At 42.6% G+C, this 115,343-nt stretch carries 106 protein-coding genes, 2 tRNA genes, 2 pseudogenes, 2 riboswitches and 1 other annotated feature (1 of these 113 running past the window's edge); of the genes and pseudogenes, 79 read left to right on the forward strand and 31 right to left on the reverse strand.

Going from position 1 to position 115,343, the window contains the following annotated elements; genetic code table 11:
- The first annotated feature begins 101 nt into the window (after positions 1-101).
- From dnaA to gyrA, 10 genes are all read left to right on the forward strand, one after another.
- On the forward strand, positions 102-1,433 hold the full coding sequence (dnaA, locus tag QSV55_RS00425; protein WP_133452123.1) for a chromosomal replication initiator protein DnaA: 1,332 nt from the start codon (positions 102-104) through the stop codon (positions 1,431-1,433).
- 173 nt (positions 1,434-1,606) lie between these two features.
- A complete protein-coding gene (dnaN, locus tag QSV55_RS00430) occupies positions 1,607-2,740 on the forward strand; it encodes a DNA polymerase III subunit beta (RefSeq protein ID WP_133452122.1) in 1,134 nt (377 codons plus the stop codon).
- A gap of 66 nt (positions 2,741-2,806) precedes the next feature.
- On the forward strand, positions 2,807-3,703 hold the full coding sequence (locus QSV55_RS00435; protein WP_289650245.1) for an ABC transporter ATP-binding protein: 897 nt from the start codon (positions 2,807-2,809) through the stop codon (positions 3,701-3,703).
- The gene (locus QSV55_RS00440; RefSeq protein ID WP_289650246.1) at positions 3,696-4,916 is read left to right on the forward strand and encodes an ABC transporter permease; all 1,221 of its coding nucleotides are present in this window, start codon (positions 3,696-3,698) and stop codon (positions 4,914-4,916) included. Before QSV55_RS00435 ends, QSV55_RS00440 begins: the two co-directional genes overlap by 8 nt.
- A gap of 96 nt (positions 4,917-5,012) precedes the next feature.
- Positions 5,013-5,675, forward strand: coding sequence for a DsbA family protein (locus tag QSV55_RS00445; RefSeq protein ID WP_289650247.1), 663 nt, complete (start codon positions 5,013-5,015; stop codon positions 5,673-5,675).
- Positions 5,675-6,091: a disulfide oxidoreductase gene (locus QSV55_RS00450; RefSeq protein WP_289650248.1), complete on the forward strand. Its 417-nt coding sequence runs from the start codon at positions 5,675-5,677 to the stop codon at positions 6,089-6,091. The genes QSV55_RS00445 and QSV55_RS00450 overlap by 1 nt, the downstream gene beginning before the upstream one ends.
- Before the next feature lie 109 nt (positions 6,092-6,200).
- The gene (gene yaaA, locus QSV55_RS00455; RefSeq protein ID WP_133452117.1) at positions 6,201-6,425 is read left to right on the forward strand and encodes a S4 domain-containing protein YaaA; all 225 of its coding nucleotides are present in this window, start codon (positions 6,201-6,203) and stop codon (positions 6,423-6,425) included.
- Entirely contained in the window at positions 6,422-7,522 is a 1,101-nt protein-coding gene (gene recF / locus QSV55_RS00460; RefSeq protein WP_133452116.1) for a DNA replication/repair protein RecF, read from the forward strand. Before yaaA ends, recF begins: the two co-directional genes overlap by 4 nt.
- A 9-nt stretch (positions 7,523-7,531) precedes the next feature.
- On the forward strand, positions 7,532-9,445 hold the full coding sequence (gene gyrB, locus QSV55_RS00465) for a DNA topoisomerase (ATP-hydrolyzing) subunit B (protein WP_208001520.1): 1,914 nt from the start codon (positions 7,532-7,534) through the stop codon (positions 9,443-9,445).
- Positions 9,446-9,456: 11 nt separating this feature from the next.
- The gene (gyrA, locus tag QSV55_RS00470) at positions 9,457-12,090 is read left to right on the forward strand and encodes a DNA gyrase subunit A (RefSeq protein WP_289650249.1); all 2,634 of its coding nucleotides are present in this window, start codon (positions 9,457-9,459) and stop codon (positions 12,088-12,090) included.
- A gap of 43 nt (positions 12,091-12,133) precedes the next feature.
- On the opposite strand, the gene QSV55_RS00475 is transcribed toward gyrA, so the two are convergent.
- Positions 12,134-12,946, reverse strand: a complete 813-nt coding sequence (locus QSV55_RS00475; protein WP_133452113.1) for an NAD(P)H-hydrate dehydratase — start codon at positions 12,944-12,946, stop codon at positions 12,134-12,136.
- Positions 12,947-13,030: 84 nt separating this feature from the next.
- Positions 13,031-13,219: a binding site (T-box leader), on the forward strand.
- A 49-nt stretch (positions 13,220-13,268) separates the two neighbouring features.
- On the opposite strand from QSV55_RS00475, the gene serS reads away from it, so the two are divergent.
- The 7 genes from serS to QSV55_RS00510 all read left to right on the forward strand — a co-directional run bounded on the left by serS (position 13,269) and on the right by QSV55_RS00510 (position 21,649).
- Positions 13,269-14,543 carry a serine--tRNA ligase gene (gene serS, locus QSV55_RS00480; RefSeq protein WP_289650250.1) on the forward strand — a complete coding sequence of 425 codons (1,275 nt, stop codon included), beginning with the start codon at positions 13,269-13,271 and terminating at the stop codon, positions 14,541-14,543.
- A gap of 158 nt (positions 14,544-14,701) precedes the next feature.
- Complete coding sequence (locus QSV55_RS00485) at positions 14,702-15,217, forward strand: YceI family protein (RefSeq protein WP_289650251.1); 516 nt, start codon at positions 14,702-14,704, stop codon at positions 15,215-15,217.
- 124 nt (positions 15,218-15,341) lie between these two features.
- The gene (locus QSV55_RS00490; RefSeq protein WP_289650252.1) at positions 15,342-16,253 is read left to right on the forward strand and encodes a DUF2232 domain-containing protein; all 912 of its coding nucleotides are present in this window, start codon (positions 15,342-15,344) and stop codon (positions 16,251-16,253) included.
- A gap of 14 nt (positions 16,254-16,267) precedes the next feature.
- Positions 16,268-18,241 carry a DHH family phosphoesterase gene (locus QSV55_RS00495; protein WP_289650253.1) on the forward strand — a complete coding sequence of 658 codons (1,974 nt, stop codon included), beginning with the start codon at positions 16,268-16,270 and terminating at the stop codon, positions 18,239-18,241.
- Positions 18,238-18,684, forward strand: a complete 447-nt coding sequence (gene rplI, locus QSV55_RS00500) for a 50S ribosomal protein L9 (RefSeq protein WP_133452108.1) — start codon at positions 18,238-18,240, stop codon at positions 18,682-18,684. The genes QSV55_RS00495 and rplI overlap by 4 nt, the downstream gene beginning before the upstream one ends.
- Positions 18,685-18,699: 15 nt before the next feature.
- The gene (dnaB, locus tag QSV55_RS00505) at positions 18,700-20,094 is read left to right on the forward strand and encodes a replicative DNA helicase (protein ID WP_289650254.1); all 1,395 of its coding nucleotides are present in this window, start codon (positions 18,700-18,702) and stop codon (positions 20,092-20,094) included.
- A gap of 265 nt (positions 20,095-20,359) precedes the next feature.
- Complete coding sequence (locus QSV55_RS00510; RefSeq protein WP_289650255.1) at positions 20,360-21,649, forward strand: adenylosuccinate synthase; 1,290 nt, start codon at positions 20,360-20,362, stop codon at positions 21,647-21,649.
- A 23-nt stretch (positions 21,650-21,672) separates the two neighbouring features.
- Here QSV55_RS00510 and QSV55_RS00515 read toward each other — a convergent pair whose 3' ends face one another.
- The gene (locus tag QSV55_RS00515; protein WP_289650256.1) at positions 21,673-22,554 is read right to left on the reverse strand and encodes a YitT family protein; all 882 of its coding nucleotides are present in this window, start codon (positions 22,552-22,554) and stop codon (positions 21,673-21,675) included.
- 173 nt (positions 22,555-22,727) lie between these two features.
- Here QSV55_RS00515 and QSV55_RS00520 point away from each other — a divergent pair.
- The 8 genes from QSV55_RS00520 (at position 22,728) to rlmH (ending at position 29,204) form a co-directional block, all read left to right on the forward strand.
- A tRNA-Glu gene (locus QSV55_RS00520) sits at positions 22,728-22,802 on the forward strand.
- A gap of 14 nt (positions 22,803-22,816) precedes the next feature.
- A tRNA-Asp gene (locus QSV55_RS00525) sits at positions 22,817-22,889 on the forward strand.
- A 118-nt stretch (positions 22,890-23,007) separates the two neighbouring features.
- Positions 23,008-23,712 (forward strand): response regulator YycF, encoded by a 705-nt coding sequence (gene yycF / locus QSV55_RS00530; protein WP_133452104.1) that lies wholly within the window; start codon positions 23,008-23,010, stop codon positions 23,710-23,712.
- Positions 23,712-25,574 (forward strand): cell wall metabolism sensor histidine kinase WalK, encoded by a 1,863-nt coding sequence (gene walK, locus QSV55_RS00535; RefSeq protein ID WP_289650257.1) that lies wholly within the window; start codon positions 23,712-23,714, stop codon positions 25,572-25,574. The genes yycF and walK overlap by 1 nt, the downstream gene beginning before the upstream one ends.
- Complete coding sequence (locus QSV55_RS00540) at positions 25,567-26,871, forward strand: YycH family regulatory protein (protein WP_289650258.1); 1,305 nt, start codon at positions 25,567-25,569, stop codon at positions 26,869-26,871. Before walK ends, QSV55_RS00540 begins: the two co-directional genes overlap by 8 nt.
- Entirely contained in the window at positions 26,871-27,665 is a 795-nt protein-coding gene (locus QSV55_RS00545; RefSeq protein ID WP_289650259.1) for a two-component system regulatory protein YycI, read from the forward strand. Before QSV55_RS00540 ends, QSV55_RS00545 begins: the two co-directional genes overlap by 1 nt.
- Before the next feature lie 17 nt (positions 27,666-27,682).
- Entirely contained in the window at positions 27,683-28,474 is a 792-nt protein-coding gene (locus QSV55_RS00550; RefSeq protein ID WP_133452100.1) for an MBL fold metallo-hydrolase, read from the forward strand.
- A 250-nt stretch (positions 28,475-28,724) separates the two neighbouring features.
- Positions 28,725-29,204, forward strand: coding sequence for a 23S rRNA (pseudouridine(1915)-N(3))-methyltransferase RlmH (rlmH, locus tag QSV55_RS00555; RefSeq protein WP_289650260.1), 480 nt, complete (start codon positions 28,725-28,727; stop codon positions 29,202-29,204).
- Between the two features lie 90 nt (positions 29,205-29,294).
- On the opposite strand, the pseudogene QSV55_RS00560 reads toward rlmH, so the two are convergent.
- Together QSV55_RS00560 and QSV55_RS00565 are read right to left on the reverse strand one after the other, a co-directional pair.
- Positions 29,295-30,255 (reverse strand): annotated as a pseudogene (locus tag QSV55_RS00560) (IS30 family transposase).
- A gap of 391 nt (positions 30,256-30,646) precedes the next feature.
- On the reverse strand, positions 30,647-32,329 hold the full coding sequence (locus tag QSV55_RS00565) for a CocE/NonD family hydrolase (RefSeq protein ID WP_149458937.1): 1,683 nt from the start codon (positions 32,327-32,329) through the stop codon (positions 30,647-30,649).
- Between the two features lie 157 nt (positions 32,330-32,486).
- On the opposite strand from QSV55_RS00565, the gene QSV55_RS00570 reads away from it, so the two are divergent.
- The 5 genes from QSV55_RS00570 (at position 32,487) to QSV55_RS00590 (ending at position 35,801) form a co-directional block, all read left to right on the forward strand.
- Entirely contained in the window at positions 32,487-33,074 is a 588-nt protein-coding gene (locus tag QSV55_RS00570) for a TetR/AcrR family transcriptional regulator (protein WP_289650261.1), read from the forward strand.
- 44 nt (positions 33,075-33,118) lie between these two features.
- Positions 33,119-33,406 carry a hypothetical protein gene (locus QSV55_RS00575; protein ID WP_289650262.1) on the forward strand — a complete coding sequence of 96 codons (288 nt, stop codon included), beginning with the start codon at positions 33,119-33,121 and terminating at the stop codon, positions 33,404-33,406.
- A gap of 25 nt (positions 33,407-33,431) precedes the next feature.
- Positions 33,432-33,929, forward strand: a complete 498-nt coding sequence (locus QSV55_RS00580; RefSeq protein ID WP_289650263.1) for a GNAT family N-acetyltransferase — start codon at positions 33,432-33,434, stop codon at positions 33,927-33,929.
- A 202-nt stretch (positions 33,930-34,131) separates the two neighbouring features.
- Positions 34,132-35,448, forward strand: coding sequence for an MBL fold metallo-hydrolase (locus QSV55_RS00585; RefSeq protein WP_289650264.1), 1,317 nt, complete (start codon positions 34,132-34,134; stop codon positions 35,446-35,448).
- Between the two features lie 35 nt (positions 35,449-35,483).
- The gene (locus QSV55_RS00590) at positions 35,484-35,801 is read left to right on the forward strand and encodes a rhodanese-like domain-containing protein (RefSeq protein WP_289650265.1); all 318 of its coding nucleotides are present in this window, start codon (positions 35,484-35,486) and stop codon (positions 35,799-35,801) included.
- Positions 35,802-36,473: 672 nt separating this feature from the next.
- Here QSV55_RS00590 and QSV55_RS00595 read toward each other — a convergent pair.
- The gene (locus QSV55_RS00595) at positions 36,474-37,028 is read right to left on the reverse strand and encodes an SF0329 family protein (RefSeq protein ID WP_289650266.1); all 555 of its coding nucleotides are present in this window, start codon (positions 37,026-37,028) and stop codon (positions 36,474-36,476) included.
- Between the two features lie 431 nt (positions 37,029-37,459).
- On the opposite strand from QSV55_RS00595, the gene QSV55_RS00600 reads away from it, so the two are divergent.
- The 5 genes from QSV55_RS00600 to QSV55_RS00620 all read left to right on the forward strand — a co-directional run bounded on the left by QSV55_RS00600 (position 37,460) and on the right by QSV55_RS00620 (position 40,497).
- On the forward strand, positions 37,460-37,963 hold the full coding sequence (locus QSV55_RS00600) for a GNAT family N-acetyltransferase (protein WP_289650267.1): 504 nt from the start codon (positions 37,460-37,462) through the stop codon (positions 37,961-37,963).
- Between the two features lie 85 nt (positions 37,964-38,048).
- On the forward strand, positions 38,049-38,405 hold the full coding sequence (locus tag QSV55_RS00605; RefSeq protein WP_289650268.1) for a DUF3021 family protein: 357 nt from the start codon (positions 38,049-38,051) through the stop codon (positions 38,403-38,405).
- Between the two features lie 15 nt (positions 38,406-38,420).
- The gene (locus QSV55_RS00610; protein WP_289650270.1) at positions 38,421-38,957 is read left to right on the forward strand and encodes a GNAT family N-acetyltransferase; all 537 of its coding nucleotides are present in this window, start codon (positions 38,421-38,423) and stop codon (positions 38,955-38,957) included.
- 71 nt (positions 38,958-39,028) lie between these two features.
- Positions 39,029-39,403: a GNAT family N-acetyltransferase gene (locus tag QSV55_RS00615; RefSeq protein ID WP_289650271.1), complete on the forward strand. Its 375-nt coding sequence runs from the start codon at positions 39,029-39,031 to the stop codon at positions 39,401-39,403.
- A gap of 251 nt (positions 39,404-39,654) precedes the next feature.
- Positions 39,655-40,497: a hypothetical protein gene (locus QSV55_RS00620; protein WP_289650272.1), complete on the forward strand. Its 843-nt coding sequence runs from the start codon at positions 39,655-39,657 to the stop codon at positions 40,495-40,497.
- A gap of 161 nt (positions 40,498-40,658) precedes the next feature.
- Here QSV55_RS00620 and isaB read toward each other — a convergent pair whose 3' ends face one another.
- On the reverse strand, positions 40,659-41,213 hold the full coding sequence (isaB, locus tag QSV55_RS00625) for an immunodominant staphylococcal antigen IsaB family protein (protein ID WP_289650273.1): 555 nt from the start codon (positions 41,211-41,213) through the stop codon (positions 40,659-40,661).
- A 265-nt stretch (positions 41,214-41,478) separates the two neighbouring features.
- Between isaB and QSV55_RS00630 the strand changes: the two genes are divergently transcribed.
- Together QSV55_RS00630 and QSV55_RS00635 are read left to right on the forward strand one after the other, a co-directional pair.
- Complete coding sequence (locus tag QSV55_RS00630) at positions 41,479-41,877, forward strand: MerR family transcriptional regulator (protein WP_289650274.1); 399 nt, start codon at positions 41,479-41,481, stop codon at positions 41,875-41,877.
- Positions 41,858-42,988, forward strand: coding sequence for an NADH-dependent flavin oxidoreductase (locus QSV55_RS00635; RefSeq protein ID WP_434784206.1), 1,131 nt, complete (start codon positions 41,858-41,860; stop codon positions 42,986-42,988). The genes QSV55_RS00630 and QSV55_RS00635 overlap by 20 nt, the downstream gene beginning before the upstream one ends.
- A 214-nt stretch (positions 42,989-43,202) precedes the next feature.
- Here the strand turns inward: QSV55_RS00635 and QSV55_RS00640 are convergent, their stop codons facing one another.
- Positions 43,203-44,534, reverse strand: coding sequence for an MFS transporter (locus QSV55_RS00640; protein WP_289650276.1), 1,332 nt, complete (start codon positions 44,532-44,534; stop codon positions 43,203-43,205).
- 110 nt (positions 44,535-44,644) lie between these two features.
- Between QSV55_RS00640 and QSV55_RS00645 the strand changes: the two genes are divergently transcribed.
- Positions 44,645-45,469 carry a LysR family transcriptional regulator gene (locus tag QSV55_RS00645; protein WP_289650277.1) on the forward strand — a complete coding sequence of 275 codons (825 nt, stop codon included), beginning with the start codon at positions 44,645-44,647 and terminating at the stop codon, positions 45,467-45,469.
- Positions 45,470-45,498: 29 nt separating this feature from the next.
- Here QSV55_RS00645 and QSV55_RS00650 read toward each other — a convergent pair whose 3' ends face one another.
- Positions 45,499-46,350 carry an aldo/keto reductase gene (locus tag QSV55_RS00650; protein ID WP_289650278.1) on the reverse strand — a complete coding sequence of 284 codons (852 nt, stop codon included), beginning with the start codon at positions 46,348-46,350 and terminating at the stop codon, positions 45,499-45,501.
- A 214-nt stretch (positions 46,351-46,564) separates the two neighbouring features.
- On the opposite strand from QSV55_RS00650, the gene QSV55_RS00655 reads away from it, so the two are divergent.
- From QSV55_RS00655 to QSV55_RS00665, 3 genes are read left to right on the forward strand one after another with little or no spacing between them, the layout of a single operon-like run.
- Entirely contained in the window at positions 46,565-47,374 is an 810-nt protein-coding gene (locus tag QSV55_RS00655; protein ID WP_289650280.1) for an arylamine N-acetyltransferase family protein, read from the forward strand.
- Positions 47,365-47,541, forward strand: a complete 177-nt coding sequence (locus tag QSV55_RS00660; protein ID WP_289650281.1) for a hypothetical protein — start codon at positions 47,365-47,367, stop codon at positions 47,539-47,541. Before QSV55_RS00655 ends, QSV55_RS00660 begins: the two co-directional genes overlap by 10 nt.
- Positions 47,542-47,544: 3 nt before the next feature.
- Positions 47,545-48,501 (forward strand): amidohydrolase family protein, encoded by a 957-nt coding sequence (locus QSV55_RS00665; protein ID WP_289650282.1) that lies wholly within the window; start codon positions 47,545-47,547, stop codon positions 48,499-48,501.
- A gap of 76 nt (positions 48,502-48,577) precedes the next feature.
- On the opposite strand, the gene QSV55_RS00670 is transcribed toward QSV55_RS00665, so the two are convergent.
- Positions 48,578-49,945 (reverse strand): MDR family MFS transporter, encoded by a 1,368-nt coding sequence (locus QSV55_RS00670; protein ID WP_289650283.1) that lies wholly within the window; start codon positions 49,943-49,945, stop codon positions 48,578-48,580.
- A 101-nt stretch (positions 49,946-50,046) separates the two neighbouring features.
- Here QSV55_RS00670 and QSV55_RS00675 point away from each other — a divergent pair, with 101 nt between their 5' ends.
- From QSV55_RS00675 to QSV55_RS00695, 5 genes are all read left to right on the forward strand, one after another.
- A complete protein-coding gene (locus QSV55_RS00675) occupies positions 50,047-50,625 on the forward strand; it encodes a TetR/AcrR family transcriptional regulator (protein ID WP_289650284.1) in 579 nt (192 codons plus the stop codon).
- A gap of 159 nt (positions 50,626-50,784) precedes the next feature.
- On the forward strand, positions 50,785-51,399 hold the full coding sequence (locus QSV55_RS00680; protein ID WP_289650285.1) for a TetR/AcrR family transcriptional regulator: 615 nt from the start codon (positions 50,785-50,787) through the stop codon (positions 51,397-51,399).
- A gap of 219 nt (positions 51,400-51,618) precedes the next feature.
- A complete protein-coding gene (locus QSV55_RS00685; RefSeq protein WP_289650286.1) occupies positions 51,619-52,344 on the forward strand; it encodes a CPBP family intramembrane glutamic endopeptidase in 726 nt (241 codons plus the stop codon).
- Between the two features lie 145 nt (positions 52,345-52,489).
- The gene (locus tag QSV55_RS00690; protein WP_289650287.1) at positions 52,490-53,434 is read left to right on the forward strand and encodes a LacI family DNA-binding transcriptional regulator; all 945 of its coding nucleotides are present in this window, start codon (positions 52,490-52,492) and stop codon (positions 53,432-53,434) included.
- A gap of 102 nt (positions 53,435-53,536) precedes the next feature.
- Entirely contained in the window at positions 53,537-54,103 is a 567-nt protein-coding gene (locus tag QSV55_RS00695; protein WP_289651031.1) for an isochorismatase family protein, read from the forward strand.
- A gap of 26 nt (positions 54,104-54,129) precedes the next feature.
- On the opposite strand, the gene QSV55_RS00700 is transcribed toward QSV55_RS00695, so the two are convergent.
- The 3 genes from QSV55_RS00700 to QSV55_RS00710 form a co-directional block, all read right to left on the reverse strand.
- Positions 54,130-55,491, reverse strand: coding sequence for an MDR family MFS transporter (locus tag QSV55_RS00700; RefSeq protein WP_289650288.1), 1,362 nt, complete (start codon positions 55,489-55,491; stop codon positions 54,130-54,132).
- 92 nt (positions 55,492-55,583) lie between these two features.
- Positions 55,584-55,934, reverse strand: a complete 351-nt coding sequence (locus QSV55_RS00705; RefSeq protein WP_289651032.1) for a DoxX family protein — start codon at positions 55,932-55,934, stop codon at positions 55,584-55,586.
- A 134-nt stretch (positions 55,935-56,068) separates the two neighbouring features.
- The gene (locus QSV55_RS00710) at positions 56,069-57,385 is read right to left on the reverse strand and encodes a hypothetical protein (RefSeq protein WP_289650289.1); all 1,317 of its coding nucleotides are present in this window, start codon (positions 57,383-57,385) and stop codon (positions 56,069-56,071) included.
- 238 nt (positions 57,386-57,623) lie between these two features.
- Between QSV55_RS00710 and QSV55_RS00715 the strand changes: the two genes are divergently transcribed.
- Positions 57,624-58,583, forward strand: coding sequence for a ring-cleaving dioxygenase (locus QSV55_RS00715; protein WP_289650290.1), 960 nt, complete (start codon positions 57,624-57,626; stop codon positions 58,581-58,583).
- 11 nt (positions 58,584-58,594) lie between these two features.
- On the forward strand, positions 58,595-59,194 hold the full coding sequence (locus tag QSV55_RS00720; protein WP_289650291.1) for an alpha/beta hydrolase: 600 nt from the start codon (positions 58,595-58,597) through the stop codon (positions 59,192-59,194).
- A gap of 36 nt (positions 59,195-59,230) precedes the next feature.
- Here the strand turns inward: QSV55_RS00720 and QSV55_RS00725 are convergent, their stop codons facing one another.
- Positions 59,231-59,698 carry a CHAP domain-containing protein gene (locus QSV55_RS00725; RefSeq protein ID WP_289650292.1) on the reverse strand — a complete coding sequence of 156 codons (468 nt, stop codon included), beginning with the start codon at positions 59,696-59,698 and terminating at the stop codon, positions 59,231-59,233.
- Between the two features lie 2 nt (positions 59,699-59,700).
- A complete protein-coding gene (locus QSV55_RS00730; RefSeq protein ID WP_289651033.1) occupies positions 59,701-60,621 on the reverse strand; it encodes a VOC family protein in 921 nt (306 codons plus the stop codon).
- 763 nt (positions 60,622-61,384) lie between these two features.
- On the opposite strand from QSV55_RS00730, the gene QSV55_RS00735 reads away from it, so the two are divergent.
- A complete protein-coding gene (locus QSV55_RS00735) occupies positions 61,385-64,759 on the forward strand; it encodes an LPXTG cell wall anchor domain-containing protein (protein WP_289650293.1) in 3,375 nt (1,124 codons plus the stop codon).
- Positions 64,760-64,802: 43 nt separating this feature from the next.
- On the opposite strand, the gene QSV55_RS00740 is transcribed toward QSV55_RS00735, so the two are convergent.
- Entirely contained in the window at positions 64,803-66,272 is a 1,470-nt protein-coding gene (locus QSV55_RS00740; protein WP_289650294.1) for an MFS transporter, read from the reverse strand.
- A gap of 22 nt (positions 66,273-66,294) precedes the next feature.
- Positions 66,295-66,834: a TetR/AcrR family transcriptional regulator gene (locus QSV55_RS00745; RefSeq protein ID WP_289650295.1), complete on the reverse strand. Its 540-nt coding sequence runs from the start codon at positions 66,832-66,834 to the stop codon at positions 66,295-66,297.
- 209 nt (positions 66,835-67,043) lie between these two features.
- Positions 67,044-67,149: riboswitch (SAM riboswitch) on the forward strand.
- Positions 67,150-67,217: 68 nt separating this feature from the next.
- On the opposite strand from QSV55_RS00745, the gene QSV55_RS00750 reads away from it, so the two are divergent.
- From QSV55_RS00750 to arcD, 4 genes are all read left to right on the forward strand, one after another.
- The gene (locus QSV55_RS00750) at positions 67,218-68,375 is read left to right on the forward strand and encodes an aminotransferase class I/II-fold pyridoxal phosphate-dependent enzyme (RefSeq protein WP_289650296.1); all 1,158 of its coding nucleotides are present in this window, start codon (positions 67,218-67,220) and stop codon (positions 68,373-68,375) included.
- Positions 68,376-68,476: 101 nt separating this feature from the next.
- Positions 68,477-69,736, forward strand: a complete 1,260-nt coding sequence (locus QSV55_RS00755; RefSeq protein ID WP_289650297.1) for a Y-family DNA polymerase — start codon at positions 68,477-68,479, stop codon at positions 69,734-69,736.
- Positions 69,737-69,808: 72 nt separating this feature from the next.
- Positions 69,809-70,222 carry a DUF2188 domain-containing protein gene (locus QSV55_RS00760; RefSeq protein WP_289650298.1) on the forward strand — a complete coding sequence of 138 codons (414 nt, stop codon included), beginning with the start codon at positions 69,809-69,811 and terminating at the stop codon, positions 70,220-70,222.
- 154 nt (positions 70,223-70,376) lie between these two features.
- Positions 70,377-71,795, forward strand: a complete 1,419-nt coding sequence (gene arcD, locus QSV55_RS00765) for an arginine-ornithine antiporter (protein WP_289650300.1) — start codon at positions 70,377-70,379, stop codon at positions 71,793-71,795.
- A 38-nt stretch (positions 71,796-71,833) separates the two neighbouring features.
- On the opposite strand, the gene QSV55_RS00770 is transcribed toward arcD, so the two are convergent.
- On the reverse strand, positions 71,834-72,715 hold the full coding sequence (locus tag QSV55_RS00770; protein ID WP_289650301.1) for an RluA family pseudouridine synthase: 882 nt from the start codon (positions 72,713-72,715) through the stop codon (positions 71,834-71,836).
- 165 nt (positions 72,716-72,880) lie between these two features.
- Here QSV55_RS00770 and QSV55_RS00775 point away from each other — a divergent pair, with 165 nt between their 5' ends.
- Both QSV55_RS00775 and brnQ read left to right on the forward strand, forming a co-directional pair.
- Positions 72,881-73,693: an alpha/beta fold hydrolase gene (locus QSV55_RS00775; RefSeq protein ID WP_289650302.1), complete on the forward strand. Its 813-nt coding sequence runs from the start codon at positions 72,881-72,883 to the stop codon at positions 73,691-73,693.
- A 171-nt stretch (positions 73,694-73,864) separates the two neighbouring features.
- Positions 73,865-75,223: a branched-chain amino acid transport system II carrier protein gene (gene brnQ, locus QSV55_RS00780; protein ID WP_289650303.1), complete on the forward strand. Its 1,359-nt coding sequence runs from the start codon at positions 73,865-73,867 to the stop codon at positions 75,221-75,223.
- Between the two features lie 38 nt (positions 75,224-75,261).
- On the opposite strand, the gene QSV55_RS00785 is transcribed toward brnQ, so the two are convergent.
- Positions 75,262-76,104: a YitT family protein gene (locus QSV55_RS00785; RefSeq protein WP_289650304.1), complete on the reverse strand. Its 843-nt coding sequence runs from the start codon at positions 76,102-76,104 to the stop codon at positions 75,262-75,264.
- Positions 76,105-76,251: 147 nt separating this feature from the next.
- Here QSV55_RS00785 and QSV55_RS00790 point away from each other — a divergent pair, with 147 nt between their 5' ends.
- Together QSV55_RS00790 and QSV55_RS00795 are read left to right on the forward strand one after the other, a co-directional pair.
- Positions 76,252-76,671, forward strand: coding sequence for a MarR family winged helix-turn-helix transcriptional regulator (locus QSV55_RS00790; protein ID WP_289650305.1), 420 nt, complete (start codon positions 76,252-76,254; stop codon positions 76,669-76,671).
- Between the two features lie 82 nt (positions 76,672-76,753).
- On the forward strand, positions 76,754-78,109 hold the full coding sequence (locus tag QSV55_RS00795; RefSeq protein WP_289650306.1) for an MATE family efflux transporter: 1,356 nt from the start codon (positions 76,754-76,756) through the stop codon (positions 78,107-78,109).
- A 26-nt stretch (positions 78,110-78,135) separates the two neighbouring features.
- Here QSV55_RS00795 and QSV55_RS00800 read toward each other — a convergent pair.
- Positions 78,136-78,312: pseudogene (locus QSV55_RS00800) on the reverse strand (cupin domain-containing protein); the annotation flags it as partial.
- 105 nt (positions 78,313-78,417) lie between these two features.
- Between QSV55_RS00800 and QSV55_RS00805 the strand changes: the two are divergent.
- Positions 78,418-79,290 (forward strand): DMT family transporter, encoded by an 873-nt coding sequence (locus tag QSV55_RS00805; protein ID WP_289650307.1) that lies wholly within the window; start codon positions 78,418-78,420, stop codon positions 79,288-79,290.
- Here QSV55_RS00805 and QSV55_RS00810 read toward each other — a convergent pair.
- The 3 genes from QSV55_RS00810 to QSV55_RS00820 all read right to left on the reverse strand — a co-directional run bounded on the left by QSV55_RS00810 (position 79,287) and on the right by QSV55_RS00820 (position 82,673).
- Positions 79,287-80,480 (reverse strand): MFS transporter, encoded by a 1,194-nt coding sequence (locus tag QSV55_RS00810; protein ID WP_289650308.1) that lies wholly within the window; start codon positions 80,478-80,480, stop codon positions 79,287-79,289. The two genes, QSV55_RS00805 and QSV55_RS00810, sit on opposite strands and share 4 nt — an antisense overlap.
- Positions 80,481-80,565: 85 nt before the next feature.
- On the reverse strand, positions 80,566-81,138 hold the full coding sequence (locus QSV55_RS00815) for a winged helix-turn-helix domain-containing protein (RefSeq protein ID WP_289650309.1): 573 nt from the start codon (positions 81,136-81,138) through the stop codon (positions 80,566-80,568).
- A 179-nt stretch (positions 81,139-81,317) separates the two neighbouring features.
- Positions 81,318-82,673 carry a YhgE/Pip domain-containing protein gene (locus QSV55_RS00820; RefSeq protein WP_289650310.1) on the reverse strand — a complete coding sequence of 452 codons (1,356 nt, stop codon included), beginning with the start codon at positions 82,671-82,673 and terminating at the stop codon, positions 81,318-81,320.
- A gap of 343 nt (positions 82,674-83,016) precedes the next feature.
- Here QSV55_RS00820 and QSV55_RS00825 point away from each other — a divergent pair, with 343 nt between their 5' ends.
- From QSV55_RS00825 to QSV55_RS00865, 9 genes are all read left to right on the forward strand, one after another.
- Positions 83,017-83,847, forward strand: coding sequence for a formate/nitrite transporter family protein (locus QSV55_RS00825; protein ID WP_289650311.1), 831 nt, complete (start codon positions 83,017-83,019; stop codon positions 83,845-83,847).
- A gap of 126 nt (positions 83,848-83,973) precedes the next feature.
- The gene (locus QSV55_RS00830; protein ID WP_289650312.1) at positions 83,974-84,678 is read left to right on the forward strand and encodes a CBS domain-containing protein; all 705 of its coding nucleotides are present in this window, start codon (positions 83,974-83,976) and stop codon (positions 84,676-84,678) included.
- A 252-nt stretch (positions 84,679-84,930) separates the two neighbouring features.
- Positions 84,931-86,340, forward strand: a complete 1,410-nt coding sequence (lpdA, locus tag QSV55_RS00835; RefSeq protein WP_289650313.1) for a dihydrolipoyl dehydrogenase — start codon at positions 84,931-84,933, stop codon at positions 86,338-86,340.
- A gap of 12 nt (positions 86,341-86,352) precedes the next feature.
- Positions 86,353-87,342 (forward strand): thiamine pyrophosphate-dependent dehydrogenase E1 component subunit alpha, encoded by a 990-nt coding sequence (locus tag QSV55_RS00840; RefSeq protein WP_133452604.1) that lies wholly within the window; start codon positions 86,353-86,355, stop codon positions 87,340-87,342.
- Between the two features lie 15 nt (positions 87,343-87,357).
- Entirely contained in the window at positions 87,358-88,344 is a 987-nt protein-coding gene (locus tag QSV55_RS00845) for an alpha-ketoacid dehydrogenase subunit beta (RefSeq protein WP_289650314.1), read from the forward strand.
- A gap of 18 nt (positions 88,345-88,362) precedes the next feature.
- Positions 88,363-89,535: a dihydrolipoamide acetyltransferase family protein gene (locus QSV55_RS00850; RefSeq protein WP_289650315.1), complete on the forward strand. Its 1,173-nt coding sequence runs from the start codon at positions 88,363-88,365 to the stop codon at positions 89,533-89,535.
- 528 nt (positions 89,536-90,063) lie between these two features.
- The gene (locus QSV55_RS00855) at positions 90,064-91,458 is read left to right on the forward strand and encodes an MFS transporter (protein WP_289650316.1); all 1,395 of its coding nucleotides are present in this window, start codon (positions 90,064-90,066) and stop codon (positions 91,456-91,458) included.
- Between the two features lie 89 nt (positions 91,459-91,547).
- Positions 91,548-91,985, forward strand: a complete 438-nt coding sequence (locus tag QSV55_RS00860) for a DUF2243 domain-containing protein (protein ID WP_289650317.1) — start codon at positions 91,548-91,550, stop codon at positions 91,983-91,985.
- Entirely contained in the window at positions 91,985-92,740 is a 756-nt protein-coding gene (locus QSV55_RS00865; RefSeq protein WP_289650318.1) for a cytochrome c oxidase assembly protein, read from the forward strand. Before QSV55_RS00860 ends, QSV55_RS00865 begins: the two co-directional genes overlap by 1 nt.
- 33 nt (positions 92,741-92,773) lie before the next feature.
- On the opposite strand, the gene QSV55_RS00870 is transcribed toward QSV55_RS00865, so the two are convergent.
- A complete protein-coding gene (locus QSV55_RS00870; RefSeq protein WP_289650319.1) occupies positions 92,774-93,478 on the reverse strand; it encodes a metal-binding protein ZinT in 705 nt (234 codons plus the stop codon).
- 129 nt (positions 93,479-93,607) lie between these two features.
- Here QSV55_RS00870 and QSV55_RS00875 point away from each other — a divergent pair, with 129 nt between their 5' ends.
- Positions 93,608-94,090, forward strand: coding sequence for a pyrimidine dimer DNA glycosylase/endonuclease V (locus tag QSV55_RS00875; protein ID WP_133451771.1), 483 nt, complete (start codon positions 93,608-93,610; stop codon positions 94,088-94,090).
- Between the two features lie 3 nt (positions 94,091-94,093).
- On the opposite strand, the gene QSV55_RS00880 is transcribed toward QSV55_RS00875, so the two are convergent.
- Together QSV55_RS00880 and QSV55_RS00885 are read right to left on the reverse strand one after the other, a co-directional pair.
- On the reverse strand, positions 94,094-94,477 hold the full coding sequence (locus QSV55_RS00880) for a YbgA family protein (protein WP_289650320.1): 384 nt from the start codon (positions 94,475-94,477) through the stop codon (positions 94,094-94,096).
- Positions 94,470-95,339: a TIGR01777 family oxidoreductase gene (locus QSV55_RS00885; RefSeq protein WP_289650321.1), complete on the reverse strand. Its 870-nt coding sequence runs from the start codon at positions 95,337-95,339 to the stop codon at positions 94,470-94,472. The genes QSV55_RS00880 and QSV55_RS00885 overlap by 8 nt, the downstream gene beginning before the upstream one ends.
- Positions 95,340-95,459: 120 nt before the next feature.
- On the opposite strand from QSV55_RS00885, the gene QSV55_RS00890 reads away from it, so the two are divergent.
- The 6 genes from QSV55_RS00890 (at position 95,460) to QSV55_RS00915 (ending at position 103,701) form a co-directional block, all read left to right on the forward strand.
- The gene (locus QSV55_RS00890; RefSeq protein WP_289650322.1) at positions 95,460-97,193 is read left to right on the forward strand and encodes a pyruvate oxidase; all 1,734 of its coding nucleotides are present in this window, start codon (positions 95,460-95,462) and stop codon (positions 97,191-97,193) included.
- 333 nt (positions 97,194-97,526) lie between these two features.
- Complete coding sequence (locus QSV55_RS00895) at positions 97,527-98,924, forward strand: amino acid permease (RefSeq protein ID WP_289650323.1); 1,398 nt, start codon at positions 97,527-97,529, stop codon at positions 98,922-98,924.
- Positions 98,925-99,022: 98 nt separating this feature from the next.
- Positions 99,023-99,123: riboswitch (TPP riboswitch) on the forward strand.
- Positions 99,124-99,192: 69 nt separating this feature from the next.
- Positions 99,193-99,768 (forward strand): ECF transporter S component, encoded by a 576-nt coding sequence (locus QSV55_RS00900; protein WP_133451766.1) that lies wholly within the window; start codon positions 99,193-99,195, stop codon positions 99,766-99,768.
- The gene (locus tag QSV55_RS00905) at positions 99,755-101,164 is read left to right on the forward strand and encodes an ABC transporter ATP-binding protein (protein WP_289650324.1); all 1,410 of its coding nucleotides are present in this window, start codon (positions 99,755-99,757) and stop codon (positions 101,162-101,164) included. Before QSV55_RS00900 ends, QSV55_RS00905 begins: the two co-directional genes overlap by 14 nt.
- Positions 101,157-101,948, forward strand: a complete 792-nt coding sequence (locus tag QSV55_RS00910; protein ID WP_289650325.1) for an energy-coupling factor transporter transmembrane component T family protein — start codon at positions 101,157-101,159, stop codon at positions 101,946-101,948. Before QSV55_RS00905 ends, QSV55_RS00910 begins: the two co-directional genes overlap by 8 nt.
- Positions 101,949-102,111: 163 nt before the next feature.
- Positions 102,112-103,701 (forward strand): M20/M25/M40 family metallo-hydrolase, encoded by a 1,590-nt coding sequence (locus tag QSV55_RS00915; RefSeq protein ID WP_289650326.1) that lies wholly within the window; start codon positions 102,112-102,114, stop codon positions 103,699-103,701.
- 33 nt (positions 103,702-103,734) lie between these two features.
- On the opposite strand, the gene QSV55_RS00920 is transcribed toward QSV55_RS00915, so the two are convergent.
- Entirely contained in the window at positions 103,735-104,730 is a 996-nt protein-coding gene (locus QSV55_RS00920; protein WP_289650327.1) for a D-2-hydroxyacid dehydrogenase, read from the reverse strand.
- Positions 104,731-105,801: a PTS sugar transporter subunit IIC gene (locus tag QSV55_RS00925; RefSeq protein ID WP_289650328.1), complete on the reverse strand. Its 1,071-nt coding sequence runs from the start codon at positions 105,799-105,801 to the stop codon at positions 104,731-104,733.
- A 340-nt stretch (positions 105,802-106,141) separates the two neighbouring features.
- Between QSV55_RS00925 and ahpC the strand changes: the two genes are divergently transcribed.
- A complete protein-coding gene (gene ahpC / locus QSV55_RS00930) occupies positions 106,142-106,711 on the forward strand; it encodes an alkyl hydroperoxide reductase subunit C (RefSeq protein WP_289650329.1) in 570 nt (189 codons plus the stop codon).
- Between the two features lie 76 nt (positions 106,712-106,787).
- Complete coding sequence (ahpF, locus tag QSV55_RS00935; protein WP_133451759.1) at positions 106,788-108,311, forward strand: alkyl hydroperoxide reductase subunit F; 1,524 nt, start codon at positions 106,788-106,790, stop codon at positions 108,309-108,311.
- Positions 108,312-108,378: 67 nt separating this feature from the next.
- On the opposite strand, the gene QSV55_RS00940 is transcribed toward ahpF, so the two are convergent.
- From QSV55_RS00940 to QSV55_RS00955, 4 genes are all read right to left on the reverse strand, one after another.
- Positions 108,379-109,374 (reverse strand): D-2-hydroxyacid dehydrogenase, encoded by a 996-nt coding sequence (locus QSV55_RS00940; protein ID WP_289650330.1) that lies wholly within the window; start codon positions 109,372-109,374, stop codon positions 108,379-108,381.
- A gap of 220 nt (positions 109,375-109,594) precedes the next feature.
- Entirely contained in the window at positions 109,595-110,353 is a 759-nt protein-coding gene (locus tag QSV55_RS00945; RefSeq protein WP_289650331.1) for a sulfite exporter TauE/SafE family protein, read from the reverse strand.
- Positions 110,350-110,640, reverse strand: a complete 291-nt coding sequence (locus QSV55_RS00950; protein ID WP_133451757.1) for a rhodanese-like domain-containing protein — start codon at positions 110,638-110,640, stop codon at positions 110,350-110,352. Before QSV55_RS00950 ends, QSV55_RS00945 begins: the two co-directional genes overlap by 4 nt.
- 5 nt (positions 110,641-110,645) lie before the next feature.
- Positions 110,646-110,906 (reverse strand): metal-sensitive transcriptional regulator, encoded by a 261-nt coding sequence (locus QSV55_RS00955; RefSeq protein ID WP_133451756.1) that lies wholly within the window; start codon positions 110,904-110,906, stop codon positions 110,646-110,648.
- Positions 110,907-111,057: 151 nt separating this feature from the next.
- Here QSV55_RS00955 and QSV55_RS00960 point away from each other — a divergent pair, with 151 nt between their 5' ends.
- The 3 genes from QSV55_RS00960 to QSV55_RS00970 form a co-directional block, all read left to right on the forward strand.
- Positions 111,058-113,475: a DsrE/DsrF/DrsH-like family protein gene (locus tag QSV55_RS00960; RefSeq protein WP_289650332.1), complete on the forward strand. Its 2,418-nt coding sequence runs from the start codon at positions 111,058-111,060 to the stop codon at positions 113,473-113,475.
- Positions 113,476-113,489: 14 nt separating this feature from the next.
- On the forward strand, positions 113,490-114,815 hold the full coding sequence (locus tag QSV55_RS00965; protein ID WP_289650333.1) for an MBL fold metallo-hydrolase: 1,326 nt from the start codon (positions 113,490-113,492) through the stop codon (positions 114,813-114,815).
- A gap of 108 nt (positions 114,816-114,923) precedes the next feature.
- Positions 114,924-115,343 carry the 5' portion of an FUSC family protein gene (locus QSV55_RS00970; RefSeq protein WP_289650334.1) on the forward strand. The gene runs 1,467 nt beyond the window's last position, so the window shows 420 of its 1,887 coding nt (coding positions 1-420); the start codon lies at positions 114,924-114,926; its stop codon lies beyond the right edge, outside the window.

Consider the following 115,343-nt stretch of genomic DNA (forward strand, 5'->3'; position numbering starts at 1 on the left):
GATGATTTGTGGATAGTTATCCATAAGCTGTTTTTAACATTATACACAGCTTTTGATATTGTGAATAACCCAAATAAAATTTTTAAAGAAAGAGGTCCGCTATGAGTGGTATTGATACAATTTGGTCGTCAGTCCTGCAAAATCTAGAAAAAAAACTCTCTGCCCCTAGTTATCAGACATGGTTCGTCAATACAAAAATCAAGACGCTCAATAATCATCATATCGTTATTGAAGCACCCACTGCCTTTAACGCAGACTGGCTCATCAAAAACTATGTGCCGGTCATACAGGAGACTATTCATGAAACCATCGGGGAAACATTGACTGTCAAAATAATCTCTAATGGCGATACAGAAGAACTGACAGATCCTGAACCCGAACCTATCAAACAGACAGAAAGTGAAGTGCTTCCTAACCAGCTGAACGTTGACAATACATTCGATACGTTTGTCATCGGCAGCGGTAACCGCTTCAGCCACGCTGCCTCCCTGGCAGTTGCTGAGGCCCCTGCCAAAGCTTATAACCCGTTATTCATCTACGGGGGCGTCGGTTTAGGGAAGACCCATCTCATGCATGCTATCGGCCATTATGTCATGGAACATAAGGACAATGCACAGGTCGTCTATACTTCAAGCGAGAAGTTCACCAATGAATTCATCAACTCCATCAAGGACAATAAAACAGAGGAATTTCGTTCCAAGTACCGGAATGTCGATGTCCTGCTTATCGATGATATCCAGTTCCTTGCAGGTAAAGAATCCACTCAGGAAGAGTTCTTCCATACTTTCAACGAGCTGCATCAGAATCATAAACAGATTGTCATATCGAGCGACCGGGCACCTAAAGAAATCCCGACATTAGAAGATCGTCTGCGCTCCCGTTTTGAATGGGGATTGATCACAGACGTTACCCCGCCTGACCTCGAGACACGTATCGCGATTTTACGGAAGAAATCAGAAGAAGAAAACATTGAAATCCCTAATGAAGCGATGCTCTATATCGCAAGCCAGATTCATTCCAATATCAGAGAACTTGAAGGCGCACTCACACGTGTCAGCGCTTATTCCAAACTGGTCAAACGCGAACTGACCCCTGATCTTGTAGCGGAAGCACTGAAAGATATCATCGCGACCAGCAAACCTAAGAAAATCAGCATACAGGACATCCAGACCATTGTCGGTGCTTACTACAACGTCAGACTTGAAGACTTCACCGCTAAAAAACGCACAAAATCCATCGCTTTCCCGCGTCAGATAGCGATGTACCTTGCACGTGAACTGACGGATTATTCCTTACCTAAAATCGGGGAAGAATTCGGGGGTCGTGACCATACAACGGTCATCCATGCGCACGAAAAAATTAAAAACCAGATTGAAAATGATGAAAAACTAGCAAAGGAAATCAAAAATCTGGAACAGGAGATTCTCGGTTAACCTGTGGATAACAGTGAATAAGTGAGACAACCTTACGCACAGGTTATACACATGTGGATATCTTCAGGCTGTAAGGAACTGCGCACTTATCCACCTATTCACACCCCCTATTACTATTATTACGATTTTAAAAGATATAAAATATATATATAACGACGATAAGGAGTAACGATATGAAATTTACAATCCAGAGAGACTATTTCATCAATCAATTAAATGACACATTAAAAGCCATCTCACCCCGAACCACGTTACCCATCCTGACAGGAATCAAAATTGATGCGACTGATAATGGACTGGTCTTAACGGGTTCTGATTCAGAAGTCTCTATTGAAATCACGATTCCAGCTGAACTGAACCATGAGCAGATTGTGACGATTCAGGATAAAGGCTCTATCGTACTGCCAGGCCGTTTCTTTGTTGATATCATCAAAAAACTACCAGCGACAGATGTCACAATTGATACAAACGCACAATTCCAGGCTAAAATCACTTCTGGACAGTCGGAGTTCAATGTTTCAGGATTAGATCCGGATCAATACCCATTGTTACCGCAAGTCTCTGAAGACAGTGTGATTACGTTACCGGTTAAAGTGCTTAAAAATATGATTCGACAAACTAACTTTGCGGTGTCCACCTCAGAAACACGTCCTGTACTGACAGGTGTTAACTGGGTGATTCAAGAGAACATTCTCAGCTGTACTGCAACAGATTCACATCGACTGGCGCTGCGCCGTCTCCCGCTTGAAAACAATACAATCGAAAATATCAATGTCATCATTCCAGGTAAGGCGTTAAATGAGCTCAACAAGATTATCAGCGATGAAGATGAATCAGTAGATGTCTTCTTTGCTGCTAACCAAGTGCTCTTCAAAGTCGGTCATGTACACTTTATTTCTCGTCTATTAGAAGGCAATTATCCGGACACAAGCCGTCTGTTCCCTGAAAGCTATGAGACTTCACTCACTATCAGCAACACTGAGTTCTTCCATGCTATCGACCGTGCATCGCTCTTAGCGCGTGAAGGTGGCAACAATGTCATCAAACTCTCAACAGCAAGCGAGCACGTGGAACTCTCTTCTACTTCTCCTGAAATCGGAACAGTGAAAGAAGACGTGAAGACTTCTAAATTCGAAGGTCAGGAACTTAAGATTTCTTTTAACTCTAAATACATGATGGATGCGCTGAAGGCGATTGATAACAGTGATGTAAATGTTGAGTTTTTCGGTACCATGCGTCCTTTCATCCTGAAACCGCAGGATGATGACAATGTCGTTCAACTTATTCTGCCGATCAGAACTTATTAATGATTAACCTATGCTACCCAGCATAGGTCTTTTTTTGTTAATATAAACTGGAAGGGGTGGATTTTTATGTTAAATATCCAGAATGTAAGCAAACAATTCGGTAAATTTACAGCCGTCGACGATTTGTCATTTGAAGTACCGGCGGGTGAGATGCTCGGTTTCTTAGGCGGTAATGGTGCAGGGAAGACAACGACATTCAGAATGATTCTTGGTCTGCTTGAACGTGATGCCGGCGAGATTACTTACAAGAATCAGCCAATCACCTATGACATAACTGATGCTATCGGTTATCTGCCGGAGGAACGCGGGCTGAACCCTAAGCTCAAAGTATCTGAGCAGCTGACTTATCTGGCGAGTTTAAAGGGCATGAAAAAAACAGCTATTAAGCACGAAATCGACTACTGGCTCAAGCGTTTTGAAGTGACGGAAAATAAAGAGAAGAAGATTGAAGCATTATCTAAAGGCAATCAGCAGAAGATTCAGCTGATCGGTGCGATTATCCATCAGCCGGAACTGCTGATTTTAGATGAGCCGTTCAGTGGCCTTGATCCAGTCAATGTTGAACTGCTAAAATCGGCCGTCAAGGAAATCAATGATAAAGGCGCAACCATCATTTTCAGTTCACATCGCATGGAGCACGTCGAGGAGATGTGTGACAGAGTCTGTATTCTGGATAGAGGAAAGACAGTGGTTGAAGGAAATATTCAGCAGGTGAAGCAGGATTTCGGCCGTAAAGAAATCATCATCAGAGGTGCACATGATTTTTCATCGCTGCAGGCGATTCCGGGTGTCATCGGCTATAAAGCAGGCAGACAGGGTGTCAACCTGACCATCGATGATATTAAAGCCGCACCGGTCATCTTTGAAGCGGTCAGTCGTCTCGGCTATGTCTCTCGCTTCGAAGTGGCAGAACCGTCTCTTAACGATATATTCCTGGCAAAGGTGGGACATCAGCATGACTAAATTTATGACTACTTTTTCAATGACCTATCTGAAAAAAGTGAGCAGTAAATCTTTTATCATTACGACTCTTATCTTGATGCTCATTGTCATCGGGCTGAGCAACATAGATAAAGTGATTGATTTCTTTGATCACAGCGAAGATGAAGTGACTGCCGTAGCAGCAGATAAGGATGTGCAGAACGCCTTTGTGACAGCCTATAAGCAAGGAGATCAAGAGCGGAAGATTGAGAAAGTGACCTTGGCAGAAGGTAAAAAAGGCGTAAAAGAGGATCGTTATAAACAGCTGATCGACATTCATGAATCCAAGGGCAAGCTGACGGCGACGCTCTATTCAAAGGATGGCGGTGATAGAGCATCCATAGAACCTGTTCTGACGAGCCTGCAGGCAAGCAGAGTAGCTCAGACGCTGGACCTGACCCCTGCTGAAGTGAATGCTCTGACGGCACCGGCAGAGATTAACGAGACATCGCTCAGCCAGCCGAAGAATGAAGTGGATGAGAGCGAGAAATTCATCAATACAGCTGTGGTCTATATCGGGCTCTTCCTGATTTTCATGATCTCGCTTAATTACGCCAACCAGATGGCTACTGAGATTGCGATGGAGAAATCATCACGCGTCATTGAAATGATTGTGACGAGTGTCTCGCCGGTCAACCATATGATGGCGAAAATAGTGGCGATCCTTGCAGCTGCATTGACGCAGATGCTTGCAGTTGCCCTGACCATTTTAGCTTGTCTCTACCTTTTTGATCTGCAAGATGTGCTTAAGTCCTTTGACTTGAGTTTCGGCCCAGGTACAGTCCGCATCATCATTTATGCTGTCACCTTCCTGCTGCTCGGTCTTTTGATGAATGTCAGTGCCTCCGCAATTATCGGTGCGCTGACCAACCGCGTTGAAGATATTGCCCAGGCAGTGATGCCGGTGACTTTTCTCAACCTCGCTGCTTTTTATATCGCGATTTTCAACCTGACCACACCTGACAATATGCTGGTCAGGATCACGAGTTATATCCCGTTCTTTACACCTATGGTCATGCTGCTGAGAACGTTATCCAGCCAGACAGGTGATGTGGAGATCATCATCGGCATCATCATCTCCATTGTCACTATTGTGCTGTCTTTATTACTGGCTGCTCGTATTTATAAAGGCAGTGTCTTCAGTTACGGCAAAGGTCTGGTCAACAACTTCCGCCAGGCGCTGACCATCAAATAACTTTGTCACAAAATCTTAACGTTTACGCACTTTCTAAACCATGCTCTTTAGTATAAAATTTATACTGTAAACTACATCAAATTTGAGGAGTATGTCATGAAGAATAAAGGAAATATGATATTTGCAATGATTTTAGCGGTTATTGTCATCGGTGCGATTGCTGCGATGGTTATTTTCAATCAGGGTAGCGGTTCAGATACCACTGATTCATCTGCAAAAGCAGTGGATATAGATGTTAAAGGCCAGTCGATGATGGGAGATGAGAAAGCGCCTGTAACGATTGTGGAGTTCGGTGATTATTTATGTCCGGCTTGCCGATTCTATGATACAGAAATCCAGCCGGAAATCGTTAAAGATTATATTGATAAAGGCGAGGCGAAGATGTATTTCATCAATACACCTTTCCACGGGGCTGATTCTCTGAAAGGTGCGCGTGCTGCTGAATACGTCTGGAAGAATCATCCGGAGCAGTTCTGGGATTTCCATAATGGTTTATTTGAAGCACAGCCGACTACTCATACAGAAGGCGAAAGCTGGCTGACAGATGCCGTTATTAAAAAACAGGCAGAAAAAGCAGGTATTAAAGATACAGCTAAAGTCGTGCAATCTAAAGAAAATGCAGCGGTGAAACATGACATCGATCTGTATAGAAAACACGGCGTGACTCAGACACCGACGATTTTCGTCAACGGTAAAATGGTCAGCAACCCACTTGAACTGGAAACGATGAAAAAAGCGATTGATGAGGCGAAAAAATAATGCAGAGAAACACTCTGCTCTTCTTTGCAGCATGGATTGTGTCTATTGTCGCGATGCTCGGCAGCCTGTTTTTCTCTGAAATCAAACATTTCGTGCCTTGTGAGATGTGCTGGTATCAGCGTATACTGATGTATCCCCTGGTCCTGGTGCTAGGATTTGCGGCACTGCGTGAAGATTACCACATGAAGTTTTTAGTCCTGACTTTCTCGATCATCGGTTTCTGTTTCTCGGTCTATCACTATATGGAACAGAAGGTGCCAGGATTTGCACCTGTGAAACCGTGCGTCGGCGGTGTGCCATGCAGTACGCAGTATATCAACTGGGGCGGTTTCATCACGATTCCCTTCCTGGCTGGCACAGCATTTCTGCTTATTACAATCTGTATGCTGCTCGTTAAACGACCTGCACAAAAATAACACGAAGCGATGGATATTCCATCGCTTCTTTTTGCCTTTAAAACATGCAATTTCAGCGAAAAAAAGGTATAATTATATGATGACTTAAACGGATAGGAGGAACCGTGATATGGTGAAACAAGTCGAATTTGACGGTATAGTAACGCTCGGTCAGCTGCTGAAATCGGAAGGTATTATCGGCACAGGCGGACAGGCAAAATGGTTTTTACAGGAAAACACGGTCTACCTGAATGGTACGCTTGAAACAAGACGGGGCAAGAAACTTGCGCAGGACGATATCGTTGATATTGAAGGCGAGGGCAAGTTTAAGATTTCTTATTCTGCTGAAGGATGAAATTAAAACACCTCGACCTGACCCATTTTCGTAATTATGATAAGGTGTCCCTTGATTTTCATGATGAAGTGAATGTCCTTATCGGCTCCAATGCGCAAGGTAAGACGAATTTGCTGGAAGCCATCTACTGTCTCGCTCTGGCGAAAAGTCATCGTGCGACACAGGACAAAGAGCTGATTCAGTGGCAAGCAGACTTTGCACTTATTGAAGGCGACCTTGAATATCGTTATGGTACGATGCCGCTCTCCCTTCAGATTTCTGCGAAGGGCAAGAAAGCAAAAGCCAATCATCTTGAACAAAGCAAGCTGACGCAGTATGTCGGTCATATGAATGTAGTCTTATTCGCACCGGAGGATCTCAGCCTTGTAAAAGGCAGCCCGCAGGTCAGACGGCGCTTCATCGATATCGAAATCGGACAGATATCTGCTGTCTATTTAAACGACCTTTCCAATTATCAGCGGATTCTTAAACAGAAGAACCATTATCTCAAGCAGCTGAAGTCAGCAGGCGGCGACCGGACAATGCTGGAAGTGCTTAATCAGCAGTTTGCAGAGTATGCTGCCAAGCTGACGCTAAGAAGGCAGCAATTCATCGCACAGCTGGAAGCAAAAGCGAATGAAATTCATCGTGGTATTACGAAAAATAAAGAAAATCTCAAGATTCATTATGATGCGAGCCTCAAGCTCACTGAACATATGGCTGAGGAGACATATAGCCAGCTTACAGCTGTGATGGACCGGGAAATCGACCGCATGACGAGTCTATACGGCCCGCATCGTGACGACCTCTCCTTCTCCATCAATGATATTGATGTGCAGACTTATGGCTCCCAGGGGCAGCAACGGACAACGGCTCTATCCATGAAGCTTGCGGAAATTGAATTAATTAACGAAGAAGTCGGAGAATATCCGATTTTATTATTGGATGACGTCCTCAGTGAACTGGATGACAGCAGGCAGACTCATCTGCTGTCAACTATCCAGCACAAAGTACAGACATTTGTGACAACGACCTCAGTGGACGGCATTGAACATGAAACGATACAGGAGGCAAAGTTATTCTTTGTCGACCAAGGCAGTATAACTAATGAAGAGTAGGTGACGTGTGTGGAACAGAATTTAGATCAGTACGGTGCAGATCAGATACAGGTCCTTGAAGGGCTGGAAGCAGTACGTAAAAGACCCGGCATGTATATCGGATCGACTTCAGCAAGAGGGTTACACCATCTTGTCTGGGAGATCGTCGATAACAGTATCGATGAAGCCCTTGCCGGCTATGCCGATCACATCGTAGTGACGATAGAAAAAGATAACTGGATCCGAGTGCAGGATAATGGGCGCGGTATTCCAGTAGATATGCATAAAAAAATGGGCCGACCTGCAGTAGAAGTCATCTTAACCGTCCTTCATGCTGGGGGTAAATTCGGCGGCGGCGGTTACAAAGTTTCAGGCGGACTGCACGGCGTCGGTTCGTCTGTTGTCAATGCATTATCAAGTACGCTTGAAGTATATGTTCATCAAGATGGTAAAGTGCATCATCAGGCCTATCATAAAGGTGTGCCTGCATTTGACCTTAAAGTCGTCGATGAAACAGATAAAACCGGCACAGTGATCCGCTTCAAGGCAGACCCGGAAATCTTTACGGAAACAACAGAATATGATTATGAGACACTGCAGCAGCGTATTCGTGAACTCGCCTTTCTGAATAAAGGCATTAAAATTGAGATCAATGATGAACGCAGCGCAGACGGCAGAAGAGACGAATACTTCTACGAAGGCGGAATTCGCTCATATGTCGAAATGCTCAATGACAATAAAGAAGTTCTCTACCCGGAACCTATTTATATCCATGCGGCACGCGACGTGATAGAAGTCGAAATCGCGCTGCAGTATAACACAGGTTATGCGACGAATCTTCTGTCATACGCCAACAACATTCATACTTATGAAGGCGGTACACATGAAGAAGGCTTCAGACGTGCATTAACCCGTATCATCAATAACTACGGCTCTAAAAACAAACTGATTAAAGACAATGATGACAAGCTGACCGGCGAAGATGTACGTGAAGGTCTAGTGGCGGTCGTCTCTATCAAGCATGAGGATCCGCAGTTTGAAGGCCAGACGAAGACGAAGCTCGGAAATTCTGAAGTGCGTCAGATTACGGATTCACTGTTTGCGGAACATTTTGAACGTTTCTTATACGAAAATCCTCAAGTGGCCCGCATTATTGTTGATAAGGGCATCATGGCTTCCCGTGCGCGTCTCGCAGCAAAGAAAGCGCGTGAAGTGACGCGCCGTAAGACGGCCCTCGATGTCGCAAGTCTGCCCGGTAAACTGGCTGACTGTTCAAGTAAATCACCGGAGGAAAGCGAACTCTTCATCGTGGAGGGAGATTCTGCCGGCGGTTCAGCGAAGTCTGGTCGTAACTCGAAGACTCAAGCCATCCTGCCGCTACGAGGTAAAATCCTGAACGTAGAAAAGGCACGTCTCGATAAAATTCTCGGCAATAACGAGGTACGCTCTATGATTACAGCAATGGGCACAGGGATCGGCGGAGAATTTGATATCGCCAAAGCCCGCTATCACAAAATCGTCATTATGACCGATGCCGATGTAGATGGTGCACATATCAGAACGTTACTGCTCACTTTCTTCTACCGCTTTATGCGACCGTTGATTGATGCCGGTTATATTTATATCGCTCAGCCACCGCTCTACAAAGTGGAACAAGGGAAGAAGACATATTATGTTTACAATGACCGTGAGTTAGACAGACTCCGCAGTGAACTGCCGGCCACACCTAAGATACAGCTGGCCCGCTACAAAGGTTTAGGTGAGATGAACGCCGATCAGTTATGGGAAACCACAATGAATCCGGAGAACAGAAGCATGTTACAGGTGACTTTAACAGATGCTATTGAAGCGGATCAGACATTTGAAATGCTGATGGGTGATGTAGTAGAGTATCGCCGCCAGTTTATTGAGGATAATGCTCAATACGCGACATTAGACGTATAGGAGGCGCCGAAATGGCTGAAAACAACGAAAGAGTACAGGAAAGAAATATCAGTAAGGAAATGCGCGAGTCGTTTCTTGATTACGCGATGAGTGTTATCGTGGCCCGTGCATTACCTGATGTTCGTGATGGCATGAAGCCCGTACATCGACGTATTCTGTACGGCATGAATGACCAGGGTATGACATCAGACAAACCTTACAAGAAGTCAGCACGTATCGTCGGGGACGTCATGGGTAAATATCACCCGCATGGTGACTCTTCTATCTACGAAGCAATGGTCCGGATGGCGCAGGACTTCAGCTATCGCTACCCACTGGTCGATGGACAGGGGAACTTCGGTTCTATGGACGGCGACGGTGCTGCTGCCATGCGTTATACAGAGGCACGTATGACGAAGCTGGCGATGGAGATGATGCGTGATATCAACAAGGATACGATTGATTTTACGGATAACTATGATGGTAATGAACGTGAGCCGGTCGTCCTGCCCGCGCGCTTCCCTAACCTGCTCGTGAATGGTGCCTCAGGGATTGCAGTAGGTATGGCGACCAATATTCCGCCGCATAATATGACAGAAGTGATTGATGGGGTGCTCGCACTCAGTCATAACCCTGATATCACGATTCCAGAGCTGATGGATTATATCCACGGCCCGGACTTTCCGACTGCGGGTCTTATTTTAGGCCGTAGCGGTATTCGTCGTGCTTATGAAACGGGGCGTGGTTCGGTCATTATGCGTGCCAAGACATTGATTGAGACCCGAAGTAACGGCAAAGAAACAATCGTCGTGACAGAAATTCCGTATCAGGTCAATAAAGCGAAGCTCGTCGAGAAGATTGCAGAGCTCGCCCGTGATAAGAAGATAGACGGCATTACTGACCTCCGTGATGAGACGAGTTTAAAAGAAGGCGTCAGAATTGTGATTGACATCCGCCGTGATGCCAATGCGAACGTCATCTTGAACAATCTGTACAAATTGACCCCTCTGCAGACGACATTTGGTATGAATATGCTCGCTATCGTCAATCAGAAGCCTGAATTACTGAATCTGAAGCAGATGCTCCATCATTACCTTGAGCATCAGAAAGTAGTGATTCGTCGTCGTACCGTCTATAACCTGAAAAAAGCAGAAGACCGTGCGCATCTTCTTGAAGGCTTACGCATAGCACTCGATAATATCGACCGTATTATTGAACTGATCCGTGCTTCAGAGAATGACCATGTTGCTATCCATGAGCTGCAGACACAGTTCAGCCTGTCTGAACGTCAGGCGCAGGCTATTCTCGATATGCGTCTTCGTCGATTGACAGGTCTCGAACGCGACAAGATTGAAGCCGAGTATCAGGAACTGATGAAATATATAGCAGAGCTGAAGGAAATTCTGGCAGATGAAGAACGGATTTTAGCGGTCATCCGCGAGGAACTGACTGAAATCAAAGAGAAGTTCGGAGATGGTCGCCGTACTGAGATTACAGTCGGCGGTTATGACATGCTGGAAGATGAAGATCTGATTCCAGAAGACCATGTGGTCATCACACTGAGTCACAATAACTATATCAAGCGTCTGTCAGCATCCACTTATCGTGCACAGAACCGCGGGGGCCGTGGCATACAAGGCATGAACACGATTGAGGATGACTTTGTCAGCCAGATTGTCACAACGTCTACGCATGACCACGTACTGTTCTTCACGAATAAAGGACGTGTCTATAAGCTGAAAGGTTATGAGATTCCCGAGCTGTCTCGTCAGTCCAAAGGCATTCCTATTGTTAATGCACTGGAACTTGAGAAAGACGAAAGTATCAGCCAGATGATTGCTGTGAAGAATCTGGAGCGTGAAGATGCCTTTATTATCTTTGCAACGAAAAAAGGACTCGTTAAACGTTCAAGCCTGGCGAACTTTGCGCGTATCAATAAGAACGGCAAGATTGCCATCAGTTTCCGCGAGGATGATGAATTAGTCGGTGTACGTTTATCTGAAGGGGGCAACCAGCTGATCATCGGAACGAAGAATGCGTCACTGGTTCGTTTTGAAGAAGAATCATTGCGCCCGCTTGGCCGAACAGCGGCAGGCGTGAAAGGGATCACTCTGCGTGCTGGCGATGAAGTCATCGGACTGGATGTCGTCAGACCGGATAGCGAAGAAGAGATTCTCGTTGTCACTGATAAAGGTTATGGTAAGCGGACAACGGTAACGGATTACCGTGTCTCCAACCGCGGAGGTATGGGAATCAAAACGGCGACCCTGACTGAACGGAATGGTTCTCTTGTCTACTTCGCAACAGTAACAGGCGATGAGGATTTAATGATTGTCACTGATAAAGGTGTCATCATCCGTTTAGATGTGAACTCTATCTCGCGCACAGGCCGGAGCACGCAAGGCGTGAAGCTGATTCGTCTCTCAGATGACCAGTTTGTTGCGACCGTCGCAAAAGTAGAGAAAGAGGAAGAAGAAGTGGTGGCGCCTCAGGAAGAAAACATGACCGAATTATCGCGGGAAAAAATGGATGAAGAGATTGAACAATCAAACGGCTATCTGGTAGGTGAAGCAGAAGAACAATCTGAAGAAGAAGAAACAGATATCTTCGAAGATAGTGAAGATGTGGATACACTGGATGAAATCCGTAATCAGGAAAATGAATAGTATTTCCGGAGAAATAAATAAGGATGATGCCTCGGCATCATCCTTATTTTGCTTCCAGTTTTTTCATCATAAACGGAATTTCATTAATGATCATGGACGGGGGTGTGACATACATCGTCTGAGATAACTGGTCACCGATTTTACTGTGGATATAGACCGCATATTTGATGGCTTCCTCTGTCTCGAACTGACCGATAAACCCTGCTATCATGCCGGCGAGTGTGTCACCCATGCCGCCTGTCGCCATTGCAGGATTTCCTTTATCAATTTTATAGTCCCCTGTCTTCAGGTAAAGTTCAGTATGATGTTTTTTTAAGATGACGTGTGCTCCCAGTTCATCAGCTGCCTGACGATTTCGCTCCGGTGTCTGGTCATCAATTTTAATACCGCTCAGTCTTTCCCATTCCATCTGATGAGGCGTGAAGATAACCTCGCAGTCCGGGAGTGTCAGACGCAGCTTGCTGAAGATAGTAATCGCATCCCCGTCAATAATAATAGTCTGATGCGGCTGTACATGCTGCAGGATAAAAGTCAGCGTATTGTTCCCTTTAATATCAAGACCAAGACCAGGACCGACCAGGATACAATCTGCCTCAGTCACAAGTTTTGTCAGTCTTTTAATGTCATTCAGATCACTGACCATTGCTTCTGGACAGCGGGAATGAAGCGCCGTGTGATTGGAATGGTGTGTACAGACCGTCGTAAGGCCGCCTCCGCTATAGACACAAGCACGTGAAGACAGCATGATAGAACCGCCCATGTTCTGATTGCCGCCGATTAACAGGATGCGGCCATAATCGCCTTTATGAGACTGATCTTCGCGTTTTGGTATGGTGATGCTGTCAATTGTTTGCATATAAGACTCCCTTAAATTTAATATCATCATTTTAACAGAATAGTTTGCATTCTTAAAGTTTGTCTGATAATATGTAAATAACTTAATAAGACATTGTCTCGGAATAAGTACTTTCTTCTTCTTTCAAAGAGAGTCAGTGGTGGGTGTGAACTGGCAAAGAACAGAAACGAAATCTATCCGTTTAAGTAGACAATCGGTTTAACCGTTATGTTAATGAAGTGAACAGCTCCGGCTGTTAATTAGGGTGGCAACGCGTAATACCACGTCCCTTTCAAGGGACGTGGTATTTTTTTGTCCCCAAAAATAAAAAGGAGGCAATACAATGTTAGATATCAAAATGTTTAGAACTGAACCTGATTTAGTGAAAAAGAAACTTGAAATGCGTGGTATTGATACTTCCCTGGTGGAGAAAATCGTTGAGCTTGATAAGAAAGCGCGTGAACTCACACAGCAGACTGAAGAACTGAAAGCGAAGCGTAATAAAGCAAGTGAAGAAATTGCCTTGAAAAAGCGTAACAAGGAAAACGCAGATGAAGCAATTGAAGCGATGCGTGTCGTAGGCGAAGATATCAAGAAAATCGACGGGGAACTGAATCAGCTGAACGCAGATCTCAAGCTCGAGCTGTCAAGCATTCCGAACTTAGTGAGTGACGAAACGCCATTCGGTAAAGATGAGGACGAGAACGTCGAGGTTCGCAAATGGGGTACACCACGTGAGTTTGATTTTGAGGCTAAAGCTCACTGGGATATCGTTGAAGATTTAAAAATGGCAGATTTTGACCGTGCAGCAAAAGTATCGGGTGCACGCTTTGCCTTCCTGACACGTGACGGTGCGCGCTTGGAACGTGCGCTTTATAACTTCATGCTTGATCTGCATACAAAAGAGCATGGTTACCAGGAGATGGTGACACCACAACTTGTCAACGCAGACTCTATGTATGGGACAGGACAATTACCGAAGTTCGAAGAAGATTTGTTCAAGATTGAAAAAGAAGGACTTTATGCGATTCCGACATCTGAAGTGCCGCTGACAAACTACTACCGCAATGAAATCATGGATGTCAATCAATTCCCAGTGAAGTTCACTGCACTGACAGCATGTTTCCGTTCTGAAGCAGGTTCTGCTGGTCGCGATACACGTGGCTTGATCCGTATGCATCAGTTCAATAAAGTTGAAATGGTGCGTTTCGAGTTACCTGAGAATTCTTATGCTGCACTTGAAGAGATGACAGCGAACGGCGAGAAGGTTCTTCAGTTGCTGAATATTCCTTACCGCACCATCGCTTTATGTTCTGGTGATATTGGATTCGGTGCTGCGAAGACTTACGATATCGAAGTCTGGTTACCAAGCTACAATGCATATAAAGAAATCAGCTCATGCTCTAACATGACTGACTTCCAGGCACGTCGTTCTAACATCCGTTTCAAACGTGAAAAAGATGGTAAAACAGAATACGTTCATACATTAAATGGTTCAGGACTGGCAGTCGGCCGTACATTTGCTGCCGTTTTAGAGAACTATCAGAATGAAGACGGTACTATTACAGTACCTGAGGCTCTTGTTCCTTATATGGGCGGCCAGACAGTCATTAAATAACATCAATCCCTCTGCTATTAATGAGTAGAGGGATATTTTGTATTCAAACACATTTAAAAGGGTATATAAATAAAAGATGAGCGTTTCACTTTAATATAAAAAATATATTTGATATATTAAATATATTAAATAAATAATAAATGAAAGAGGTTATTCAAATGACAAACTTTAAATTAGATCCAGTTCACAGTTCGGTCGCTTTTTCAGTCAAACATCTGATGGTTTCTAAGATAACAGGTGAGTTCAAAGATTTCGACGGAGAATTAACTGGAGATGTGAACGACGTTTCTTCCTTACGATTTAAGGGCTCAGTCAAAGTGGATTCTATCGATACTCGTAATGCAGATCGTGATGGTCACTTAAAATCAGCTGATTTCTTCGATGCTGAACAATATCCGGACATCACTTTCGTCTCTGAGTCCATCACTGATTCTAAAGTAACAGGTAACTTAACAATCAAAGGTGAAACTCATCAAGAAACGTTCGACATCGAATATAACGGTGCTTCTAAAAATCCGATGTCTGGAGGGCAAGTGACAGGTATCGTCGTAACCGGGAAAATCAACCGTGAAGATTACGGTATCAGCTGGAACCAGGCGCTTGAAACAGGCGGTGTGATGGTCAGTAAAGATGTAGCGTTCACAGTCGGGCTGGAATTTGCAATCGAAGAATAAGAAGATTTACAAGCCATGCAGATGCATGGTTTTTTTTGTTGGTGTGTCGATACATTGAGCAATCAAGCCAATAGTTGTAAAATAGTAAAGAATGAAATTTATGTGAGAAAGAGAGTTTTTAAATTTGAAAATTGATTTTCTGAAGACAGGTATCATCACGCTGATCCTCCTGCTGATGACCTTACTGATTCATACAGCGCCTGGGGTTATAATCTTGCTGGCACCATTTTCGCTGCTGCCAGGCGTCTATCTCTATATGAAGAGCAAGCCTTCTTTTTATGTGATGGCAGGCATTGTCACACTTGTATCCATGATTTTTACATCCATCATTGCTTTTCAGATTGTTCTTGCTATTCTTGTCATGAGTTATGTACTCGGTTATTTACTGACAGAGCGGGCTTCCAGAGAAAACATGCTTTTCATCATGACGACTTTGCTCAGTATGTATACGCTCATTTCAGTTATTTTCCTGCAGCTGGCTGATCTGGCCCCGACCACCAAGGCATGGTTCAGTGATTTGAAAAACACGTACTTCACGTTAATGAAAAGTGAGATTGAGGCAGGACATGTGTCGAAAGAAAGCGTGGCCCTTTTCAATACAGCACTAGATGCAATGCAGATGCAGGTGCCGGGGCTGATCATCTTTAATCTGTTCTTATTGATTCTGCTGACACTGGTCATTACGCTGCCGATTTTACGCAGCTTCAAAATTGCCACGCCTAATTTCAGACCGCTCTATTTCTGGAATGTACCTAAGATGGCCCTGTATCTCTACTTCATTGTCACCATCATCAGCTGGTTTCTGGTGCCAGAGGACGTCGTTCTGCTCGGTATAGTCCTCAACTTAAAGTATGTGTTAGAATGGATTATGTTCATCCAAGGTTTATCATTACTGAGTTTCTTCTTGAAAGTGAAACGCATTCCAACAGTTTTTGGTGTGCTGCTTTTCATCATGGCCTTTCTGATGGCACCTGTCACGCAGCTATTTGGCGTGCTTGATTTAATCTTCAGGATGAAAACCAAAATCAAACCTTAATAGGAGGCAGTTAAATGGACCGTAAGTATATGAGACAGACCCTCATTACACCGTTTATTGTAATGGTTATTCTCGTCTTCATTTTAATCGCACTGCTGTTTACTGTGCATCCTGTTATGGCACTTCTGGCGGGCTGTATCGCTGTGATCATCATGATCATCACAGGTGTCATCTTGAAAAAGAATATGGCGCGGAGTGAAGCGTATTTTGAGAATATAGCGGTGAAAGTCAGTAAAGGCAATGCCGTTGCGATCAATCAGATTCCGGTCGGCATGATCCTCCTGAATCAGTCAGATAAAGTGGAGTGGTATAACCAGTTCATTCGTGAGAAGATAGATCGTCCCATACTGGCGGATGCAATCAATGAGATTTTCCCTAATCTGCTTAATCAATTAAAGATTCAAGGCGTCAATGAAGTACATACACAGTATAAAGAGACAAAATTCAAAGTCCGCTATGCAGAAGAGATGCATATGCTCTATTTCCTGGATGAGACCGAACGCGTTGAGACATTTGAAGTTTACGAGGAATCCCAGCCGGTTATCGGTATGGTCTTTCTGGATAACTATGATGAGATCACTCAGAATATGAACGACGCCAACAGGACTGAAATGAACAGCATGATGACCAATGCAGTCAATGAATGGGCGGCCGAAAATCATATCTATGTTAAACGCTTCTCTTCTGATCAGTTTGTTATTTTCCTGAACAACCGTATTCTCGTTGACCTGGAAACAACCAAGTTCAATCTGCTGGACCGTATTCGTGAGAAGAGCCGTGATAAAAAGACACATCTTACGCTGAGTATCGGGATAGGAGAAGGAACGGATAACTTGATTACACTCGGTGAACTCGCGCAGTCAAGTCTTGACCTGGCTTTAGGTCGCGGTGGTGATCAGGTCGCGATCAAAAATACCTCTGGCGGTGTCCGTTTCTTCGGCGGTAAGACGAATCCGATGGAAAAAAGAACGCGTGTCCGTGCCCGGGTTATCTCTCATGCGCTGCGGGATATTCTGATTGAAGGAGATAACGTCATCATCATGGGCCATAAACGGCCTGATATGGATGCCATCGGTGCAGCTATAGGCGTGGCGCGTTTCGCCCGCATGAATGATCTGAATGCCTATATCGTACTTAATGCTTATGATATCGATGAGACACTCAGCCGAGTGATGCTTGAGATCGAAGAGAAACCTGAACTGAAGGAAATATTCATTACATCTGATGAAGCCTGGTCGCTCATGACGAATCGCACCACTTTAGTAGTTGTTGACACCCATAAACCAGATATGGTGATCGATGAGAACATCCTGAATAAGGCATCACGTAAAGTGGTCATTGACCATCATCGCCGGGGTGAAGACTTTATTTCAAGCCCTCTTCTTGTCTATATGGAACCTTACGCAAGCTCAACAGCAGAACTGGTGACAGAACTGCTTGAATACCAGCCGGAAGAGCATAAGCTGACGCGGCTGGAATCAACCGTCATGTTAGCCGGAATCATCGTCGATACCCGGAACTTTACGCTGCGTACGGGTTCACGGACCTTTGATGCCGCCAGCTATTTAAGAAGTCACGGTGCAGATACCATTCTCTGTCAGCATTTCCTGAAAGACAATATGGATACCTATCTGCAGCGCAGCGAACTGATCAAGACGGTGCAGCTAGGTCGAGACGGGATTGCGATTGCCAATGGTGATGAGACTACTATCTTTGATCCGGTGACCATTGCCCAGGCGGCAGATGAACTGCTGAGTATCAATGGTGTAGAGGCTTCATTTGTAGTAGCAAGGCGGGCGGACGATGTCGTCGGTATCTCAGCGCGGTCACTGGGCGAAATCAATGTTCAGCTGGTGATGGAAGCGCTGGGCGGCGGGGGTCACCTCTCAAACGCTGCCGTACAGCTGAGCGGCGTTACAGTCGAAAACGCTATTCTTGATTTAGAAGACGCAATAGAAGAACAATTCAAAAGGAGTGAACTATCATGAAAGTAATTTTCATACAGGACGTTAAAGGTAAAGGTAAAAAAGGTGAAGTGAAAGAAGTACCTGTTGGTTACGCAAACAACTTCCTGCTGAAAAATAAATATGCCATCGAGGCGACACCAGGCAACCTTAAACAGCTGGATGCCCAAAATCAGCGTATCGAAAAAGATAAAGAACAGCATTTAATCGATGCACAGAACTTAAAAGAAAAATTAGAGGCACTGGAAGTTGAAGTGAAGGCGAAATCTGGAGATGGCGGACGTCTGTTTGGTTCAGTCAGCACGAAGCAGATTGTAGAGGCATTGAAAGAACAGCATGGTATCAAGATTGATAAACGTAAAATGGACCTGCCGGACGGCATCAGAAGTCTAGGTTACACCAATGTGCCCGTTAAACTGCATAATCAGGTGTCAGGTACGTTGAAAGTTCACGTCACTGAAATGTAAGAAGGAGGCGCACAGATGGAAGATTTTAATTCCATGCAGATGCCCCATCATTTAGAAGCAGAGCAATCTGTTCTGGGTGCGATTCTGCTGGATCCTGAGCTTTTGATTCCCACGCTCGAAAAACTTTTACCGCAGCATTTTTATCGCAGAAGTCATCAGCATATCTTCCAGGCTATGCTTTCTCTGTCTGAAAAGAACGCACAACTTGATATCGTCACATTGACGGATCAGATGACGAAGGAAGGGACACTGGAAGAAGCCGGTGGACCGATCTACCTGTCAGAACTGTCAGAGATTGTACCGACGACACGCAATATTGATTTCTATACAGAGATCGTCTTTAACGATGCAGTCAAACGGCAGTTGATCCATGTAGCTGATTCCATCGCGAAAGACGGCTATAATCAAGAACTTGAACTGGAATCTCTGCTCAGTGATGCAGAGAAGCGGATTATGAATATCTCGAGCGACCGGGGAACAGACGGCTTTCAGAATATCCGTGATATCCTGCAGGTGGTCTTTGAAAACGCTGAGGATCTGGACCGTAACCAAGGACAGACACCCGGTATCCCAACCGGCTACCGTGACTTGGATAAAATGACTGCAGGCTTCAACCGCAATGACCTCATTATCATTGCTGCACGTCCTTCTGTCGGTAAGACAGCCTTTGCCCTGAATATTGCGCAGCAAGTCGCTACCCATGACAATAACTATTCTGTTGCTATATTCTCACTGGAGATGGGGGCCGATCAGCTGGCCACCCGTATGATCTGCAGCACAGGTAATGTCGATTCCAACCGATTGCGGACGGGAACGATGGAAAATGAAGACTGGAACCGGTTTACGGTTGCGATCGGTAAGCTCTCCCGTACTAAAATATTCATCGATGACACGCCGGGTATCCGCATAACAGATATCCGTGCGAAAAGTCGCCGTCTGAAGCAGGAGCACGGTTTAGATATGATACTGATCGACTACCTGCAGCTGATCCAGGGATCAGGCTCAAGAAGTTCTGACAATCGACAGCAGGAAGTGTCAGAGATCTCCCGTATGCTGAAATCACTGGCCCGTGAGCTGGAATGTCCGGTTATTGCCCTCAGTCAGCTGTCACGTGGCGTCGAGCAGCGACAAGACAAACGTCCGATGATGAGTGATATCCGTGAATCTGGATCGATTGAACAGGATGCTGATATTGTCGCCTTCCTCTACCGGGATGATTATTATAACCGGGGAAATAACGAAGATGGCGAAGAAAATACTGATGCCGGGGCACAGGATGAGAACGGTGAGATTGAAATTATCATCGCTAAGCAGCGTAATGGTCCGACAGGCACCGTCAAGCTGAATTTCATGAAGCAGTACAACAAGTTTGCAGATATCAGCTATGAATATGAAGGCTTTGAAAATTAATTAAAACGTACATTTTTGATATAAAAATCAAAAATGTACGTTTTTTAGTCTGTTTTTAAGTAATTGATAAAGAGGATGTCTGTATCATGAAGAGTTGATAAAATACGCTTAGACCTTGATATTACAGTATTTTAGTACGATTCTGATATTTTCGGGCGTGAGACCTTGGCGCTTAAAATTTACATTTTAAACGTTCGGGTTTTGTTTGATTTTTAAGACGCTTATTGGTAAAATGGCTAAGGTTATTAAATTTGGAGGTGCAAGAATGTCATCTATCGTAGTTGTTGGTACACAATGGGGAGACGAAGGTAAAGGGAAAATCACAGACTTCTTAGCAGAACAGGCAACAGTTATTGCACGTTTTTCAGGCGGTAACAACGCAGGACATACTATTAAATTCGGCGGCGAGACTTACAAATTACACTTAGTGCCATCCGGCATTTTTTATTCAGATAAATTAGCAGTCATCGGTAACGGTGTGGTGGTTGATCCAGTTGCGTTACTGAAAGAACTGGATGCATTGAATGAACGCGGTATCTCAACAGACAATCTGCGTATTTCAAACCGTGCACAAGTAATTCTGCCTTATCACTTAAAACAGGATGAACTGGAAGAAGAAAAACGCGGTGACAATAAAATCGGTACGACTAAGAAAGGGATCGGTCCTGCCTATGTAGATAAAGTGCAGCGCATCGGTATCCGTATGGCTGATCTGCTGGACGAGGAAACGTTCCGTACTTTACTGACACAGAACTTGGCGATGAAAAACGAGCTGTTTGAAAAAATGTTCGGTGCAGAAGGCTTTAAATTTGAGGATATCTTTGATGAGTATTTTGCAGCAGGACAGCGTCTTGCCGGCTACGTAACGGATACGGCGAAAGTGCTGGATGATGCGTTCCATGCAGATGAAAAAGTATTATTCGAAGGCGCGCAAGGTGTCATGCTTGATATCGATCATGGGACTTATCCGTTTGTGACATCAAGTAATCCGATTGCCGGTAACGTCACAGTCGGTACAGGTGTCGGTCCGACGTTTGTAGACCGTGTCATCGGTGTATGTAAAGCCTATACTTCCCGTGTAGGGGACGGTCCATTCCCGACTGAATTATTCGACGCTGATGGTCATCACATTCGTGAAGTCGGCAGAGAATATGGAACGACAACAGGGCGTCCGCGCCGTGTCGGCTGGTTTGACTCAGTGGTCCTACGTCACTCTCGTCGAGTAAGTGGTATCACTGATCTGTCTATCAACTCCATCGATGTGCTGACAGGTCTTGAGACCATTAAAATCTGTACAGCATACGAACTGGACGGGGAAGAAATCACCGAGTACCCAGCAAACCTGAACAACTTAAAACGATGCAAACCTATCTTCGAAGAACTGCCAGGCTGGACAGAAGATGTGACGGGCTGCAAAACGATGGAAGAGTTGCCTGATAACGCACGTCGTTATTTAGAACGTATTTCAGAATTATGCGATGTAAAAATTTCAATCTTCTCAGTCGGGCCTGACCGTACACAGACCAATTTACTTGAAGATTTATGGCAGAACTAAAAAAGAGCCCGCGGGCTCTTTTTTTAATGGATATCGCGCTTTTTGAAGCGACCGCCTTTAACTTCTGAGACGTTGCCAATGGCGACAAAGGCAGATTCATCATAATGATTGATGATATCCTTCAGTTTATATTCTTCTAGTCGTGTGATGACCACAAAGATCACTTTCTTGACGTCACCTGTAAAAGCACCCTCCCCGCTGAGATACGTTACCCCACGTCCAAGACGGGCATTAATGGCTTCACCGATTTCTTCGTACTGCTCACTGATGATCCAGACGGATTTCGATTCATCAAGTCCGAGCTGAACGATATCGATCGCTTTAAAGGCAATGAAATAAGCAATGACGGAATACATGGCGGATTCCCACGTGAAGACAAAGCCTGCGACGATAAATATGAAGAAATTGATGACCATGACGATCTCACCCACTGAAAAAGGTGTTTTTCCGCTGATCAGAATGGCTAAAATCTCTGAACCGTCTAGTGAACCACCGTAACGGATGACGAGACCGACACCCACACCTAAAATAGCACCGCCAAAAATAGTGACGAGGAACTTCTCTTGAATAAAAGGAGGAACGGGATGGAGCAAAGCGGTAGCGATTGACAGAACAGCAATGCCGTAGAGGGTGGATAATGCAAAGGATTTACCGATTTGTTTGTAGCCGAGAAAGAAGAACGGCAAATTCAGGACAAAGATAAAGATTCCTAAAGGAAGGCCGGTTAAATGGCTCGTAATAATGGAAATACCGACAATACCCCCGTCCAATATCGCGTTGGGTACTAAAAACAATTCAAGTGCGACTGCCATGAGAAGTGCACCGATAGTGACCATCAGGAAACGTTTGATCTTCTCTTTCAGCGGCAGCGTTCTATGGACTTTTTCAGCTGCTAATTGTGACATAGCATCCCTCTTTTCTACTGAGTTTCTACCTATACTATACTATAAAAAAATTATTAGAAATTTCAGAATGCTCACAAGTAGAAAAATGTTTTAGAATATAAAGTTTTTTTCGAATTATAGTTGTCAGATTATAAATAACCATGCTATAATCAATCTTGTGCTGAAAAAAATACGGCCCCTTGGTCAAGCGGTTAAGACACCGCCCTTTCACGGCGGTAACACGGGTTCGAATCCCGTAGGGGTCACCATTTAAATAGTTTTAGGTCCCGTGGTGTAGCGGTTAACATGCCTGCCTGTCACGCAGGAGATCGCGGGTTCGATTCCCGTCGGGACCGCTCTAAGACATGCATCTGATGCATGTCTTTTTTGTTGTGATTCAGTAGATAGAAAAAAACACATAAAAATGGTAAATTATAAGATAGTAAATGAAACTCTAAAGAGAAGAGGTTACCTATGGCTCGTAAAATAGTCGTTGTAGATGATGAAAAACCAATCGCGGATATACTTGAATTTAATTTGAAAAAAGAGGGTTATGATGTCCACGTTGCTTATGATGGTAATGATGCTGTCGAACTGATCTATGAAGTACAGCCGGATATCGTACTTCTGGATATCATGCTGCCGGGACGTGATGGCATGGAAGTCTGCCGTGAAGTCCGGAAGAAATACGATATGCCGATTATCATGCTGACAGCGAAAGACTCAGAGATCGATAAAGTGCTGGGACTGGAACTCGGGGCAGATGACTATGTCACTAAACCATTCAGTACCCGCGAACTGATTGCGCGTGTAAAAGCGAACTTACGACGTCACTACACACAGGCACAGTCCGAAGAAAAAGAAGAAACCAATGAGATTGTCATTAAGGACATCACGGTCTATCCTGATGCTTATTCTATTAAAAAGCGCGGGGTCAGTATTGAACTGACTCATCGTGAATTTGAACTCTTCCATTACTTGGCGCGTCATATCGGCCAGGTCATGACACGTGAACACCTCCTGCAGACTGTATGGGGCTATGATTATTTTGGAGATGTAAGAACGGTTGATGTGACCATCCGAAGACTGAGAGAGAAGATTGAAGATGATGCTTCACATCCTGAATATATCGTGACTAGACGTGGTGTCGGTTATTTCTTACAAGTACAGGATAAATAATGAAGTATATTCAGGCATTCATTAAGAAGCTGCAATCCCTGCATATCAAGCTGGTTGTTGTCTATGTCCTGCTGATTATTATCGGCATGCAGATCATCGGTCTCTATTTCACGAATAATCTCGAAAAAGAGCTGACTGAGAACTTTAAGGACAATGTTGATCGACAAGTGAAGCAGGTTGCTTATGATATTAACGAAACATACAAGGAAAATAATGACGATAACACGGAACGGAAGATTCAGTCTATTATCGATGATTATACTTCACGGTCAGGTATCGGGGAGGCCCGCTCAGACATAGATGAAATCCGTTTTATCAATACGAATGAGCTGATCATTGCGACAAGTAAAGTGTCAGATAACGTTTCTATCGATCAGAAGAATAAGGACACTCAAATACAAAAAGCGCTGTCACTCGGGCAGAGCAATGACCAGATTCAGCTGAAGGAAGAAGGAACAAATAAGAAGCGTGTCTGGGTCAAAAATGAAACCATTAAAGTGAATAATGAAGTTGTAGGTGTGATTCACGTGGAATCAAGTATCGAGACAGTCTATCAGCAGCTCGACAAGATCAACCAGATCTTCATTATCGGCACCGGGCTGTCCCTTCTGATCACTGTCCTTCTCGGCTTCTTTATTGCCAGAACCATCACTAAACCGATTTCCGACATGCGTAATCAGGCGCTCGAGATGTCAAAAGGGAATTACACGAACCGTGTTAAAGTGTATGGAAATGATGAAATCGGGGAACTGGCTCTGACCTTCAATAACCTGGCTAAAAGAGTCCAGGAGGCTCAGGCCAATACAGAAAGTGAGAAGAGACGTCTGGATTCCGTTATCACTCATATGTCAGACGGTGTCATCGCAACCGACAGACGAGGACGCGTGCGTATCGTCAATGATATGGCTCTGCGCATGCTGTCTGTCAATCAGGATGACATAGAAGGCCGTCACGTACTGGATGTGCTGAAGATGGAAGAGCACTATTCTTTGGAAGAACTGCAGGAGAACAGCGGCGGTGTCATCATCGACATTGCAGGTGAATACCCGCTGATCGTCCGTGCCAGCTTCTCAACGATTATCCAGGAGACGGGCTTTATCACAGGTTACATCGCTGTGCTCCATGATGTCACTGAACAGCATCACGTTGAAAATGAACGCCGTGAGTTCGTGGCGAATGTTTCGCATGAACTGCGCACACCCCTGACCTCTATGCGCAGCTATATAGAAGCGCTGGAAGAAGGGGCCTGGCAGAACCCTGAACTAGCGCCCCAGTTCCTCAGTGTGACACGGGAAGAAACAGACCGCATGATTCGACTGGTCAATGACTTGCTGCAACTGTCCAAGATGGATAATTCAAATGAAACGATTAATCGTGAACTGATTGATTTTAATATGTTCATCCATAAAATCATCAACCGCTTTGAGATGAGCGAAGGAAAATCAGCGACATTTATCCGCGATATTCCGAAAGCGGGTATCTTTGTGGAAATCGATCCTGATAAGATGACACAAGTATTTGATAACGTCATCTCCAACGCCCTTAAATATTCAAAAGGAAAAAAACGCATTGAATTTCATGTGAAACAAAATATGTTATTCAACCGTATGACCATTCAGATTAAAGATAATGGGATCGGTATTCCTAGAAACAAGGTCGACAAAATTTTTGACCGCTTCTTCCGGGTTGATAAAGCGAGAACGCGGACAATGGGCGGAACAGGTCTCGGTCTTGCGATCAGTAAGGAAATCGTCGAAGCACATAACGGCCGCATCTGGGCAAACAGTCAGGAAAATCAAGGGACCTCTGTCTATATCACATTGCCTTGTGAAGTCTTAGATGATGGTGATTGGGATGTATAAGAACCTGATTAAAAGTCTCATACTGATTATTCTCGTCTGCTCAAGCATGGTGCTGACTTATCTGATATGGAACTTCAAGCCTCAGCTGACCAATGTAGATACAGCAGTCGTTGAAAAGAAGACAATTGGCCCCCGATTTATCGATAACATCAAGAATATCTATATGCCCTACCAGGCTGTTTCTTACAATGAAGGCAATATCAAAGGTACAACCGAAAGCCGTCTGATTATGGAGCTGACTAACTTCTTAAGCGAAAGTCAGATTCAATCGGCTTATCTGATTGATAATAACGGTAAATTTCAGGCGAAGAACATCGGCAACCGTTTTACTTTATTTGATTTTACCGTTGATATTCCGCAGACCATGTACGTGACCAACATACTGGATATGAACTATAAATCAGGAGACAGGTATACGTTCAAACGTCTGATGATTGATAGTGAAAGCCGTAAGAACGTCAATATTTATCTGATCGGCAGAACAAAGGTACTGAAAATAGAGACGGATGCCAAAAGCCAGGCATTCAATAAGTTGATGCAGACAGAACGCAAGTCTATGGTGGACTATACAAGTCTCGTTACCAATGAGTTCACGTCGAGTGATAAGATGCAGCTCTATATTCCGCAAGAAGCAGACAATATCAGAGCATACCGTTATATTGCAGACCGCATCAATGTGAAAGATATCAATGATGCGGTACTGGACGATCAGGACAACATCATAGAGCGTGACCGTAAAGAGAGCACCACCTATTTCAGTAATACAGGTATCGTATCTGTCAATGATAGCGATATCTACAAATATAACAACTTATCAGAAGCGGATTCCGTCAAGGCCGCACCGCGTGAGATACTGGTCAAATCATTCAAGTTTATCAGCAGTCATGGTGGCTTCACGGATGATTACCGCCTGTTCGATATCGATGATGATAATAGAACGATTGACTATCAGATGTTCTTAGGGGGCAGACCTGTCTTCAATAAAACAGGCCTGTCCAATATCTCAGTCATCTGGGGGAAGAATGATCAGTATGAATATCGACGGGGCCTTTTATCAACCAGTGTCGCAGTTCCTTCGACACAGGCAGTAGAGAAACTACCGAGCGCAGAAAGAGTCCGTTACAGACTTGCCTCTTCTAAAGAATACCGTTTCGATAAAATCACGAATATGCTGATCGGCTATGAAATGAAAAAATCAGCAGATAGTGAAATTCAGGCCAATCTGCTGTTTGAACCGCACTGGTATATTGAATATAACAACAGATGGCTGAAGTATGAGGATGGGAGGCTGAAGTAGTGGACTGGAAACAAGCAAGCTCACTCTTTATCTTTGTTTTTCTGATCATCAATATCTGTCTCGGTGCCCTGTACTATCAGAAAGTTGAACGTTCTAATCAGATAGATATCGCGAATGAAAAAGTGCTGTCTTTCGAGAAGGAGAACATCAAGTTACCGAAAGAACTGCCGCCGTCAGAAGGCGTCAAACTGAATTACTTGTCCGGACGCAGCAAAAAGTTCGATGCCACGAATACAACGCGCAGTAACACGGTCGTTAAAGAAAAAGTTGTCAAAGACCGCATCGCGACGAATCTGCCCCTCAGTGCTATAGAGCCGGATGTCATTATGGAAGAACTGAATATCTTCATGGCGACCGTTCCCTACAGAGGAATCGAATATATTCTGAGCGGTATTGACCGGACGAACAAACGGATACTCTATGAGCAGACATTCAACAAGTATCCGATACTGAGCAATGATACAGCCAAAATCGTTGTGAATTATAATGATAAGAACGAAGCATATAGCTACGAGCAGTCCTATATCGAGAACCTGCAGGAAGGCATCGGTAACAATAACAAGAAGAAACCAGTCGTAGAACCGAGACGGGCGCTTGAAATTCTCTACTATCAGAATAAGCTGAAATCAGGCGATGAGATCACAGCGGTCAGACTGGGCTATTATTCTGTTGTCCCAAATATAGAAGGGCAAGTCCTCAAACCTACGTGGCAAGTGGCGGTATTACATGACGACGGCAAGCGTGAAACATTCTATGTGGATGCTCTGAATCCACAGGAACCTATACTGAAGTAATAAAGAGAGTGATATAAATGATTAAAATGTCAGTACTGGCAAGTGGCTCAACAGGTAATGCGACCTACGTCGAAAGCGACAAAGGCTCATTATTAGTGGATGTCGGCCTATCAGGCAAGAAGATGGTCGACCTCTTCAGCCAGATTGACCGGAAGATAGAAGACCTGGATGGCATACTCGTCACCCATGAACATATCGATCATATTAAAGGACTCGGGGTCCTCGCAAGAAAGTATAAACTGCCGGTCTATGCCAACGAAAATACATGGAAAGCGATAGAACGGGCAGATAAAAACATCCCGCAGGATCAGAAGATGATCTTCAATCCATACGAAACCAAAAGTATCGCAGGCTTTGATATCGAGTCCTTCAATGTGTCGCATGACGCGATTGACCCGCAGTTCTACATCTTCCATAATGATTACAAGAAGCTGACGATGATCACAGATACAGGCTACGTCTCAGACCGCATGAAAGGGATGATACATGGCAGTGACTGTTTTATCTTCGAGAGCAATCATGATGTCGATATGCTGAGAATGGGGCGCTATCCCTGGAAGACGAAGCAACGTATCCTGAGCGATATGGGCCATGTCTCCAATGAAGATGCGGCCTATGCCATGCGTGAAGTGATCACGGGGTCGACCAAAAGAATCTATCTGTCTCACCTATCAAGAGATAATAACCTGAAAGACCTGGCACGAATGAGTGTTGAACAGATTCTGAATGAACATGATATCGACACGAAAAATGATGTCATGCTTCATGATACGGATAAAGACACCGCAACAAAGATTTATGAAGTATAGTTGACACCATTTACAGTAATTTCACAGAGAAATGTGGATAACCATGAATAGTTTGTGGATAGAGCATAAGTTATCCACATGTGAATAAGATGTCTTGGTAACAAGGCATCTTTTTTTATGTTTATGCAGAAGAAAATGGAAGAAAAGAAGATAAAAAGAGAAAAATACGATAAAATAAGGCTTGTGAAATGTTAATAAGTTAATAACATGTGGATAAGTCGAATAACTCATACATAAAGGATGAATAAATATGAAGACTACAATTATCACTGTGGGTAAGTTGAAAGAGAAGTACTGGAAACAGGCGGTCGATGAGTATGTGAAGCGGCTCGGCGCCTATACGAAGGTGGAACTGATAGAAGTGGCGGATGAGAAAGATATGGATAACATGAGTGAGAAAGATATCGAGATAGCGAAGAAGAAAGAAGCGGAACGTATCCTGGCAAAGGTTAAGGATGACAGCTATGTCTATACACTGGAGATTCAAGGTAAGCAGCTGGACTCAGTCGAACTTGCACGGCATATTGAACACAACATGAATATAGGCAAAAGCCACCTCACCTATATTATTGGTGGCTCAAATGGTCTGCATGAAAGCGTGCTAGCACGATCAAACTTCGCCCTATCCTTTAGTAAAATGACCTTCCCCCACCAGATGATGAAAGTGATACTGCTGGAACAAGTTTATAGAGCATTTAGGATTATGAAGGGGCAAGCTTATCATAAATGATGAGATTAATAAAGCATATGAAAGAAGCTATCCTAAAGTTGGTTAGCTTCTTTTATATGATTAATTGAGTTTTTTAAATATTTTCTTTTGTCAAAATAAGCTAGACAACTTCTCATCTCCGATGAAAATCACAAATACTTCCAATGGTGTCCTATAACCAAGAGATTTTCTAGGTCGATTATTTAGCGAATGTGCAACTTGAATAATATAGTCATCCGTAACTGTGTTGAAATCCATATCTTTGTCCAGGCCATTTCTCCTGAGCATTCCATTTGAATGTTCATTTAGACCACGCTGCGAAAGTGTCCCTGGATCAGCAAAAAAGATAGATATATCGTGCTGGTTACTGATTGACTTCCAGCTGGAAAACTTTTTACCGCAGTCGAATGTAATGGATTTAAAGAGATGATGTGGTAAAGCTGAGAACATGCTGCCCAGTGCTTTTTCAATATCAGATGCCTTGCGACCTTCCGGCCGTAGGGTAATGTTCATCTTGGAAACACGTTCAACAAGGGTGATGATTGCGCTGCCGTGATGACGTCCGACAATCGTATCTCCCTCAAGATGACCGAACTCTCTATCAAAGTCAGGGAATTCAACTGTTCTTTCTGAAATATGACGTCTGAAAGCCTGACGTCCTCTTTTTTTCATGATAGCCGTTGGGTTTCCTTTTCCCTTTCATCGGAAGTGAATGAACAGGAAGAATACCTTCCCTGAACATTCTGTACAGAGTTTTAACAGAACAACTGATAGATTCTTCATTCTTGCTTATGATAGTGTCAGGTGTCCAGCCGTCGGCTATTCTTTCTCGAATATAACTGATCTGACGATTAGGAAGGACGATTTTATGTCTTCCACAAAGGGATTTTCTTTTCTTATAGTTTTGATAGAACTCTAGTGCAGATACTCCTTTTTTGAAAGCATTAATCACATTATAGACGGTCTGTCTTGAACGCTTAATTCTTCGGCAAATCTCACTGACCGGAAGATTCTGGTGATAATATGATTCTATGAACGTAAGTTCATCCGTGGTAAGACATGTATAGGTCATTTGTGCTAACTCCTTATGTTTTCTTTGGTCGGAAATACATATTGAGTTTAGCTCAGAAGGATTTTTTAGTTGTCTAGCTTAATTTTACAATCGGCGAATTAGTCTCTTTTTTGCATTTAAAAACGGAAATTCCAATTTGGAATTTCCGTTTTTTATTAAAGTACAGTCCTAAATCAAAGAATTAGTTATTTTTATCCCAGATTCTTTCATTTGATAATAACCTATAAAACTGCTACTTGCTCTTGTAGGAGTTCATCGGTTGGATCTGTCTAGTTTTTTAACTTGAAAATTGTTCTGACCGTTCAGAAGTTCGCATACGTATTAGCGACTGAGACATCTCAGTATAGTTGGAGACAAACGCATCAGGTTCTTCGTTCTATTATTTGTTTTTCTATTTAATCACGGGAACGAGTAAATGCGAATCGTAGTGTTTACCTGTATGAATGTGATAGCGTCCATTGTTTACGGTTTCTGTATGTTCGTAACGTGTTTTAGCACCGAATGTACTGCTTCCTTTAATCACTTCGCTTGCTTTGATAACCACTTGAATACTTTCGCCTACTTTAAACAAAGTCCCTGATGGTAAAATCTCTACTTCTGCTGAAACGATTTCGCCAGGTTTCATTAATTGTCGTTCCTCATGTTTCAACCATGGTTGCAATGGAGTGGATCTTTCTGTATCAAGTGCTCTGTGAGATACACGTAGCCAGCCTGCAGCCACCTGTCCTTTTTCAATGTGGTTAAAGTCAGGGAAATGAACTTCAGCACCATTTCTGTCAAGTTTTTTAATACCGATAAATAAATCCATATCATCAGCTTCTTCAGAAGATACCCACAGTTTCAACTTCATATTGCCTGTGAGCTCTGTTTTCTGGTCAAATGTTTTTGTAAAGCGTACTTCATCATTTTCTGATGAGCTATCATATGAAATAACTGCTTCTTCAGCTGGACACTGCTGTTCCATCATTAAGCTGTCAGCATTTAAGTAATAAGCTTCTGCTGTAGTTTCAGGCAGTGGCCATGCTTTAGCTTCTTTTCGTGTTCCTTTATAGAATTTGTCTCGTAATTCATAGCTGACGGCAGGTGTTTCAGTCCAGTCATTCTCTATGCCTTTAAGGAAATAATCAAAGAAAGCTTTCTGCATTTCTAATGCTTCACGTGTATAATATGTTTCCCATTCTTTTCTGCCGTGAACATACAGCCATTTTTGGTGAGAAGCTGCCTGCTTAAATCCTTCGAAGCTGCCTCTGTTGTGAAGACCTTGCGTTGACCAGCTGGCACATGCAAGGATAGGGATGTGAATGGCACTTAAATCAGCTTGTTTACCTTTCCAGTAATCATCGAACAATGGGTGATTCTGCTGTTGGGCCGGCAAGTTTTCAATCTGTTGATTGTCCGGCCATCTCATCATAAGTCCTTGATGCCAGAAGCGATAAAATCCGGTATCAGGAATTCCGCCGTGGAAGGCGATTTCACGGTACATATCATTGAGACCTTCCCATGGAATCATTGCTTTTAAATGTTTCGGTTGAAGTGAAGCAACCCACCACTGTGTGACAGCAAGATAAGATACACCGTTCGTACCGACATTGCCATTACTCCACTGCTGACGGCCGGCCCATTCAATCACTTCGGCGTAATCTTTCGCTTCGTCTAATCCCCATGGTTTTAATGCGCCCAGCGAACCTGCACTGCCGCGAAGTGCAACTTTTACAACGACATAATCATTAGGAACCCAGAAACCTGGATCAGGCGACTCTTCAGGAGTGAAACTAGAAGTTGGGATAGGACCGAGTGTCGGCCATACCGGTCCCATATTTGTTATTTTAGGTTTATTGTCTTTACCGTATGTATCTGCTGAGATAACAACGGGAAATTGTCCGGCTTTATTTGGTCGGAAGACATTCACATATAATACGTGGCCGTCTACCATCGTAACAGGAAGATCTTTCTCCATGATCATTTCCTGATAGCCGTACTGGATGCTATCTACTACGATATGATTAAGTCCTTCATGCAATTCTGCTGCATCAGTTACAGTGAGTTCAGGATTGCCCATTAATTGCTGGTTCATGATAATCATTCCTTTCTTTACCTTATGTTGATGTCATCATCATAAGACTTAAGCAAACGTGTTACAATCATCAATATCAGGTGTATTGTAGGTTTTCCAACAGATTGACTATCATTGTAGGACAATGAAATGAAATATATACTCTGCAGGAGGCGTAATGAAACAAGACAGAAGAATTAATAAATCACAGGAAGCGATTAAACAAGCATTTTTCGAAATTTCCTCTACTAAACAATTCGAACAAATTACTGTGCAGGCCATCGCAGATCAAGCAAATATTAATCGAAGTACATTTTATGCGCATTATTATGATAAATACGATCTGCTTGATAAGATTGAAGATGATTATATCAAGTTGATTCATCACGCTATCGGACAGACAGCCGTTCAAAGCACCTACGCTGTTGTAGATGTAATCGACGGGCTGGTAAATCATATAGATGAGCACATGGATTATTACTACTTTGCTTTTAATTTAAAGGATAGTAATATCGAAGATAAACTTTATCGGCTGATCAATGTGCATTTGAGTCTATTTAGAAAGAAAGATGATACGATAGGTGCTATTCCCTTTGATTACTTTATGAGTTATGTATCCGGGGCAGGGATTGCACTTATTAAGCACTGGGTGCAGGATACAAATAGAATGAGCAGTGAAGATTTAGCGCAGCATTTCTATAAATTGATTACGCATGGCCCGGCAGGCATTATTGAGGAAGAAGTTGAAATGAAAGAAAGAAGATGATGGGCTATTATATCGTAGCAATTTATACACTAATCAGTACGTGCGTGAGTCTGGGTTTTTCAATCGAAGCTTATATAAAAGCAGGTACTTCGAATAACAACCGATTAAATACGAAATATATCTTGGCAAGAAGTGCAGCAATCGTGTTAGTCAGCATGAGTACATTTATCATTCATGACGCCTTATACCTACTTGCGATTTCACTCGTCATTATCCTTGTACATTTAGGAGATGGCTTTGCTGGTATCGGTTTTACGAATAAAGTACGAATCATTGGGCCGTGGATGACAGCCCTGTTCCATGTTATATTGCTGTTCTGGTTTTACTCATGAGGATTGAATGAGGAGGTGGTTTTAAATGTATCGGCTGGCAGAAGTGAAAGATTTAGATGAGATTATGATTATCGTCCATCATACTGTCAATGAGATGAAAGATTCCTATAATCCTCAATGGGATGAGCATTATCCGTTGAGAGAAGACTTTCTAAAAGATATTCGGGAGCGGACGCTGTATATATTGGAAGACAGAGAAGAAATTAAAGGATTTATTGTGCTTAACCAAGAAACCCCTGAAGAATATGATGAACTTGATTGGCATAAAGGAGATTATCTGGTTATACATCGGCTGGCTGTTAATCCCGCTGATCGTCAGGGAGGATATGCGACACAATTAATACAGTTTGCTGAACAATCAGCTGTTGATCAGCATATTACAGTTATAAGATCTGATACTTCATCAATGAATATCGGAATGAATAAGATCTTTCAGCGTTTAGATTATCAATTGAAAGGACAGATTAATTTTCACGGAAAACCGTTTAAGTTTAACTGTTATGAAAAGCTGCTGAATAAGTAAAAATACACACGCTGTGGCGTGTGTATTTTCATTTGCATGTATTAAAGTTTAAGCAGTCTTTCAGCATTACGGAAAGCAATACGTTCCTGGTCTTCATAAGTCAAAATAGAGTTTTAAATACCCTCTGGGGTATTTGACAGAATTAAAATAACGTTATACAATACCCCCATAGGTATTAAAAATTGATTGGGGGCTTATGTAAATGTATTTTAAATCATTTTTCAACGAACAACTGGCACAAATGTCATACTTAGTCGGCTGTCAGAAAACAGGTGAAGCAATCGTCATTGATCCTTTAAGAGAGCTTGCCCCTTACTTTGAAGCTGCTGAAAAAGAGGGCCTTAAGATCACGCAGGTCACAGAGACACATATTCATGCGGATTTCGCATCAGGTCTGCGCGAAATGTTGCATGCCGGAGCAACCGCATTCGTGTCAGGTCACGGCGGTCCAGACTGGACATATAAGGACGTAGAGGCAGAAACAGTGATGGACGGAGATATCATTAAAGTCGGTAACGTCAAGCTGCAAGTACTGCACACACCGGGCCATACACCTGAAAGTATCAGCTTCCTGTTATTTGATAATGGTTCTGATGTACCGATGGGCTTATTCACAGGAGATTTCATCTTCGTCGGGGATGTCGGTCGTCCTGACCTGCTGGAAGAAGCGGCAGGTATCAAAGATACAACGGAAGCGGGCGCACGTGAAATGTTCAAATCACTGAAGAAGATGGACGAATTACCGGATTATATTCAGATCTGGCCGGGTCACGGTGCAGGTAGTGCCTGCGGTAAATCCTTAGGCGCTGTACCAGTGACGACATTAGGCTATGAACGTCAGAATGGTTGGGCATTCCAGTATGACGATGAAGAAACTTTCATCACAGCACTGACAGCAGATCAGCCAGAACCGCCGTACTACTTCGCAGAAATGAAACGTATCAACCGTGATGGCTTTGGTCTCATGCACTACAATCGCGTGGTCCCGACAGAAAAATTAGAAGGACCTGCCATTGATTTACGGGCTAAGGAAGTGTTCGCTGAGAATATGAGCAGTGGAGTCAACGTGCCTTACAACAAGAAGTTCCTGTCATTTGCAGGCTGGTATCTGGATTACAATCAGGACTTACAGCTGGTCGGTGATTTTGACACGGTGCAGAAGGCAGCGCATGATCTTAAGATGATTGGCTTTGACCGTGTGAAGACTTATGTTTCAACAGTAGAGGGTCAGTCTTACGAACAGATTGAACCGGCTGACTTCAAAGCACTTGACCGCAGCCAGATTCATATTCTGGACGTCCGTACGCAGAAAGAATGGAACGACAGTCACTTTGATGAGGCAAAACACCTGCACTTCGGTAAGCTCGAGCAAGCTGATATTCCATTTAATAAAGAGGATGAGATTTATGTCCACTGTCAGTCAGGTGTCAGAAGTGCGATTGCGATGAGTATTCTGAAAGAAAAAGGCTATGACAACGTCATTAATATCAAAGGTGGCTATCAGACAGTCAAGTCGTAACAAAGATACGAAAGGACTATCAAAGGAGGAATTATATGTTTTTGAAATCATTGTTCAGACGGATTCCATCTGTCTCCACTACTGAACTGGAGACGTTGATGAAAGAGCGCATCAATCTCTTGGATGTGAGAACCCCGGCAGAATTTCAGGCGGGTCATATCAGAGGAGCCAAAAATGTACCCCTGACAGAGATTCAGCACTATCAGAATAAAGATCAGGTCTATGTGATCTGTCAGTCAGGCATGCGAAGTAAACGAGCAGCACAGATTCTATCCGATAAGGGTATAGATGTGGTGAATGTCCGCGGGGGCATGAGTGCCTGGGCAGGGCGACGGGTGACCGGGAAAAAATAAAAGAAAATCCATCTGAGCGATTCCGCTCAGATGGATTTTCTGCATGTAGTGAATAATTTCAGCGTATCAAGTTAATATATACTAGAGTAAGATGAGGTTAATATTTTTGTTGTTAGCCGTCATATCTTTCGGTGCAGCGATGAAGTTTAGTGATGGATGGTTTGGGATGCTAGTTCCGCTCATTCTATGGATGATTATGTATTATGCCATTAAAGTAGACCATATTAAGAAAAAAATATGATGTTAAAACATATAATGAGATAATAGATTATATGGAAAATGGCATGAAAACTGATTTAGCACCACGAAATAAGAGGAATTTTATCTTGGAAGAAGTATTTACAGTAGTAGGATTTTCTTTGGTTGCTGTAATCTTAGTACTTTTAAGCATGTTTATCTTTGGAGAGTTGTAATGTATAGGGAAAGAAACTGTTTACGCACAGCTTAGTAAAGGAACAGATTCAAATTTTATATTGAATTAAAGAGACTCTTCCTAACTAATTTTAAATATGGGTTTTAAACATCAATATTTTTCTTGAATGACTAATACCAGAATTTAAAGAGTCGACACTTATGATTAAAGCATGTGTCGGCTCGTTCTTTGTATGGAGATCGATTAGAAAAATTCTTAATCAATTCAATTTTTTGTTGGTTAAGGTAGATCACCTCTATTCAGGACAGATTCTCAGCAGTCTTTCTGATAGCATAAAATTTCTGGACGAGTGGATGTTCTTGGTGGAGATTCATATTCTGCAGTTTTCTCATACCTAATCTTCTATCAAGCATGGCGTAAGCACGTATCACTTCACTTCGGTGATTCATTGCTTCATCTATCGATAACTGATTATAGTTGAAAAAATCATAAATAGTATGGTCGGCGTATAACCCCCGCTGATGTAGAGTTTCTTCTACTTTATCATTCGCTTCTTCCATACGATGTTGGTAAATCAGACTTTCTGTTTCTGACAGCTCATCCATCATAAAACGATAACGTTCATCAAGTGAAGGCATCTCTTCACTTCTTTCCATATGATTCCCGAGTCTATAAGCTTCTCTTTCATATGAGATGTTGTCAGTGGCAAAAATCTCATTTTTATCAAACGTGATCGTCAGCCGGGAAGGCTGATCATGGGATTGACGATATACGATTCGATTAATCTGGATACGCCCCTGTAATGAATCACACAATAATGATTCCAGCATCTGTTTTCGTTTAGTCCAGCGCATAAGTAAAGTGTCCTCCTATGATTTAGTCTATTTCTTATTATAGTATATGAAAAAATCGTTAAGAAAAATATGGTAAAATAAATATATAATGTTATTGAACATTGACTGAATAATAAATTGATAGAATTTAAATCAAGTTTTGAAAGGATAAAATATGACATCGAACATTTTACTGACGATTGCAATGTTAGTCACCGTTTTACTATTATATATCGCATGGAAACGACACTATGGATTTAGAGGATTCTTAGGCATCATGTTCTTTTCATCATTTTTGTTATTTATCATTAGAGTTTTTTCAAAACACGAACCTATAGTGAGTTCATTATTTCATTCATTTAATGGTTTTATTATTTTTGGATTTGCACTTTTATTTATATTATTGAGAGAAAATAAAAGAAAGTAATCAATTTAATAAGGTAGGTGGTTGCATGCTGATTCACACGGAACGTCTGGTGCTGAAGACACCCAGTCATACGGATATTAAGGCATTTATGGAGATTAGAAATAGTGAAGGCTATTTATGTTTTAATCCGATGCCAAAAGTAGATGAGGAAACAGATTTACATGAACTGAAAGAACAGATAACTGATGGGTCCTTAACAGACATCTTTTATTCAGATGAGTTAATAGGGATGATTTCTCTGCATCCAGATAATCTAAGATACCGTATCAATAGTATGAATATCTCTTACGCGCTGCATCCTGAGCATGAGGGCAAGGGTTATATGACGGAAGCATTGTGTAGTATGATAGATTATTTATTCAATCACATGCAGTGTGAGATCATCGTCGCAAGAGTGTTTGTGTGCAATAGCAAATCTAAGCGCTTGATAGAGCAGCTGGGTTTTCAACAAGAAGGCTTTATTCATAGAGCGGTAAGGGGAAATGGCGACGTCGTACACGATGATTATATATTTGCATTGATGAAATAAGATCATTTCCCTAGGATTCATTCAACCAGTTGAAGACGTAGCTACCTAGTCTTCTCAATCGTATAAAGAAGGAGTGCTGAACAGATTGATCAGATTTGGAATAATGAGAGGCATCAAAATTTTTTTAATTCTATTTTTAGTCTATATAGTAGCCTTACTCCTTAAACTGCCTAATAGTGAGTCATTTTTACTATACAGTCTGATGGGCTTTATACTCGGAGCGGCCAGTGTCATTTATAGCTACAGCGAATGGCGTTTTTCTAAGCAGATTGTCATTCATTTTCTGATCATGGTAGTGACGATTCTGCCTTTACTGCTGATCTGGCAGATATACTTTACAGGTCATATTCATTTCACGAAAGTCCTGGCTAGCTTTCTGAAAGTAGGATTCATCTTCATCATTATCACAGTTATCCTGAAGAAGATGGGGAAAATGGGATAGAAAGGAGCATTACATATGTTTTCATACAAAGTCGATGATGAAATTAAACTTGCGTTACCTCTCCCTGAAAAGGACGGAAAAATGATTTATCGGTTAATCTCAGACAACCGGGCCTACTTAAATGAATTTCTACCTTGGCCTGATTACATGAAGAGTAGTGAAGACGAAATTAAATTTTTGCAGAATTCTTTAACAGAATTCGCTGCGGGTAAAGGCCTAGTATTAGTTATTCGTTATCAGGAAGAGATTGTCGGCTTGATTGATTTTCATGCAATCAATCCTGCAAATTCATCCGCCGAGATAGGTTACTGGCTGACGGAAGATGCACAAGGGAAAGGCATCATGACAAGAGCTGTTCAAGGGATGATTGAACTTGGATTCGATTATTTTGACTTCAACAGATTAACGCTGGTCATCCAGGTTGAAAATAAGGCGAGTCAGAAAGTGGCTGAGAGAAGCGGCTTTGAAGTAGAAGGTAAGATGAAAGACTATATCAAGGAAAAAAGTGAATTCCGCGATGCTTATTTATATGCGTTAATTAAGGCTAAATAAAATGAGACATTGAATAGACGTAATTTGCGAATATGAAAACTTGCTTAACCAGATTAGAGGGGGAGGTAGAAATGAAACTCATTTTGAATGCTGATTTGTATCTCAGAAATTTAAATAGGACTGACGAGAAAGCCTTTTACAATTTATTAGTAGAAAACTATGTTTATTTTAAAGAAGCATTGACTTGGCTGAATCAAAATCAGTTAAAGAAACAAGCGTTTGAAAGTCTGGAACTAAGAATAAAAATGGTTTCACGTGAAAAATCTTTACCTCTGTGGTTTGGAATTATTTATAAAGAACAGCTATGTGGAATGATAGGATTTAATGAATTGGATAGCGATAATGATATTAGAGAAATGGGTTATTTCATAGGTGAGAAATTTGCCTCTAAAGGAATCATGACTTCGTCACTAGAATCAATGATTGATTACAGTTTAATCGTTTAATGCTTAATAAAATCGAACTATATATAGCTGAAAATAATCAAGGAAGCTGCAGAGTGTCAGAAAAACTTGATTTCAAATTGGAAGGGATTATTAGAGAGTCACAGAAAATAGAAGGACAATACATAAATCAAAAAGTATACGGGTTATTATACTCCGAATATGTCAACACCAATAAAAATATTAACCGAGCTAAAGATCAAGATATCCAGTTACTGAAAAACAGTTAAATCAATTTTAAAGGAAGCAGGATAATGATAAAAAAGTTACTAGAATTTATTTTAAAAGATGATCCAAGCGGAGTAGATTTGTATCCTGATTCATTGAAAATAGAAAAAGGAATTATCAGTGATGTAGATAATCAATTAATTTCTATAGATGCACATAGTAATGATATAAAGAGTATATTTATTAAATTGATAGAAGATAAAAAATTTGAAGCAATGATCGATGGTTTTGAGGCATACGTTAATAGGGAGAATATAGACTTAGAAGATGGAGAAGATACAGGCTATTTTCTCACTGTTTTATTAGATAGGAAGAACCGGCCTGTACTTATATGGGATCCTATAATAGGTCGATTAAGCTATGATCCATCAATACAATCTTACATAAAATTAACCCATAGAGATTTGAAACCGCCCTATTTGCTGCCGATGGAAAAACATGAAGTTCTTATTGTCGGCAATATAATTTACAGAGGTGACGATGCCTATCTCTTAGAAATGGATGATGAGTATAGAGAGATTTTACTAATAAAAACCTTAAAACCTAAACAAAGCATTTTTATCAAAGGCAGAGAACTGATGAAGTATATTTTGGAAAATCGTATTTCTTATCGTGAGAAATGTAATCACATTCTATTCGATTATGAGCTTGATATTGATATCATCAGCGATTTAATGCTCTGTACCTGTAATGATGGTTATTATAATGTCCAAGGCATCTTCTTTTTAGAGGAAAAACTGGACCTGAATACAGTTCATTTCGAACCTTATAGAAGAACCTTTGTTATTGAAATAAGAGATGAGAAAGCATTTTATATTAGTGTGAAGAGCGATGATTCATATGCATTTAATCTTAATACGAGAAAATAAATGATAATGAAGAGCGCAGACCTAATCTAAATGAATAATTTTATCAGCGGTAATGAAGAAGATAAACAACTTATAAAGAAACTATCTTCAAATAAAGCGCCCCTTGACGTTGGATTTATCATCTGACTTTAAGGGGCGCTTCATTTTCTTATTCCTTACTATTATTGAATAGTGAAGTATTTTAAGTAGTCATTTTCAAAATATGCTGTGAAGTAAGTGTTTTTCTTCGTTTTATAGAGATTCGTCACTGCAGTGCGATCGTTGGATTTAACCTGTTTTACTAACGGGAAAGATTTATATGATGCTTCGAACGCTGCTTTACTAATCAGTTTATTCTGTGGTGTCAATGTAATGGCTGTAATTGTATTTTTGTCATACTTGTCAATTAAATTATCATGGCTATAGAACCCGGCAGCACTATGAATTTGTGGCAGGCGTTTTTTGTTGACCATATAACCGTCTATCATCAGGTTGTCATGATTAACGGCATCTTTGAAAGCTTTATTCAGTACTGTTTTCCCACTGTAAGCAAAGTAACCATTGTAGTAATAATAAGGCTGAGTCTTATCAAGGGAACGGCTTGTTTTATTTGTCGGGACCTTAGTAGTCTCAATCATTTTTGTCTTAGCACTGGCAGTGTCATTGAATCCTACAGCAGAAAATAATAGGGCAGTCGCTAATCCTGTTGCACTGATCATTCTCATTTTCTTATTCATCATCATTCCTCCAATTCCTATTTTTTACTACAACCCCATTATAATTAATTTCAATTATATTACAAGTATTTCTATCATATTTCATAAACAATAATTATTACGATTAAATTTATAAGTTTTAAAGAAATAGTTGAAGACAGTATGGAAAGAAGATTAATTTACACGATTAATACATGGTGAGAAGGCTGCAAATTATTTATCGTAGTTCAATCTTGACTTAGAGTTTACTCTAGGTGTTAAGCTGAGTTAGAAGGTTGGTGATGACATGACATGGACGATGAAAGAATTTGTTGAACTGACAGGTTTAAGCGAACATACATTAAGATACTATGAAAAAGAAGGTTTGTTTAAAGTTGATCGACTTGGAAATAACCGTGTCTTTTCCGAAGAGAATAAATTGTGGATTGAGTCAATAACACATTTAAAGGAAACCGGTATGACAATTGCAGATATAAAAGTATTTTGTGACTTAGGCCATATTGGAGATTCAACTATTGCAGAACGACTCTCCTTACTAATCAACCATCGGCAGGCTGTCATAGCACAAATGCAGAAGCTACAAGAAGGGTTAGATTTTTTAGATTATAAAATTCATTTATATGAAGGAAATATTGATCAATGTTTCCAGGAGAAAAAGGAAGGTAATAATGATGCAGGTAAATAAAATATTCAATCCCATCACTTTAAAAAGTGGAAGTATACTTAAAAATAGAATTGCAATGGCCCCGATGACAACGTGGTCAAGTAACGATGATTACACTATTTCAGATGAAGAAGTAGCCTACTATGAGAGACGTGTGAGAGACGTTGGTTTAGTGATTACAGGTTGTACGCATGTTCAGGAAAATGGCATCGGCTTCACAGATGAATATGCAGCTTATGACGACCGTTTTATTCCCAGTCTTAAGAAATTGGCAACGGCAGCGAAAAGCGGGGGGAGTCTTGCCTATATGCAGATTTTCCATGCGGGAAATAAAGCATTAGCAGATTTAATTCCTGAAGGCGATGTTGTGAGTAGCAGTGATGTCGTCTGTGAAGCCAGCGGTTTTGCACCAGAAACTCACCCAAGAGCTTTATCTACTGAAGAAATTAAAGAGGTAATTAAAGCTTTTGGTGAAACGACGCGTCGTGCGATTGAAGCAGGGTTTGACGGTGTTGAGTTACATGGAGCGCATGGGTTCTTGATTCAAAACTTCTTATCACCGCACTTTAATGTGAGAACAGATGAGTGGGGAGGTAGTTTAGAAAATCGATTGCGCTTTGCGTTAGCCATTATTGACGAGATTCAATCTGTCATTCAGACTCATGCTGATCGACCTTTCGGTGTAGGCTTTAGAATCTCGCCGGATGAACATTATGAAGATGGTTTAGTCGTTGAAGATACATTAGCGCTGACAGATGCTCTTATCGAAAAAGATGTTGATTATATTCATATTAGTTTATCAGAAGCAGTAAGTGCACAAGCTAAAAATGAAAGGAACAATCAAACATTGGTTGAACGATTTGCAGCGCATCTCAATGGGAGAATACCGCTAATCGCTGCGGGAATGATTACGACACCTGAGCAAGTTGAGATATTGATAGAGCAAGGCGCAGATATTGCGGCCATCGGTCATGGGTTGATTATCAATCCAGATTGGGCGGCAAAAGTTCGAGTGGGAGCAGTAGAAGAAATTGAAGATACCATTGATTTAAGCCGGAAGCCAGAGTATGTACTTCCAGAGAAACTATGGAATATTATAGAAAACTCAGGTGGATGGTTTAAACTGAAGTAGCAAGAGGCATATGTGAAGGATGATCCTTTACATATGCCTCTTGCTACTTCTGATGAGTTACAGTCGACGATTAAGATGAGCTGAGCGTGAAAATAAGGTCAATGAACAGTCGGTATGCTCAATTAAATGCTTTCTTAATGTGCTTTCTAATAAACCAGTTGCACGATGATTAATACTTTTTTAGTCATTATCTATTTCCCTTTTATATCATTATTTATTGCTTGTCTGTATCATAATGTCTTTGTGTCCATACAATGGCAATCAAGCCGATGACCATAAATGCGACGATAAACCCCATAACCGCGTGATAATAGACAGTGATGGGTGTGAGAGACGATGTGAAGGCGACAATAATAGATAATCCGACCGGACCGCCGAGCTGATGCATTGTGTTGGTGACACCGCTTGCGGCACCGGCCATAGATTGATCAACGTCATGAACCCCTGCGCTGGTCAGTGGGGCAAGTAACCATCCTTGTCCGAGACCGACAAATATCATCGGCAGACCGATAGCCAGCCAGTATCCGTGTGTCGGGTCAAGCAATGCTGAAACCAATAAACCGATAAGTAAAATCATCTGTCCAAGCATCATAATGCGGCCATTATCAATGCGTTCCATTAATTTCGGTAAGTAAAGTGCCGCAATAAAATTAACGATTGTTAATGGAAGAAAACCGATACCTGCCTGCAAAGGTGTGAAATGATAAATCTGCTGCATCACTTGAGGAACGATAAACCAGTATGATAACATGCCCATCATAAACGTAAAACGTGCAATATAGGCACCGCTGCGAATTTTATTGTAAAAGAGTGACAACGGCATTAATGCATCATTAATTTGACTTTGATAGACGATAAAGATAAGAAGCAGAATCAAGCTGGCCACAATCATCATAATATGGTGCTCAGTGATGCCGTAGACAAATAGAATACTGAGGGCAACCGATAATAACGCGCCTAAGTAATCGATACGTAATCGTTTGACGTTGGTCTGCTGAATGACTTTTATTGTGAATAACATCAGAAGTATGGTGAATGGAACGTTGATTAGAAAGCCGGTTCTCCAGCTGAAAGTACTTGTCAGGTAACCGCCGAGCAACAGGCCGACACTTGAGCCGATGCCTGCTGTAGCACCGTAGTAACTGATGGCTTTACTGCGCATTTTTCCTGTATATTGATCCATTAATATCGCTAGAGAGGTCGGAGCGATAATAGCAGAACCGATCCCTTGAACCGCTCTGAAGATAATGATTTGTACACTGCTCTGAGATAAACCGATGGCTAAACTTGATAGACCAAACAGCCCTAATCCTAATAGAAATATTTTCTTTCGACCGATTAAATCTCCTAAACGCCCCGCTAATAACAAGAAACCACCGAACGTAATCGTATATGCATTTGATATCCAGGATAATGTGACTGCATCCATGTGCAGATCTTGTGCAATTTTGAGAGTACTCGTGAAAATAATGGAATTATCCATGAGTATAAGAAAATAGCTGAATAATATAATGGGCAGCGCAATGCCGAATTTTTGCTTGTTCATCATATCCTCCTTGGTTTATTGGTAGTCTTAATTTACGGTATAACCAAAAGAGAGTACAATATCATTAAAACAGAGTGCTATAACTAAAGATTATAGCGGGGGAGGGTGTTATGAATCTCACACATCTTGAGCAGTTGATTGTCTTTAAGGAACAAGGCACTTTATCAAAAGCAGCTGAGGTGCTATTGATTTCACAGCCTGCTTTAACAAGAAGTATGCAGAAGCTTGAAGAGGAATTGAATATCCCGTTATTCGAACGCCAGAAAAATAAGCTGACGCTGACTGAAACAGGAGAGTATGTCGTTGAAGAAGGGCGTAAACTGCTGCTGCATGTCGATACTTTTCAAGAAAAAATCACGCAGCATCATTTAAGAAAGATGATTTTTATAGGAGGGATCTGTGCACCGGGTGTTGCGTTTGAACTTGAGAACAGGATTGGAAAGACACGTTTTGAACAGCAGTTTCAACTGTCGCAGGAAGAAGATGCGGCTTTAAAAGAAGGGCTGTTTAATCACAGTTATGATTTTGTGGTGACTGATTTTCCGGTAGAAGATGAAAGGGTATATGCAGAACCTTATTTTAAAGAAGTCTTGAATTTATCGTTACCTGTTCATCATCCACTGGCATCGCGAAACGTGGTACAGCTGGAAGACTTCAAAGGGTTAACAATGTTATTGAGAACACGTCTCGGCATATGGGACCGTTTCATCAAACAATTGAAGGAGACAACCTTTATTCATCAGGACAATGATGAAACGTTTGTTCAACTGGCAGAAGCTTCTGATTTACCGGTATTTACGACTAATATTACAGTGGAATACGGTGTGTCTTCTTTCTACCGTAAACATATTCCGATTGACGCACCTTTTACTGAAGTAACATTTTACATCAATGTGCTCCGAAATAATAGAGAGATCATTCAGCACTTAAAATAAAAGCCAGCCTGCTAGCAGGCTGGCTTCGCTCATTCATGAATCTTATAGTTTTCTAGTAGATAGTCTCCGACACCTGGCGCTTCTGGGTCATGATTACCTTTACCTTTGTCTAAAGTACGGATGGCATCCATTTCCGCTTCACTTAATTCAAAGTCAAAAATATCGATATTGCCTTCAATCCGGCTCGGTGTCACTGATTTTGGTAACGGGATAATACCCTCTTGAATTTCAAAACGCAAAATCACTTGTCCCACATTTTTATGATATTTTTCGGCGAGCTGAACGAGTACTTCTTCCTTGAACAGTGCTTCATTACCTTGACCAAGAGGTGCCCATGCTGCAATTTTTACACCATCAGCTTTCATCGTCTCGCGTAACGCTTGCTGCTGGAAATAAGGGTTGAATTCCACTTGGTTGACAGACGGTTTCGTAGCGAACTGAGGAACGAACTCATTATAGAACTTCGGTGTCATATTGCTGATACCGATGGATTTAATGAATCCATCTGCTTTTGCTTCTTCTAACGCTTTCCATGCCCCGAGTACATCACTGTAAGGCTGATGGAGTAAATAGAGATCAATATAATCCATATTTAAGTTGTGCAGTGAGGTCTGAATAGCTTTCGTCGCAGCTTCATAGCCATAATCCTGGATCCAGAGTTTACTCGTAATAAAAATTTCTTCACGCGGAATACCGCTATCTCTCACTGCTTTTCCCACATCAGACTCGTTCATATAAGCAGCAGCCGTATCGATATGACGATAGCCTGCCTTTAAAGCATTCAGTACCGCTTCATAAGTCTCGCCATCATTCGGAATCAAAAAAACACCAAATCCTACTGCAGGGATATGTGTACCATCATTTAATTGCATCATTAACATAGGACGCCCTCCTTGATATTATATCCTGATTATAACCATGGCTAGAGGATAAAGATAATACCTATTTTCAATACAACTATGCTGATGGGTTATAATGCCGAGAAAGCCACGGATGCGATATAAGGTCTAGTATTTGAAAGCGGACACTATTCTCATTTATAATATAGCCATGAGATAATTAATCTACTATATAAAATAAAGAGATGAGGATATTATGACTGAAACTCTATTTGAATCACAGACTTTCACTCCAGCACAAATAAAAGCAATCGATCACTATCTGAATATCAGCCGCTCTGATGAACAGGCTGATTTGAGTCAGCTTAATCAGCTGATTGCTCATTATGCGTCAACGGTGCCATTTGAAAATATAAGCGTCCAGAATAAAGTACCAATCGACGTAAAGTTGGAGAGTCTATTTCACAAGATTGTTGAGTGTAGACGTGGCGGCTATTGTTATGAGATGAATACTTTCTTCAAGCATTATCTGCTGTACAAAGGCTATGATGCTTACAATGTCTCCGCCACTATCCACACGCCTGATGGATGGAGCCGCGAGGGCAGTCATATGTCACTGCTTGTTCAGCTGGACCGGCTTTACGTGGCAGATGTCGGCTTTGGTGATTTACCGCTTCAGGCGTTGCCTATCATGTCTGAAGATGAAGCGGTGGTCATCCATGATGTCAATGGCCAGTACCGGGCTGTTGAACGTGATAATGGATTTGTTGTCCAGAAGTTGAAGGAAGGCGAATTCCAGACACTTTATCGTGCGGAGTTTGAGCCGCGAGATCTTTCATACTTTGATGACAATCTGTATTACAATCAGCATAATCCTGATTCTATCTTCGTCAAAAAACTGATCATTACCTTGCCGTTGTCTGATGGTCGTGTCACAATGTCTGATCGTAACTTAACCATCACCAAGCAGGGTAAGAAGGAAGTCCAGGCCGTAACGAAAGACAACTATCGTCAGTTTCTCAACGATTATTTCGGTATGGATGTGGCTATTAATAAATGGGAATAGTTTTCATGATGTTCGGCATCAATTTAGTGGTCTTCAGCGGCATGATGTATGGTGCCAATTATATTCTGTATAAAAACGGAAATGGCTTTACAAAAGGGCAGATCATTCTCTTGACCCTTATCTTATCATTCATTTCAACAGTGCCTTTACTACACACTTTAGAATAGGAGATGCAGACTATGAAATATATTGATACGCATGCACATTTATGGAGTCAGGAATATTTGGAGAAGCTTGAAGCACTGGGGTCCCCTGGAACGGAAGTGGCGAAAGGAATTAAAGCAGGCGTGTCAGCAGAAGATCTGGATGCACGTTTCAAAATGATGGATGAAGCGGAGGTAAGTCTGCAGGTCATTTCAGCAACCCCTCAGTCACCACAGTGGGGAACACAAGAAGAGGCTGAAGAGAGTGCGGCTATGATCAATGAACTATATGCTTCTCTTGTCAACCAGTATCCGGACCGGTTTTTAGCATATGGGGCAGTCTCTCTGCCCTATGTTGATCTGGCCATCAGCCAGGCGGAAGCGTTACTTAAACGACAAGAATTCATTGGTATTGCAGTACCGACTCTGATCAAGAATGAGATTTCGATTGGTGATAGAAGGTTTGAGCCTTTTTTTGAGGCGATGAATAAAGCTCAGGCAGTCATCTATATCCATCCGACAGGTTGTGGTGCTAATAGCCCGATGATCAATGACTTTGAACTTGAATGGGTAGTCGGGGCACCGATTGAATCGATGTTGGCGGCTTTACAGTTGTTAAAAGCTGATATTCCGAGCAAATACCCGAACATTAAATTTCATCTGTCACATCTAGGCGGCGCCCTGCCATTCCTGATGCAACGGATAGAGGACAACTATACAGATTGGGATGCATTCAATGAAAGTCCTTTAGAAACGTTGAAGCGTCAGTTCTGGTTCGATACAGCGAACTTTCATCAGCCTTCCCTTATTAATTCGGTCAGCACATTTGGTGTGGAGAAGTTCATGTTAGGTAGTGACTTCCCGTACTTTCAGGATGATAAATATACACGCGCTGTGACGTATATTAAAGAAAGCGGCTTAGATGCAAAGGGTATAGATGGAATCCTGCAGCATAACGCTCTGACATTATATCAAGTGCATTGATTGCAATATTCATAAAGAAAGACGGTGAACGATCGTTCACCGTCTTTCTTTTTATGGAATTATGCCTGATGAAATCTTAATTTCTTTGATTTTTAGGCAGAGTAAGCGCCATTAATAGTCCGATTAATGCGAGACCTGTCACCACTTGATAAGTGAAATGAAATCCAGCAATAGCAGAACTATGTCCACCTGCACCCATAATGCTGACGAGAATGGCTGTACCTACTGCAGCACACACTTGGCGCAGTGTGTTATTCATTGCGCTGCCATGAGGTAGCATCGGCAAGCTCAAATTGTTCATCGCATGAGTGGTCATAGGCGTCATAATGAACCCATTCCCTACCATTAAGACCACTATCGCAAGAGTGATAGTCAGTTGAGAAGATTCAGCACTCAGCAACGAAATAAAAGCACTGCCGAGAACAATCAGCCCCATGCCGATCACCGCCAGTGGTTTTCCGCCTACTTTGTCATACCATCTGCCAGTGATAGGAGCCATCAGCCCCATCATCAGACCCCCAGGTAAAAGAATCAGCCCGGAAGATAAAGCGGAATAACCTCTTATATTCTGAATATAGATAGGCAATAACGTCATACTTCCGATAAAGATGATGAACATGACAACAATCAGCAGACTGGACTGGGTGAACTGTCGATCTTCGAAAACTTTCAGTTCAAGCATAGGCACCTCTGATTTAAGCTGCCGTTGTATGAACAAGTAGAGACTGATAAATGCGGCTACCAGGATAAGAATGACGGTCGGATGATTGAAACCTAACCGTCCGGCCAAGCTGAAGCCTAACAGAATACCACCAAAGCTGAGGGTGGAAGTAATAACGGAATAGAGATCCAGCGTCGGATCAGATAAGAGAGTCAAGTTCTTGACTAACCAAATACCGAGAATAAAATCGATTAGAATAATGAATAAAACGACCAGGAAGAGAATATGCCATGAATAATGATTGACGATCCACCCTGAAATGGTCGGTCCTACCGCAGGCGCAAAACCGATAATCAGTCCGAATATCCCCATGGCCAGGCCCCGTTTTTCTTTAGGGAAGGAAACCAATAATACGACTTGCATCAAGGGCATCAAAATACCTGCGCCTAAAGCCTGTATGCTTCGACCTATCAGCATGACGTAAAAATTAGGGGCTATAAAGCACAAGAACGAGCCGATCATCAATAGGATGAGCGCGGTGTTAAAGAGACGTCTTGTAGAATATTTCGATGTCAGATAGGCTGAGACAGGAATCATGACCCCGTTTATCAGCATGAAGATAGTAGTCAGCCACTGTGCAGTATTGATATCCAGTCTAAATGATTTCATGATGGCAGGCAGCGCAGTAGTCAGCAGTGTCTGGTTGAGAACAGCAATAAAAGCCCCTATCATCATAATAAATACGACTATATTTCTTTGTTTACTTGATAATTCATGAGTCATTTGATAATCTCCTCTATTTCTCCATCTTGCAAACGGACAGTATTCTCATTTATACTATAAATAGTAACTGAAAAAGTCAAATGTGTTGTTTAGGAGATACTATGGAAAATAGCGACAAAAAAAAGCGTCATGATGCTATCATGAACAGAAAACTTATTCTAGAAGTAGCAGATTCATTATTTCAAACGTATTCGGTCAGTGAAGTCACTATGAAACAAATCGCTGTTGAATGCAAAATAGGACAAGGAACCTTGTATAGGCATTTCAGTAATAAAGCTGAAATCTGTCAGAATCTTATGGACCATAAAATAGAGACGATGTTCAACGTAATTGACGAGATCAAGCACTCTAATAAGACGGATGAAGATAAAATAAAGTATATCTTATATACATTTGTCAGGCTGATAAATGACAATAAGCAGAAGCTGGAAGAAATGAAGAGAACGGGGAAGAGAAGTTCTGTCATGATGAATCTGCATTTTTACGATCGCCTGAAGGCGGACATCCAAGCATGTATTGAAAATCTGGAGATAGTCAGTAATGCTGAATTTCATACAGACATCATGCTGAACTCTTTTTCTAGAGATGTATTTGATTATTATTGTGTTGAAAAAAAGGTGACACCTGAACAGTTTGCTGACCGCATCCACTTTATCTTCATAGAACGGCTGATGATATAAAGATACGAGTCAGGTTTGATGAAGCAGGGCGGGCTATTATTTATTTTTATGGACATCACGTTGATTAATGGTTCTGTTGTATATTATAATGTCCTTTAAAGTGAATATCGTAAGCAATGATAAGAGCATTCATAAATATATCTTGAGAAATGTTTGTGAATGAAGAAAGAAGAGGACGAGATGGAAGACCGGCGGATCAGAAAAACGAAAGAAAGTATTAAAAATGCCTACTTTGAGTTGATGAAAGAGAAGCATTTCAAAGATATAACAGTAAATCAGATTACGGAGAAGGCCGATATTAATCGTGGAACATTCTATCTGCATTACTTAGATAAATTCGATTTGAGAGATAGACTGGAAAATGAAGTGCTTGAAAAACTGGAGGAAAAACTGAAGGAAAGAAAAATTGAGAATCTGATCGAAAATCCTGAAAAATATTCGATTCAATTTATTGAATTAATTTTGACAACTATTGAAGAGAATCGTGATTATTTTGAAATTCTGCTGATTCATCAAGATATCGGATTACCGCAGCAATTTTCAAGAATCATCAAGAAAAATATTGAAAGTCAGATACAATTGCCGCATCAGCTGGGTATTGTGCCAATTGACTATTATTTTGCCTTTATCGTCAATGCTCAGACCGGTATCATCAAGGAATGGGTAAAGAATGGAATGAAGGAAACCAAAAAAGAAATAGCGACGTACGCCTATACACTTGCCTATAACGGGCCGTTGAAGTTGATGCATCAATACATGAAAGATACATTGTAAAACCAATGAAGGGTGCAATGTGAACAGCAATAGCAACTGTAAAAAGATGAATCAGATAGCCTTCTGTAAAAAATGATACAGAAGGCTTTTATTTATGTTCGGAAATTCGTTGACTTTCGCAGCGAAGGCGCTATTCAAATGATAATAATTTTTGAAATAAAAGTAATAAATGTCTAAGATAGTAATAGTCTAGTTTACAAACACGAAAGGTGGAGACGAATGAGAAAGCATTATTTATTTTTAGTTATTTATTTTTTAGTGATGGGGGCGGGTCTTTTCATCTGCAGACAGTTCTTAAGAACACCTTATGATTCACCTCATTTCGGTCAGACATTTCTGCCGTTTACATTATTACTGGCTGTTATGGTAGTGATATATGGTCTAAGATATCGTACCTCCCTTAAAATGCAGAAGGCGGACCGCACTACATATCTCTATGGGTTGCTGCCACTTCTTCCTTTGGCTATGTTGGCAGTGATCGCGGCTGTTGCTGATTTCAGCTGGAGCACGCTCTTCTTGATTCCGCTGATTGATGCCTTGCTCGTCAGTATTGCTGAGGAAGGGCTGTTCAGAGGAATTATTCTTGGCGGTATGGCGAGACATATTAAGCCGCTCTATGCGCTGTTGTTGTCTGCTCTGTTATTCTCTGCTTTACATTTATTGAATTTACTGGGTGGTCTCGCACCGGCTGAGGTCACAAGTCAGTTACTTTCTACCTTTATGATGGGATTATTTCTGGGAGCAGTCTATTTATATACGCGGAACCTCTATCTGCCGGTTATCTTCCATTTTGTATGGGACTATATTTTCTTGACTGATGGACTAAGTGCCGTATCATTCGCACCGTTATTCTTTATTGTGACGATCATCCTGGAAATCATCATTATCTGTCTGCTCCTCTATAAGATGAGGCGTTGGCAGGCAGGTCAGCCGACTCATACTTAGAATCCACTTCTGGTACCATAGCAACGAATCCTAGTTCAATAATACAGAGTAATAAGATGGAGATTAAACCAGTCAATTGAATCACCTCTTTCTTATTTCAGTGTAAATGATGAAACGAGTTTCAAAGCAAGGGGGAATTTTCTTTATGGTCAATATTCGTGATATTGCGCATCATGCCGGGGTCTCAGTAAGTACAGTCTCTCGCGTATTGAATGATTATCCATACGTATCAAATGACAAACGTGAGCGTGTGCTGAAATCGATGGAGACTCTGCATTACATCCCGAGTCAGCTGGCGGTTAATCTGTCACGTGGGCGAAGCCGGACAATCGCCTGTGTCATTCCTTATATCGCCAACCCTTATTATGCGAAGCTGCTGGCAGGTGCCATAAAAGAAGCATCTCAGTCTCATCACCATATTGTAGTGATAGAGACATCTTATAATGAAGAAGAGGAAATGAAGGCTCTTGAAATGCTGAGACACCGCTCAGTAGATGGGGTGATCTTTACAACGCGTCAGCTGTCTCTCTCACGTATTGCAGATTATCTGAATGAGGGTCCTATTATATTGATGGAGAAAAATGATATCACACGCTATGTCTATATTGACCAGCAACGTGCCCTGCAGGAAGCATTGAATCATCTTATTGAGAAAGGCTACAAACAGATCGGCTATACGTTGCACCGCAAGCATGGTTTCAGTGCAACTGAGCGCCTTAAGGCCTACGAGACGATTCCTGACTGCTATCGTGCCGATGAATACATCTATACCGGCGGCTTGTCTGCACGAGCAGGCGTCAAATTAGCAGAAACTATATTAGGCGGTTCTATAGTTCCTGATGCGCTGATTGTGACCAATGATGAAGTCAGTGCAGGATTGTATGCGGAACTGCTGAGAATGGGGATTAAAGTACCTGAGGAGCTGGCCTTAGTTTCCTATGAGAATGGTGAACTTGCTCAGGTTCATGACTTGACGAGTATTGATCTGCCGCTGGAAGAAATGGGGGCTGAGGCAATCCGGATGATTCTTGAACCAGCCAGACTTTCAAACGAAATTCCTTTTACACTTATTGAAAGAAGTTCAACATAAATAGGGATTAAAAAGGCAATATAGTTGAAATAAATAGCACGCTTACTTATATTAAAGACGCATCAAAATCTAAAGATTAAGAAATGAGAACAAAGGAGAGTTATCATGAATTATAAGGATACAGCACTGGTATTGATCGATCTGCAAAAAGGCATTCTTGCAATGGATACGGCGCCTCATTCAACAGCTACAGTGGTGCAGAATGCGAAAGAACTGGCTGCACGTTTTAAGCAGAACGGGGGATTTGTCGCTTATGTCCGCGTCAACTTCCATGATGGTCAAGATGCTCTGAAGCCTAATGCCATGAAGCAATTACCGGGTAAGCCGCAAGCTGATTTTTCTGACTTTGCAGATGAACTGGCTGTAGAGGAGAAGGATTATATTGTTAATAAACGAGGATTCAGTGCCTTCTTCGGTACCGACCTTGACCTGCAGCTGAGAAGACGAGGTATCAAAAATATTGTACTTGGCGGTATTTCTACACATGTCGGTGTAGATACGACGGCCAGAGATGCCTATCAGCTGGGTTACGATCAGTATTTCGTGGAAGATATGATGTCGGCCCCTGCTGCTGAATTACATGCATTCTCACTGACACATACATTGCCGCTGATGGGACAGATTGTCTCATTTGAAGACATGATGGCTGAAGAGAGATTCAATCAATAATAAAAGCGCCGCTTATAGCGGCGCTTTTATTTGCTTTTAGGCAGCGTAGCCGCCATTATCAATCCGATAAATGCCAGGATTGCAATCAGCTGATAAGTGAACTGGAATCCCTGGATAGGTGTGGGATGACCTTTCGCTCCCATAATACTGACCAAGATGGCAGTACCTATAGCTGCACAGATCTGACGCATCGTACTATTCATCGCACTGCCATGTGGAAGCATCTGAAGACTTAACGTATTCATAGCATGCGTAGTCATCGGGGTCATGATGAAGCCGTTCCCTGTCATCAGAACGACAAGAGAGAGCGTAATCCGAAGCGGTGAAGCCTCATCCCCTAATAATGAGATGAGTATACTGCCAGTCAGAATAAGACTCATTCCTATGAGCGCGAGAATCTTCCCGCCCACTCTATCGTAAAGGCGGCCGGTCAAAGGTGCCATAATGCCCATCATTAATCCGCCAGGCAGCAGAATCAGTCCGGAAGTCATAATCGAATAATGTCTCATCTGCTGAATGTAAATCGGAAACATCGTCATGCTGCCGATGAATATCGTAAACATCAGCACAATCAACAGGCTGGATTGGGTGAAGAGTCTGTCTTTAAAAATTCTGAACTCAAGCATCGGCGAAGCTAAATTAAATTGACGTGTGATAAACAGGTACAGGGCAATGAAAGAGATGATCAAGACAAGGATGACGGATAGATGCATGAACCCTATACGACCTGCTTCACTGAATCCGAAGAGGATACCACCGAAACCGATTGTCGAAGTGATGACAGAATAGATATCCAGTGACGGATCAGATAACGTTGTCAGGTTTTTCACCAGCACGAGACCGAGAAGAAAATCTGCCAGAATAACAAAAAAGACGACTAAGTATAGAATATGCCATGAATAATGATTAACAATCCATCCGGAAGTAGTAGGGCCCACAGCGGGTGCAAAACCAATCACTAAGCCGAAAATCCCCATGGCAAGCCCTCGCTGCTCTTTCGGGAAAGACATAAGAAGGACGACCTGCATCAGAGGCATAAGAATGCCTGCACCGAAAGCCTGGATACTTCTTCCGAGCAACATCACATAGAAGTTAGGGGAAAGATAACAGAGGAATGAGCCGGCCATCAGTAGAACTAATGCAATATTAAAAAGACGTTTTGTCGTGAATTTAGAAGTCAGATAAGCTGAGACAGGAATCATAATACCGTTGATCAACATAAAGATAGTGGTCAGCCACTGCGCTGTCGTCATTTCGATATTAAAGGACTTCATGATAGCAGGTAATGCGGTAGTGAGCAGGGTCTGATTCAATACGGCGACAAATGCACCGATCATCATGACAAGTACTGCTGAATTTCTTTGTGTATGAGTCAAGGATGCAGACATATTTGAACCTCTCAATAATCTTATTTTTGAAACATATAAATGCGAACGAAATGAAAAAAGAGGTGATATCTCAACCTCTTTTTTGGATTATCTTATTTTCTGAATGAATCCAGTAATGTGACTAAGTTCAGTCCGAAATATTTGCCGGCACTTTGTGTAGATTTAACACCATGACCTGCTTTTAAATGACTGAAGATAGCGCCTGCCATAATGATATTGATCATAACTGCACCGATACGGGCGAATTTTTTATTGAAGATGGAGAGCAGTAAGAAGATAGAACCGATTAATTCAAAGTAACCTGCTACTTTCATCATGTTACGTGATAACCCAAATCCTTGTTCGAACTGTTGAGCCATCTGGTCATCATTTTTTATTTTAGGTAGACTGCTTTTAATAATGTCTTTAGCGACATAAGCGTTGACGATATGTTTTTGCATAATTGAATGCCCCATTTCTTTTATTTGATATAATTATTATACTAGATATATTTTTTATAGACATCGGTCATTAGTCTGATTTTCTAGGACCCGATGAAGCTGCGTACCAGTTGGCATACTAGGCTGTCGAAGCTGGCCTAATGAATACAATCCTTAATAGTAGATTTGACCTCTTCTGGCAGTTTAGCATCATCTGACAGATCAACGGCCTGTGAAGTTTCTTCTGCTGTAATGATATTGCCCCCTATAGTGAAGTCACTAATCTCACCATCTTCTTCAACAGAGAACGCTAAGATCTCTTTTCCATTCGTCTTGATATTGCCGCCCACTTGGAAGTGTTTGATTGCGCCCCCTGCCTTAACAGAGAAGGCAGTTGCATCCAATGATTGAATTTCCCCTTTAACTAATGATTCACCAGTAGCGCCGTGAGTCTCAATGTCTTTGTTGACTTTGATTGTACCGACTGGTTTAGAGAACTGCATGCCGATTGAACCATCTCCATAGGTGGAGACTGCTTCAAAGACAGCATGGTCAATAGTGCCATCATATTGGTTGAAACCACGCGCACCTGAGCCATATGTCTCAATCGGTGATTTCGCTTCGAAATTGTGGACTATACCAAAATTGACGAAACCAATGCCTGATGTTCCATATGAACGAATAATGTCATGACATACCCATTTATCGACTTCGCCCCATACATCGAGTACCATATCATTCACCCCATATGTGATAACCGGGCCAGTTGTCTCAATTTCTTTGGCATGTGCACCTGTCAACAGAAAAATACCGCCCGTGATCAAAGTCGGTTGGCCGAATGGAATCATACCATTGGAATAGATGGCATCTGTCTGCAGAAATTCAACTTCTACTTTGCTGCTGCTCTCGTTGAAACTACCGATAAAGACACCTGATCCGATGACAGGCGCATACGGACGGCCTAATGAAACATGCTTTACATTAGCTTTCAATACTGATTCCTTATCATCGCTGTAATTATAGATGGTCAGCGCACCCTGGTGAACAGTAACGCCATATTTAAGTGGACGCTCAGACGCACGACGTGTATCGGCTGCAACGATATCCAGACCGTCAATATTAAGTGTTAAGTATTTATGAGGCGCACGCGTCAGAATCTGGACTTGCCCGGTCACAATCAGATTATTTAAGGTGATAGTACCTAAGTCCTCTTCAGTGGAATCTATATAGATGGCACGTTGATGGACAGCTGTCTGGATAGACAGATTTTCAATGAGATTGTCACCTGCTAAAGAAATACCGTCACCATTACTAAATGCAAGAAGAGGCATTTCACCGTCTATCCCTCTGAGCGATGTTCCTTTAGGTAAACAGATAGGATGAGGAATGATAATAGACTGTGCAATAACAAGATCCTGTTTATGCTGCTGCAAAGCTTCTTCCAGTTGTTTTAAATCCTTGATTATAATACTCACTATGTAGCCTCCCTGTATATGTTATCAATTAGTTATAACCGTTTATAATTTCTGGGAAACATTTCGAGCGCGGGGACTACTTTTTCCAGACAAGCCAGAGTGATGACAGTTATAAGAATGAATGAAGGAAGAAATATTAAGAACATCCTTAATGCGTGAGCATAATATTCGCTTGCCCATATATATTTGGTATAATAAATATATCAAATATAAAAATTATATTTAAGGAGATGTAATAATGAAACAATTAACAGGTATTCACCATGTCACTGCCATTACCAGCAGCGCCGAAAAAATTTATCAGTTCTTCAATGATATTCTTGGGATGCGTCTCGTTAAAAAGACAGTCAATCAGGATGACATTCAAGCCTATCACTTATTTTTCGCAGATGATGTCGGTAGTGCCGGCACAGATATGACCTTCTTTGATTTCAATGGCGCTCCGCAAGGTCGTCATGGTAACAATGAGCTGCACCGCGCCTCCTTCCGTGTGCCAAGTGATGCAGCCATCGACTACTTCCTGGACCGCTTCGAGTCTTGTGGGGTTCAGCATGACGGGGTATCAGAGCTGTTCGGCCGCAAAGTTCTGCCGTTCGAAGACTTCGATGGTCAGCTCTATCAGCTGATTTCGGATGAGAATGATAATGGTGTCGCTGCGGGTACACCGTGGCAGAACGGTCCGGTTCCGACTGAATTTGCGATCTACGGCTTAGGCCCTGTCGTTATTAACATCAGTCAGTTCACTGCATTCAAAGAAGCATTTGAGACCGTCTACTTATTCAAGGAGACTGCAAGTGAAGGCAATATGCACTGGTTCGAAACAGGTGAAGGGGGCAACGGGGCTGCCGTTATTATTGTAGATGATGAATCAGGTGTCCAAGGCCAGCAAGGCGCAGGCAGTATCCATCACATCGCTTTCCGTGTAACAGATGAAGCCCATCTTTCAGAATGGATTGAGAGAATCAACAGCTATCATCTGCCGAATTCAGGTCTGGTCGACCGCTTCTTCTTCAAGTCGCTCTATGCACGTCTTGCGATGCCGTTGCTATTTGAGATTGCGACGGATGGTCCCGGCTTTATGGGCGATGAGCCTTATGAGACATTAGGTGAAAAACTGTCATTGCCGCCGTTTCTTGAGTCAAGACGTGATGAAATCGAACAGCAAGTCAGACACATTGATACCGTCAGAAGCAAATAGGGGGAATGAAGATGCAGTACGTACTGAAAAATGAAGGCAACCAGCAATCAAAAGTGCTGGTCATGCTCCACGGTACAGGCGGTGACGAATACGATATGTTACCGCTTGCCACGATGCTGGACGCTGCAGCGCCTGTTATCAGCGTGAAAGGAAATGTGCTGGAGAACGGCATGCCGCGTTTCTTCAGACGGCTGGCTGTTGGTCAGTTTGATGAAGAAGATCTGGTGGCACGGACACATGAACTGAACGCCTTCGTAACAGCGATGGTTCAGAAACAGTCACTGGAAGGAGAGGTCATCGCCGTCGGTTATTCAAACGGTGCGAATATTGCAGTCAGCTCCTTATTCCATTCAGCCGATACATTTGATCACGCTATTCTCTTTCATCCGATGGTCCCGTTACGCGGTATTGAACTGCCCGATTTAAGCGGCAAGCATATCTTTATTGGTGCTGGACACGGTGATCCATATGCCAGCGATGCTGAAATTAATGAACTGGAGGCACTGCTGACAGAGGCGGGAGCCACAGTTGAGATTTTCTGGCACAATAAGGGTCATTCATTGACACAAGAAGAACTGGCGGCTGCTGTTCAATGGTATGAGAACCTCTAAAAAAGACGGACTGAAATTTTTCAGTCCGTCTTTTTTTTAGGATTTCGGGTTGTCCTTTGGATGAATAAACTGATAGCGCTTGATATCCTCTTGTGTCAGGATACGCTCAGAGACATGATAGGGCTTGATGTAATTCATTTCTGATACTCTGATTTTACCGTTCTGATAGACATGCTCGACATAGGCGACGTGTCCTTGTTCGCCGCGTGAAGACTGAAGAAGTGCGCCTTCAACAGGTGTCTGATTGACGGTGTAGCCATCTTCTTCGGCACCTTCCTTCCAGTACTTGGCGTCATGCCACGTGCGTTCAATCATCTTGCCATCCGCTTTGACCTTCTCAAAGACATAGAATGTGCATTGGCCTCTATCATATGTATTAAAGGCCATCGGGTCCGGCATCCATCTGATTTTCAGTTCTTCCTGATAGGCAGTCCATGTATCACGCGTCAGATAACCGCTGATGCCTAGTACAATGATGATAATGAAGATGACAGGCTTTTTCATCTCTATGTTAAAGGTGGAAGACGTTTTTCGATTTCATCACGTTCAGGCTCCAGAAAGTCAGGAAGATTGAGTTTCTTGCCGAGTTCATCTTTCGGTGTGTCGATCATAAAGCCGGGACCGGATGTCGCGAATTCATACATAATGGTATTATGACGGTAATAAACGGACTTAAAGAAATAACGGTCGATGATATCGGAGTGACTACCCGGCAGTTCATCCAGATAGCGGATGAGTGCTTCAAGATCTGAATCGTCCGGCACATCAACAGCGATATGATGGATATAACCGCGGCCGGGTCTGACAGAAGATCCATCCTCCTCCACAACTATCAGATCGCTGTAGAGGCCGCTCTTATCTTGTGTGAAGTGAAGAGGCGCACGCTCTTCATACTGAAGAATATCAGTCAGGAACTGGCGGGTTGGCTCCGTTTTTTTGACACGCAGTTCGACGGGCCCCATACCGAGAATCTGATATTCAGCCGGGATATTGCTGTAGCTGTTCTTCTTCCAGAACGCGGGATAGGTATAATCATCGTTCTGGATGAGGATGATTTCAAGATTATCTGGATCAAGGAACGAAAGCGCAGGCTGTCCAGCATATTCAAGACGTTCAGATGTCACGTTAAATGATGCAAGTCTTGTCTCGAAATAGTCAAGTGCCGCACCGTCAGGAACAAGCAGTGAGAGACGGTAGATACTGTTGGTCCCTTTCTGAGTGGGCGCCAGGTTCGGGATATCAAAGAAGCTGAGTAAGGTGCCGGGCATTCCTTCTTCATCGCCATAAAAGAAATGATACATGCTCGGATTATCCTGATTGACTGAAATTTCCACTAGACGGAGGCCGAGAATATGGGTATAGAAATGTTGATTTGCTTTAATGTCTTTTGTATACATTGAAATATGATGATGACCATTGATTTTCATCATTTTATCCTCCTCATGCAAATGATGTACTTCTATAATTGTCTTCAGTATAGGGGGTCCGGCTATAAGATTCAAATGAGGTGCTGCAAGATGATATGAAGAGTGGGAATCGATCAACTTCAAAATGGATTATGTTTGTTGATATCTTCTGTTAAAAAATAAGATATGACGGAAGCGATATTGTAGAAAATAAGTATGAATCACCATAAATAGTGAAAAAAGAAATGTTAAAAAATAACGTATTTTATCCATTTAGTGTTAAGAAATTCTTAACTTCTAAGCTGCTTAATAAAAATAAAACTATTTTTATTCCTGGTAAGAATAATACCGCTTTTTCAATTAATAATAATAGTAATTAACATCTAAAGATTTTATTTTTTGAATATATAATATTAAGTCATTATAGATCTAAATCTGACAAAACTATTCGCTCAATGCAAGCGTAGCCTGATATTTGCTTATTAAATCATCATTATTTTTAACCTTTAAAAAATAAAAGTCTCTTATTTCTAAAATAGAATAAGAGATTTTTTTATTATGCAGTATTTAATTTATATCTATTAAAATAATAATTTTTAAAAATTTAATTATAATTTTTAAAAGAAAATTTAAAAATTAATTATTTACTATTTAAATATTAGACAATATAATGATTTGAATATTTTTTTAAACAATTAAAAAAATAATTATATGTTAACTGTTTTTAAATAGTGGTGTAAAAACTCTTATTCATTGGAAATTTATAAGAAAGTAAAGTGATATTATGAAAAAATTAGCTAAATCATTATTTGCCCTCTTTTTTGTCTTGATGATGCTGACTCACAATTACACCGCTTTAGCAGCGGGCACATTGACAGGTTCATTTGGTACGGGCTGTAAAAGTTTCACCGTCTCATCCTCAGGTTTCAATGCTACAGATTATGTAGAAGTTGAGTGGTATGATAAGGGCGGCATCATTGCTGGTAAGAAACGGGTCGCAATCAATACCACGGAAACGATCACGTTTAGTACGCAGCCTGCCGGTGTCCATTACCGTGCCTATGATCAATATGGTAACTATGTCACTCCTCTGAAAGATACAGCAGCAGCTTGTGTCGTGGTCGTAGCTGCATCTGCATCAGTTCAAGTAGATGCATATGATTGTAACGATCAACCTGTAAACGTGGATGTACCTTACACTGCGCGCACTCATTTTAACTGGGATACAGCAGGTCAATATGATAAGACATACAGCGGTACAGTGAGTGCTAACACAGGGCCACTGCAATACACAAAGCAAATTGGGAAAACCTCTGAAGTATCGGTTAATTACACCCTTCCTAGTGGATATAAGGTTGTATCAGAAGAAAACCTCACATATACAGGTGTCACACAAGGCTTAACAAAAATAGTCTTAAAACAAGGACCATGTGAAGCACCGACAACAGAAGCACCAACAACGGAAGCACCGACAACAGAAGCGCCAACAACGGAAGCACCGACAACGGAAGCGCCAACAACGGAAGCGCCGACAACGGAAGCACCGACAACAGAAGCGCCAACAACGGAAGCACCGACAACGGAAGCGCCAACAACGGAAGCGCCGACAACGGAAGCGCCGACAACGGAAGCGCCAACAACGGAAGCACCGACAACGGAAGCGCCGACAACGGAAGCGCCGACAACGGAAGCACCGACAACAGAGGTACCGACAACAGAAGCCCCGTCCAAAACACCTTATCCAGTAAATCCTGATGGTTATACTCCAATTGCAGACGGTAATTTTTCTAATGGTTGTAGTGTTAATTGGTATGCAAAATCTGTAATTGATACGGACTTAGTTAATATGCCTAATAACGGTTATTTCTACAAAGTTAGACATAATAGTGATGGATCTCCGAATTATGGTTATATGTCTGTTCAACACTGGGCAAATACAACAACAGGTGATTTATTCTGGAGGATACCAATTGGTACTCAATATGGCATACAAAATGCGAAAGTCGTCGTTCCATATGGTAACAACTGGACGCCTAATAAAGCATCATTCAGTATTCTGAGAGAAGATTTATTTACTCGATTTACTGAACAAACATCATTTGCAACTCAAATGAATACAAGTAATGTTAGCTATGAATTTACTGATACAGCTTTAGTGATTAATTTGGGAGATATACCGGCTGACCATCATTTTATGTTTATGTTCACAGCAAAAGCAAATGATGGAGGGGCAGGAATCAAAGCAGGAAATGAATATTACGCTGATGCTACTTTAACAGGTAATTTTGTAACTTCAGCAGATAATCCGACATGTCCTATTTTAGTTCCAACAACAGAAGAGCCGACGACGGAGGCACCGACGACAGAGGTACCGACAACGGAAGTACCAACAACGGAGGCACCAACGACAGAGGCACCGACAACAGAGGCACCGACAACGGAAGTACCAACGACGGAGGCACCGACAACAGAAGAGCCGACAACAGAGGTACCAACAATCGAAATTCCATCGACAGAAATTCCAACAACGGAGGCACCGACAACGGAAGCACCAACGACGGAGGTACCGACAACAGAAGAGCCGACAACGGAGGCACCAACGACAGAGGTACCGACAATTGAAGCACCAACGACGGAGGTACCGACAACAGAAGAGCCGACAACAGAGGTACCAACAATCGAAATTCCATCGACAGAAATTCCAACGACAGAGGCACCGACAACGGAAGCACCAACGACGGAGGTACCGACAACAGAAGAGCCGACAACGGAAGCACCAACGACAGAGGAACCGACAACAGAAGAGCCGACAACGGAAGCACCAACGACAGAGGAACCGACAACAGAGGAACCGACAACTGAAATACCAACGACGGAGGAACCGACAACAGAGGTACCAACAATCGAAATTCCATCGACAGAAATTCCAACAACAGAGGCACCAACGACGGAAGTACCGACAACAGAGGAACCAACAACAGAAGAGCCAACAATCGAAATTCCAAAAACGGAGGTACCGACAACAGAGGTACCGACAACGGAAATTCCAACAACAGAGGAACCGACAACAGAGGAACCAACAACAGAGGCACCAACGACGGAAGTACCGACAACAGAGGAACCAACAACAGAAGAGCCAACAATCGAAATTCCAAAAACGGAGGTACCGACAACAGAGGTACCGACAACGGAAATTCCAACAACAGAGGAACCGACGACAGAGGAACCAACAACAGAGGCACCAACAACAGAGGAACCGACAACAGAAGATCCGACGACAGAGGAACCAACAACAGAAGCACCAACAACAGAGGAACCAACAACAGAGGAACCAACGACAGAGGAACCAACGACAGAGGAACCAACGACAGAGGAACCAACAACAGAGGAACCAACAACAGAAGCACCAACGACGGAAGTACCGACGACAGAGGCACCAACAACAGAGGTACCAACAACAGAGGCACCAACGACGGAAGTACCGACGACAGAGGAACCGACAACAGAAGATCCGACGACAGAGGTACCAACAACAGAGGAACCGACAACAGAAGATCCGACGACAGAGGTACCAACAACAGAGGCACCAACAACAGAAGATCCGACAACAGAGGCACCAACAACAGAGGCACCAACAACAGAGGCACCAACAACAGAGGAACCAACGACAGAGGCACCAACAACAGAGGCACCAACGACAGAGGCACCAACAACAGAGGCACCAACAACAGAAGCACCAACGACGGAAGTACCGACGACAGAGGAACCAACAACAGAGGAACCAACAACAGAGGCACCAACGACGGAAGTACCGACGACAGAGGAACCGACAACAGAAGATCCGACGACAGAGGTACCAACAACAGAGGCACCGACAACAGAAGATCCGACGACAGAGGTACCAACAACAGAGGATCTGACGACAGAGGAACCAACAACAGAAGATCCGACAACAGAGGAGCCATCAACAGATTCTCCGGTGGCTGCATTACCTCCTTCTAATTCTCCTGGTGAGAATCATCGTAATGCTAAAACGGGCAGCAATTCACTTCCGTTGACCGGTGAAGAACAATCATCTATTGCTTTGATGGGTAGTATCGCTTTATTAACAGCAGGTTTCACCTTGCTCTTTATTAAGAGAAAACGAAATAATTACTAATTTAAAAAGATCAGCTCAACTAATGTTGAGCTGATCTTTTGGTTTATGCTTTTTGTTTTTTAGGGACGATTCTGCGACCTTTACCGAGAAAAATCTGAATAATGGATGCGATTAACAGAATGACATTAAAGATAATCATGATATTGAAGACATGGTGAACGGTATTCAGGGCCGCTTCTCTTAAGAGCAATAATGCTTCTTGTTTAGAATGATAGTGTGTCGGCATATTTGCTTTTAAGTCATGGCTGATAAACCAGGCAATAAAGGCAATTGCCACTGCGCCCATATAGTTACGTATAGTATGCATCGTATTGGAGCGGTGAGATGCCTTTTCAATAGGTCCATCCAGTAATGTTGCCATAGCGCCGCTGACTAAAGCCATACTGATGCCAAAACCTAACAGAAAAGCATGGATATATAACAGGTCATTCGACACATCGACACCTATAATGCGCCAGTGAATACTGACATAAAGAGTAGCGATGGAACCGAGTAATCCGAGTACACCTGCCCCGACTGCACTATATGTCAGCATTTTGATACAGCCGGATAATATAACACCGAAGAGGAAGAACAGGTAGAAATAAATGATGTGCTCGGATGACATCGTCAGGATACGCAGAAGAAAAATATTGATACCTGCTAATGCAACGACGAGCGTTAAATGGGATGAAATAGCCATAACAGCACCCGTCATCGGTTTCCGTTCATAAAGTGTGCTGAAGTGAACGATAGGATGTTCTGCTCTTGCATTCAAGATAACAAACAGAATGAATAAAATGACAGATACTGCTGCGTATGAAATAAACCACATTGAAGAAACACCTGAGATAGGTAGAAACGCACAAGCAACGGCAAGTGTCAGGGCTAGAACCACTAGTGTGATGACTTCTGGTAAATCGTAGGGATGATGTTCTTTTGAGACATAATGATCATCTTTCAGGGCGAAGACAGCAATCAGGATGCAGATGATGGCAGAGGCGATATTGATGGTATAAAGCCAGCGCCATTCCTGTGTTTCAATTGAGAAACTACCGGATATACCTCCTAGAGCATTGGCACCGAATAAGCCGACAATGACCATAAAGAGAAAGACGTTTTTATATTGCTTCGGGAACACATGAAAAGCATGCGGTAATGTTGTAAAGAATAGGACACCTGTACTGAGGCCTTGTAGACATTTACCCACAGTTAATAGATAGATATTATTGGTCATTAAGCAAAGAATGGAAGCGAAAAGAGAAAGAGAAATAAAAAGCAGAAAACTTTTTTTGAAGCTGAGCCGCTTTGTGAACAGATGTCCAAATGGAATACCGAGTGCGAAGGCAAAATTGGTCAGCACGGTCGGGACTATCAGATATTTGGAATCCAGGTTAAAAGTGGACTGAATAAGACCTTGATTCAGGCTATAGGCAATGTTCGTGAAATATTGTGAGCCGATTCCGAAGACAGTAATTACTGACAGCAGAAATATTTCGAAGCTGCGGAGTGTTTTGTATTTAATAGAATTCAATTGTGTCAACCTTTCGTAGAAATTAGGAATATGGATAAAATAATGCCATCAAATTGGACTTGAAAGTATCAAGGTCAACATGGCGGAAATGCGTCTGATATTGATAGCTTCTTGTAGTCAACGCATTGAGCAGCATGTCTGTCTTGAACTGAGGTTGGTCATGTGAAGCGAAAATAGTCTCAAAATACTGATAGAGTGTCTTATAATAGTCTGTCTCTTTAAAGAGGGAGCGCATTTCGTGCTTTTCAATGCAAAGCAGAAGGTCTTCATTGTCGCGTTTGAATTCGAGCATCAATGTCAGCATCTCGCTTAATTGTTCGCGTTTATCCTTATCAGAAGATTGAATATGATCAAAAGATGTAAAGAGATGATCAAAGTCCTCCTCCAGTAAGCTGAAGCATAGCACGCCCTTATCCTTGAAATGACGATATAAGGTACCCGCACCAATCTGGAGTGTTTGCGCAATCTGGTTCATACTGACCTGTTCCACCCCATACATTTCAAAAAGTGCAGCGGCAGTTGTTTTTATGCTGTTATAGTTATCCTGTGCATCCTGTCTCATCATTAAGTCCTTTACTGGAAATTAAACGGAGAGTTTTCCGTTTACTTTCAAGATTATAATGCTTATCTTCAATTTGCACAACTGAAAATTAAAAAATAACAGCAGAATGCATGAGCCATTTGATCGATAAAGCGTCCAGTGCAGCTCGCACGAAATCTGTTTGACAACGTCACTGTTTAATACTATATTGATAACAATCATTTAAATATGTCTTATCCAGAGAGATGGAGGGAACTGGCCCTGTGAAATCTCAGCAGCAGGCTCATCTGAGAGTACTGTGCTAAATCCATCAAGCGACAGCTTGGCAGATAAGTGATTTTCTGACGTCATTGCTGCGAAGTAATGACGTTTTTTATTTCGATTGAAGAAGAAGGGGAGAGGAAATGCGTTCTAAATTACTTGATTCTATACCAGAAAGTTATTTTGGCAAGACGATGGGCAGAAAGCTCGATATCGGCAGCAAACCGCTTATCAACACAGCGGTCGGTATACCCGATCAGAAAGTTCCGGCAGAAGTACTCGAGACGATTCAGTCCGCAGTACAGGAGCCTGCGAATAATAAATATGGTGTTTTCCGTGGTAAGGAAGCGTTGAAAGAAGCCATCCAGAAATTCTATTTAGATACTTATGGGGTTGAGCTGGATAAAGATGAGGAGATCTGTATTCTTTACGGGACGAAAAACGGGCTGGTCAACTTGCCGCTTTGTGTGATTGAACCGGGTGAAGGCGTTCTGCTGCCGAACCCGGGTTACACTGATTATCTTGCTGGTGTGAAGCTGGCCCGTGGCACGGCCTATGAACTGCCGCTCCAGCCCGCCAACCATTACTGGCCGGACTTTGATGCCCTTGATTCTGCCGTATTAGCAGATACACGTCTCATCTACCTTAATTATCCGAGCAACCCGACAGGGGCAGTTGCGACTCGTGCAGGGTTCGATGCTGTCGTCCGGCGTTTCAGAGGGACGCAGACAAAGATTGTCCACGACTTCGCCTATGCGGCATTCGGCTTTGATGCTAAAAATCCGAGCATTCTGCAGTCGCCAGGCGCGAAGGACGTAGCAGTCGAGATTTATTCACTCTCCAAAGGTTTCAATATGTCAGGTGTACGGATAGGTTTTGCTGTCGGCAATAAAGATATCATCGGTGCCCTCAATTATTATCAGGATCATACACAAGTAGGGATGTGGGGGGTCGTTCAGGAAGCGGCGGTCAGTGCACTGAAATTAGGGGAACCTTTTTTAGAGACACAGAACGCGATTTTCAGAAAGCGTAGAGATCAAGTTACAGACTTTCTCACTGAGGCAGGCATCCCGTTTGAACCGATGCAGGGCGGCATCTTCCTGTGGCTTAGAATCCCGCCCGGCTATAAAAGTGAAGAATACGTCGATTATCTGCTGAAAACACAGTCCATCCTGACGACACCGGGGCTACCATTCGGTTCAAACGGTGATGATTATATTCGGATCTCACTTGCAATCAGTGACGAGGAGATAGAAGAGTTGCTCATCAGGCTCAAGGAAACAGCAGGCCTCTATCAATAACGGAGTCTCAAGTTAATTATTTTTTTGAAGAAAAGGACTTCATACTACTTTACACGAACATATGTTCCCTTATACAATGGACTCATAAATGAGGTGGGGGAATGTATGACTATTATCAATGCAATGCTCGTGATGTACTCTGTATTGACCTTAAAAGCTTCTTTGCATCGGTCTCGTGTATCGAAAAAGGACTGAACCCACTGACAACTAAACTGGCTGTTGTCGGAGATACAAAGCGGCAGGGATCTGTTGTGCTGGCTGCAACGCCACCCTTGAAAGCGTTGGGAATTAAAACGGGTTCGAGATTATTTGAGATACCGCATCGTTCAGATATTTATATCATTAACCCGTCGATGCTGAAGTATATTCAAGTATCGAGTCGGATTTCAGCTATCGCCCTGCAATATGTGGCGCCGGAAGATTTCCATCAGTATAGTATTGATGAATTCTTCATGGATATTACAGATTCCTATCATCTGTTCGCACAGACGCCTTCTCACATGGCCCGCATTCTGCAGCAGGAGATCTATAACAAGACGCAGATATTCAGTACTATAGGCATCGGTTCAAATCCACTTCTGGCCAAGCTTGCTATGGATCTCGAAGCGAAACGCACAAGTGAAGGTGTCGCTGAATGGCGGTATCATGACGTGCCACGCAAGCTGTGGGATGTAGAACCGTTGACTGAGATGTGGGGGATCAATAAGCGGACGGAGAAGAAACTGAATAAGAAAGGTATCTTCCGTATCGGTGACCTGGCCCATTATCCAGTTGAATATTTGAAGCGTGATTTTGGCATTCTCGGCGTTGACCTGCATCTGCATGCGAATGGAATAGATGAAAGTATCATTCGGCGGCCCCATGTCATCAAAGGGAAATCTTACGGGAAGTCGCAGATTTTGATGCGTGATTATCAGTTTCATGAACTGAAGACCGTCATCAGTGAACAGATAGATGAAGTCTTCTATCGGGTCAGGGAGAAAAAGCTGTATCCGACAACGATTGCTTTTACTGTGGGCTATGCAGATAAGGGAGGCATTCATAAACAATTCACCAAGAAAGATTACTTCACATCGACCATGCAGGTAGTCAGCCTGATATGGCGGTATTTAGAAGAATATGCCGAGACAGACCGTCTGTTCAGAACAGTAGGCGTCTCGTTCAGCAATCTGCGTGACAGTCGGCTGAGACAGATGAATCTCTTTGAGGCACCGGAAGAAGTGAAGCGGGAGATTATAGAAAGTTATCTGGATGAGCTTCGCCGTAAGTATGGCAAAGAGATCGTCATGCGGGCGTCATCCCTGACAGAGAGCGGTACTCTCCGTCTCCGGAAAGGACTCATTGCGGGCCATAAAGGGTAAGAATTTCTCGGCTGGAAGATTAATATCTCTCAAACAGGCTATTGAAAGAATAACAATAGAATGGGAGTGATCATGATGTGGACAATGAACGATTACCCGGCCAGCTGGAAGAACTTTGAGGAACTTGAACGGAAGAAAGCTATCGATATTGGTAATGCGATGCTGATAGACGGCTACAAGGAAGAAGATCTGATTCCTATCGCGACCAAGCAGGCGAAAGATTGGTATAAAGAAGCATCAAAAGAAGAACTGGATGAACTGAAAAATAAGAAGATTACCCAGCATAAAAAAGATCCTTCAGCCCAGCCGGAACTAATGAATCACGATGTGGAGATTTTCTTCAAGGATGATAAATGGCATGTGAAGACACAAGGTGCTAAGCGTGCCGATTCAACTCATGAGACAAAACAGACAGCATTGAAGCGGGCTAAAGAAATCGCTGACAATAAAGGTGTAAAAGTAGTTCAGCATAATAAGAATGAATGATGACTTACCCCTGATCTGTTAAGAGATTAGGGGTATTTTATTGGACTTCAGCACTATTTAGTTGTTTAAATGGGTAAAGGGAGAAGTCGATAAAAAAATTTACTCATAGGATGAGTCGGACAAAATGGTATTTAATTGATTGAGGTGGAGAGAATTGGGCGAAGTAAAAGATAAGAAGTTAGGTTTATTCGCGCTCATTGCGATGGTAGTAGGGACCATGATCGGGGGCGGTGCCTTTAACCTGATCAGTGATATGGGTGCTCAGGCAGGAGGGCTTGCCATTATCATCGGCTGGCTGATTACAGGGATAGGGATGATAGCGTTAGGGCTCAGCTTTCAGAACCTGACGAATGTCAGACCGGATCTTGACGGTGGTATCTATAGTTATGCTCAGGCCGGATTTGGTGATTACATGGGATTTAATTCTGCGTGGGGCTACTGGTTTAGTGCATTACTGGGGAACGTCGCGTATGGCACATTACTGATGACAGCCGTCGGACATTTTCTGCCGATGTTCAAAGGTGGCAGTAATGTACCGAGCATCATAGTGGCTTCACTCTTGTTGTGGAGTGTCTTTCTATTGATTTCCCGAGGTGTCAAGAACGCAACGATTATCAATATGATTGTGACAGTTGCTAAAATGATTCCCCTGTTCTTATTTTTAGTCGTGATGGTTATTGCGTTTAATTTCGATACATTTATGACGGGTTTCTATGGTATGACAGAACATGGACCAAAAGAATTTGACATTCATGATGTGATGGTTCAGGTTAAAAGTACGATGCTTGTAACCGTCTGGGTCTTTCTAGGTATAGAAGGGGCGGTTATCTTCTCAAGTCGTGCGAAACGACGGAGTGATGTCGGCAAGGCGACTATTATCGGTCTTATTAGTGTGCTTATCATCTATATGATGATTACGATTCTTTCACAGGGCATCATTATCCAGAATCAGATAAGTGAGCTCAGCAACCCATCAATGGCGGAAGTAATGGGACATGTTGTCGGTAAATGGGGAGCAGCAGTGATCAATATCGGTTTGATCATCTCTGTTATGGGTGCATGGCTCGGCTGGTCATTACTTGCTGCAGAAGTACCTTATCTGGCTGCCAAAGATGATATCTTCCCGGCCTGGTTCGGTAAAGATAATGACAATCATGCACCTGTCAATTCTATGCTGATGACAAGCCTGATTGTTCAACTGTTCTTCTTCACGTTACTCTTTACGGATAAGGCCTATAACTTTGCATTTAGCCTGGCATCTTCAGCGGCCTTGTTACCTTATGCATTCAGTGCATTCTATCAGCTGAAGTTCAGCAGACAGCGTTCCCGTAAGCAGATGTTAATAGGGTCAGTCGCTTCTGTTTATACAATATGGCTTATCTATGCTGCAGGTCTTGAATATCTCCTGTTGACGATGATCCTTTATTTCCCGGGAATATTTGTGTACCGTCATGTCCAGAAGCTGCACGGCAGATCAATTACAAAAATAGATAAAAGCTTATTTGGGATTATCACATTGCTCGCCTTAATAGGTATATATTTCATTATCAAGGGGCAAATATCAGGTTTCTAAACAGAAGACAGCAGAACAATATGATGTTCTGCTGTCTTCTATTTAAACTGCGTCATAAATATCGGTGGCACGGGAGACTGAAAATGCAGTGGTTGATGAGTGATAGGATGTGTGAAGGCAAGAATATGAGCATGTAACCCTAACCGTCTGAACGGATGAGTCGTTGCCCCGTATTTCTTATCGCCGACAATCGGATGGCCTAACTCCTGCATATGGATACGAATCTGGTTTTTACGGCCGGTGTCCAGATTGACTTTCAGTAATGTCTGTTTACGGCTTGTTTTAAAGACAGTGTAATGGGTGGTTGCTTTTTTACCGTGCTTCGCGTTTTGACTCGAGCGCATCTTGAGTGTGTTATCCTCAGAAAGGAAGCTTGTGATCGTCCCGTTTTCAGTTACCCGACCTTCAACAAGGGCCAGATAAGTCCTCTCTGTTACAAGGCGTTTCCAGTTGTTCTGCAGAATCTGCTGCGCCTTTGGATTCTTGGCATAAACCATGACACCGGAAGTTTCACGGTCTAAGCGATGGACCACAAAAATACGATTTCTCGGATGGGCTTGCTTCACATATTCTGACAGGATGTGATAGGCTGTTCTATCCTTTTCATTATGGGTGGCAATCGATAACAGCCCTGCTTCTTTATCAATGACAATAAGGTCTGCATCTTCATGCAGAATCTTGACACCGCGCAGCGATACTTTTTTATTTGGGGCATCGAGACGAATAGCGACGATGTCACCCGGCTTAAGTATCTCATTAAATTGACTGGTCGATTGATCATTGACGAAGACTTGTCCTCTGGCGAGTATAGCTCTGACTGACTTCTTGCTTCTATCAGCCATTCGCTCAAATAAAAATTTCAGTAATTCATTCTCTTCTTTAACGGTCCACTGCTCATGATTTTCTCTTGGATTCTTCATCATAACTTCCTTCTTTTATATTCATTCAAGCATAGCACAGGATGCCACTATTATAAATGAATTTCACTGAGTGATTAGTTGACTTTTAAAGCAGGTTTCACTATGGTTGAAGTGCATTGGATAGCGATGAGGAGTAAGACATGGATTTCAAAAGGAGGGTCTCTTATGTTTCACGTTAAACAATTGATGATTAACAATATTCAATATGAATTTGTCGATGAAGGACAAGGAACACCTGTCTTGTTACTGCATGGTTTTCCTGATTCTAAGAAACTCTGGTATCAGATGATTCCAGAGCTGACTCAACAAGGCTACCGCGTTATAGTGCCTGACTTGCGAGGTTATGGCAATACTGAAGTCGCTGCCAGTTACCGGATTCAGGATTCAGCGGCAGATATGTTCTCATTACTTACTCAATTAGGCATTTCTCGGGCGCATGTCATCGGTCATGACTGGGGCGCTTTTCTCGGCTGGTACCTCGCTGCTCACTACGAGGCGCAGGTGATCAGCTATACGGCGCTCAGTGTGGGCCACCCGAATGGATATCTGCGCAGCGGAGGACTCAAACAGCTAGTCAAAGGCAGTTATATCGGTCTGTTTGTCATACCAGGTGTGGCAGAACGGGTGCTGGCAGCAGGTGATTATAAAGTGCTCACCAAGATGGCAGAAGATGACAGACTTCATCAGCACTGGTATATGGATTTAACACGTCCTGGGCGTCTGTCTGCAGGACTGAACTGGTACCGTCATAACTTGAAGTCAATCACGGCAGGAATAGAGACGGTAAATGTACCGGTCATGGGCATCATCGGGACCCAGGATCCTGCATTGACAACAGCGCAGATGAAAGGATCAGAAAAATACGTGTATGGCTCCTTTGACTACTACGAAATAGCAGGGGGTCACTGGCTGCCTGAAACGCATGGAGACCAATTGAACCAGTTGATCATCCCTTTCTTATCACGCCAGCGCTCATAAAAAAGCACTCAATATAACGGATTATAAGCAAATATTTTATTTAAATTTTCTGATTTTTATACTATAATAAGGAATAATTACATTACCACGTTAAAGGGAAAGAGATTTCATCAGTAAATTCTTCCACGCAAGCAACGGGTTTAATGAATGACTAATATGGAGGATATGATTATGAAATCAAAACTTACCTTTAAAGAAAACATGTTTATCGGATCGATGCTATTCGGTCTGTTCTTCGGTGCAGGGAATCTGATTTTCCCGATTCACCTTGGACAGACAGCAGGTTCAAATGTCTTGATGGCCAATCTCGGCTTTCTGATCACCGCGATTGGCTTACCTTTTCTCGGTATTATCGCCATCGGTGTCTCCAAGACAAACGGCCTTTTCGATATTGCCAACCGGGTCAATAAAACCTATGCCTATATCTTCACCATTCTGCTCTATCTGGTCATCGGACCTTTCTTCGCCCTGCCGAGACTGGCGACGACTTCTTTTGAGATTGCATTCGGCGCTGCGCTGCCAAAGGAATCAATCGGGTTATACCTGGCATTATTCAGCGGTATTTTCTTCATTGTTGCCTGGTTCTTTGCACGTCGCCCGTCAAAGATTCTGGATTACATCGGTAAATTCCTGAATCCGGTTTTCCTGGTCCTCCTCGGCTTGCTGATTCTGCTGGCAATGGTGCGTCCGATGGGGGGAATCCAGGAGGCAGCTGTCTCGTCTGGCTATCAGGATTCTGTCCTGTTGAAAGGCTTCATTGACGGCTATAATACACTGGATGCGCTGGCGTCACTCGCGTTCGGTATCATCATCGTGACAACGATTAAGAAGCTGGGCATCACTGATCCTAAGACCATCGCCAAAGAAACGCTTAAGTCAGGACTGATTACAGTGATTCTGATGGGACTGATCTATACACTGCTCGCTGTTATGGGGACGATGAGTTTAGGGAAGTTCGAAGTCAGTGATAATGGGGGCATCGCTCTCGCTCAGATTGCACAGTATTATTTAGGTGACTATGGCATTATCCTGTTGTCACTGATTATCATTGTAGCCTGCTTGAAAACCGCAATCGGCTTGATTACAGCATTCTCTGAAACATTTGTAGAACTGTTTCCAAGTCAGAAATATATCACGTTTGCGACAGTCGTGAGTCTTGTGGCCTTTATCATCGCGAATGTCGGATTAACGCAGATTATCGCGTATTCAATCCCAGTGCTGATGTTCTTATATCCGCTTTCTATCGTTCTGATATTGCTGACGCTTTTCAGCGGTCTGTACCATGATTCGAAAGTGGTCTATCAGGCAACTATCTACTTTACACTGGTTGCAGCGCTTATTGATGGTATTAAAGCAAGTCCTGCTTTTCTGAGTAAGACGGCATTTGCAGAAAGCATCATCAACTTCGGCAATCATTATCTGCCTTTCTTTTCAATCGGTATGGGCTGGGTGCTTCCAGCTGTCCTCGGTTTTGTTATCGGCTTTATCATTTATAAAACGCGTAAACCACAATTGAACAGCAGCCTGTAAAAAGAAGCCTGGAGAATCTCCAGGCTTCTTTTCAATGGTTATTTCTGCGAACCAGGCTTTGCAAAATGCCCGTGGACTTCTGTTGTCTCATAGACATTGATAAAACAGTTGGGATCGACTTCTTTAGCGACTCGAATGGCATCCTGGAGTTCATAGCGGGTCAGTACCATCATAATCGTCTGAGTAGGATTCCGGGTATAGCCGCCATATGTATCGGTAATAGTCATGCCGCGTGTAATAGAGGCAATGAGCGCCTGTCTGACTGCTTCTCCTTCAGTCGTCACAATATTGACAGTCAGTTTGATGTGTGAAGTGAAGATGGTATCAATAGCTTTACCGGTGATATAAATAGAAAGTAAAGTCGTCAGTGCATTGCTCCAACCGAGAAAAAAGCCTGAGCAGAGTACAATAATACCGTTTAAAGCCGTCATCACGGCACCGATAGAAATATTGCTGTGCTGCGAGATGATCATGGCAATGATATCCATCCCCCCTGTTGTGCCGGAATATTTCAAAATAACCCCGACCCCGAGACCGCAGAGGACACCACCAAAAATAACATCAATCACAGGCTCCGTGGATATTTGTGTCACCGGGATAAGGGATAAGAAGAACGACACAAAGCCCACACTTAATATCGTCTGAATCATAACCTGACGAGGCAGTTTTAAGAAGCCGAGGATCACGAGAGGTAGATTGATCAGTAAATTGATCAGCCCGGTATCCAGGGAAGTCAGGATATGAACAAGTAAAGCAACTCCACTTAAACCGCTGCTGAGCACGTGATGAGGAAGTAGAAATAAATTAAAGCTGATGCCGATGATAAATGACCCGACAATAGTCACTAACAGCTTAAAAACAAAGTGATCTTGGATACGCATATGGAATCTCCTTCACGAAATAGATTAATTTCATTATAGCAAAGGAACACACAGAATTAATTTAGTTAGTATACTAACTAAAAAGGTTGACACTTTGAAAATGATGCGTATACTGATACGTAGATATCTAACTAAAGGGGGATGGAGATGAAACTAACTTATCAGTTTTTACTTCGAACATTAAGTCATCAGATGAAGCAAGCGGCAGATCGTAAACTCGATGAATTTGGTGTGACTGCCGAGCAGGGTCATACACTTTCCTATATTTATCGTTTTGAGGATAAGCAACTCAGTCAGAATGATCTGGAACGCGTTTTTCAAAGAAGAGGTTCGTCTATCAGCAATAGCGTTAGAAACTTAGAACAGCGTGGATTATTAATCAGAAAAACAAATGCCAGCGACGAACGGAAAAAAATTTTATTACTAACAGATGAAGGGAGACATCTCGTCGAGTCATTTGACACGGTCTTCGAAGATGTTGAAGGAGATTTAGTCAAGGGCTTCTCTAAAGCAGAAAAAGCGATGCTCGAAGAATTTCTTGAGCGAATGACTGCTAATTTAAAATGATGCCGCGCATCATTTTAACTATATACTTAGATATCTAATTATAAGAAGACTAACTAAAAAAGACACTAAAGGAGTTTTCTATATGAAAGACGAACAACTTTATTATTTTGAAAAAGCACCTATTGGTCAATCAATTCTTCACTTCTCATTACCTATGATTATTGCGATGCTACTGAGTGTAGTGTATGGTATTTTAAACATCTACTTTATCGGCTTCCTGAATAACAGCCATATGATTGCAGCGATTACACTGGCAACACCGGTCTTTGCCCTTCAGATGGGAATAGGTAATCTTATGGGTGTCGGAGGCGGCACCTTTATTTCAAGATTACTGGGGAATAAGCAGTATAGGGAAACGAAGAAAGTCGCAAGCGTCGTGATTTATATTTCGGCTATTTTAGGTCTGTTGACGCTTGCATTGACCTTGCCATTCACTCATCAGATTGCTCTGTTCTTAGGTGCAACAGGTAAAACACTTACTTATACAACACATTATTTATTCATCATGCTGCTCGGTACACCGGCTGTTATTCTGTTCTTTGCACTTGAACAACTAATGCGCGCAGAAGGCTCACCGATGATGTCAATGGTAGGCATGGTTGCAAGCGTTCTTATTAACATGATATTAGATCCTATTTTTATTTTCGGCTTCCATCTGGATATCCGCGGTGCGGCACTTGGTACACTTATCTCCAATATTGTAGCCATCATCATTTACATGGTCTATATTCAGCGGAAGAGTAGTGTCCTGTCTCTCAAGTTCTCAGACTTTAAACCTTCCGATACAATGTTACAAGAAATTATGAAGATTGGTATTCCTGCTTTTCTGATGAGCGTCTTAATGGGGTTCAGCGGACTTGTACTCAATATGTTTCTGACATCATACGGCAATTCCGCAGTTGCAGCATATGGTATTCAGTTTAAATTGATTCAATTTCCTGAACTCATTGTTATGGGACTCTGTGAAGGGGTAGTGCCATTAATTGCCTATAACTATATGAGTAATAAACAGCGAATGAAACAGGCGGTCTGGTATATTATCGGTACTATCGTTGTCTTAGTCGGTTTAAGTATGGCGGTTGTTATATTCTTTGGCACACCGATTGTCAGTCAGTTCACGAATGATCCGCATATTATCGCAGAGGCAGTGTTTATGCTGAAGATTACGTCGGCTTCACTTTTCATGAATGGTATTGGCTTTATGCTGATTGGAATGATGCAGGCAGCAGGACTCGGCAGAGCATCCATGATTATGGCGGTGTCACCTGCTGTTATCATTATCGTGGTTATTAACATCATGAACTCTCTCTTCCAGCTGAACGGTGTCATCTGGACATTCTTTATCTCAGAAGCGCTTGTCGCCTTGCTTGCTATGGCGATTGTCTATTTTATGCGTGATGAATTCGTCGTTGATACAGATCAATTAATCGAAGAATAAACCAAGTGCAGACGCACTTGGTTTCTTTAATAGAATGAAGGAGTAAGAACAAACAGTACTTTCACAAAATCCTCACTATCATTGATAAAGCGATGTCTGATGTGTTTCGGAATTCTTACGACATCACCTTCACTGAGTCGGTAGGTTGTCCCTTTCAGTTCTACCTGAATATGCCCATTCATAATGACGGCGATTTCTTCTTTTGTAAAAAAGACAACATACTAAATCTGGCAGAATAAGATAGTGATTAGACTTCGTATACTATACAATAAACTTGTTTAATATAGTGTACAAAGGGGAGAACCGTTTTGAAAGGAAAACAATTTATTCTGCTTATTCTAGGCGTTCTATTTTTATCATCTTCAGCTATCTTTGTGAAGCTGGCCGCTGCACCTCCGGAAGTGACAGCGTTCTATCGTATGCTGTTCTCGACAGCCATGTTGCTGCCTTTCGCACTGGGTGATCATCGAATCAGACAGGAAATCCGCAGCTGTAGCAGAAAAAAATTAGGACTGATATTTGTCGGCGGTATTTTATTAGCCGTTCATTATATTCTATGGTTTCAGTCGCTTGATTATACATCAGTGGCGAGTTCCACAGTCATTGTCACTCTGCAGCCGCTGTTTGCAGTGGTAGGCGGTTACTATCTTTATCAGGAACGATTGAATAATAAAGCGTTGATCGGCATCCTCATCGCGATCATGGGTTGCTTTCTTATCGGCTACCGTGATATGCAGCTGAGTACAACGGCTCTAATAGGAGATATACTCGCTCTGATCGCAGCCGCGGTCATTACAGTCTATTTCTTTATCGGTCAGAGTACGCGTAAGCACTCTGGTCTTATTGCCTATTCTGTTCTGAGTTACGGCAGCAGTGCTATTTTTCTTTTAATCTACTGTCTGATCACTCGCAGTAACCTGACGCATTACAGTGCAGAGACATGGCTTTACCTCCTGGCACTTGCCTTATTTGCGACCATTATGGGACAGACGATCTTTAATTTCCTCATCAGATGGCTGAGCACAACTGTTATTTCCATGGCAATACTCGGAGAAGTAATCGGCACCTGTCTGCTGGGCTATATCTTCCTGAATGAAGGCATATCGATCAACCAGTTTATCGGCATCACCATTATTCTTATCGGACAGGCAGTATTTATCTGGTTCAGCAGAGGTGATTAAGCCAGAGGTTCTTTGGAAATAGCGATTACGTTCTTACCCATCAGCTTTCTACTCAGAAAAATTAGAGCAAGGACGAAAAAACCAAGAGCTGTCATATATAGGGGAAATTCAGGTCTTGTTGTTTTACCCAGCCACCCACCAAATAGGGCGCCAAATGGCATGACAATTGTACAGATAGCACTCAGAATAGTTCCTACTCTTGAAAGAATATGGTTGTCTACATGAGTTTGAATGTAAGTAGAAGTTGTGATATTCATAATTACCAAGGGTAAGGCAGACAACCCGTACATTAGCATCGATAAAAAATAATGATTAAAATTAGCTGACAAAAATATGAATAAACCAGATAGTAGAGGTGCAATAATAATTTTCAGATTAATATCTATATTTTTTAATTTAGGTGTGAGTAAGGAACCTATTGCACCGAAAATCACCAAAGATGTAAGGAAATATCCATAAGCTGAATCTCCACCTTTTTCGTATGTAAATGCAGGTAATACAGCTTGACTCATTGCGCTTGTAAAGTTGGCTATCATCGCAGGAAAAGCTAACCAAATTAAACCAAAGCGTTTAAAATAACTAATGCCTTCTACTATAGATTGATGATACATTTTTAGATTTAATGCACCTTGTTCTCTATGTTTATATTTCACTTTAGAGAATAACAAAACAGCAAACAAAAATGTAAAAAAATTGATGATATAAATACTTTCAATGCTAGTAGAAAGTATGATAAAAATACAGAAAGCTTTAGCGATAGAACTGATTAATAAATTCCCTGTTACAACTATGCTGTTAAATCTAACAAGTTCTTCTTCATTCATTATTGTAGGAGATAGAGCGTGTTCTGCATTTCCTTCAAAAATTTCAAGCATTCCAATAATAAAGAAACTAAAAATAAGTAATGGAAGGGGCATTAATTCAAAGTAAAATAATATTGTAATAGTTGCCATTAATATCATTTGGATAAATTGTGCTAATAGCATTAAGTGTTTGCGATTGAAATGATCGATAATTGGACCGGCAAATACTGAAAGTACCATAGGCAACATTAATATTGATGAAGCAAGCCCTGTTATCAAAGAATCTCGTGTAACCTCAAATACATACCACATAATAGCAACAGAATAAAGGGAGTCTCCAAAACATGAAATCAAACGCCCTGCTAGCAAGAAATCTTTACTTCTCATAATATCATCTCCAATTATTTATTGTTAAAATATATTTTATCGATAAATAAATAATTGTCAATTAAAGAAAAAACGATGAACTTACTTAAAGTTCATCGTCATTCAATACATTCTTGCAACTCGCAAGATAAATAGAGTAACCAGGAAGTGTTTCATCCTCATACTTTTCCTTATAATCACTTACTAGCTTTCTCATATCAGATAGTAAATGATTCCATTCTTTATAAGGAATCTTTACTTCCATACTCGAAAAAGTAGCTGTATTAGGTTCATCCATATTTTTAATTTCTTCTTTAGTTTTCCCCATATTTACTTCGACGTCATAAGCCATAGCATCAAACACTTTATTAACATTAAGCATGTTCAAAGCAACGAGCTGATCAAAGTTTTCAGTAATAAATGGAAAATCAAAGTTAATAGCTTCAGTAGCTAAATGTGCACTCGAATAATAATATTCGGTCATATTTTTAACTTGACGTTCATCTACGATTTTAAGTGCATTTACTTCTAATAATTTTTTAATAGGATAATATAAATTTGAATTTTTGACACCAAGAAGCTTAGCCAGCTGTTTAGTAGTCTTTGGTTCTTGCTTAGTTAAATCCACAATTTTTGTTGCTTTTTCATCAATTAATACTTTTAGGACTTCATTGCTCATTCTAATCACCCTTTTATAGATTAAAAATATTTTATCATAAAAGGTAATTTAAATAACCTTCCAGTTGGTATAACAGGAAGGTTATTAATATTTTTTCATAGGTATTTGAAAAAATATAGTTTCTATCTGTGTTCTGGAAGAGAAAATAAGATTCTATTGAAGAGAAATCGGTTTTCCTGTTATGCAGGCACTTCTGCACGTTTTGTACTATGTTTACGAACAGCTGCCGCCAGCAATGATGAGGCAAGACCGAAACAGGCGAAGCCGATCATCACTAGTACAGGTGTATTGAGTGTTAAGTCTTTATTCAAGTAGATCAGTTCACGGAGACCATCTGCGTAGAAGCTGAAAGGGTTCCATGTTAAGACATATTTCTGATAGAACTCGTTCAGCATCTGTTTAGGCAGCGTCAGCATCTGCATGCTGAAGAATAACAGCAGCACGAAGATTGGAATAGCTTTCATACCGAGCCATGCCATGACACCGAGGATCAGCATGATGAAGCCGAACATCGAAATAGCGATGAACATTGTCGTCTGTGTGATGTCTGGCATATAGAAATCGAGCACTTGTGTAATGAACCATACACCCAGCACACTTGAAACGATTGCTGCGACCGCGGCCATCAGTGTCTGCATCAGGGTTGCTTTCAGACGCTCACCTTGTGTGATTAAACCAGAGGTACGGAACGCGAAGAAGAGCAGAACGCCTGTTACAAGAGAGCCCATCCAGATAGGTGTGAAGAGCAGCATGCCAGCCATACCATTGCCCTGGTGCTCGTGAATTTTATTTAAAGTGGTGTGTTTCACAGTAACAGGATTCATAACAGCATCCATATCAGCTGCTGCTACTTTAATATTATTTTTATCGAGTTGTGTTACTGCTTGTTGACTGATCATTTTGTTGATATTGTCACCCATACCTGACAGCATTTTATCGCTGATAGTAGCCGCCTGGCTTGATGCTCCTTGGTTGATGATCACTTCAAGCTGCCCTTTCTTGACGGTGATCGGTTTTAATAAGTCTGCATTTTGTTTCTGCATTTCCTGCATTTTCTTCTGCATTTCCTGCGCTATTTTCTGTGCTTGCTGAGGTGGGATTTCGCCGCTTACGACTTTCGCTTTTAATTCTGCCTGCGCTTTTTCGGCTTTCGTCTTCGCTTCAGCTTTTTTAGCCGTCTGAATTTCACTGCGCATCGCGCTCGTTGCATTTTCCGTGAAGTGGGATGGAATAACAATAGCACTGTAATACTCATTATTATCGAATCCTGCTTGCAGCGCGTCTTTGTCTTTCACATCGATAAAGTCCACTGTTTCATTCAAGTCTTTATTATCTTTGATTTTATCTGTGAATGTTTCACCGATATTCATCTTTTTACCTTGGATTTCAAGTCCTTTATCCATATTGACGATGGCGATGGGCAGATCTTTCGGTTTCGGATTGAATGCAGGATAGAAGGCTGTCGACATAATCCAGATGAGCAATGCCCCTGCAATTAATGGAATATAAAACAGTTTATTCTTTAAAATTTTCATCTTGTCCTCCTTATTGAACAATGTGTTGATTAATGATTGATATGTATATTATAGTAATTTTAAAAAAGAACACAATACTCAATAATAGAAATTACGTTTAATAAAATACATATTTTATAAAAATGTCTATTAGTAGAAAATAAACCGAAAAATTATTGACTGTATCAATAAAAATAAGCTTGTAGGAAAAGGAAGTAGGGTAGTAAACAGAGAAGAGAGCGTCAGGTAGCTTTAAATGAGGATCAGTCCTTTTTGCTCAAATAGCCAAAATAATTCCTCTCTTTTAATTGGAAAGTGGTAAAATTAAATTATGTTAACACATTCACAAAAGGAGAATTCGTTTATGCAAATTGAAAAACCAGTTAAGTCCGTTTCTGACACCTTTACCAGCACAGATAACATCGGAGAAGCATTGACGCAAGTGGCTTTAAAAGAAGTGAACATCGACCGTGAACCGGCCCGCTATATCTTAAAAGCGATAATAGCAGGTTTTCTGCTGGCGATCATGGCCGTCTTTTCTTTAGCTGTCAAAACACAATTTGAAGGGGCAAGTCATGGTCTCGTCAATATTTTGGGTGCTATCGCCTTTAGTATCGCGCTCGTTATGATTGTCCTGACAAAAGCGGAACTTTTAACAAGTAACTTCATGTATCTGACAGTAGGTCTCTATTATCGGACGATTTCAATGGGGAAAGTCGCTAAAATCTTCACGTATTGTTTTATAGGTAATATTATTGGCGGTTTTATCTTATTTGGTATGATGACAGGCACTAAAGTCATGACGCCTGAAATGGTAGCTGCGCTGACAAAGACAGTCTCTGCTAAGACAATCGAGTCTACCTGGCTGGCGATTATGATCAAAGGGATCTTTGCCAACTTCTTTATCAATATTGGAATTTTTATTGCAATGCAGTGTAAAGAAGCACTGGCGAAAGCCTTCTTCATCGGTATCGGTGTGATCATATTCGTCTTTATGGCCTACGAACACGTGGTTTATAATGCGGGATTATTCGCCGGTATGATTTTCTACAATCCGGACGCTATCTCATGGATGGATATCCTGAAAAATATTGTCTTCGCGTTCATCGGTAACTATATCGGTGGCGGCATCTTCGTCGGTTTAGTCTATGCTTACTTGAATGGCCATCGTGACGACATCGTTAAAGTAAAATAGAAAGCTGAAAACACGGACCTTCTCTGAAGGTTCGTATTTTTAGTGAGTGATGAGAAGGATGGGAGCAACTGTAAGGCCGTGATGATAGGGGAAGCGGGTATAGAAAGCTTAAAGGAGTGAAGATAATTGAGCAACCTGGATCAGTTTCTGACAGAATTTAATTTACTGCATGAAGCGATGAAGAAAAATACCAAACGGGATGATAATTTTGGTTCGCTTTTCTATCAACTGAAAGAGAAGCATCCAGTCATTAAGGAACATCAGGAAGATATTGATATGGCCCGTGAGCTGCGCAATTTACTTGTTCATGAGAAGAAGGAAGCCTTTAATATAGCAGAGCCTACAGCGGAATTCATCGAGAAGCTGAAGAAAATCCGTCAACAGTTCGAGAACCCGGCGACTGTCAGTATCTTCAACAAAGAAGTGATCAGTTTAAATGAAACCGACAGTCTGCTGAAAGTGCTGGAGCTGGTGGAGGACTATCATGTCTCGCAGTATCCAGTCTTTCAGGGGCAACGCTTCCTCGGTATCCTGACAGACAACGGCATCACAAGCTGGCTGTCATCTGTACGACAGGAAAATCCGCTTGATCTGAACAAGTATAAAGTCAGTGACCTGCTATCCAAAGATGATAAGGGTGCATCTTATGAAATCATTAGACAGGATATGCCACTCTATGAAATAGAGAAAAAAATGATAGAGCGCATTAATCAGAAAGGTCATTCAAAACTGGTGATGCTTATTTCTGAGACAGGAGTCATTGAGCATAGAGAAGATATTACAGGGATTATTACACCAGGAGATATGCCGAAAGTAATAGAACATCTGTAAACAAAAACAGCTTTCCTGAAATATTAGGAAAGCTGTTTTTATTGACGAGAATCTTCAGATGGCTTCTTGGCGCTTCATCATTAAGAATAAGCTCTAGATAAGAATGCAAAATAGTGAAATAAAATGTGACAATATTAATAACCAAATTGTTATTAGTTACTAGTAGCAGGTAATAAGTGTTAGAATAATTAACGTAAAGATTTTCGGTGAAGATAGACGCACTTGATAACTGAAATGGAAGGTAGTGACAGAATGGTATTAGAGACAGATTTAGTCGTTTTAGGTGGAGGGACAGGCGGATATGTGGCGGCCATTCATGCGGCTAAGCAAGGACAGGATGTCATCATCGTGGAAAAAGAACAGCTCGGTGGCACTTGTCTGCACCGCGGCTGTATTCCTACAAAGGCCTTGCTGCGCAGCGCAGAAGTTTACGACACGGTTAAACGGGCTGATGAGTTCGGTATTTCAAGTCATGCAGCAACTTTTGATTTCCTGAAAGTTCAGGACCGGAAGAACAGGATTGTTGAGCAGCTGCATGCCGGTGTAAAGGCCTTATGCCAGAAAAATAAAATTAAAATCTATCACGGAGAAGGGGCGATATTAGGTCCTTCTATTTTCTCACCTGTCTCCGGGGCTGTGGCTGTCACTTTTCCGGATTCAGATGAAGAGGAACTGATCATTGTGCCGAAAAAGCTCATTATTGCGACAGGTTCTTCTCCGCGTACACTGCCGAACGTTGAGATAGATGAAAAACTGATCCTGACATCGAATGGCATGCTTCATCTGCAAGAACTGCCGCAAAAGATGGCTGTCATCGGCGGAGGGGTCATCGGTGTGGAATGGGCTTCTCTTCTGAACAGTTTTGGTGTAGAGGTCACCATCATCGAGTACGCAGAGCGGCTCCTCATCAATGAAAGCGTAGCTGTTGCGACAGAACTGCAGAAACAGTTTGAAGCGCGGGGTATTCGAGTGATGACACAGACAGCTGTCAAAAGTGCTGCGGTAGAATCCGGGACGGTACAGCTTGAATTAGCAGAGCACGCGATGATGGAATTTGACAAAGTAATGGTTGCCGTGGGCCGGACGCCGAACGTTAAGGGAATAGGACTGCAGAACACCTCTATTCAGTTCGATGACAACGGAATAAAGGTCAATGATTATTATCAGACGACTGAAAGTCACATTTATGCGATCGGTGACTGTATCGATACATTGCAGCTGGCCCATGTGGCAGCTAAAGAAGGGGAGTTAGCTGTACGTCATCTGCTCGGTGAAACAGTGACACCTCTTCATTACCATGACATTCCGAAATGTACTTATACACAACCCGAAATCGCGAGTGTGGGTTATCACGCCTCTAATTTCCCGGAAAATATGAATGTCAAAGTCGGTAAGTTTCATTTCAAGGGCAATGGCAAATCGCTCATTTACGGAGAGGAAGAAGGCTTTGTTGAAGTGCTGCGCGACGCAGACACGGATGACCTTATCGGTGTGACGATTATCGGTCCGCATGCTACGGAACTGATCAGCGAAGCGACTGCAAGCATCTATTTAAATGCCTCAGCGCTTGAATTAAGTGATATAGTTCATGCCCATCCAACAATGTCAGAGACACTGATGGAAGCAGCACTGGATACTTACGGACTGGCGATTCATAAATAGGAGGTTGAAAAAATGAGACAACTGAAAGAAACAGGACTTACAAAAGAAGAACTGATCCATGCGTTTAAACAGGTTTTAAGGGGGCGGAGATTAGACGAACGACTCTGGCAGCTGACACGTATCGGTAAAACATCCTTTAATATTTCTGGGCAAGGCGCAGAAGTGGGACAGGTGGCAATGGTCATGGCTTTTCAACCTGAAAAAGATTACTTTCTGCCTTACTACCGCGATATGACCGCTTGCCTGGCCTGGGGGATGTCATCTAAAGACATCATTCTGGGTTCTTTCGGTAAAGAAGCGGATCCATCATCCCATGGCCGTCAGATGCCTAACCATTATGGCTCAAAGGCACATCATATCATCTCACATTCCTCACCCGTCTCCACGCAACTGAATGTAGCAACAGGAATCGGCTATGCTGCGTTACTCGAAGAATCTGACTCTGTGACTGTAGCAACAACCGGAGAAGGTTCTTTCAACCAAGGAGAAGTTGCTGAAGCTATGAATTTTGCGGCGATCAAGAAACTGCCGATCATCTTTGTTGTCGAGAATAACTTATGGGCTATCTCGGTCGGGACCGAAGAACAGTATGCCAATAAAGAGATGGCAGACCGTGCTGCAGCCTATGGGTTTGAAGGGATTCGAGTAGACGGTATGGATTTTGCAGAATGCTATCTGACATTCAAACGGTTTGTTGACCAGGCACGTGCAGGAAAAGGGCCGGGACTGGTTGAACTGATGGTGTCACGCATGACTTCTCATTCATCAGACGATGACCAGACGATTTATCGTTCCAAAGAAGAACTGGAAGAAATGAAGACGAAAGACCCGCTTGCTGTATTTCAGAAACAGCTGCTGGATGAAGGCTATCTGACACAGCAGGATATTGATGCAATGGAACTCGAGCTGAAGGAAGAGATCAATCAGGCAACAGATGAAGCAGAGCAGATGCCGGATCCTAAGGCCGCTGATATTCTCACCCATGTCTGGGCAGAGCAGTAGAGAGGAGATACATCTATGACAATGATGACTTATTTAGAAGCAATTAATCGTGGCATTGCAGAAGAAATGGAAAAAGACGAGAAGGTCGTTATCTTCGGGGAAGATGTCGGAGGTGTGAAAGGGGGTGTCTTCGGCGTGACTAAAGCTCTGGCTGCACGTTTTGGCGATAAACGGGTCTTCAATACACCGCTGACAGAAGGTCTGATCGGCGGCCTGGCAGTCGGGCTTGGCGTAAGGGGCTACCGTGCCATCGGTGAGTTCCAGTTTGCGGATTACATTCTGCCGGCGGTCAACGAAATTATGTCTGAGGCCGCGCGAATGCGCTACCGGACAAGCGGAGATTTTACGACACCGATTGTTTACCGGACGCCTTATGGAGGTGGTGTCAGAGGCGGGTTCTACCATTCGCAGACCACTGATAAGATCTTTGTCGGCCAACCCGGACTCCGCGTCGTCACGCCTTCATCTGTTTATGATGCAAAAGGGCTGATTAAAGCTGCTATCCGTAGCGATGATCCCGTATTGTTCTATGAGCATAAACGTCTTTACAGATTATTGAAAGAAGACGTCCCTGAGACAGATTATGTGGTGCCGCTCGATAAGGCGAATATCGTCAGACAAGGTGAAGATATTACCGTCATCGCTTATGGCATGGCACTTCAGCTTGCACTTAAGGCAGCTGATACGCTTGCCAAAGAGGATATTGAAGCAGAAGTAGTAGACGTCCGTTCTCTCTATCCGCTCGATAAAGAAACATTGATTCAGGCAGCCAAGAAAACAGGCAAAGTCCTTCTCATAACTGAAGATAATAAAGAACAAAGTGTGATGAGTGAAATAGCGGCGATAATAGCGGAAGAAGCACTTTTCGATTTAGACGCACCGATTCGTCGACTGGCAGGCCCGGATTCGCCGAGCATGCCATATGCCTTATCATTAGAACGGGAATTTCTGATCAATGAAGAAAAAGTAGAACACGCGATGCGTGAGCTGGCTGAATTCTAATAGTAAAGGAGTGTCATCATGGCGATTAAAACGATTGTATTACCGGGTTTAGGCGAAAGTGTCACAGAAGCTTCTATTACGAACTGGCTTGTCCAGCCGGGAGACCAGATTGAGCGTTACCAGCCTATAGCTGAAGCGACTTCTGATAAAGTGACGACTGAGATTCCATCTGATTATGCCGGAACTGTAAAAGAACTGCTGGTTGAAGTAGATAGAGATATTCCGATTCACGAACCGATTATGACGATAGAAGTGGCAATGTCACAGGATGAGGAAACAGTAGAGGAGACGGTTCGTCCGGCAGAAAAAGCTGCGGCCGATCAAACTAAGCAAGGCCGCTATTCTCCAGCAGTGCTGAAGCTTTCCCAGGAACGTCACATCAATCTGGCGGAGGTGACAGGAACAGGTCGTCATGGCCGCATCACACGTAAAGATATTCTGAACTTCCGACCGGAGCAAGCAGCAAAGAAGCAAGCAGCTGTCACATCAACTGCTGCAGAAGTAGTGCAGACAGACGGGGTCAGAAAGGCGATTGCGAAGCGTATGGTACAGAGCGTCAATGAAATTCCGCATGCCTGGATGATGGTAGAAGCGGATGTCACTGAACTGGTAAAACTGCGGAACGCGCATAAAACTGCTTTTAAAGAGCAAGAAGGCATCTCGCTGTCTTTCTATCCATTCTTTATCAAAGCAGTGGCACAGGCTCTTAAGAAACATCCGAAGATGAATGCATCATGGGTGGACAATGAAATCACTTTCTTTAAAGACATCAATATTTCTATAGCCGTTGCTACAGATGATCATCTCTTTGTGCCGGTCATCAGAAATGCTGATGAGTTATCAGTAAAAGGAATTGCCAAAGAAGTCAATCGACTGGCTCGTGCTGTACGGAATAACAGTCTGACTGCTGAACAGATGCAAGGAGGAACGATAACGGTCAACAATACCGGTTCATTCGGATCGGTGATGTCGCAGGGCATCATTAATTACCCGCAAGCGGCCATCCTGCAGATTGAAAGTATTAATAAACGGGTGATACCGACTGAAGAAGGCGGTCTGAAATTTGCTGACATCATCAATCTTTGTCTGTCAATCGACCACCGGATTCTGGATGGACTTGCAGCAGGACGGTTCCTTGCAGATGTCAAAAACAATCTGCTGCAATTTAACAGTGAAGCGGATATCTACTAATCATCGTACCTTGAATGTGAGTAATCAGTTAACATTCAAGGTCTTTTTTTTGTTAACTTTTAAGATAAAAATCTCATAACGAAAGCCCTTTCACTGACAAGAAATAAACAGAAGTGATAATGGTATTGATAGATGATATATAACAAGAATTAACATAGCTCTTTTGTTTAAATAAAAGACTAAAAATATACTTATTTAAGGTAAATACACTTAAAAAATATGTGTTTTCTTTAATTGTTCACATTTATATGTCTCGCACTTTAACGCTTTGGTGTATATTAGTGTTATTAAAAAACCAGGAGAGGAGTCCTGAGAGAAGATTGATGTAGTACAGTTATGAAACAGCCCGTAACACAAGCTGAAAAAGATGAAGAATTACTGCAGGATTTTTCATAACAGAGTAGCTGTCCTTACAAAAATTCTGAATATTACAAAAATATAACAGATTTTCTTAAAAATGTTTGTCTTATTTTTATTAGTGGAAATTAAAGTAATGTGTTGCAAAAAATCGATAAAAGGTGGATTATCATGAATCAAAATCACACAAGTGAACAGTTTAAGGGCGATAATAAGTTAATTATCGGTATTGTGCTTGCAGTACTGACTTTCTGGCTTTTTGCTCAATCACTCGTCAATATCGTACCAACATTAAAAGATAGTTTTAATACAAGCATGGGAAATGTCAACACTGCGCTTAGTCTGACAGCATTGTTCTGTGGGATGTTCGTTGTAGGTGCAGGGGGCATAGCGGATAAATATGGTCGTGTGAAAGTGACACAAGTAGGTCTTATCTTAAGTATAATAGGTTCAGCACTTGTGATAGCAACAAATATTCCGGCTGTTCTGATGGTAGGACGTGTTATACAAGGTTTTTCGGCAGCAGCAATCATGCCTGCAACATTAGCGATTGTTAAAGCTTATTATCACGGCGCAGATCGCCAGAGAGCATTAAGTTTCTGGTCAATCGGTTCTTGGGGTGGCTCAGGTATCTGTTCATTCTTCGGTGGTGCAGTAGCCACATTTATGGGCTGGAAATGGATCTTTATCTTTTCAATTCTTCTTTCTATCATTGCCTTCTTCCTGATCAAAGGAACGCCTGAAACAAAAGCAGATGAGGAAACGCGTACACGTTTCGATGTGCCTGGTCTTGCCATTTTAGTGGTATTTGTATTAGGGCTTGAGCTCTTCATCACTAAAGGCGGGGAATTCGGTTATACTTCAATGATTTCACTCGGATTAATTGCGCTGATCGTGATATCATTCATTATCTTTTTCTTACGTGAACGTGTATCAAAAAATCCATTGATTGATTTCCATTTATTCTCTAACAAGCCTTATACCGGTGCGGTCATTTCTAACTTCCTCTTAAATGCAGTCGGCGGGACATTAATCGTCGCAAATACATTTGCACAGCAAGGACTTGGATTTTCGGCATTTAAAGCAGGTCTGTTATCATTAACCTATTTAGTAATGGTGTTGCTGATGATTCGCGTGGGTGAGAAGATGCTGCAGAAAATGGGCGCGAAAAAGCCGATGATGCTGGGATCGCTTATTACATTGATAGGTATCCTATTAATCTCATTAACATTCTTACCGGAAATGTTATATATCATCAGCTCTATTATCGGTTACTTATTATTTGGGTTAGGCTTAGGTATCTATGCAACGCCTTCTACAGATACAGCGGTTTCTACTGCGCCTGAAAACAAAGCGGGGGTAGCAGCAGGTATCTACAAAATGGCTTCCTCTTTAGGTAATGGTTTTGGTATGGCCATCAGCGGTGCGGTCTATGCGACTGCGATTGTTGGGCTAGGACTTGCGCACGGTGCCATGATTGCATTATGGGTCAACGTCGGTATGGCCTTAGTATCATTACTGGCTATTATGTTCTTAATCCCTAACGATGATAAACGTGTAAAATAATAAAGTATTCAAGAGACAACGATATGGTTGTCTCTTTTTTGTGTTTCTATGTGCAGCTTGGGTATAAGTATAGAAAAAGGAGGCAATCTATGGGAACTTATGCAAGAGAACACAAATGGTCCGGCTTTATTTTCGGTATCGGTTTAGCTGGATTTGTAGATGAAATTGTTTTTCACCAGTTTCTTCAGTGGCATCATTTCTATGATCAGATGACGAAAGAGATTGGACTCTTATCGGATGGAATCCTTAATTCGATGTGTGGCTTCTTTATTATTTTCGGTCTGTTTTTACTGGCTGATGCGAGAAGGAAGTATCAGACGGACTGGGTGTTCTGGATAGGACGCACATTGATGGGAATGGGCTCTTTTCAGTTTTATGATGGCATCATCAATCATAAAGTGCTTCGCATGCATCAGATTCGTTATGTGGACAATGTCCTCACTTACGATATTATCTGGCTGGTTGTCGCCGTATGTATGATTGTCATCGGCTTCTTCATGTCACGCAAAAGAGAGATGATGAAGTAATGCACGCACATCATTCAGGGAACCCCGTAGATGCGATTATCATCTTCTGTGCACTGGTGATGAGCGCAGGCTACTTGTATGCAGCTTACAGAAAAAAGTGGCCTGTCTATCGTTCCGTCCTGTGGATAGCGGGCATTATCAGTGCACTTATAGTCATGGTAGGGCCATTCGCAGAAGAGATGCATCATCAATTCGTCTATCACATGTACGGGCATCTTCTACTGGGGATGCTTGCACCGCTTCTTCTAGTCCTTGCGATGCCTTTAAGATTACTTTTAGGGACGCTCCCTGTTAAGAGTGCCCGGCGTTTCTCCCGTTTCATGGCTAGTCCTTATATACGGTTCATTGCACATCCGGTCACCGCGACCATCCTCAATACGGGTGGGCTGTGGCTGCTTTACCGGACTGACTTGTTTATGATGATGCATCATAATATATGGCTGTATTATGCGATTCATTTCCATATTTTCGCTGCAGGCTATTTATTCACCGCGGTGATGCTCGAACTGGACCCGCTGAGACATCCTTATTCTTTTAAGTTCCGGGCTATTGTCATGATGGTTTCTGTTGCACTGCACCAGATACTCTCTAAGTCCTTTTATCCATATCCACCCGCTGGTGTAGAGGTGCTGCAGGCCCAGGCCGGCGCTGTAGTGATGTATTACGGCGGTGATGTGATCGAACTCATCCTTATCTTTATCATGTGCCTGGGCTGGTATCGTTCCGTACGGCCAGGTAAAATTTCTCATGCATAAAAGGAGATATTCATCAGAATATCTCCTTCACTATTAATGAGCCATCATCTCATGAGCGATGTCTTTGCCTGACATATCACTGAAGTAATAAGTCGGCCAGTGATCCATTTCTTTGAGTAGTTGCGCGCGGTCATTCCCCATATAAATATGGAAATGTTCAGCGAGTTTCGGTGCGATATTATGGTCGCTGAATTGAACATACTCGGGTGCTTCTTTATCGCCGGATACTTTCTTGAAGATGAAGCGGACTCCACGATTTCCTTTTTTATAAGTCAGAATCTCTTTGCCGTCATAATGATATTTACCGGAAATCTTGTGCTTGCCTTTATAGAAGTCAATCGTGTCTTCACCAATAGTGATGCGTGACACATCAGTCTGGTAGCCGGTGGTATAGTATTTCTTATATTCAGCTGCTGTCATCTCGTCTTTTTCTTCTGCTTTATGTTCGAATACGGGGTCTAATGTGCCGTCCTGAAGATAAGGATACACTGATTGCCAGTCACCTTCCCAGTCTGTCAGTTGACGATCTTTCACCTGGTTGTCTTTGAAGTAACCTTCATAGATCTTTTTGTCGGCAGCTGACATATGATCGTGGTCGTGATGATGGGCATGTTCTTCTGACTTCATTTCAGTAGTGACTTTTTCTGCATGTTTTTTCACTGAATCCTGCTGAGTCCCACATGCTGCTAAAATCAGTGTCAAAGATGCGATGCTGAGTCCTTTAGTAAAATAGTTCATGGTGCCTCCTATAAAACGTAATAGTTACGATTTATAATTATAGATATAACCGCTGTAAACGTCAACACACAATTCGCAAATTATTTTTAACGTACGTCTATTTAAAACTGATAATAAAGAAGGAGTTATATGCAGATATTCAGAGTAGCTGCTGATCATAAAGTCAGTGCGCAGTACTTGGATAACAGAAGGTTGTCTAAACAAGTGCTCGAATTATACCAGATCATTCGTGTCTGTCTGGCCGAATTGAAGATTATAGAAGGGAATACGCGCTATTTACATCATCCTATCGTCAAGCAGGCGTATAATAACGGAAAACCTTATATCATGGATCTCTATCACATGCTTGTAGAAATGGACCGGGAACATCAGCGGCGAGGGGGTAAACGTTCTGCGGCCTTTAAAGAAGACCTGGAGACGCTGGCAGATATCATATACGCGAATCAGGAAGCATTTTCACATGATCCGCTGCCCCCTTATTATGTATACGGGGAGACAAAGCTGGAAGGTGAAGGGGTGTATGAAGCCTATCAGAGCCTTCTTCATGACAAATGGTTGAATGATACCATCAGTCCGCGCTGCGGCTTTCAACCCAAAAAAACTGACGTCTGAACGTCAGTTTTTTTCACTTAATATACTGCTTTCTTGAAGATATTTAACCTCATATTTATGCGCAAGTTGATAAAGCAGCTGGTTGATAAGGTCATTTGTTTCAGGCACTTGCTCCAGTAGCGGCAGAAAGGCCTCTTTTTCTTCTGCTGTCGCTTTTTTCTTGAAGTAACCCCATAGATGCTGATATGTGTTGAGCATAGAACCGCGCGTAGGCTCGAGCGTATAGGCCTCACGGATCTGTTCATTCAGGCTATCGATATCCGTCAGCTGTTCTTTCATCAGTCGTCTGATCTCGTTGTAGTGAAGCTGACTGTGGTACATCACTTTATATTTTTCCTCACGCCAGCGTTTTTCGACTGCTTTTTTCTGTTCTTTTTGATCAGCCATATAGATTTGTGATCGCTTCTTTAATAGTTGGATAGTTAAATCTGAAGCCTGCTGCAGTGAGTTTATCCGGTAGGACACGCTGACCCTCCGTGACCATTATCGCTTGGTCACCCAGTAACGTCTTCAGCATCACCTCAGGTACAGGTATGAGGTGAGGTTTATGGAGGACTTCAGCGATTGCTTTCCCGACCTCCTCCTGCGTGGCAGGTTGTGGTGCCGTACAGTTATAGACACCTGTCAGTTGTTGGTCATAAATAAATAGAAGAGCCCGAATGAGATCGTCTATATGAATCCATGAATAGACTTGCTGACCATCACCGATATTGCCACCGAGATAGAGCTGATACGGCTTCACCATTAAAGGGAGCGCGCCGCCTTGGTGCGAGAAGACAACCCCGAATCTGCAGTAAGCAGTCGGTACATCCAGTTGAGCAGCTGCCTGTTCCCATAAATGAACGGTTTTAGAGAGAAAATCGAATGCTTCGAAATAATGGGCTTCTGTATAAGTGAGATGTTTGGCAGGTGGGTAATAGCCTACCGCACTTGCAGAAATCAGAAATGGTTTCTTCTGTTGCCGTTCAATAATAGCTCCCAACTTCTTTGTCGATTCTACTCGGCTGTCAACAATCGCCTCTTTATGCGCCTGTGTCCAGCGTTTGCTAAGACTTGCGCCAGCGAGATTGATGATCAGCTCCACTTCAGGAATGCTTGATAAATAATCGTCATTAGTCCAGTTGATATATCTAACATTTCTCGAATCTTCTTTATCTGAGCGGGTCAGGATATAAAATTCATAGTCAGCTGATTCAATTAAACGAGAGCCTACAAGCCCGGTCCCGCCAGTCAATAATATTTTTTTCATGTATTACCCCCCTTTTGTTAATCTTATACCCTCTTTAGCGATAGGAGCCTCATGATAAGTGATTAAATTAAAAAGAAGGCGGGTAGATAACAGAGGTATAGAATTAAGGGAGGCATAATCATGGGTAAAATTAAAGCAAATCTTGCATTGGTCAAAGCACTGAAAAACTGGGGCATCGACCACGTCTATGGTATTCCAGGCGACTCAATTGATTCAGTGGTAGATGCACTTAAGCACGAAGAAGACAGCATCAAGTTCTATAACGTCAGACACGAAGAAGTAGCGACACTTGCAGCAGCAAGTTATACAAAGTTAACAGGTAAAATTGCTGTTTCTTTAGGCATCGGCGGACCAGGTGCTGTCCACTTACTGAACGGTATGTATGATGCTAAAATGGACAATGTGCCGACACTTGTCTTATGCGGACATACAAATACAGATCAAATCGGTACAGGCTATTTCCAGGAAGTAGATATCTCTACTATGTTTCAAGGTGTAGCAGTATTCAACCAGATTGTAACAGACCCAAATCGCATCTTTGATACCGTCAATGAAGCGATTAAAACAGCATACGATGAGTCAGGCGTTGCAGTATTGACTATCCCGGGAGATATTCTTAAGACGGAGATTGAGGATAATACGCTTGATAAGAAATATGAATACGTCAGACCCCACTTCACGGCGCCGGCTGATAAAATCGCAGCAGCAGCAGAATTGATTCGTAACAGTAAAAATCCGGTTGTTCTTGCGGGTGTCGGCACGAAAGATGCGAAGGATGAAGTGATTCATTTCATTGAACATATTAAAGCGCCTGCCATGATTACACTTCCGGGTAAAGGTATTATTCCGGATACGCATCCACAGTCACTGGGTAATATCGGTAAGATTGGTACGAAACCTGCTTTTGAAGCGATGAAAGAAGCAGATTTACTTATCTTATTAGGTACAAACTATCCGTATGTCAATTATCTGCCAGATGGTCATGTGCCCTGTATTCAACTTGATATTAACTTGAAAAATATCGGTAAACGTTATGATGTGGATGTTCCGCTGATAGGTCAGGCTAAAGATATTCTGCCAGAGTTAACGCAGGCATGTGATACAGTAAGTCGTCGTCCGTTCTTGGAGGCATGTCAGGAAAATATGGTGAACTGGAACAAGTGGCTGGAAGAAGACCGTATGAAAGACTCTACTCCTATCCGTCCGGAACGTGTGATGGCAGAAATCGAGAAAATAGCTGAACCAGATGCGACGTTCTCAATTGATGTGGGTACTTCAACAGTCTGGAGTACAAGATATTTAAGACTGGATCATCAGAATAAATTCATTACATCTGCTTGGCTGGGCACAATGGGCTGCGCATTACCAGGTGCGATCGCCTCTAAGATTGCCTTTCCGGAGCGTCAGGCCATTGCCATTGCCGGTGATGGCGGCTTCTCAATGGTGATGCAGGATTTTGTGACTGCAGTCTACTACAACTTGCCGATGATTGTAGTGGTCATGAATAACCAGCAGTTATCATTTATCAAATATGAACAGCAGGCAGCCGGAGAACTGGAATATGCCATCAATTTAGCAGATATTGATTATGCTAAATTCGCAGAAAGCTGCGGCGGTATAGGGATCAATGTCACGAAACCGGAAGAACTTGCGCCGGCTATGCAACAAGCAAAGGCAGCCAATAAACCTGTCATTGTTAACGTATATGTCGATCAGGATGCGGCCCCGCTGCCAGGCCAGATCGTCTTTGATGAAATGTTAGGCTATGCTAAGTTTGAAATCCGTTCACTGCTTGAAGAAGGTAAACTTGAAAAAATGCCACCGCTTAAAACGCTGATCAGACGTGTCCTATAGATAGATTAACCGGAAGCAACCATGCTTCCGGTTTTTTTATATTTTTCTGTTATATAATAATGAAAATCTAGTGTTCACAATCTTATATTCTCTTTGTGAAATTTTGTACTTATTCCTTTATGATGATTGATATTAAAGTCTGTCTTTCTATTTATATGTATATAACATAATCTATAAATGCTATTATAGCAAGGTTTTACAAGTCTGAAGAATATTCAGAAATATTTTACTTTATTACTTAAAAGCGATGAATTTGTGATTTACAACTTGTGAAATTACTGTATAATAACAGAGAAAATATATTTCTTATATAAAGGAAAGAGGTAAAAGTTAATGGAAGACAATCAATTACACAGAGGACTGAGCTCACGTCAAGTCCAGATGATTGCACTCGGCGGAACGATTGGTGTGGGATTATTTATGGGGGCTTCCAGCGTTATTAACTGGGCCGGACCATCTGCACTCTTTGCGTATTTAGTAGCAGGTATTTTCTTATTCTTCATCATGCGCGCAATGGGGGAAATGGTTTACTTATATCCTACAACGGGTTCATTTGCTCAGTATGCCAATGATTACATTCACCCGGCAGCGGGTTATGCAACGGCCTGGAGTAACATATTCCAGTGGGTAGTCGTCGGGATGAGTGAAGTCATTGCGGTCGGTCAGTATATGCAGTACTGGTGGCCGGACTTACCGACTTGGCTTCCTGGTCTGATTGTAGTTGTCACACTCGCTGTTGCGAACCTGGCATCTGTTAAAGCATTCGGTGAATTCGAATTCTGGTTTGCTATGATTAAAGTTGTCACGATCATTCTGATGATTATTGCCGGCTTCGGTGTAATCTTATTCGGTTTCGGGAATGGCGGAAACCCTATCGGTTTCGGTAACTTAACGGAACATGGCGGCTTCTTCCCGAACGGATTGACAGGTTTCTTATTTGCTCTGTCTATCGTTGTAGGGGCTTATCAAGGTGTTGAGTTGATCGGTATTACTGCGGGTGAGACAAAAGACCCTCAGAAAAATATTCAAAAAGCGGTTAACAGCATTGTATGGCGTATCCTGATTTTCTATATCGGTGCAATCTTTGTTATCGTTACTGTTTATCCATGGGACGAGTTAGGTACGATCGGCAGCCCGTTCGTTGCGACATTCGCTAAAATCGGTATTACGATTGCAGCTGGACTGATTAACTTCGTCGTAATTACGGCGGCAATGTCCGGCTGTAACGCAGGTATCTTCAGTTCTAGCCGTATGGTTTATACACTGGCTCAAGAAGGAAAAATGCCAGCTATCTTCGGTAAAGTATTAAAAACAGGTGTGCCATTCTATGCAGTACTGGCAATCTCTATCGGTATTTTCTTAGGTGTTATCTTGAACGTTGTTATTCCAGGCGCTGATAAAATCTTCGTCTATGTTTACAGTGCATCTATCCTGCCGGGTATGGTGCCATGGTTCATGATTCTGCTCAGCCATATGCAGTTCAGAAAGAAACATCCGGAACTGATTGAGAATCATCCGTTCAAGATGCCAGGTGCCCCTGTTACAAACTGGCTGACAATTGGATTCTTAGTCCTTGTTCTGATCTTTATGCTGATCAATCCAGATACACGTGTTTCAGTGATCATCGGCTTTGTATTCCTTGCTGTTGTCACAGCAGCATACTTCCTGCTGGGCTATGATAAAAAGGATAAAGCACGCGGTACACAAGAAAGAGCCATCTACCGTGATTAATATGAATGAGCGATACTTCGGTATCGCTTTTTTATTTCTCCGGAAATATGATTGACTTTAAGGACGGACAGGTATACAGTTTAAATACAAATACATAACAGAAACACTAGGGGTGTTATTGTAACTGAGACGAGGTAACCTCGAACCCTTTGAACCTGATCTAGTTGATGCTAGCGGAGGAAAGTGTGTAGATTTTATTTTCTATGTCTTTTTTGACGCGCAATCATCTTGTGATGGTTGCGTGTTTTTTGTTGAGGAGGAGATAGAAATGAGAAAAGGTCTGACGTTATCAGATATTTTAGTGACAGTGCTCGTAGCAGTCATTTTTGGTTTCATCTACAATTTATGGTGGCTGCCTTATGAAGCCATTAAGCCGTTCGGGCTGCATATTGAACAGCTGACTTATGGCATGTGGTTCGCAGCAGCTGTCGTGGCTTACTTGATTGTACCTAAATTCGGCATTGCTTTACTGGCAGAATTTGCAGCAGGTGCCGGTGAAACGATCGTGATGGGGAAGTTTGATATTCCGACATTTGTCTTTGCCTTATTGCAAGGTCTGGCATGTGAACTGGTTTTCATGGCTTTCAGATATCGTTCCCGTAGTGTCATGGTATGTATTTTAGCAGGTCTTGCCGCGGCCTTCATCAGTTTGCCGATTGACTATTTCTATGGTTACATGAGCGAAGTCGCAACGTGGAATCTGATTCTTTTCATCGTCTTCCGGCTGCTCAGCGGGGCAGTGCTGGCGGGCATTCTCCCTTATATACTCGTCAAGGCACTTGATCAGACCGGTGTAACCCGTCTATTCCGCTCTGCATCACAGGAAGATTATGACGCACTCTAAACTTAAGGTAACAGATCTGCGGCTGAAATATCCCGGGGCTAAGGATAAGATATTTGACGGGTTATCGATTGATATCAAAGAAAAGGAAAAGGTACTGTTATTAGGACCTTCCGGCTGCGGGAAGAGCACGCTCCTCAACGTACTGGCAGGTATTGTACCTGAGTTGATCGAGCTGCCTCTGAAGTACGAGGAACGGCTGATTGATCCGCATGCTGCTGTGATTTTTCAGGATCCTGATAGTCAGTTCTGTATGCCGAAAGTCTATGAGGAGCTGGCATTTATTCTGGAAAACAGACAAGTGCCACGAGGTGAAATGGACCAGCGTATTGAACGCGTTCTTCGAGAAGTAAAGCTGGATGTCGATAAAAGTCAGTTCATCCATCAGCTGAGTGGTGGCATGAAACAGAAACTGGCGATCGCAGGCACTTTACTTCAGCAGGCTGAGACCCTCTTTTTAGATGAACCTTCTGCCATGCTGGATACTGAAGCGACAGAACAGCTCTGGTCTCTCTTGATTGCTCTTTGGCATGACCAGACAGTCGTGATTGTTGAACATAAAGTCGAGCATATCTGGTGGCATGTTGACCGGGTCATAGTGATGAATGAAAAAGGCGAGATTGTCCAGGAAGGTGCGCCTTCCTATATATTAGAGCATTACGAATCGCTTCTATCAGCATATGGTATATGGCATCCGAATGCCTGGCAGCACGCGCCCGCTGCTTTGCAGAAGAAAGAAAAAGTCGAACCGGTATTTCACTACCAGAATGGCATGATTAAACGCGCTAAAAAAACGCTGTACGCAGTCGAGGAGCTGCAGATCGGCTTAGGGGAATGGATTGTCATCACCGGCCAGAATGGTACGGGAAAGACGACGCTTCTTGAAGCGATGCTCCAGATGATCCCTTATGATGGTGTGATGCATTATCGGGATAAAAGGCTCCGAACTGTCCGCGATGCTGCCGCCCATCTGTATCTGGTCTATCAGAATCCGGAACTCCAGTTCATCGAGAACAGCGTCTATGATGAAGTCTATGTCAACTACTATCATCAGAATAAGGAAACGGCACAAGATAAAACGATACAGATGCTTGAGCTTTTGCAGCTCAAGCATGTCAGTCATCAGCATCCTTTTGAACTGTCGATGGGCCAGAAAAGACGGCTGAGTGTCGCGACAGCGCTTAGTTCCCCGGCAGATATGATTCTGCTCGATGAACCGACATTCGGCCTGGATAGTCATAATACCTTCCAGCTGCTGACACTTTTCTGGGAGCGGGTGGAGAAAGGTCAGACTGTGATGATGGTAACACATGATCCGCATATCGTGTCACGTTATCCGACAAGACGTTTCCATATTGCAGAGAATCAGCTGAAAGAAGTGGGTGCACCCTATGTATGAACAGTTTAAGACACGGATGACGGTGATGGACCATGTGAATATCCTGACGAAGATGGCAGCGGGTGTCTTGCTCTTCTTTCTGGTCATCTTCATCCACCGTTTTGATGTCATGCTTTATATGACATTATTGATGTTCATTTTCATGCTGCTTTTTTCTGGAACACGCTTAAAGCTTGTATTGGTCATTTTCTCGGTTATCGCACTCTTCAGTCTCACTTCTTCTCTTTTTATGATTTTCTATGGCGACGGGCACGAGACACTTTTTAAATGGGGGATGGTTCATATTACGACAGAGAGTCTCTTCAGAGGTCTTCATCTGTCGCTCAGGACCCTTACTGTGAGCTGTCTCGGGCTGACGATTGCCTTTACTACTCAGATTGTCATGATTTTCTATAGCCTGATGCAGCATTTAAAAGTCAGACCGAAGTATGCCTATGCTTTTATGGCAGCGATACGAATGGTTCCGTTGATGATAGAGTCCTTCTTTCAGCTCAGAAATTCGCTGAAGATGCGTTATCAGATGATAGATCCGGGTCAGTACAGAGGTGTCAGACGTTTAAAGCATCTGTTGATCCCGCTGATGAGTCAGAATATACGTAAAGCACACCGGCTGGCTGTTGCCATGGAGAAAAAGGGTTTTAAGGATGGTCCTCGAACTTACTATTACCGCGTGCCATTCAGTTTTTATGATGCAATCTTTATTATTCTGATGATAGCGGTAGTTGTCGCTGCGTTTCTTTTGGCAGCTACCTTGCCTATTACTGGACTTGAAGATGTAAGATAGAACGTGCCTACGCCTTATCCTGAATGACAGGATAAGGCGTGCAGTATTTTTATGAAGATAGCGCTATCATGATGCAGATTGATAGTCAGATGATGACAGTAAATGTGTACTTTATCTTTTAGGAGCCAGGGCTTATGATAGAACTATATGAAAGGGGATAGACATGATGAGTTTATGGCAAAACGCAGAAGCACGTGCAGCTCTTCTGAAGCAGATTGTTCAATTTGATAGTGTGACACTGTCAGAAGGAGAGAAGCAGTTTCCGTTCTTTATTCAGCAGATGCTTATGGATTTACCTTACTTTAAGGAGCGGGAAGAACAGGTAATCCTAGCGCCGACTGGGGATGGTCGACATACGCTGATGGCACATTACAAAAGTAGCTCCAAAAAAACCATCGTACTGATCAGTCATTACGATACAGTGGGCATCGATGACTTCGGTGATTATGCCCAGGCAGCATTTGATATGGATGCAATTACAACGTTATTCAAAGAAGACGATGCCTATTTGAATGCGACAGCAAAAGAAGATCTGGCAAGCGGAGAATATCTCTTTGGACGTGGTTCGATGGACATGAAGCCGGGTCTTATGCTTCATCTGTCATTAATCGAAAAAGCGATTCTTGAGGAATGGGATATCAATCTGCTGCTCATGACGGTGCCTGATGAAGAAGTGAATTCACTCGGTATGCGTACAGCGATGATGAAACTGTATGATATTGTCCAGCAAGAAAAGCTGGATATTGTCCTCTATCTGAACAGTGAACCGACTTTCCAGCAGCAAGCATCGGATAATGCCCATTATGTTTATTCCGGCTCTATAGGCAAACTGATGCCGGCTGTTCTTTGTTATGGTGAGGAAACGCATGTCGGCACACCGATGAACGGAATCAGTTCCAATTTCATGCTGAACTTCGTTAATCAGCTAATGGAATATAACCGTCATTTCAAGGAGACTTTTGAAGACGAAGCGACACCTCTGCCTGTTGCGCTGATGAATAAAGATTTAAAAGATTATTATGATGTACAGACGCCGTTCCGTTCTGTCGCACTATATAATGTCTTTTCATTTAAACAGACCGCAGCAGAGGTCTTCAGCCAGTTCAATACTATTGTCAAGGAAGCAAAAGAGAAATGTGAACAAGCTTATCAGCAGATCTTTGAACTTGAACAAGTGGAGAGAACGCTCGATATAAAAGTGCTGACTTACGAAGAACTTCTGCAGCAGGCAACTGAGCAGCTCGGCCGGGAAAAAGTGGAACATATCATCAATCAAGCAACAGAAGAACCGGCACTGTATCTGCAGAACATTCATGTCGTAGACGAGTTGATGAAGAACTGTAAAGCAATCGGTCCTGCGATGATCACATTCTTTGTACCGCCTTATTATCCGGCGGTCAATGCATCCTATCATGCGGAAATTGAAGATTTGATTGAGCAGGTCAGAAATGCAGCCGCAAGTTATGGCCGTGAGAGTAAACGTCTGCATTATTTCAATGGTATCAGTGACTTGAGCTACTGTCTAAGTGATAGCGCCGGCAGCGGAAAAGTCTATGCGGATAACACGCCGACCTTTAACCGGACCTATCACATTCCATTTGAGGAAATCCATGCTATTCAGGCACCTGTCTTTAACTGCGGACCGATTGGTAAGGATGCCCATAAGGTAACAGAAAGACTGAACAGACAAAGTGCTTTCGAAGAGCTGCCGGTCATGCTCGAGCATATTGTACATTATTACTTGGAGAAGTAGAATACGCCCGCCTTTAAATAGGCGGGCGTATTTTTAGTTGAGTCTTGTCTGGCAAGTACCTGTCTGAATGACCTCAAGTGCTGCGTTCAAGCCGCCCTCAACCAGATTTTTTACGGCGACATCTGTATAGAAGGCGATATGAGGTGTCACAATAATTTTGTCGTGTTCAATCAGACGCAGCAGATCTTTGTCTGTAATCTCCTGACCGCTGAAGTCTTTGGGGAAATAGCTGCTTTCAAACTCATACGTATCAAGTGCAGCAGCAGCCAGTTGACCATTATCAATGGCTTCAATGAGAGCGGCGGTATCAACCACACTGCCACGTGCTGCATTGATGAGGATGGCACCTTTTTTAAATTGAGCGAACATCTCTTTATTGAAGAGGTGGTGATTGTCACTTGTTGCTGGCATATGCAGGGAGACGATGTCCGCTTCTTTGACTGCTTCTTCTATAGAATCTTTGTAATCAATCCATTCTCTTGCTTGGTCATTCGGATAGAGATCGTAGCCGACTACAGTCGAGTCAAAACCTTTAAATATCTTTCCGGTGATCTGACCGATACGTCCTGTACCGATGATTGCGACGGTCAGACTTTTGATTTCTTTAGACATGATAGCAGGCTGCCATCTGAAATCATGACGTCTGACATGCTCATCGATGAGCGTGGTTTTACGGATGAGATTGAGAGCCATAGTGACGGCATATTCTGCAATAGAGTTCGGTGAATAGCTTGGTACATTTGAGATAATGATGTGATGGGCTCTGGCCGCTTCCAAATCATACATATCATAACCGGCACTGCGCTGTGCAATCTGTTTGATACCGATAGCTGCTAAACGCTCATAAATTTCGGGTGCCAGTTTTCCGGTCTGCTGTGTCGTCACACCATCATAACCTTTAAGCGAATCGATTGTCTCAGGTGTCAGAATTTCAGAGGAGATGGTGAGCGCCACGTTGTTTTTCTCCGCCCAGTTCAAAGCGGCAGGTCTTTCGTCTTCGCGGGCACCGAACATCATTATTTTAGTCATTTATTTATCCTCACTTTCAGTCTGGAATTTGAATACGTCTGAATCATACAGTTTAAATACTTTGGTGAATAAGTAATGGAAGATGAACGCTGACACAAATGGAATGACAAAATAGACCAGAATCAGCAGTAACAGATTCATCATGGCATTGCCTTCCATGAATTTAAAAGCATTGATGGGTCCGACGAGACCAGAAAAGCCGAAACCTGCTGATTCTTTAGTTCCTTGGATACCCATCAGACTACCGGCCACTCCTGTAACAGCGGCTGTCAGTGCAATCGGCAAGGCAATAATCGGATATTTGAGAAGGTTTGGCATCATCATTTTCATGGCACCCAGAAAGACAGCGATAGGGACACCCGCTTTATTGACGCGCACAGTACCGACGACCAGCATACAGGCAGCAGCAGCGACCCCTAAATTCGCAGCACCAGAGGCAAGGCCGGAGATACCGATCGCCATAGAGATGGCCACCGTTGAAATAGGTGAAACAATCAGTATACTGAATGAAATCGCAATCAGAAGACACATAACAATCGGTTGTAAAGTAGTGAAGCTGTTGATCAGCTGGCCGAGACTTGATGTGATGAGTTTGACGTAAGGTAATAGAATGATCCCGATAAACCCTGCAATACCACCCGCTATAATCGGCAGGAGGATAATAGTCAGGCTGCCTAAGCGGTCTTTGATCCAGAGAATCAATAAGACGGCGATAGAAGCGGTGATCATCGTGTTAATCAAGTCTCCGATACCTGTTAAGACCCATGCATTCTCTTTGAAGATAGCAGCACCACTACCTACGAATGCGGCTGTACCGACAATCACTGTCTGAATCGGATTAAGTTTGAACTGCATGCCGATTAATACACCCACGAGGACTGGTACGGTGAACTGGATACCGACTACCACGCTGTTTAACGTGGCGAAAATAGGATGATAAGGCGTCAATGCTTTGAATAACTCACCGAGAATAGCATTCGGAATTAAACCGACGACAATACCGAGCGCAACCCCGGCTAACACTTTGTTGATAAAATCTTTTGCAGAAATGCGGTTTACTGTTTGGTCCATAAAGAACGCTCCTTTTAATTGTGAAATAAATCACATTTATCTTGCTTTCATTATAGCTTGATTGTGAAAAAAGTTCAATGTATTTTTGGTATGACTTAAATTTTTTGAATTATCTTAATATTGAATTCATATCATTTACATTTCCGTTGAGAATATAAGCGTTCTACTGATAATCATCACGTTGCAGACGGATGTTAAAAATGTTCATCTATAGGATGAAAAGTCATATTTCATTCAAGCTTTCTTCATTGACTTCAACCAGCAATCATGTAACAATAGGGGAGTACTAGATTATAATAATTATAATCTAAAATCTATTCATTATTCGGAGGGTTCATTCATGTCATTAATCAACAAAGAAATCTTGCCATTCACAGCAAACGCTTATAATCCTAAAGAGGATAAATTCATTGAAGTATCTAACGAGTCAATGAAAGGCGACTGGAGTATTGTCTGCTTCTACCCAGCTGACTTCACGTTTGTCTGCCCGACTGAATTAGAAGACTTACAAGATCACTATGCAACATTACAGGATTTAGGGGTTAATGTTTACTCTGTATCTTGTGATACGCACTTCACACATAAAGCATGGCATGACCACTCAGATGCTATCTCTAAAATTGAATATACAATGATCGGTGACCCATCTCACACTATCGCTCGCAACTTTGATGTATTAGACGAAGCTGAAGGTCTGGCTCAACGTGCGACATTCCTGATCGATCCGGACGGTGTAGTGCAAACAATGGAAATCAACAACGACGGCATCGGCCGTGAAGCAAGCGTACTTGTAGATAAAGTCAAAGCTGCTCAATATGTGCGTACACATGACGGTGAAGTATGTCCGGCTAAATGGAAAGAAGGATCAGAGACATTAACGCCTGGTCTTGACTTAGTCGGTAAAATCTAAGACGACTCTCACTATTGAGAGAAAAAAGCCACAACGTTCTATGAACGTTGTGGCACTTATTTGAGGAGGGATATCGATGTTAGACAAAACGTTGAAACAGCAGCTGGCACAGTATCTTGAACTGCTTGAAGGAGAAGTGGTCCTGACAGCAAGTGCCGGAGAAGATAAAGCATCACAGGATATGATGGACTTACTAAAAGAAGTCGCAGAGATGACATCGCGCATCACTTTAAAAGAATCTTCCTTGAAACGGACGCCTAGCTTTACAGTGGGACGTCCAGATGAAGAAGCAAGAATTACATTTGCAGGTGTACCTTTAGGTCATGAGTTCACATCATTTGTATTAGCGCTCCTGCAAGTCAGCGGCCGCGCGCCGAAAGAAGAGCAGTCTACACTTGAGCAGATTGCCAAGTTAGACCAGCCGCTTCACTTTGAAACATATATCAGTCTGACGTGTACCAAATGTCCGGATGTCGTACAGGCTCTGAATCTGATGTCTGTCGTGAATCCGAATATCACACATACCATGATTGATGGTGCAGTCTTCCGCGAAGAATCTAAAGATATCATGGCAGTGCCAAGCATCTTCCTGAACGGTGAAGAATTTGGCAGCGGACGCATGACAGTGGACGAAATTGTCGCGCAAGTCGGCGGTGGTCTGGACGCAGACGAACTGAATGCGAAGGAAGCTTACGAAGTACTGGTAATCGGCGGCGGTCCTGCAAGTGCAGCAGCAGCTATCTACGCAGCACGTAAAGGTCTGCGGACAGGTATGGTAGCAGAACGGATCGGCGGCCAGGTCAATGACACAGCAGGCATCGAAAACCTGATCGGTGTTAAAGAGACGACAGGTCCTGCTTTATCACAGAACCTAGGTGAACATATCCGTGACTATGATATCGATGTGATGACAGCAGTCCGTGCTAAGAGCATTGAGAAAGTCAACGATATGGTTGAAGTAGAACTGGATAACGGTGCGAAACTGTCTTCTAAAACCTTAATTATCGGTACGGGTGCTAAATGGCGTAACATGAATGTGCCGGGTGAGGCTGAATTCAAAAACAAAGGTGTCGCTTACTGTCCGCACTGTGACGGTCCGCTCTTCGAAGGAAAGCGTGTCGCAGTTGTCGGCGGTGGTAACTCAGGGGTTGAAGCAGCAATCGATTTAGCAGGTATTACAGAGCACGTCACATTACTTGAATTCGGTGATACGCTGCGTGCAGATGCTGTCCTGCAGGAACGTCTGGCTTCACTGCCGAACTCTGAAATCATCACGCAGGCCGCAACAAAAGAACTGACAGGCACAGATAAACTAAGCAGATTGACTTATACAGAACGCCATACAGGTGAAGAAAAATCAATCGACTTAGAAGGTGTCTTCGTTCAGATCGGCCTTGTACCGAACACTGAATTTGTCGGCGACACAGTTGCGCGTAATGAACGTGGCGAGATCATCGTTGACCGCAACGGTGCGACAAATGTGCCAGGTATCTTTGCAGCAGGTGACTGTACAGATCAGACATTCAAGCAAATCATCATCTCTATGGGCGCAGGCGCAACAGCTGCCCTCAGTGCATTTGACTATTTAATCAGACATTAATCCATCATCCTTCTATTTCCTTGGAAATAGAAGGATTTTTAATAGCCGGATTCACCTACAGAATATGCTAATTGACTCGGTTATCGCACGTCCCGGTCCGTATGACTTGCAGTGCGGCTTCCAGTCCATCATCGACAAGATTCTGTACGGCTACATCAGTAAAGAAAGCGATATGCGGCGTCAGAATAATTCGGTCATGATCTATCAACGTTTTAAGTGTCGTATCATCAAGCTCGCTGCCTCTGTAATCCTTCGCAAAATAGGGGCCTTCATTCTCATAAGTATCAATCGCAGCGCCGGCCAGCTGGCCTGAATCAATCGCAGCTATCAGAGCCTTTGTGTCGACGATACCCCCGCGAGCTGCATTGATGAATAGCGCCCCTTTTTTAAAGTGAGTGAACAATGCTTGATTAAACAAATGATAGTTCTCGTCATTCAGTGGAATATGCAATGAGACGATATCTGCATCATGTACGGCATCTTCCAACGTCTCTTTGTACTCGATGAAATTGGCCAGCTCGTCATTCCGAATAGGATCATAAGCCACAACTTTGCTGCCGAAACCATTGAATATACGAGCTGTGAACTGGCCGATACGACCCGTGCCGATGACAGCTACGGTCATATCTCGGATGCTCCGTGACATAATTGCAGGAGACCATCTGAAGTCATAATTCTGCACATTTTTTTCGATTTGTGCGGTATTTCTGACAAGCTGAAGTGCGGTTGTGACAGCGAACTCGGCGATGGAGTTCGGCGAGTAGCTCGGTACATTGGATAACACCAGCTCATTCTCTTCAGCCAGCTTCAAATCGAACATATCGTAACCTGCACTGCGCTGGGCAATCTGTTTAATACCGAGTTCTTTTAGAGCAGGATATACGGCTTTATCAATGAGACTCGTCTGAGAAGTGGAGATGCCGTCATATCCTGCAAGCAGATGAACATTATCCGGGGTGAGCTTCTCTTTAGTCATCGTCAGTTCTACATTATTTCTGGCAGCCCAGGCCTCTGCTGCCTGTACTTCTTCTTCGCGTGTGCTGAACATCATTATCTTTGTCATGATCATTACCTCGCTTTCAGTATTGCTATTCAGTATAATATAGTGTGAATATTAAGACAATGTGGAAAGAAAGGCCATACAAATATCAAGTCAGTCAGGCCAAGCAGGGCAAGACAAGGACAGCGCGGATTGAGAAATATATGAAGAACATTTTAGAGGGTAAAGGCATGAATGACAGATAGATGAAAAAGCGCTCAAGTCAATATCTTGAGCGCTTTTGTTATAGAATTTGCAGCAGCATTTTAATAGCAGCAGCTGCTATAAGAGCTGCGAGTATATAGCGCAGCACCGACTGATTTGTTTTTTTAGAGATACGTGTACCGACTGGTGCCATGATCAAGCTTGTGATGACAAGAGGTATCATCAGTATGAAATCCACATCTCCCGTCGCCGCTTTAATCAGAAAAGTCCCGATAGAAGAGATAAAGGCGATTATAATACTGCTCGCCACCACACTTCTAAAAGGCGCACGGAATAGAGCGAGCAGGACGGGCACGATAATAAAAGCACCCCCAGCGCCCACAATGCCCGATAGAAAACCGATTAAAGCAGCTGCGACGAATAATAAAACGGGATTGAACTGTGTTTTTGTCTGTTCGGGTCTTACTTTGACAAACATGAGGATAACAGCGAGTATAGCGAGGGCTGTATAGACGATATTGATGATACGTTCATCAAAGAGAGAAGCACTGTATGCACCGCCTATACTGCCGAGCAGAATCCCTGCTCCCATCGGCACGATTAACTGACGGCTCGCATCTGGGTTACTGCGCTGGCTGATGCTGCCACTCAGTGTACTGAAGAAAACCTGTGCGGCTGTCAGACCGCTTGCAAGATGCGGCGTGATGGTATCGATACCAAAGAGCGGTGGAATAAAGAGGAGCATCGGAAAGATAATGATAGCGCCGCCAATGCCGACCAGCCCCGAAACAAATGCCCCGATGGCTCCGATGAAGAGGAGGAGGATAAAAAGTGTCATCGTCTATTCCATTCAATCATTCCGCCTTGGACATTCGTTGTGTGAATGCCTGATTCCTCTAAATACTGACAGGCCATGCCGCTCCGGTTACCTGACCGGCAGATGATCACGTATTCATCTGTCTGATTGAACTCGGACGTTCTCGCTTCAAGCTCTGATAATGGAATATTTTCTGCCTCTTTAATGCCATCTACTGAGAACTCATCTCGTTCACGGACATCAATCAGCTTGATATCTGCCTGCTGTTTAAGCAACTGTTCTAAACTTTTGACTGTGATGGTTTTCATATTTTCTACCTACTTTTGATCAACAGATTGACAGCTTCTTTTACGAGCTCATCTGTATCTTCATTATTTTTGACATTCTCTTTGACGCATTCGGCTAAGTTCTCACTGACAATTACACCGATCAGTCTTTCAATACCGCTCCGGGAAGCACTCAGCTGCGTCACCACTTCTCTGCAGTCTTTTTCTTCTTCCATCATCTTTAGGACACCATTCAACTGTCCCTGCAGCCGTTTCAAACGGTTAATGGAATTTTTATCGTATTTCATATCATCCCTACTTTCTTTTTTTACAGTGACATTACTATATACCCCCTGAGGTATAAATGTCAATCAAAAAATACCGTACGGGGTATTTGACAAATCGTTTAAACCATATTATGATACCCCCATAGGTATTAAAAAACAGGAGGAAAATACGATGAGACGTATAGTTATTGTAGGAGGCGTTGCAGGCGGTGCATCTGTAGCAGCCCGGCTGAGAAGACTGAACGAAGAAGACCACATCATTTTAATAGAAAGAGGGCCGCATGTTTCATTCGCCAATTGCGGTTTACCCTACTATATCGGTGATGAAATTACAGATAGAAATAAATTATTGATACAGACTCCGGAACTGATGCATGACCGGATGAATATTGACGTCCGCATTCAGACGGAAGCATTGAAAATCAATAGAGCAGAGCAGCAACTGTTAGTGAAGACAGCGGGTCAGGAAGAAGTCATCGATTACGATATTCTAATCTTATCAACAGGTGCGAAACCGATTGAGATTCCTGTTGAAGGAAAAGAGCAGTCACATGTTTTCACTTTAAGAAATATCCCGGATATGGATCAAATCAAAACTTATATTGAAGAGAAGAATGTTAAGACCGCATCAGTCATCGGCGGCGGCTTTATCGGTCTTGAGATGGCAGAGAACCTGCATGCATTAGGGATTCAAGTTTCTTTATTTGAGCTCGGCAATCAGGTGATGCCAGGTGTCGATCTTGATATGGCACAAGGTATTCATGAACATCTCATCCAGCAAGGTGTCGATCTGAGACTGGAACAGTCGATTACACGGATTGATTCACAGACAGTTACAACCAGCACAAACGAGACCTTGACTGCCGATATGGTCATTATGGCAATCGGTGTCCTGCCGGAATCAACGCTCGCAGAAGAAGCGGGTCTTGAACTTGGTCTTAAAAAAGCGATTAAGACGAACGACGTATTTCAGACGAACGATGCACATATTTATGCGATCGGTGACGTCAGCGAAGTGACACATCAAATAAGCGGTCAGGCAGCACATATACCACTTGCCTGGATAGCGAACCGCCAAGGTCGTCTGCTGGCAGACCATTTAAATGGTAAAACGTTTGAGCCGCTAAAACCGATTGGTACTGCCATAGCCAAAGTATTTGATTTAAATGTGGCAAGTACTGGATTAAATGAAAAAGCATTAAAACAATTAGATAAGGAATATCACGTCATCCACGTATCTGGTCAATCGAATGCCTCTTATTATCCAGGGGCGACACCGATGACCATTAAAGTCATTTTCAGTCCGCAAGGTGAAATTTACGGTGCACAGATAGTGGGCCGTAAAGGTGTTGATAAACGGATTGATCTTATCGCTAGTGCGATGACATTTAAACAGTCAGTCGTTGATCTGCAGAAGATAGAAATCGCTTATGCGCCACCGTTCTCGTCAGCGAAGGATCCGGTCAATATGGCAGGCTACATAGCAGAAAATGTCCTGACTGATCAGATGAAGATGGCGCAGCACGATGAAATATCAGATGCTCAGCAGCTGATTGATGTCCGTGAACCGATTGAATATGACATGGGTACCATTAATAACGCAAAGAATATACCACTCGGTTCACTCAGAGAACGGCTGAATGAACTGGACCGCAATGTACCTGTCACCGTCTTCTGTCAGGTGGGTCAGCGCGGTTATAATGCAGCCCGTATCCTGAAGAATCATGGTTTTGACGTTATCAACCTGGACGGCGGCTATAAATTATACAAGCAGCTGCACACAGCGCCAAAACCCGTGGTTGACAAGAAAGAAACAGTTAAAGAAGAGGTGAAAACAGTGAGTGAAAACAGAAGATTTATTGAGGCGAGCGGCCTGCAGTGTCCGGGTCCGATCCTGAAAGTGAAAGAGAATATTGATGAGATGCAGGAAGGGGAACAGCTTGAAATCCACGTGACAGACTTCGGCTTCTGTACAGATATTGATGCGTGGGCGAATGCGACAGGCAATACGGTAATCAGCAATAAGACAGAAGGCGGCAAAGTGAAAGCCGTTGTCCAAAAAGGGCGTGCCTTACCGGTCAATGTCATGAATGACGCTGAAGGACACCAGCTCGTTGAGACGAAAAACGGAGCGACAATGGTTGTCTTCAGTGGAGACCTCGATAAAGCACTTGCGTCATTCATTATTGCAACAGGTGCAGCGTCCTATGGTAAAGAAGTCACGATGTTCTTCACCTTCTGGGGATTAAACGTCATTAAGAAACCGGGTATAAAAGTGGCGAAAGAAGGACTGGATAAAGCTTTCGCACAGATGATGCCAAAACACGCAGGTAAGCTGCCGATCTCTAAAATGAATATGGGTGGTATGGGTGCCCGTATGATTCGCCACGTCATGAACAAGAAGAAAGTGGATTCATTAGAAACGATGATCGAGAAAGCACAGTCAATGGGCGTGAAAATGGTCGCGTGTACCATGAGTATGGACATCATGGCTGTCACTAAAGAAGAACTGATTGACGGTGTAGAATACGGTGGCGTAGCTACTTACCTCGGCGATACAGAAAAAGCGAACCTAAATCTATTTATTTAAGAAGGAGAGAGAATATGTATTTTAAATCATTTTTTAACGGTCCGTTAGCGCAGATGTCTTATATCGTCGGTTGTCAGAAAACAGGAGAAGCAATCATTATTGATCCTCTCCGCGACCTGACGCCCTATATTGAGGCAGCAGAAAGTGAGAACCTTGCGATCAAATATGTGACTGAAACACATATCCATGCAGATTTTGCATCAGGTCTGCGTGAAGCAGTGAACAGACTAGGCGCTAAAGCTTATGTATCTGGTTTAGGCGGCGAAGACTGGCAGTACAAAGATGTTGAAGCAGAACGTCTGGTAGAAGGCGATGTGATTAAGGTGGGTAACGTTAAGCTTGAAGTGTTGCATACACCTGGCCATACGCCTGAAAGCATCAGTTTTCTGCTCACTGATAATCAGTCCGATATTCCGATGGGTCTGTTTACAGGGGACTTTATCTTTGTAGGTGACGTGGGTCGTCCCGACTTACTGGAGACTGCTGCCGGCGTCAAGGATTCTACCGCAATCGGTGCGAAACAGATGTACCAGTCACTTAAGAAAATGGCTGACTTACCGGATTACATCCAGATCTGGCCGGGGCACGGCGCAGGCAGCGCATGCGGCAAGTCGTTAGGCGCAGTGCCAGTAACGACGCTCGGCTACGAACGCGTGAACAGCTGGGCATTCCAGTATGAGGATGAAGAAAGTTTTATTCAGGCACTGACCAGCGAGCAGCCTGAGCCTCCGTATTATTTCAAGGAGATGAAAAGAATCAACCGTGACGGCGTCAGACCTTATTCCGCTGAACCGGTTATGCCGGTCGCTGAACTGACCGCACCCGTTATACTGGACTTACGACCGAAAGAAGTATTTGCGGAGAATGGCAGTAAGGGCATCAATGTTCCTTACAATAAGAAGTTCCTCAGTTTTGCCGGCTGGTATCTGAACTATGAAGAGCCGCTTCAGTTAATCGGAAACTTCGAAGTGGTTCAACAGGCAGCAGATGAACTGAAGCTGATCGGCTTTGATACAGTGACGGGTTATTTACCGGGCAATAAAGTGAATGGACCAGGCTATGAACAGATTGAATCCGCTGACTTTAAACGAAAAGATAAAGAAGGCATCAATATTCTGGACGTTCGTACACAAAAAGAATGGGATGACAGCCATTTCGATGGTGCAAAACATCTTCACTTCGGTAAACTGCTGGCCGAAGATATTCCGTTCAGTCAGGATGACAGAATCTATGTTCACTGTCAGTCAGGTGTTCGCAGCGCAATCGCCATGAGTATTCTTGAAAGACTGGGCTATAAACAAGCCATTAATATAAAAGGCGGTTATGAGGCAGTGAAATAAAGGCCACAGACTTGAAAATTTAGTTTTTCAGGACTATGCTTGATATAAATGATAAAGAACCTCACAAATTTGATTTGTGTGGTTTTTTTATGGGAAGGTGGACCTTATTTGAAGGCTTATTATCAGTCGCTGCTGTCAATTGATGCTGCTAAAATAGATGTTCCTAAAGGCATCAGACAAGGACTTCTGATGTTTATCGCTTTATTTATCTTCTATTTATTCGGTCAGCTGCAGACCGGACTCCTTGTATCGATGGGCGCATTGTCTCATATTTACCTTTTCGGTGGCACGCTCAAATCTAAGATAAAGACAGCTTTAATGGTGAGTGCGACATTAGCGCTGGCCATGATTTTGGGTTCACTGGTCGGACACCATGCACTCCTCTATGCTATCCTGCTGACCGCTTTTGCAGTGATACCTTTCTATATCTTTACTGCCCTAGGTGTTAAAGGACCGTCAGCCACATTTTTTATCGTGGCGTTTGGTCTTGCATCGTTCATGCCGTATCATCCTGAAACAGCGCTTTAC

This window comes from Macrococcus bovicus, assembly GCF_030376725.1.
Classification (GTDB): domain Bacteria; phylum Bacillota; class Bacilli; order Staphylococcales; family Staphylococcaceae; genus Macrococcus; species Macrococcus bovicus.

Bases quoted from the DNA above. Each gene is read 5' to 3' on its own strand.
- QSV55_RS00845 (WP_289650314.1), top strand. From the start codon at position 87,358: ATGACAATGATGACTTATTTAGAAGCAATTAATCGTGGCATTGCAGAA.
- QSV55_RS00905 (WP_289650324.1), top strand. From the start codon at position 99,755: ATGACGCACTCTAAACTTAAGGTAACAGATCTGCGGCTGAAATATCCC.
- recF (WP_133452116.1), top strand. From the start codon at position 6,422: ATGAAATTAAAACACCTCGACCTGACCCATTTTCGTAATTATGATAAG.
- QSV55_RS00510 (WP_289650255.1), top strand. From the start codon at position 20,360: ATGTCATCTATCGTAGTTGTTGGTACACAATGGGGAGACGAAGGTAAA.
- QSV55_RS00590 (WP_289650265.1), top strand. From the start codon at position 35,484: ATGTTTTTGAAATCATTGTTCAGACGGATTCCATCTGTCTCCACTACT.
- QSV55_RS00775 (WP_289650302.1), top strand. From the start codon at position 72,881: ATGTTTCACGTTAAACAATTGATGATTAACAATATTCAATATGAATTT.
- lpdA (WP_289650313.1), top strand. From the start codon at position 84,931: ATGGTATTAGAGACAGATTTAGTCGTTTTAGGTGGAGGGACAGGCGGA.
- QSV55_RS00660 (WP_289650281.1), top strand. From the start codon at position 47,365: ATGGGAATAGTTTTCATGATGTTCGGCATCAATTTAGTGGTCTTCAGC.
- QSV55_RS00700 (WP_289650288.1), bottom strand. From the start codon at position 55,491: ATGTCTGCATCCTTGACTCATACACAAAGAAATTCAGCAGTACTTGTC.
- QSV55_RS00440 (WP_289650246.1), top strand. From the start codon at position 3,696: ATGACTAAATTTATGACTACTTTTTCAATGACCTATCTGAAAAAAGTG.
- QSV55_RS00820 (WP_289650310.1), bottom strand. From the start codon at position 82,673: ATGAAAATTTTAAAGAATAAACTGTTTTATATTCCATTAATTGCAGGG.
- QSV55_RS00925 (WP_289650328.1), bottom strand. From the start codon at position 105,801: ATGGACCAAACAGTAAACCGCATTTCTGCAAAAGATTTTATCAACAAA.
- QSV55_RS00790 (WP_289650305.1), top strand. From the start codon at position 76,252: ATGAAACTAACTTATCAGTTTTTACTTCGAACATTAAGTCATCAGATG.
- gyrA (WP_289650249.1), top strand. From the start codon at position 9,457: ATGGCTGAAAACAACGAAAGAGTACAGGAAAGAAATATCAGTAAGGAA.
- QSV55_RS00620 (WP_289650272.1), top strand. From the start codon at position 39,655: ATGATAAAAAAGTTACTAGAATTTATTTTAAAAGATGATCCAAGCGGA.
- QSV55_RS00755 (WP_289650297.1), top strand. From the start codon at position 68,477: ATGTATGACTATTATCAATGCAATGCTCGTGATGTACTCTGTATTGAC.
- QSV55_RS00960 (WP_289650332.1), top strand. From the start codon at position 111,058: ATGAGACGTATAGTTATTGTAGGAGGCGTTGCAGGCGGTGCATCTGTA.
- QSV55_RS00670 (WP_289650283.1), bottom strand. From the start codon at position 49,945: ATGACTCATGAATTATCAAGTAAACAAAGAAATATAGTCGTATTTATT.
- QSV55_RS00495 (WP_289650253.1), top strand. From the start codon at position 16,268: ATGGACCGTAAGTATATGAGACAGACCCTCATTACACCGTTTATTGTA.
- QSV55_RS00850 (WP_289650315.1), top strand. From the start codon at position 88,363: ATGGCGATTAAAACGATTGTATTACCGGGTTTAGGCGAAAGTGTCACA.
- dnaN (WP_133452122.1), top strand. From the start codon at position 1,607: ATGAAATTTACAATCCAGAGAGACTATTTCATCAATCAATTAAATGAC.
- QSV55_RS00685 (WP_289650286.1), top strand. From the start codon at position 51,619: ATGAGAAAGCATTATTTATTTTTAGTTATTTATTTTTTAGTGATGGGG.
- QSV55_RS00615 (WP_289650271.1), top strand. From the start codon at position 39,029: ATGAAACTCATTTTGAATGCTGATTTGTATCTCAGAAATTTAAATAGG.
- QSV55_RS00895 (WP_289650323.1), top strand. From the start codon at position 97,527: ATGGAAGACAATCAATTACACAGAGGACTGAGCTCACGTCAAGTCCAG.
- QSV55_RS00610 (WP_289650270.1), top strand. From the start codon at position 38,421: ATGTTTTCATACAAAGTCGATGATGAAATTAAACTTGCGTTACCTCTC.
- QSV55_RS00435 (WP_289650245.1), top strand. From the start codon at position 2,807: ATGTTAAATATCCAGAATGTAAGCAAACAATTCGGTAAATTTACAGCC.
- QSV55_RS00860 (WP_289650317.1), top strand. From the start codon at position 91,548: ATGGGAACTTATGCAAGAGAACACAAATGGTCCGGCTTTATTTTCGGT.
- QSV55_RS00595 (WP_289650266.1), bottom strand. From the start codon at position 37,028: ATGCGCTGGACTAAACGAAAACAGATGCTGGAATCATTATTGTGTGAT.
- QSV55_RS00650 (WP_289650278.1), bottom strand. From the start codon at position 46,350: ATGTTAATGATGCAATTAAATGATGGTACACATATCCCTGCAGTAGGA.
- QSV55_RS00715 (WP_289650290.1), top strand. From the start codon at position 57,624: ATGAAACAATTAACAGGTATTCACCATGTCACTGCCATTACCAGCAGC.
- ahpC (WP_289650329.1), top strand. From the start codon at position 106,142: ATGTCATTAATCAACAAAGAAATCTTGCCATTCACAGCAAACGCTTAT.
- QSV55_RS00720 (WP_289650291.1), top strand. From the start codon at position 58,595: ATGCAGTACGTACTGAAAAATGAAGGCAACCAGCAATCAAAAGTGCTG.
- QSV55_RS00770 (WP_289650301.1), bottom strand. From the start codon at position 72,715: ATGAAGAATCCAAGAGAAAATCATGAGCAGTGGACCGTTAAAGAAGAG.
- QSV55_RS00585 (WP_289650264.1), top strand. From the start codon at position 34,132: ATGTATTTTAAATCATTTTTCAACGAACAACTGGCACAAATGTCATAC.
- QSV55_RS00485 (WP_289650251.1), top strand. From the start codon at position 14,702: ATGACAAACTTTAAATTAGATCCAGTTCACAGTTCGGTCGCTTTTTCA.
- QSV55_RS00645 (WP_289650277.1), top strand. From the start codon at position 44,645: ATGAATCTCACACATCTTGAGCAGTTGATTGTCTTTAAGGAACAAGGC.
- yaaA (WP_133452117.1), top strand. From the start codon at position 6,201: ATGGTGAAACAAGTCGAATTTGACGGTATAGTAACGCTCGGTCAGCTG.
- QSV55_RS00725 (WP_289650292.1), bottom strand. From the start codon at position 59,698: ATGAAAAAGCCTGTCATCTTCATTATCATCATTGTACTAGGCATCAGC.
- QSV55_RS00665 (WP_289650282.1), top strand. From the start codon at position 47,545: ATGCAGACTATGAAATATATTGATACGCATGCACATTTATGGAGTCAG.
- QSV55_RS00600 (WP_289650267.1), top strand. From the start codon at position 37,460: ATGCTGATTCACACGGAACGTCTGGTGCTGAAGACACCCAGTCATACG.
- QSV55_RS00875 (WP_133451771.1), top strand. From the start codon at position 93,608: ATGCAGATATTCAGAGTAGCTGCTGATCATAAAGTCAGTGCGCAGTAC.
- QSV55_RS00965 (WP_289650333.1), top strand. From the start codon at position 113,490: ATGTATTTTAAATCATTTTTTAACGGTCCGTTAGCGCAGATGTCTTAT.
- walK (WP_289650257.1), top strand. From the start codon at position 23,712: ATGAAGTATATTCAGGCATTCATTAAGAAGCTGCAATCCCTGCATATC.
- QSV55_RS00565 (WP_149458937.1), bottom strand. From the start codon at position 32,329: ATGAACCAGCAATTAATGGGCAATCCTGAACTCACTGTAACTGATGCA.
- QSV55_RS00730 (WP_289651033.1), bottom strand. From the start codon at position 60,621: ATGAAAATCAATGGTCATCATCATATTTCAATGTATACAAAAGACATT.
- QSV55_RS00655 (WP_289650280.1), top strand. From the start codon at position 46,565: ATGACTGAAACTCTATTTGAATCACAGACTTTCACTCCAGCACAAATA.
- QSV55_RS00785 (WP_289650304.1), bottom strand. From the start codon at position 76,104: ATGCGTATCCAAGATCACTTTGTTTTTAAGCTGTTAGTGACTATTGTC.
- QSV55_RS00735 (WP_289650293.1), top strand. From the start codon at position 61,385: ATGAAAAAATTAGCTAAATCATTATTTGCCCTCTTTTTTGTCTTGATG.
- QSV55_RS00890 (WP_289650322.1), top strand. From the start codon at position 95,460: ATGGGTAAAATTAAAGCAAATCTTGCATTGGTCAAAGCACTGAAAAAC.
- dnaB (WP_289650254.1), top strand. From the start codon at position 18,700: ATGGAAGATTTTAATTCCATGCAGATGCCCCATCATTTAGAAGCAGAG.
- QSV55_RS00515 (WP_289650256.1), bottom strand. From the start codon at position 22,554: ATGTCACAATTAGCAGCTGAAAAAGTCCATAGAACGCTGCCGCTGAAA.
- QSV55_RS00900 (WP_133451766.1), top strand. From the start codon at position 99,193: ATGAGAAAAGGTCTGACGTTATCAGATATTTTAGTGACAGTGCTCGTA.
- QSV55_RS00940 (WP_289650330.1), bottom strand. From the start codon at position 109,374: ATGACAAAGATAATGATGTTCAGCACACGCGAAGAAGAAGTACAGGCA.
- QSV55_RS00760 (WP_289650298.1), top strand. From the start codon at position 69,809: ATGATGTGGACAATGAACGATTACCCGGCCAGCTGGAAGAACTTTGAG.
- QSV55_RS00630 (WP_289650274.1), top strand. From the start codon at position 41,479: ATGACATGGACGATGAAAGAATTTGTTGAACTGACAGGTTTAAGCGAA.
- QSV55_RS00945 (WP_289650331.1), bottom strand. From the start codon at position 110,353: ATGACACTTTTTATCCTCCTCCTCTTCATCGGAGCCATCGGGGCATTT.
- QSV55_RS00550 (WP_133452100.1), top strand. From the start codon at position 27,683: ATGATTAAAATGTCAGTACTGGCAAGTGGCTCAACAGGTAATGCGACC.
- rplI (WP_133452108.1), top strand. From the start codon at position 18,238: ATGAAAGTAATTTTCATACAGGACGTTAAAGGTAAAGGTAAAAAAGGT.
- QSV55_RS00680 (WP_289650285.1), top strand. From the start codon at position 50,785: ATGAAGAAAGAAGAGGACGAGATGGAAGACCGGCGGATCAGAAAAACG.
- QSV55_RS00885 (WP_289650321.1), bottom strand. From the start codon at position 95,339: ATGAAAAAAATATTATTGACTGGCGGGACCGGGCTTGTAGGCTCTCGT.
- QSV55_RS00745 (WP_289650295.1), bottom strand. From the start codon at position 66,834: ATGAGACAGGATGCACAGGATAACTATAACAGCATAAAAACAACTGCC.
- serS (WP_289650250.1), top strand. From the start codon at position 13,269: ATGTTAGATATCAAAATGTTTAGAACTGAACCTGATTTAGTGAAAAAG.
- QSV55_RS00580 (WP_289650263.1), top strand. From the start codon at position 33,432: ATGTATCGGCTGGCAGAAGTGAAAGATTTAGATGAGATTATGATTATC.
- QSV55_RS00795 (WP_289650306.1), top strand. From the start codon at position 76,754: ATGAAAGACGAACAACTTTATTATTTTGAAAAAGCACCTATTGGTCAA.
- QSV55_RS00880 (WP_289650320.1), bottom strand. From the start codon at position 94,477: ATGGCTGATCAAAAAGAACAGAAAAAAGCAGTCGAAAAACGCTGGCGT.
- QSV55_RS00870 (WP_289650319.1), bottom strand. From the start codon at position 93,478: ATGAACTATTTTACTAAAGGACTCAGCATCGCATCTTTGACACTGATT.
- brnQ (WP_289650303.1), top strand. From the start codon at position 73,865: ATGAAATCAAAACTTACCTTTAAAGAAAACATGTTTATCGGATCGATG.
- QSV55_RS00445 (WP_289650247.1), top strand. From the start codon at position 5,013: ATGAAGAATAAAGGAAATATGATATTTGCAATGATTTTAGCGGTTATT.
- QSV55_RS00450 (WP_289650248.1), top strand. From the start codon at position 5,675: ATGCAGAGAAACACTCTGCTCTTCTTTGCAGCATGGATTGTGTCTATT.
- QSV55_RS00855 (WP_289650316.1), top strand. From the start codon at position 90,064: ATGAATCAAAATCACACAAGTGAACAGTTTAAGGGCGATAATAAGTTA.
- QSV55_RS00825 (WP_289650311.1), top strand. From the start codon at position 83,017: ATGCAAATTGAAAAACCAGTTAAGTCCGTTTCTGACACCTTTACCAGC.
- yycF (WP_133452104.1), top strand. From the start codon at position 23,008: ATGGCTCGTAAAATAGTCGTTGTAGATGATGAAAAACCAATCGCGGAT.
- rlmH (WP_289650260.1), top strand. From the start codon at position 28,725: ATGAAGACTACAATTATCACTGTGGGTAAGTTGAAAGAGAAGTACTGG.
- QSV55_RS00920 (WP_289650327.1), bottom strand. From the start codon at position 104,730: ATGACTAAAATAATGATGTTCGGTGCCCGCGAAGACGAAAGACCTGCC.
- isaB (WP_289650273.1), bottom strand. From the start codon at position 41,213: ATGAATAAGAAAATGAGAATGATCAGTGCAACAGGATTAGCGACTGCC.
- QSV55_RS00815 (WP_289650309.1), bottom strand. From the start codon at position 81,138: ATGAGCAATGAAGTCCTAAAAGTATTAATTGATGAAAAAGCAACAAAA.
- dnaA (WP_133452123.1), top strand. From the start codon at position 102: ATGAGTGGTATTGATACAATTTGGTCGTCAGTCCTGCAAAATCTAGAA.
- QSV55_RS00810 (WP_289650308.1), bottom strand. From the start codon at position 80,480: ATGAGAAGTAAAGATTTCTTGCTAGCAGGGCGTTTGATTTCATGTTTT.
- QSV55_RS00640 (WP_289650276.1), bottom strand. From the start codon at position 44,534: ATGAACAAGCAAAAATTCGGCATTGCGCTGCCCATTATATTATTCAGC.
- QSV55_RS00540 (WP_289650258.1), top strand. From the start codon at position 25,567: ATGTATAAGAACCTGATTAAAAGTCTCATACTGATTATTCTCGTCTGC.
- QSV55_RS00915 (WP_289650326.1), top strand. From the start codon at position 102,112: ATGATGAGTTTATGGCAAAACGCAGAAGCACGTGCAGCTCTTCTGAAG.
- QSV55_RS00570 (WP_289650261.1), top strand. From the start codon at position 32,487: ATGAAACAAGACAGAAGAATTAATAAATCACAGGAAGCGATTAAACAA.
- QSV55_RS00475 (WP_133452113.1), bottom strand. From the start codon at position 12,946: ATGCAAACAATTGACAGCATCACCATACCAAAACGCGAAGATCAGTCT.
- QSV55_RS00750 (WP_289650296.1), top strand. From the start codon at position 67,218: ATGCGTTCTAAATTACTTGATTCTATACCAGAAAGTTATTTTGGCAAG.
- QSV55_RS00840 (WP_133452604.1), top strand. From the start codon at position 86,353: ATGAGACAACTGAAAGAAACAGGACTTACAAAAGAAGAACTGATCCAT.
- QSV55_RS00675 (WP_289650284.1), top strand. From the start codon at position 50,047: ATGGAAAATAGCGACAAAAAAAAGCGTCATGATGCTATCATGAACAGA.
- QSV55_RS00955 (WP_133451756.1), bottom strand. From the start codon at position 110,906: ATGAAATACGATAAAAATTCCATTAACCGTTTGAAACGGCTGCAGGGA.
- QSV55_RS00910 (WP_289650325.1), top strand. From the start codon at position 101,157: ATGTATGAACAGTTTAAGACACGGATGACGGTGATGGACCATGTGAAT.
- QSV55_RS00950 (WP_133451757.1), bottom strand. From the start codon at position 110,640: ATGAAAACCATCACAGTCAAAAGTTTAGAACAGTTGCTTAAACAGCAG.
- QSV55_RS00690 (WP_289650287.1), top strand. From the start codon at position 52,490: ATGGTCAATATTCGTGATATTGCGCATCATGCCGGGGTCTCAGTAAGT.
- ahpF (WP_133451759.1), top strand. From the start codon at position 106,788: ATGTTAGACAAAACGTTGAAACAGCAGCTGGCACAGTATCTTGAACTG.
- QSV55_RS00865 (WP_289650318.1), top strand. From the start codon at position 91,985: ATGCACGCACATCATTCAGGGAACCCCGTAGATGCGATTATCATCTTC.